103 protein-coding genes, 3 pseudogenes and 1 riboswitch (2 of these 107 only partly in view) are annotated in these 115343 nt (G+C 71.6%); of the genes and pseudogenes, 62 read left to right on the top strand and 44 right to left on the bottom strand.

What is annotated here, in order from left to right; translation table 11 throughout:
• Both P8T65_RS41185 and P8T65_RS41180 read right to left on the bottom strand, forming a co-directional pair.
• Positions 1-1396, bottom strand: the 5' portion of a protein-coding gene (locus P8T65_RS41185; RefSeq protein ID WP_316730520.1) for a nitrate- and nitrite sensing domain-containing protein. 1031 nt of this gene lie to the left of the window's left edge; the window shows 1396 of its 2427 coding nt (coding positions 1-1396); it begins with the start codon at positions 1394-1396; its stop codon lies beyond the left edge, outside the window.
• Between the two features lie 239 nt (positions 1397-1635).
• Positions 1636-2643 (bottom strand): substrate-binding domain-containing protein, encoded by a 1008-nt coding sequence (locus tag P8T65_RS41180; protein ID WP_316730519.1) that lies wholly within the window; start codon positions 2641-2643, stop codon positions 1636-1638.
• A gap of 447 nt (positions 2644-3090) precedes the next feature.
• Here P8T65_RS41180 and P8T65_RS41175 point away from each other — a divergent pair.
• From P8T65_RS41175 to P8T65_RS41160, 4 genes and pseudogenes are all read left to right on the top strand, one after another.
• Positions 3091-3576, top strand: a pseudogene (locus tag P8T65_RS41175) (pectate lyase); the annotation flags it as partial.
• A 198-nt stretch (positions 3577-3774) separates the two neighbouring features.
• Positions 3775-5271, top strand: coding sequence for an alginate lyase family protein (locus P8T65_RS41170; protein WP_316730518.1), 1497 nt, complete (start codon positions 3775-3777; stop codon positions 5269-5271).
• A gap of 46 nt (positions 5272-5317) precedes the next feature.
• Positions 5318-5692, top strand: coding sequence for a DUF779 domain-containing protein (locus P8T65_RS41165; RefSeq protein ID WP_230224596.1), 375 nt, complete (start codon positions 5318-5320; stop codon positions 5690-5692).
• A gap of 114 nt (positions 5693-5806) precedes the next feature.
• Positions 5807-6976, top strand: coding sequence for a phosphodiester glycosidase family protein (locus tag P8T65_RS41160; RefSeq protein WP_316731882.1), 1170 nt, complete (start codon positions 5807-5809; stop codon positions 6974-6976).
• Positions 6977-7050: 74 nt separating this feature from the next.
• Here P8T65_RS41160 and P8T65_RS41155 read toward each other — a convergent pair whose 3' ends face one another.
• The 6 genes from P8T65_RS41155 to P8T65_RS41130 form a co-directional block, all read right to left on the bottom strand.
• Positions 7051-7245: a hypothetical protein gene (locus P8T65_RS41155; protein WP_316730516.1), complete on the bottom strand. Its 195-nt coding sequence runs from the start codon at positions 7243-7245 to the stop codon at positions 7051-7053.
• A gap of 127 nt (positions 7246-7372) precedes the next feature.
• Complete coding sequence (locus tag P8T65_RS41150) at positions 7373-8242, bottom strand: phosphatidylinositol-specific phospholipase C/glycerophosphodiester phosphodiesterase family protein (protein ID WP_316730514.1); 870 nt, start codon at positions 8240-8242, stop codon at positions 7373-7375.
• Positions 8243-8435: 193 nt separating this feature from the next.
• Positions 8436-9530, bottom strand: a complete 1095-nt coding sequence (locus tag P8T65_RS41145) for an acyl-CoA dehydrogenase family protein (RefSeq protein WP_316730513.1) — start codon at positions 9528-9530, stop codon at positions 8436-8438.
• Complete coding sequence (locus tag P8T65_RS41140; protein ID WP_316730511.1) at positions 9527-10711, bottom strand: acyl-CoA dehydrogenase family protein; 1185 nt, start codon at positions 10709-10711, stop codon at positions 9527-9529. The genes P8T65_RS41145 and P8T65_RS41140 overlap by 4 nt, the downstream gene beginning before the upstream one ends.
• Positions 10708-11685, bottom strand: coding sequence for an NADPH:quinone oxidoreductase family protein (locus P8T65_RS41135; protein WP_316730510.1), 978 nt, complete (start codon positions 11683-11685; stop codon positions 10708-10710). Before P8T65_RS41135 ends, P8T65_RS41140 begins: the two co-directional genes overlap by 4 nt.
• Before the next feature lie 114 nt (positions 11686-11799).
• Positions 11800-12408: an XRE family transcriptional regulator gene (locus tag P8T65_RS41130; protein WP_316730508.1), complete on the bottom strand. Its 609-nt coding sequence runs from the start codon at positions 12406-12408 to the stop codon at positions 11800-11802.
• 78 nt (positions 12409-12486) lie between these two features.
• Between P8T65_RS41130 and P8T65_RS41125 the strand changes: the two genes are divergently transcribed.
• The 5 genes from P8T65_RS41125 to P8T65_RS41105 all read left to right on the top strand — a co-directional run bounded on the left by P8T65_RS41125 (position 12487) and on the right by P8T65_RS41105 (position 17284).
• The gene (locus P8T65_RS41125) at positions 12487-13434 is read left to right on the top strand and encodes an NAD(P)/FAD-dependent oxidoreductase (protein ID WP_316730507.1); all 948 of its coding nucleotides are present in this window, start codon (positions 12487-12489) and stop codon (positions 13432-13434) included.
• A gap of 136 nt (positions 13435-13570) precedes the next feature.
• Entirely contained in the window at positions 13571-15109 is a 1539-nt protein-coding gene (locus P8T65_RS41120) for an ATP-dependent DNA ligase (protein ID WP_316730506.1), read from the top strand.
• The gene (locus P8T65_RS41115) at positions 15106-15573 is read left to right on the top strand and encodes an NUDIX domain-containing protein (protein WP_230224492.1); all 468 of its coding nucleotides are present in this window, start codon (positions 15106-15108) and stop codon (positions 15571-15573) included. Before P8T65_RS41120 ends, P8T65_RS41115 begins: the two co-directional genes overlap by 4 nt.
• A 63-nt stretch (positions 15574-15636) precedes the next feature.
• Positions 15637-17022, top strand: coding sequence for an NADP-dependent succinic semialdehyde dehydrogenase (locus P8T65_RS41110; protein ID WP_316730505.1), 1386 nt, complete (start codon positions 15637-15639; stop codon positions 17020-17022).
• A 25-nt stretch (positions 17023-17047) separates the two neighbouring features.
• Positions 17048-17284, top strand: a complete 237-nt coding sequence (locus tag P8T65_RS41105) for a DUF6213 family protein (RefSeq protein ID WP_037704958.1) — start codon at positions 17048-17050, stop codon at positions 17282-17284.
• On the opposite strand, the gene P8T65_RS41100 is transcribed toward P8T65_RS41105, so the two are convergent.
• Positions 17281-18012, bottom strand: a complete 732-nt coding sequence (locus tag P8T65_RS41100) for a transcriptional regulator (RefSeq protein ID WP_316730504.1) — start codon at positions 18010-18012, stop codon at positions 17281-17283. The genes P8T65_RS41105 and P8T65_RS41100 overlap by 4 nt on opposite strands.
• A 154-nt stretch (positions 18013-18166) precedes the next feature.
• Positions 18167-19393 (bottom strand): acyl-CoA dehydrogenase family protein, encoded by a 1227-nt coding sequence (locus P8T65_RS41095; RefSeq protein WP_316730502.1) that lies wholly within the window; start codon positions 19391-19393, stop codon positions 18167-18169.
• A gap of 173 nt (positions 19394-19566) precedes the next feature.
• On the opposite strand from P8T65_RS41095, the gene P8T65_RS41090 reads away from it, so the two are divergent.
• Entirely contained in the window at positions 19567-20211 is a 645-nt protein-coding gene (locus tag P8T65_RS41090) for a TetR family transcriptional regulator (RefSeq protein ID WP_184896896.1), read from the top strand.
• Between the two features lie 96 nt (positions 20212-20307).
• On the opposite strand, the gene def is transcribed toward P8T65_RS41090, so the two are convergent.
• Complete coding sequence (gene def, locus P8T65_RS41085; protein WP_316730501.1) at positions 20308-20847, bottom strand: peptide deformylase; 540 nt, start codon at positions 20845-20847, stop codon at positions 20308-20310.
• Between the two features lie 152 nt (positions 20848-20999).
• Here def and P8T65_RS41080 point away from each other — a divergent pair, with 152 nt between their 5' ends.
• From P8T65_RS41080 to P8T65_RS41050, 7 genes are all read left to right on the top strand, one after another.
• Positions 21000-22238 (top strand): MurT ligase domain-containing protein, encoded by a 1239-nt coding sequence (locus tag P8T65_RS41080; RefSeq protein ID WP_184896892.1) that lies wholly within the window; start codon positions 21000-21002, stop codon positions 22236-22238.
• A gap of 48 nt (positions 22239-22286) precedes the next feature.
• Entirely contained in the window at positions 22287-23015 is a 729-nt protein-coding gene (locus tag P8T65_RS41075; RefSeq protein WP_184896890.1) for a type 1 glutamine amidotransferase, read from the top strand.
• 245 nt (positions 23016-23260) lie between these two features.
• A complete protein-coding gene (locus P8T65_RS41070; protein WP_316730498.1) occupies positions 23261-24286 on the top strand; it encodes a 6-phosphofructokinase in 1026 nt (341 codons plus the stop codon).
• Positions 24287-24463: 177 nt separating this feature from the next.
• Complete coding sequence (locus P8T65_RS41065) at positions 24464-25408, top strand: cytochrome c oxidase assembly protein (RefSeq protein ID WP_316730497.1); 945 nt, start codon at positions 24464-24466, stop codon at positions 25406-25408.
• Between the two features lie 207 nt (positions 25409-25615).
• Positions 25616-27106, top strand: a complete 1491-nt coding sequence (locus P8T65_RS41060; RefSeq protein ID WP_316730496.1) for a DUF6777 domain-containing protein — start codon at positions 25616-25618, stop codon at positions 27104-27106.
• Between the two features lie 16 nt (positions 27107-27122).
• On the top strand, positions 27123-29069 hold the full coding sequence (locus tag P8T65_RS41055; RefSeq protein ID WP_316730494.1) for a protein kinase domain-containing protein: 1947 nt from the start codon (positions 27123-27125) through the stop codon (positions 29067-29069).
• Between the two features lie 22 nt (positions 29070-29091).
• On the top strand, positions 29092-29247 hold the full coding sequence (locus P8T65_RS41050; protein WP_184896882.1) for a hypothetical protein: 156 nt from the start codon (positions 29092-29094) through the stop codon (positions 29245-29247).
• Positions 29248-29288: 41 nt separating this feature from the next.
• Here the strand turns inward: P8T65_RS41050 and P8T65_RS41045 are convergent, their stop codons facing one another.
• The 4 genes from P8T65_RS41045 to P8T65_RS41030 all read right to left on the bottom strand — a co-directional run bounded on the left by P8T65_RS41045 (position 29289) and on the right by P8T65_RS41030 (position 33486).
• On the bottom strand, positions 29289-30509 hold the full coding sequence (locus P8T65_RS41045) for a histidine kinase (RefSeq protein WP_316731881.1): 1221 nt from the start codon (positions 30507-30509) through the stop codon (positions 29289-29291).
• Positions 30510-30582: 73 nt separating this feature from the next.
• Positions 30583-32328, bottom strand: a complete 1746-nt coding sequence (locus tag P8T65_RS41040) for a cation acetate symporter (RefSeq protein WP_316730493.1) — start codon at positions 32326-32328, stop codon at positions 30583-30585.
• Positions 32329-32349: 21 nt separating this feature from the next.
• Positions 32350-32709 carry a hypothetical protein gene (locus tag P8T65_RS41035; RefSeq protein ID WP_316730491.1) on the bottom strand — a complete coding sequence of 120 codons (360 nt, stop codon included), beginning with the start codon at positions 32707-32709 and terminating at the stop codon, positions 32350-32352.
• Between the two features lie 9 nt (positions 32710-32718).
• A complete protein-coding gene (locus tag P8T65_RS41030; protein WP_230224475.1) occupies positions 32719-33486 on the bottom strand; it encodes a LytTR family DNA-binding domain-containing protein in 768 nt (255 codons plus the stop codon).
• A gap of 102 nt (positions 33487-33588) precedes the next feature.
• Between P8T65_RS41030 and P8T65_RS41025 the strand changes: the two genes are divergently transcribed.
• From P8T65_RS41025 to rocD, 3 genes are all read left to right on the top strand, one after another.
• Positions 33589-34080 (top strand): Lrp/AsnC family transcriptional regulator, encoded by a 492-nt coding sequence (locus tag P8T65_RS41025; RefSeq protein ID WP_045562354.1) that lies wholly within the window; start codon positions 33589-33591, stop codon positions 34078-34080.
• Between the two features lie 122 nt (positions 34081-34202).
• Positions 34203-35033 carry a dimethylargininase gene (gene ddaH, locus P8T65_RS41020; protein WP_316730489.1) on the top strand — a complete coding sequence of 277 codons (831 nt, stop codon included), beginning with the start codon at positions 34203-34205 and terminating at the stop codon, positions 35031-35033.
• Entirely contained in the window at positions 35030-36256 is a 1227-nt protein-coding gene (rocD, locus tag P8T65_RS41015) for an ornithine--oxo-acid transaminase (protein WP_316730488.1), read from the top strand. Before ddaH ends, rocD begins: the two co-directional genes overlap by 4 nt.
• A gap of 153 nt (positions 36257-36409) precedes the next feature.
• Here rocD and P8T65_RS41010 read toward each other — a convergent pair whose 3' ends face one another.
• Genes P8T65_RS41010 through P8T65_RS40995 form a run of 4 tightly spaced genes read right to left on the bottom strand, consistent with a single transcriptional unit; the run spans position 36410 to position 40283 of the window.
• A complete protein-coding gene (locus P8T65_RS41010; protein WP_316730487.1) occupies positions 36410-37708 on the bottom strand; it encodes an FAD-dependent oxidoreductase in 1299 nt (432 codons plus the stop codon).
• Positions 37705-38568: an amino acid ABC transporter ATP-binding protein gene (locus tag P8T65_RS41005; RefSeq protein ID WP_316730486.1), complete on the bottom strand. Its 864-nt coding sequence runs from the start codon at positions 38566-38568 to the stop codon at positions 37705-37707. Before P8T65_RS41005 ends, P8T65_RS41010 begins: the two co-directional genes overlap by 4 nt.
• On the bottom strand, positions 38565-39341 hold the full coding sequence (locus P8T65_RS41000) for an amino acid ABC transporter permease (protein WP_316730484.1): 777 nt from the start codon (positions 39339-39341) through the stop codon (positions 38565-38567). Before P8T65_RS41000 ends, P8T65_RS41005 begins: the two co-directional genes overlap by 4 nt.
• 9 nt (positions 39342-39350) lie before the next feature.
• A complete protein-coding gene (locus tag P8T65_RS40995; RefSeq protein ID WP_316730483.1) occupies positions 39351-40283 on the bottom strand; it encodes a transporter substrate-binding domain-containing protein in 933 nt (310 codons plus the stop codon).
• A 198-nt stretch (positions 40284-40481) separates the two neighbouring features.
• On the opposite strand from P8T65_RS40995, the gene P8T65_RS40990 reads away from it, so the two are divergent.
• The gene (locus P8T65_RS40990; RefSeq protein WP_316730481.1) at positions 40482-41765 is read left to right on the top strand and encodes a sugar diacid recognition domain-containing protein; all 1284 of its coding nucleotides are present in this window, start codon (positions 40482-40484) and stop codon (positions 41763-41765) included.
• Positions 41766-41788: 23 nt separating this feature from the next.
• On the opposite strand, the gene P8T65_RS40985 is transcribed toward P8T65_RS40990, so the two are convergent.
• Complete coding sequence (locus P8T65_RS40985) at positions 41789-43900, bottom strand: SpoIIE family protein phosphatase (protein ID WP_316730479.1); 2112 nt, start codon at positions 43898-43900, stop codon at positions 41789-41791.
• 394 nt (positions 43901-44294) lie between these two features.
• Between P8T65_RS40985 and P8T65_RS40980 the strand changes: the two genes are divergently transcribed.
• Positions 44295-45014 (top strand): lysophospholipid acyltransferase family protein, encoded by a 720-nt coding sequence (locus tag P8T65_RS40980; RefSeq protein ID WP_316730478.1) that lies wholly within the window; start codon positions 44295-44297, stop codon positions 45012-45014.
• Positions 45015-45104: 90 nt separating this feature from the next.
• Entirely contained in the window at positions 45105-46130 is a 1026-nt protein-coding gene (locus tag P8T65_RS40975; RefSeq protein WP_316731880.1) for an NAD(P)H-binding protein, read from the top strand.
• A 115-nt stretch (positions 46131-46245) separates the two neighbouring features.
• Here the strand turns inward: P8T65_RS40975 and P8T65_RS40970 are convergent, their stop codons facing one another.
• The 8 genes from P8T65_RS40970 to P8T65_RS40935 all read right to left on the bottom strand — a co-directional run bounded on the left by P8T65_RS40970 (position 46246) and on the right by P8T65_RS40935 (position 53553).
• The gene (locus tag P8T65_RS40970; RefSeq protein WP_316731879.1) at positions 46246-47835 is read right to left on the bottom strand and encodes an alpha/beta hydrolase; all 1590 of its coding nucleotides are present in this window, start codon (positions 47833-47835) and stop codon (positions 46246-46248) included.
• Positions 47836-47997: 162 nt separating this feature from the next.
• Positions 47998-48795 (bottom strand): urease accessory protein UreD, encoded by a 798-nt coding sequence (locus P8T65_RS40965; RefSeq protein WP_316731878.1) that lies wholly within the window; start codon positions 48793-48795, stop codon positions 47998-48000.
• Entirely contained in the window at positions 48792-49475 is a 684-nt protein-coding gene (gene ureG, locus P8T65_RS40960; RefSeq protein ID WP_230224461.1) for an urease accessory protein UreG, read from the bottom strand. Before ureG ends, P8T65_RS40965 begins: the two co-directional genes overlap by 4 nt.
• Before the next feature lie 279 nt (positions 49476-49754).
• Complete coding sequence (locus tag P8T65_RS40955) at positions 49755-50429, bottom strand: urease accessory UreF family protein (protein WP_316730475.1); 675 nt, start codon at positions 50427-50429, stop codon at positions 49755-49757.
• 30 nt (positions 50430-50459) lie between these two features.
• Complete coding sequence (locus P8T65_RS40950; protein WP_316730474.1) at positions 50460-52181, bottom strand: urease subunit alpha; 1722 nt, start codon at positions 52179-52181, stop codon at positions 50460-50462.
• Positions 52174-52485: an urease subunit beta gene (locus P8T65_RS40945; RefSeq protein ID WP_184896850.1), complete on the bottom strand. Its 312-nt coding sequence runs from the start codon at positions 52483-52485 to the stop codon at positions 52174-52176. Before P8T65_RS40945 ends, P8T65_RS40950 begins: the two co-directional genes overlap by 8 nt.
• A gap of 9 nt (positions 52486-52494) precedes the next feature.
• The gene (locus P8T65_RS40940) at positions 52495-52797 is read right to left on the bottom strand and encodes an urease subunit gamma (protein WP_316731877.1); all 303 of its coding nucleotides are present in this window, start codon (positions 52795-52797) and stop codon (positions 52495-52497) included.
• Positions 52798-52908: 111 nt separating this feature from the next.
• On the bottom strand, positions 52909-53553 hold the full coding sequence (locus tag P8T65_RS40935) for a TetR/AcrR family transcriptional regulator (protein WP_316730471.1): 645 nt from the start codon (positions 53551-53553) through the stop codon (positions 52909-52911).
• A gap of 101 nt (positions 53554-53654) precedes the next feature.
• Here P8T65_RS40935 and P8T65_RS40930 point away from each other — a divergent pair, with 101 nt between their 5' ends.
• Entirely contained in the window at positions 53655-54743 is a 1089-nt protein-coding gene (locus P8T65_RS40930; protein WP_316730470.1) for an ABC transporter permease, read from the top strand.
• Positions 54744-54884: 141 nt separating this feature from the next.
• Here the strand turns inward: P8T65_RS40930 and P8T65_RS40925 are convergent, their stop codons facing one another.
• Positions 54885-55163: a type II toxin-antitoxin system Phd/YefM family antitoxin gene (locus P8T65_RS40925; protein WP_316730469.1), complete on the bottom strand. Its 279-nt coding sequence runs from the start codon at positions 55161-55163 to the stop codon at positions 54885-54887.
• A gap of 133 nt (positions 55164-55296) precedes the next feature.
• Between P8T65_RS40925 and P8T65_RS40920 the strand changes: the two genes are divergently transcribed.
• The 4 genes from P8T65_RS40920 (at position 55297) to P8T65_RS40905 (ending at position 58027) form a co-directional block, all read left to right on the top strand.
• The gene (locus P8T65_RS40920) at positions 55297-55953 is read left to right on the top strand and encodes an ATP-dependent Clp protease proteolytic subunit (protein WP_316730467.1); all 657 of its coding nucleotides are present in this window, start codon (positions 55297-55299) and stop codon (positions 55951-55953) included.
• 7 nt (positions 55954-55960) lie between these two features.
• The gene (locus P8T65_RS40915; protein WP_316730465.1) at positions 55961-56278 is read left to right on the top strand and encodes a hypothetical protein; all 318 of its coding nucleotides are present in this window, start codon (positions 55961-55963) and stop codon (positions 56276-56278) included.
• Positions 56279-56643: 365 nt separating this feature from the next.
• A riboswitch (cyclic di-AMP (ydaO/yuaA leader) is annotated at positions 56644-56855 on the top strand.
• Between the two features lie 3 nt (positions 56856-56858).
• On the top strand, positions 56859-57332 hold the full coding sequence (locus P8T65_RS40910) for a C40 family peptidase (protein ID WP_184896845.1): 474 nt from the start codon (positions 56859-56861) through the stop codon (positions 57330-57332).
• Positions 57333-57409: 77 nt separating this feature from the next.
• Entirely contained in the window at positions 57410-58027 is a 618-nt protein-coding gene (locus P8T65_RS40905) for a DUF6328 family protein (RefSeq protein ID WP_316730463.1), read from the top strand.
• Here the strand turns inward: P8T65_RS40905 and P8T65_RS40900 are convergent.
• Positions 57999-58457 (bottom strand): ATP-binding protein, encoded by a 459-nt coding sequence (locus P8T65_RS40900; RefSeq protein WP_316730462.1) that lies wholly within the window; start codon positions 58455-58457, stop codon positions 57999-58001. The two genes, P8T65_RS40905 and P8T65_RS40900, sit on opposite strands and share 29 nt — an antisense overlap.
• A 248-nt stretch (positions 58458-58705) precedes the next feature.
• On the opposite strand from P8T65_RS40900, the gene P8T65_RS40895 reads away from it, so the two are divergent.
• Both P8T65_RS40895 and P8T65_RS40890 read left to right on the top strand, forming a co-directional pair.
• Positions 58706-59566, top strand: coding sequence for a helix-turn-helix transcriptional regulator (locus tag P8T65_RS40895; protein ID WP_316730461.1), 861 nt, complete (start codon positions 58706-58708; stop codon positions 59564-59566).
• Between the two features lie 9 nt (positions 59567-59575).
• The gene (locus P8T65_RS40890; protein ID WP_033529020.1) at positions 59576-59800 is read left to right on the top strand and encodes a DUF397 domain-containing protein; all 225 of its coding nucleotides are present in this window, start codon (positions 59576-59578) and stop codon (positions 59798-59800) included.
• A gap of 57 nt (positions 59801-59857) precedes the next feature.
• On the opposite strand, the gene P8T65_RS40885 is transcribed toward P8T65_RS40890, so the two are convergent.
• The gene (locus P8T65_RS40885; protein ID WP_316730459.1) at positions 59858-60988 is read right to left on the bottom strand and encodes an 8-amino-7-oxononanoate synthase; all 1131 of its coding nucleotides are present in this window, start codon (positions 60986-60988) and stop codon (positions 59858-59860) included.
• Between the two features lie 195 nt (positions 60989-61183).
• Here P8T65_RS40885 and bioB point away from each other — a divergent pair, with 195 nt between their 5' ends.
• The 3 genes from bioB to bioD are packed head-to-tail and all read left to right on the top strand — an operon-like array spanning position 61184 to position 64486.
• Positions 61184-62446, top strand: coding sequence for a biotin synthase BioB (gene bioB / locus P8T65_RS40880; protein ID WP_316730458.1), 1263 nt, complete (start codon positions 61184-61186; stop codon positions 62444-62446).
• The gene (locus P8T65_RS40875; protein ID WP_316730457.1) at positions 62439-63752 is read left to right on the top strand and encodes an adenosylmethionine--8-amino-7-oxononanoate transaminase; all 1314 of its coding nucleotides are present in this window, start codon (positions 62439-62441) and stop codon (positions 63750-63752) included. The genes bioB and P8T65_RS40875 overlap by 8 nt, the downstream gene beginning before the upstream one ends.
• Before the next feature lie 14 nt (positions 63753-63766).
• Positions 63767-64486, top strand: coding sequence for a dethiobiotin synthase (gene bioD / locus P8T65_RS40870; protein WP_316731876.1), 720 nt, complete (start codon positions 63767-63769; stop codon positions 64484-64486).
• Positions 64487-64567: 81 nt separating this feature from the next.
• On the opposite strand, the gene P8T65_RS40865 is transcribed toward bioD, so the two are convergent.
• Positions 64568-66721 (bottom strand): LuxR C-terminal-related transcriptional regulator, encoded by a 2154-nt coding sequence (locus tag P8T65_RS40865; RefSeq protein ID WP_316730456.1) that lies wholly within the window; start codon positions 66719-66721, stop codon positions 64568-64570.
• A gap of 169 nt (positions 66722-66890) precedes the next feature.
• Here P8T65_RS40865 and P8T65_RS40860 point away from each other — a divergent pair, with 169 nt between their 5' ends.
• Both P8T65_RS40860 and P8T65_RS40855 read left to right on the top strand, forming a co-directional pair.
• Positions 66891-67577: an alpha/beta fold hydrolase gene (locus P8T65_RS40860; RefSeq protein WP_316730455.1), complete on the top strand. Its 687-nt coding sequence runs from the start codon at positions 66891-66893 to the stop codon at positions 67575-67577.
• A 120-nt stretch (positions 67578-67697) separates the two neighbouring features.
• On the top strand, positions 67698-68384 hold the full coding sequence (locus P8T65_RS40855; protein WP_316730454.1) for a class I SAM-dependent methyltransferase: 687 nt from the start codon (positions 67698-67700) through the stop codon (positions 68382-68384).
• Here P8T65_RS40855 and P8T65_RS40850 read toward each other — a convergent pair.
• Positions 68353-68727, bottom strand: coding sequence for a fic family toxin-antitoxin system, toxin component (locus P8T65_RS40850; RefSeq protein ID WP_230224441.1), 375 nt, complete (start codon positions 68725-68727; stop codon positions 68353-68355). The genes P8T65_RS40855 and P8T65_RS40850 overlap by 32 nt on opposite strands.
• Positions 68728-68731: 4 nt before the next feature.
• Complete coding sequence (locus P8T65_RS40845) at positions 68732-68971, bottom strand: toxin-antitoxin system HicB family antitoxin (protein WP_184896821.1); 240 nt, start codon at positions 68969-68971, stop codon at positions 68732-68734.
• A gap of 218 nt (positions 68972-69189) precedes the next feature.
• Here P8T65_RS40845 and P8T65_RS40840 point away from each other — a divergent pair, with 218 nt between their 5' ends.
• From P8T65_RS40840 to P8T65_RS40805, 8 genes are all read left to right on the top strand, one after another.
• Positions 69190-70041: an ABC transporter ATP-binding protein gene (locus P8T65_RS40840; protein ID WP_316730452.1), complete on the top strand. Its 852-nt coding sequence runs from the start codon at positions 69190-69192 to the stop codon at positions 70039-70041.
• A gap of 4 nt (positions 70042-70045) precedes the next feature.
• Positions 70046-72616: an ABC transporter permease gene (locus P8T65_RS40835; protein WP_316730451.1), complete on the top strand. Its 2571-nt coding sequence runs from the start codon at positions 70046-70048 to the stop codon at positions 72614-72616.
• A 48-nt stretch (positions 72617-72664) separates the two neighbouring features.
• Complete coding sequence (locus tag P8T65_RS40830) at positions 72665-73546, top strand: LLM class F420-dependent oxidoreductase (protein WP_316730450.1); 882 nt, start codon at positions 72665-72667, stop codon at positions 73544-73546.
• Between the two features lie 392 nt (positions 73547-73938).
• Positions 73939-74364, top strand: a complete 426-nt coding sequence (locus tag P8T65_RS40825) for a GNAT family N-acetyltransferase (RefSeq protein WP_316731875.1) — start codon at positions 73939-73941, stop codon at positions 74362-74364.
• Between the two features lie 224 nt (positions 74365-74588).
• Positions 74589-75926, top strand: a complete 1338-nt coding sequence (locus tag P8T65_RS40820; protein ID WP_184896813.1) for a hemolysin family protein — start codon at positions 74589-74591, stop codon at positions 75924-75926.
• The gene (locus P8T65_RS40815; RefSeq protein ID WP_316730447.1) at positions 75923-76939 is read left to right on the top strand and encodes a hemolysin family protein; all 1017 of its coding nucleotides are present in this window, start codon (positions 75923-75925) and stop codon (positions 76937-76939) included. Before P8T65_RS40820 ends, P8T65_RS40815 begins: the two co-directional genes overlap by 4 nt.
• 128 nt (positions 76940-77067) lie before the next feature.
• Positions 77068-77880: an SGNH/GDSL hydrolase family protein gene (locus P8T65_RS40810; protein WP_316730445.1), complete on the top strand. Its 813-nt coding sequence runs from the start codon at positions 77068-77070 to the stop codon at positions 77878-77880.
• Positions 77881-77905: 25 nt separating this feature from the next.
• Entirely contained in the window at positions 77906-78256 is a 351-nt protein-coding gene (locus tag P8T65_RS40805; RefSeq protein ID WP_316730444.1) for a DUF4326 domain-containing protein, read from the top strand.
• Here P8T65_RS40805 and P8T65_RS40800 read toward each other — a convergent pair.
• Positions 78251-78472: pseudogene (locus tag P8T65_RS40800) on the bottom strand (hypothetical protein); the annotation flags it as partial. The gene P8T65_RS40805 and the pseudogene P8T65_RS40800 overlap by 6 nt on opposite strands.
• A 242-nt stretch (positions 78473-78714) precedes the next feature.
• On the opposite strand from P8T65_RS40800, the gene P8T65_RS40795 reads away from it, so the two are divergent.
• Both P8T65_RS40795 and P8T65_RS40790 read left to right on the top strand, forming a co-directional pair.
• Complete coding sequence (locus P8T65_RS40795; RefSeq protein ID WP_316730442.1) at positions 78715-79095, top strand: hypothetical protein; 381 nt, start codon at positions 78715-78717, stop codon at positions 79093-79095.
• 853 nt (positions 79096-79948) lie between these two features.
• A complete protein-coding gene (locus P8T65_RS40790; RefSeq protein ID WP_316730440.1) occupies positions 79949-82681 on the top strand; it encodes a LuxR C-terminal-related transcriptional regulator in 2733 nt (910 codons plus the stop codon).
• On the opposite strand, the gene rfbB is transcribed toward P8T65_RS40790, so the two are convergent.
• The 4 genes from rfbB to P8T65_RS40770 form a co-directional block, all read right to left on the bottom strand.
• Positions 82592-83632 carry a dTDP-glucose 4,6-dehydratase gene (gene rfbB, locus P8T65_RS40785; protein ID WP_316730438.1) on the bottom strand — a complete coding sequence of 347 codons (1041 nt, stop codon included), beginning with the start codon at positions 83630-83632 and terminating at the stop codon, positions 82592-82594. The genes P8T65_RS40790 and rfbB overlap by 90 nt on opposite strands.
• The gene (locus P8T65_RS40780; protein WP_316730437.1) at positions 83629-84693 is read right to left on the bottom strand and encodes a glucose-1-phosphate thymidylyltransferase; all 1065 of its coding nucleotides are present in this window, start codon (positions 84691-84693) and stop codon (positions 83629-83631) included. The genes rfbB and P8T65_RS40780 overlap by 4 nt, the downstream gene beginning before the upstream one ends.
• 491 nt (positions 84694-85184) lie before the next feature.
• The gene (locus tag P8T65_RS40775) at positions 85185-86360 is read right to left on the bottom strand and encodes a cytochrome P450 (RefSeq protein WP_316730436.1); all 1176 of its coding nucleotides are present in this window, start codon (positions 86358-86360) and stop codon (positions 85185-85187) included.
• 101 nt (positions 86361-86461) lie between these two features.
• Entirely contained in the window at positions 86462-87721 is a 1260-nt protein-coding gene (locus P8T65_RS40770; protein WP_399102241.1) for a glycosyltransferase, read from the bottom strand.
• A 412-nt stretch (positions 87722-88133) separates the two neighbouring features.
• Here P8T65_RS40770 and P8T65_RS40765 point away from each other — a divergent pair, with 412 nt between their 5' ends.
• The 12 genes from P8T65_RS40765 (at position 88134) to mug (ending at position 104224) form a co-directional block, all read left to right on the top strand.
• Positions 88134-89648 carry an NAD(P)/FAD-dependent oxidoreductase gene (locus P8T65_RS40765; protein ID WP_316730434.1) on the top strand — a complete coding sequence of 505 codons (1515 nt, stop codon included), beginning with the start codon at positions 88134-88136 and terminating at the stop codon, positions 89646-89648.
• Positions 89645-92935: a ferritin-like domain-containing protein gene (locus tag P8T65_RS40760; protein WP_316730432.1), complete on the top strand. Its 3291-nt coding sequence runs from the start codon at positions 89645-89647 to the stop codon at positions 92933-92935. Before P8T65_RS40765 ends, P8T65_RS40760 begins: the two co-directional genes overlap by 4 nt.
• Positions 92936-92974: 39 nt before the next feature.
• Positions 92975-94234: a cytochrome P450 gene (locus P8T65_RS40755; protein ID WP_316730431.1), complete on the top strand. Its 1260-nt coding sequence runs from the start codon at positions 92975-92977 to the stop codon at positions 94232-94234.
• A gap of 61 nt (positions 94235-94295) precedes the next feature.
• Entirely contained in the window at positions 94296-95123 is an 828-nt protein-coding gene (gene staMA, locus P8T65_RS40750; protein ID WP_316730429.1) for a 3'-O-demethyl-4'-N-demethyl-staurosporine methyltransferase StaMA, read from the top strand.
• A 19-nt stretch (positions 95124-95142) separates the two neighbouring features.
• Positions 95143-96561 (top strand): NDP-hexose 2,3-dehydratase family protein, encoded by a 1419-nt coding sequence (locus tag P8T65_RS40745; RefSeq protein ID WP_316730428.1) that lies wholly within the window; start codon positions 95143-95145, stop codon positions 96559-96561.
• A 1-nt stretch (position 96562) separates the two neighbouring features.
• Positions 96563-97549, top strand: coding sequence for an NAD-dependent epimerase/dehydratase family protein (locus tag P8T65_RS40740; RefSeq protein WP_316730427.1), 987 nt, complete (start codon positions 96563-96565; stop codon positions 97547-97549).
• 70 nt (positions 97550-97619) lie between these two features.
• Positions 97620-98729, top strand: coding sequence for a DegT/DnrJ/EryC1/StrS family aminotransferase (locus tag P8T65_RS40735; RefSeq protein ID WP_316730425.1), 1110 nt, complete (start codon positions 97620-97622; stop codon positions 98727-98729).
• 55 nt (positions 98730-98784) lie between these two features.
• Positions 98785-99405 (top strand): dTDP-4-dehydrorhamnose 3,5-epimerase, encoded by a 621-nt coding sequence (locus P8T65_RS40730; RefSeq protein ID WP_316730424.1) that lies wholly within the window; start codon positions 98785-98787, stop codon positions 99403-99405.
• 123 nt (positions 99406-99528) lie between these two features.
• On the top strand, positions 99529-100371 hold the full coding sequence (gene staMB, locus P8T65_RS40725; RefSeq protein ID WP_316730422.1) for a 3'-O-demethyl-staurosporine methyltransferase StaMB: 843 nt from the start codon (positions 99529-99531) through the stop codon (positions 100369-100371).
• A gap of 110 nt (positions 100372-100481) precedes the next feature.
• On the top strand, positions 100482-102119 hold the full coding sequence (locus P8T65_RS40720; protein ID WP_316730421.1) for an FAD-dependent monooxygenase: 1638 nt from the start codon (positions 100482-100484) through the stop codon (positions 102117-102119).
• 120 nt (positions 102120-102239) lie between these two features.
• Positions 102240-103682, top strand: coding sequence for an adenylosuccinate lyase (purB, locus tag P8T65_RS40715; protein ID WP_316730420.1), 1443 nt, complete (start codon positions 102240-102242; stop codon positions 103680-103682).
• Positions 103683-103726: 44 nt separating this feature from the next.
• Positions 103727-104224 (top strand): G/U mismatch-specific DNA glycosylase, encoded by a 498-nt coding sequence (gene mug / locus P8T65_RS40710; protein ID WP_316730419.1) that lies wholly within the window; start codon positions 103727-103729, stop codon positions 104222-104224.
• 12 nt (positions 104225-104236) lie between these two features.
• On the opposite strand, the gene P8T65_RS40705 is transcribed toward mug, so the two are convergent.
• A complete protein-coding gene (locus P8T65_RS40705; protein WP_316730417.1) occupies positions 104237-104677 on the bottom strand; it encodes a hypothetical protein in 441 nt (146 codons plus the stop codon).
• Between the two features lie 233 nt (positions 104678-104910).
• Here P8T65_RS40705 and P8T65_RS40700 point away from each other — a divergent pair, with 233 nt between their 5' ends.
• Entirely contained in the window at positions 104911-106068 is a 1158-nt protein-coding gene (locus tag P8T65_RS40700) for an ROK family transcriptional regulator (RefSeq protein ID WP_230224401.1), read from the top strand.
• An 89-nt stretch (positions 106069-106157) separates the two neighbouring features.
• Here the strand turns inward: P8T65_RS40700 and P8T65_RS40695 are convergent, their stop codons facing one another.
• Both P8T65_RS40695 and sigJ read right to left on the bottom strand, forming a co-directional pair.
• Positions 106158-106919 (bottom strand): GntR family transcriptional regulator, encoded by a 762-nt coding sequence (locus tag P8T65_RS40695; RefSeq protein ID WP_316730415.1) that lies wholly within the window; start codon positions 106917-106919, stop codon positions 106158-106160.
• A gap of 162 nt (positions 106920-107081) precedes the next feature.
• Positions 107082-107972 (bottom strand): RNA polymerase sigma factor SigJ, encoded by an 891-nt coding sequence (sigJ, locus tag P8T65_RS40690; RefSeq protein ID WP_316730414.1) that lies wholly within the window; start codon positions 107970-107972, stop codon positions 107082-107084.
• 160 nt (positions 107973-108132) lie between these two features.
• Between sigJ and P8T65_RS40685 the strand changes: the two genes are divergently transcribed.
• Positions 108133-108966, top strand: coding sequence for an alpha/beta fold hydrolase (locus P8T65_RS40685; RefSeq protein ID WP_316730412.1), 834 nt, complete (start codon positions 108133-108135; stop codon positions 108964-108966).
• A 63-nt stretch (positions 108967-109029) separates the two neighbouring features.
• On the opposite strand, the pseudogene P8T65_RS40680 reads toward P8T65_RS40685, so the two are convergent.
• Positions 109030-109887: pseudogene (locus tag P8T65_RS40680) on the bottom strand (DMT family transporter); the annotation flags it as partial.
• Between the two features lie 47 nt (positions 109888-109934).
• Between P8T65_RS40680 and P8T65_RS40675 the strand changes: the two are divergent.
• The 3 genes from P8T65_RS40675 (at position 109935) to P8T65_RS40665 (ending at position 114966) form a co-directional block, all read left to right on the top strand.
• Complete coding sequence (locus P8T65_RS40675) at positions 109935-111377, top strand: PLP-dependent aminotransferase family protein (protein ID WP_316730411.1); 1443 nt, start codon at positions 109935-109937, stop codon at positions 111375-111377.
• A 362-nt stretch (positions 111378-111739) separates the two neighbouring features.
• Positions 111740-113335 (top strand): alkaline phosphatase D family protein, encoded by a 1596-nt coding sequence (locus tag P8T65_RS40670; RefSeq protein WP_316730410.1) that lies wholly within the window; start codon positions 111740-111742, stop codon positions 113333-113335.
• Between the two features lie 317 nt (positions 113336-113652).
• Positions 113653-114966: a GNAT family N-acetyltransferase gene (locus P8T65_RS40665; RefSeq protein WP_316730409.1), complete on the top strand. Its 1314-nt coding sequence runs from the start codon at positions 113653-113655 to the stop codon at positions 114964-114966.
• Between the two features lie 163 nt (positions 114967-115129).
• Here P8T65_RS40665 and P8T65_RS40660 read toward each other — a convergent pair whose 3' ends face one another.
• On the bottom strand, positions 115130-115343 hold the 3' portion of the coding sequence (locus P8T65_RS40660) for a PLP-dependent transferase (RefSeq protein ID WP_184896786.1). The gene runs 1013 nt beyond the window's last position; the window shows 214 of its 1227 coding nt (coding positions 1014-1227); its start codon lies off the right edge, out of view — the gene reads right to left on this strand; its stop codon occupies positions 115130-115132.

Below are 115343 nucleotides of genomic sequence, written 5' to 3'. Positions count from 1 at the left end.
AGTCCAGTTCGTACAGGCCCTTGAGGATCTCCGGGTCCTGGTGCTGGCGCTCCAGCTTGTCGAGCTTGGTGAGCTGGAGGTTGACCAGGTTCTGGCTCTGCCGTGCGATGCCGAGGATGACGCGTTGGAAGCCGCGCCGGGTATCGGCGAGTTCCACGGCGGTGTGCACGGCGGTGCGCTGGGCGGCGTTGAACGCCTTGGCGACCTGGCCGAGTTCGTCGGTGCCGTAGTCGAGCGGCGCCGCGGCCTCGTCCACGTCGACCTTCTCGCCCCGGTCGAGGCGGGCGACGACGTCGGGCAGCCGGTGCTCGGCGAGGCTCAGGGTGGCCGTGCGCAGGCCGGTGAGCCGCCGGGACAGGGAGCGGGTGATGCGCCAGGACATCACGACGCACAGCAGCAGCGCGCCGAGCCCGCCGGCGCTGAGCGAACCGGCCGTGATCAGCAGCCCGCGGGCCTCCTCGCCGCTGCGGTCCAGCAGCGCCTGCGTCTGGCTGCGGATCAACTCCTCGTACTGGGCGGACAGCTTCGCCATCGAGGCGTTCCAGCCGGCCTGGGCGTCCGGCAGTTCGGTCTTCCGCGCGGCCCCGGTACCCGTGGGGCGGGCCCCGAGAACCTGGTCCTCGATGGCCTGGAGCCGCTGCCAGTCCCGGCCCTGGACGATCCTCTCGACGTAGATCTTCACCTCGCCGTCCAGCGAGGGCACGAGCTGGTTGTCGACGAGCCAGCGGCGGGCGCTGACGACCTGGGCGAAGCGCTCCCGGGTCGGCTCGTCGAACTGGCCCGAGGGCCAGTTGAGGGTGAGGATCGCGTCCTCCTGGGAGACCAGCTCCGCGGCCTGCGCGAGGGTGACGAGCGGACCGGCCTGCGAGGTGAGGTCTCCGTCGTCGACCTGGGAGAGCGCCTGGAAGGCGTGGATCTGGCCGTCGATGATCGAGCTGTAGTGGTCCAGGATCTGCTCGGGCGTGATGTCGGTGGGGTTGTCCACCTGGTCCCGGTAGTACTCCAGGCTGTTCGAGGCGCCCATGACCGCGTACAGCTGATCGCCGATGCGGGCGGGGGCGTCCTCGATCTCGCCGGCGCGACGGTCGAGTTTGGCGACCGCCCGGTCGGTCTCCCGGCGCTGCCGTTCCAAGGCGGCCATGGAGCTGCCCCGGGCCCCCATGTAGGCGGCCGACAGGGCGCGCTCGCGTTGCAGGGCGAGGGCCGCGTCGGTGCCCATCGCGCCGGTCGACTTGCTCAGTCCGGTCTGCGTCCGCAGCCGCAGGCCCTCCGAGAACATCTGGGTCGTCGTCACACCCCAGCTCACGGCCAGTGTGACGCTGGGGATCAGAGCCAGGAGGATCAGCGAGAGACGTATGGAGCCGAGACGGCGCCGGGCGCCGGTCCGTGGGGGCATCGTCGTCCTTGGGCGGTTGGCGGGGAGCGGAAGGGATCGGGGGCGGGGCGACAGGGTCCCGTAGTGGTGGGCGGACACCTGTCAGTACGGCGCACTGGGGATGCGCAGGATGTTATCCGCACAAGTGAACGCACGTCGCAGGGGTGGCCGTAAGTTTGGGGTCGCCGTTACACGACCGTTCCGGATGCTTGGATTCCGGGCCACGGTCGTGTCCGAACGGTAGGTTCCGTTTGCCGGTGTCAACGGGTGCCGTTCGCCGCGAACTCGGCGATGCCCGCGATGTTCTTCTTGGTGACGAACGCCGGGCCGGTGAGCACGGGCTCGACCCCGCCGCCACTGGTGTTGCCGTTGGTCCGGTAGAGCCAGAGTCCGTCGACGGCGAGATAGCCCTGGAGGTAGGGCTGCTGGTCCACCGCGAACTGGACGTCGCCGTCCTTGACCGCCTCGACCAGGTCCTTGTTGAGGTCGAAGGTGGCGACCTCGGCCTTGCTGCCGGCATCGTCCACGGAGTCCACGGCGGCGAGCGCGAACTGTGCGCCGAGGGTCACGACCTCGTCGATCGTGGGGTCCTGACGGAGCCTCGCGGCGATGGAGTCGGTCACCGAGTCCATGTCGGTGCCGTCGACGTAGAGGTTCTCGGTCTGCCCGGCGAAGGTCTTGCGCACACCTGCACAGCGGGCCTCCACGGCGACGTTGCCGCGCTCGTGGATGACGCACAGCGCGTGCTTGGCGGCGCGGGCGTCGAGTTCGTTGCCGAGGGCCCGGCCGGCGACACTCTCGTCCTGGCCGTAGAAGGCCAGCAGCCCCTGTGCCTGCCAGGCGTCGATACCGGAGTTGAGGCCCACCACGGGTATCCCGGCGGCGCGGGCCTCGGCGACCGCGCCGCGCATCGCCGCCGGCTTGGCGAGGGTCACCGCGATGCCGTCGACCTTGTCGGCGATCGCGTCCCGCACCAGCTTGGCCTGGCCGGCGGGGTCGGGGTCGCTGACGAAGGTCAGCTCGACACCGTCCTTGGCCGCCGCGACCTCCGCGCCGTTGCGGACCAGGTCCCAGAAAGCGTCCCCTTCGGCGCTGTGCGTGATCAGCGCGATCTTCATCCCGCCCGAGGGTCCCGACGCGCCCGTGTCCGAATCCGCCTGCGAGCCGCCGAGCACCGAGCAGCCGGCGACGGTCAGACAGACGGCGGCGGCGAGCGCCGTGGCACGGAACGCCGTGCGGATTCTGTGGGGTGCGGGGGGTGGGTTCATGGGGGCGCGGCACCTCGCTGTGCGACCGGGGTGGGACGTCTGTGGAGAGCTGAAGAGCCGTCATCACCGCGATGACGTGCGATGACTGGCCGACTTTCGCTGGGCGGAGCCAATCGCGTGTGACGCCCGGTAGTCAAGTGAACAACGAAATCGATGTATTGCTGTGACAGCCCCGCCCTGACCTGCGCACACGTGTCAACGGCCGGCACGGTCGCGACCCGAGCGGATTGCACCGTTCCCTTCTCGACCCGAGGGTCGATTCTCGGCCACGGTCGCCTCCGGTCGGAAGTTCCGTTCCTCCGAACGGAATTCGCGCCGCCCGACGGCAACCTCGTCCTGTGCGGCGGCGACTGCTCGGCTGACGCCCCCCACACGGAACGGAAGCGACGCGTGAGCGACAACCACGGCAAGCCCCGCCACCGCAGAAGGAAGACGGCGCTCGTGGCCTGGATCGACCACAACGATCTGCGGCACATGGCGGACGGTCTGATCGACAGCCGCGAGGACACCACCTACGTCACGGTCTCCTGGAACAAGCTGAGCCAGAACAACAAGACCTTCGGCATCGGTTGGACCACCGACACCACCACCGACCTGACGATCCACCACGACTGGTTCCGCGAGACAGAACAGCGCAACCCCTCCACCGACAACGTCGCGCACGCGCACGCGCACCTGCACAACAGCTTCCCGGAGGACGTCTCCGGCACGGAGATCGCCTCCTCGTACGGCAACAACGCGCGCGGCAACACGAAGATGGTCCGGGAGAACAGCTACTTCCAGGGCATGCGGAACCCCGTCACCAAGGACGCGACGGCCGCCCTGGTCCGGCGCGGCAACGTCTTCTCCGGCGCCTCGGGGCGCAACGAGAGCGGCGGCACGGCCTTCGACCCGAAGACGTACTACACCTACACCCTCGACAAGGCCGCCGACCAGGAGGTCGCGGACTGGCTGGGCGGCTGGACCCCGGGTGCCTGACCCGTCGGGTACGACGCCCTCGGTACGGCGCGGGACGCACCGCCCCGGTTTCTGATATCCGCCCCGGGGGTCGGTGCGTCTCCTGTTCGCAGCCGCTCGCGCGGGCCGACGCAAGCGAGCCACGCCCCGTAGCCGAGACCCGAGGACCCCCACGTGACTGCAGAGATCAGCCGCCGGAGCACGCTGAAGATCGCCGGTATCGCCGCGGGTGCGGCGGGCCTGGGGGCCGGCACGGGCCTGGCGGCGACGCCCGCCTCGGCCGCGGGCAGCGGCTTCGCGCACCCCGGTCTGCTCCACACCACAGCGGATCTGGCCCGGATGGCGGCCAAGGTGAAGGCGGGCGCCCAGCCGTACACGGCGGGCTTCGCCCGGCTGACCGCCAACCGGCACGCGCAGAGCGGCTGGAGGGCCAACCCGCAGACGACCGTGGTCCGCGGCGGCACCGGCCAGAACTACGTGACCCTCTACAACGACATCCACGCCGCCTACCAGAACGGCCTGCGCCACCACGTCTCCGGCGAGGACGCCCACGCCGACACCGCCGTGGCGATCCTCAACGACTGGTCGGCGAAGCTCACCTCCCTGGCGGGCAACGCCGACCGCTTCCTGGCCGCCGGTCTGTACGGCTACCAGTTCGCCAACGCCGCCGAGCTCGTGCGCGACCACCCGGACTTCGCGCTCGACCGCTTCCAGGAGATGCTGAGCGAGGTCTTCGCCCCGCTCAGCGACGACTTCCCGGTCCGCCACAACGGCGCGGTGATCACCAACTACTGGCCCAACTGGGACCTCGCCAACATGGCCTGTGTCCTGGCCGGCGGCATCTTCTGCGACGACAAGGCCCAAGTGGCCCGCGCCGTGGACTACTTCAAGAACGGCGAGGGTCTCGGCGCCGTCAGGAAGGCCATCCCCGTCGTGCACGAGGACGGCCTCGCCGAGTGGCTGGAGGCCGGCCGCGACCAGGGCCACGCGCTGCTCGGTGTCGGCCTGATGGGCACCTTCTGCGAGATGGCCTGGAACCAGGGCATCGACCTGTACGGCTACGACGACAACCGCTTCCTCAAGGGCGCCCAGTACGTGGCCAAGTGGGCCATGGGCGGGGAGGTGCCCTACACGGCCAACACCCGCGCCAAGGGCGCGGTCGACGGGTGGTCGGGGAGGGAGACCGCGTCCGACGCAGCCGCTGTCGACCCGAACATGACGCGCCCCATCTGGGCGATGATCGCCAACCACTACACCAAGCGGCGGGGCCTCGACGCCTCCTACCTCGCCCGGACGGCGGCCAGGGCGGCCCCCGAGGGCGGTGGCGGCGACTACGGCCCCAACAGCGGGGGCTACGACCAACTGGGCTTCGGCACGCTGGCGTTCACCCGGGACCGGGCCACGGCCGCCGAGGCGAGCGCGCCCCCGTCCACGTCCACGTCCACGTCCACGTCCACGGCCGCAGGCTCCGGCTCCGGCTCCGGCGCGAAGACGAGCGCGTCGTCCGCCTCCCCCTCCGCCGGCGCCCAGAACGGCCGGGGCGAGGACCTGGCCGCGACAGGCACCTCCGACTTCCCGGCCTGGACGGCCGCGAGCGGCCTCGCGGCCCTGACGGGCGGCCTCCTCCTGCTGCGCCGCCGCACCGGTTCCGGCGGCGGGCGGCAGAGCTGAGGGGCACGCAACGTCCTCGCAACCTGGCGAGGCGTTCACTGCGCGCATGGATGTCGTCCCGCGCGTACAGCTGACCCCCGCGGCCGCCGATCTCGTCCGGCGGCTGCGGGCGGCCCACGGCCCGTTGATGTTCCACCAGTCGGGCGGCTGCTGCGACGGCAGCGCCCCCATGTGCTACCCCGACGGCGAGTTCCGTACGGGAAACTCGGACGTCCTCCTCGCGGAGCTGACCGTCGACGGGGTCGACGAGACGGTGGGGTTCTGGATGTCCCGCGGCCAGTACGAGGTGTGGAGTCACACCCGCCTCATCGTGGACGTGGTGCCGGGGCGGGGCAGCGGGTTCTCCCTGGAGGCACCCGAAGGGGTGCGTTTTCTCATCCGTTCCCGCGTCGTCGAGGCGGAGCCCCCGCCCGGCCGGTAGTCGTCTGGTGCACTTCCCCTGAGTCCTGGGACATTTGACGAGGCATCAGGGGGCACCGTGACACGTCGTGCTCGACGGCTCAGAACGGTACTGACGGTTCTCTCGACGTGGAGCGTGCTGGCCGGGGCGGCCCTCGTGGGGGCGGCACCGGCCGGCGGCGCGCCCAGGGCCGTCGCCCTGGCACCGGGCGTGCAGTACAGCCAGTTCGACATCCGGGCGGCCAAGGGCGTGACGCACGCCCATGTGCTGACGGTCGACCTGAGCAATCCCCAGGTGGGCGTCGGGCTGCTGTACCCGGGGAAGGTGGCCTCGCGCGCGACCGTGTCCCGGCTGGCCACCGCGGCGGGTGCCGTGGCCGGGGTCAACGGCGACTTCTTCAACATCACCGAGACCCAGCACCCCGGCGTCGCCGCCACCGGGGCGACGGTCGGCCCCGCGATCGCCGCCGGGCACGCGCTCAAGGCCGCCGTGCCGAGGGGCCAGCGCTTCGGTCCGGCCCTGCCGCCGGGCACCGGCACCACGGACGTGCTGGGCGTCACCGCCGACGGTAGGGCCCGCCTCGACCGCATCGCCCTCGACGGTTCCGTCACCACCGCCGAGGGCGACCTCTCGCTGCGCGGCCTCAACCAGTACGCCCTGCCGGTCGGCTCCGTGGGCGCGTTCACCACGGACTGGGGCAGCGTCTCCCGGATGCGCGCGGTCTGCGGCACCGACACCGACCGGGCCGCGCCGTGCAGCACCGACACGCACGAGGTGCTGGTCGAGGACGGCCGCGTGGTCGGTACGGCGGGTACCCCCGGCAGCGGGGCGATCGCCGCCGGCACGACCGTCCTGGTCGGACGCGAGGCGGGCGCGCAGCAGCTGCGCAAGCTCGCCCCCGGTGACGCGGTGGAGGTACGGCACCTCCTCGTCTCCTCGACGGGCACGCCGTACGCGTTCGCGCTCGGCGGCTACCCGGTCCTGCGGGGCGGCCTGCCGCTGCCCGGCCTCGACGCCACGACCTCGGCGGTCCGCACGGCCGCGGGCGTCGCCGACGGGGGCCGCCGCCTGCTGCTGCTCGCCCTGGACGGCGCGGCGGCCTACCGCACCGGGCTGACCATCGCGGAGGTCGCCGACACGATGCGGGGCCTGGGCGCGGTCGACGCGTTCAGCCTGGACGGCGGCGGCTCCTCCACGCTCGTGGCCCGCGCCCCGGGGACGACGACGGTCACCGTCCGCAACCACCCCAGCGACGGCGCCGAGCGGGCCGTCCCGAACGGTATCGGCGTGTTCACCAAGGCGTGAGGCACGTTGTCGGCCGCGGGGCCGGTGGGCTGCTCACGCAGTTCCCCGCGCCCCTGAAAAGCGTCACCTCACCCTCATGGCTTCACGCTGCTCACGATGTCCGCCGTGGCCGTGAGCCCGTTGTGGACGGTCGGCGCCAGACTCGTGCCCGCCATGGAGAACCCCAACAGCACACAGACCGCTGCGTGCGAGAACTTCAGCGCACCATTGCGCATGAAGACCACCGTCAGGATCCCGAGCAACACCACCACAGAGATGGAAACGGCCATCGTCAACCTCCTCCGCCACGCCCATTTCGCGGCATTCGGCCGCAAGTGTGGCGCACCGGAGGGTTAGCCCGTGCGGCGGAGCCGTCCGCCGAACGAGTGGTGTCGACCGCGTCGGGGTTCGTCGCGCCTACGCCACCCCGCGTGCGTCCAGGAACTCCTCAAGACCCGCGAGGTCATCGGTGTTGAGGTGGTCGACACCCGCGGCCAGCAACTCACCCCACAGCGCGTCCCGCGCCGGCCCCGCCAGATCGGGCGTCGCCCAGAACCGCACCCGCTGACCGCGTCCGTGCGCCGTCGAGACGATCTGCCGGAGCCTTTCGCGTTCGGCTCCCGGGAAGGGACCCACGCCCTGCCAGGTGAAGTTGAGCAGCCAGTTGTCGGAGATCAGCGGGATGAAGGAGGCCGGCGCCGGCGTCGTGGACACGAGGTCGGCAAGCCGCCCGTCGTAGAAGGCACGCCGCACCGTCTGTGCCTCCATGGGCACCCGGGCGGCCCGGTCCCCGGAGATCACGGCCGTGACCGCGCCCTGACGGACCCGCCCGTGCGCGTACGTGGTGAACAGGTGCCGGTAATGCCGCAGATGGCGGTCGATTTCGAGGTACGTGGACGAGCCTTCGGTCTTGATGTCGATGAGGAGCTGCAGCGGCCTGCGGTGCCCCCGGTGGACCGAACCCCGGTTGGCGCGCACCCGTGCGGCGAGCGGCTCCAGGTAGAGGGCTTCGAGGGTGCGGGCGGGGTCGAGGTCCGCGGGGTCGTGGGCGACGAGGAGTTGGTCGCCGACGAGGAAGATGTCGGCCTCGACGCTGCCGAAGCGGTGGTCGAGGGCGTCGAGGAGGGGCCGCGGGTGCTCGTAGTCGTTGTGCGCGTGGGCCCGCCACAACGGGCGTGGCCGGTGCTTCTGTTCGCCGGCCAGCGCGCTCGTGGCGGGCAGGGCGATGGCGCCCGTGAGGGCGGCGCCGAGGGTGGTGAGGGCTCTGCGGCGGGTGGTGAGGGCCATGCTCTGCCTCCCGGATGGGCCGGTTGCGGACCCAGCGAGTATGCGAGCTGGAAGGGGCCGATGAGCAGGTCCGTGCGGGGAGTTGGCCGGACCGCCGTCGTGCGTTCACCCGCGTTCACCGGGCCGCGGGTGAACGCACGGAGAAGCCCGCCCCAGGTGGGGCGGGCTCTCCGCGCTCTTCTTCCGTTGTACGTCAGGGGGCTTGGAGGTCGACCAGTTCGGCCAGGGCGGCCCGGTGGGCGCCCGCGGTGCCGTACGCGATCGAGTCGGCCTTCGCCCGCTTCAGGTACAGGTGGACCGGGTGTTCCCAGGTCATGCCGATTCCGCCGTGCAGTTGCAGCGCCTCCTCGGCCGCGTGGACGGCGACGGGTGCCGCGAAGGCCTGGGCGACGGCCACGGCGAGGTCGGCGTCGTCGCCCGAGGTGGCGAGCTGGTCGGCCGCGTTCCGGGCGGTGGCCCGCAGGTTGACGACCTCCAGCCACAGCTGCGCGAGGCGGTGCTTGAGCGCTTGAAAGCCGCCGACGGGCCGGTTGAACTGCTTGCGTTGCTTGAGGTAGCGGACCGTCTCGGTCAACGTCCATTCGGCGAGGCCGAGTTGCTCGGAGGCGAGGAGTCCGGCCCCGGCCCGCAGGGCGCGGCGCACGGCGGGCTCGGCGTCCCCGAGGAGGCGGCCCGGCGCACCGTCGAGGGTCACCTCGGCCACCGGCCGGGTCAGGTCCAGCGACACCTGCGGGGTGACGGTCGCGGCGGTGGCGTCGACCGCGTAGAGGCCCCCGTCGTCGGCGGGCACCAGCAGCACGTCGGCGACGGCCGCGTCCGCGATGCCGGTCAGCCGCCCGTGCAGGGCACCGTCCTCGAACCGTACGACCTGGTAGGCGCTGCCGGCGGAGACGTTCAGGGCGACCGCCAGGGCGCCGATCCGCCGCCCCGACGCCAGTTCGCCGAGCAGGTCGCGGGCGTCGGCGGCGAGCAGTGCCTCGGTGGCGACGACGGCGCTGGTGAGGTACGGCACCGGGGCGACGGACCGCCCCAACTCCTCCAGGACGACGGCGACTTCACGGTGGGTGGCGCCCTGTCCGCCGAGTTCCTCGGGGACGAGCAGCCCGGCGAGGCCCATGCCGTCGGCGAGCAGCTTCCACAGTTCACGGTCGTGCGGGGCGTCCGACTCGACGCGGGCGATGACGCCGGCCGCGTCGCAGTGGTCGCTCAGCAGGTCGCGGACGGCCGCCCGGAGAGCTTCTTCGTCCTCCGAGTACAGGAGGTCGGGCTGTGCCCTCGGTGTCGTCATCGGGACAGGTCCTTCCACGCGACGTCCTTGTCGGTGCGCGGTTCGCCGGGCAGGCCCAGGACGCGCTCGGCGACGATGTTCAGCAGGACCTCGGTGGTCCCGCCCTCGATGCTGTTGCCCTTGGAACGGAGGTAGCGGTAGCCGGCGTCCCGGCCGACGAAGTCGACCAGCTCGGGGCGGCGCATGGTCCAGTCGTCGTACAACAGGCCTTCCTCGCCCCGGAGTTCGACCTCCAGGCCGCTGATCTCCTGGTTGAGGCGGGCGAAGGCGAGCTTCATGCCGGCGCCCTCGGGGCCGGGCTGACCGGCGACGAGCTGCTGGCGCAGCCGTTCGGCCGTGAGACGGGCGGCCTCGGACTCGACCCAGAGCTTGAGCAGCCGCTGGTGGAGGTCGTGGGTGCGCAGTTCGGGGTGTTCGCGCCAGGTCTTGGCCACCGGGCCGATCATGCCGCCCTCGCGGGGCAGCCGCATGCCGCCGATGGCGACGCGCTCGTTGTTGAGGGTGGTCTGCGCGACCTTCCAGCCGTCGCCGATCTCGCCGAGGCGGCGCGCGTCCGGGATGCGGACGTCGGTGATGAACACCTCGTTGAACTCGGCCTCGCCGGTGACCTGCCGCAGGGGCCTGACCTCGATGCCGGGGTCGGTCATGTCGCAGATGAAGTAGGTGATGCCCCGGTGCTTGGGCACGTCCGGGTCGGTGCGGGCGATGAGGATGGCCCAGCGGGCGACGTGGGCGCTGGACGTCCACACCTTCTGCCCGTTGACCACCCAGTCGCCGTCGCCCTCGCGGACGGCCCGGGTGCCGAGCGCGGCGAGGTCGGACCCGGCGCCGGGCTCGCTGAAGAGCTGGCACCAGACCTCCTCCCCGGTCCACAGCGGCCGCAGGTACTGCCGCTTCTGCTCCTGCGTGCCGTAGGCGAGGATCGTCGGCGCGGCCATGCCGAGGCCGATGCCGATACGGCGGGGGTCGTTGTCGGGGGCGCCCTCCGCCTCCAGGTCGGCGTCCACCACGGCCTGGAGGGAACGCGGGGCGCCGAGGCCGCCGAGGCCCTCGGGGTAGTGCACCCAGGCGAGGCCGGCGTCGAAGCGGGCGCGCAGGAAGTCCAGGCGGTCGGTGGTGGCGGGCGGGTACGCGGCCAGCAACTCGGCGGTGCGGCGCCTGAGGTCACTTGCGTCGGTCATGCGGCGGCTCCGTTCTCCGGCGAGGGCACCACGACCACCCGGCCGGTGGTCACGCCGTCGGCGACGCGCTGCACGGCGGCCGCGGCCCCGTCGAGCGGTGCGCGCTCGCTCACCAGCGGCTTGACGACGCCCCGGGCCGCCAGCTCGGTGAGCTGCTCGTGGCAGTGCTGGACCAGCTTCGGGTTCTTGGTGTTGTACAGGCCCCAGTGCAGGCCGAGGATCGAGTAGTTCTTGACGAGGGCGTGGTTGAGGCCGGGGCTGGGGATCGTCCCGCTCGCGAAGCCGACGACCACGATGCGTCCCTCGAAGGCGACGACCTTGGTCGACTGTGTGTAGGCCTCGCCGCCCACGGGGTCGTAGATCACGTCCGCGCCCCGGCCTCCGGTGGCTTCCTTCACGGCGGAGACGACGTCCTCGCTCCGCCGGTCGATCACCACGTCGCAGCCCAGCTCGCGGGCCACGACGGCCTTGTCGGCGCCGCCCACGACACCGATGACCGTCGCGCCCGCGGCCTTGCCGAGCTGCACCGCCGCGCTGCCGACCCCTCCGGCGGCAGCGTGGACGAGCAGGGTCTCCCCCGCTTCGAGGCGGGCCCGGCGGTGGAGGCCGAACCAGCCCGTCTGGTAGCCGATGTGCAGGGCCGCGGCCTCGGCGTCGTCGAGCGAGTCGGGTGCGGGCAGCAGGGCGGCGGCGTCGGCGACCGCGTACTCGGCGAGGCCGCCGTACGGCAGCGCCGGATTGGCGAGGACCCGGCGTCCGTCCTCCGTCTCCCCGCAGATCTCCACGCCCGGCGTGAACGGCAGCGGCGGCCGGACCTGGTAGTGCCCCCGGCACATCAGCACGTCGGGGAAGTTGATGTTCGCGGCGCGCACCTTCAGCAGGACCTGGCCGTCACCGGGCGTGGGCCGCTCCGCGTCGTGGAGCCGCATCACCTCGCTCGGCTCGCCGTTCTCGTGCACTTGCCATGCCTGCATGCGGTGCCTCCACGGACTGCTCCGGACTGCTTCGTCGGCCCCGGGGCCGACTGCCGCATGCATACTAAGCGGTCGCTTGCCCTCCGGGGAACAGTCGGGACGCAGTAGCGTGCGTCACGACCGTGCGGGCCTGGCCCGGACATGCATCCGCTCCCCCTGCGGCCCGAACAGACTGAGGAACTCCACCGGCTCCTCCCCCGCCGCGCCGAACCAATGCGGGACCCGGGTGTCGAACTCGGCGGCCTCCCCGGCGACCATCACCACATCATGCTCGCCGAGCACGACCCGCAGCTTGCCGGACATCACATACAGCCACTCGTAGCCCTCATGGGTGCGCGGTTCCGGCTCCTGTCGCCCCTGGGGCTCGACACGCACCTTGAAGGCCTGGAGGCCGCCCGGCTGCCGGGTGAGCGGCCAGTACGTCCGCCCGTGCCGCTGGATCGGCTTGGACCGCACCCGCGGATCACCGACCGGCGGCTCCCCGATCAGCTCGTCCAGCGGCACCTGGTGGGCCCGCGCGATCGGCAGCAACAGCTCCAGACTGGGCTTGCGCAGCCCCGACTCCAGCCGGGACAGCGTGCTCACCGAGATACCGGTCGCCTCCGACAGTCCCGCGAGCGTCGCCTCCCGCTCCTTGCGGATCCGCCGCAGCCGCGGCCCGACTCCGGCGAGCACCTCGTCCGTGCCGCTCGCACCCTCGTTCGTGTCACTCGTACCACTCATGCCTTCATTGCAGTTTCGGCAAAGACATTTGTCAATGCGGCAGCGCTCGCGCGACCGTCGGTCGTGGAGGTGGTCACCATGACCGAGCAGTACGACATGGCCGAGCAGTACGAAGTGATCGTCATCGGCGGCGGCGCGGCGGGGCTCTCCGCCGCCCTGGTCCTGGGCCGGGCCCGGCGCCGCACCCTGGTCGTCGACGCGGGCGAGCCCCGCAACGCACCCGCCGCGCACATGCAGGGCTTCCTGTCGCGGGACGGGATGTCCCCGGCGGAGTTCCTGGCCGTCGGCCGGGAGGAGATCGCCCGCTACGGCGTGGCACTGGTCCGGGGCCGGGCGGCCGACGTGACGCGGGACGACGACGGCCGGACCTTCACCGTCGCCCTCGCGGACGGCCGGACCGTGCGCGCCCGGCGCCTGGTCTTCGCCACGGGGCTGAAGGACGAACTCCCGGCCGTCCCCGGCGTCGCCGAACGCTTCGGCCGGGACGTGCTCCACTGCCCCTACTGCCACGGCTGGGAGGTCCGCGACCAGCCCTTCGGTGTCCTCGCGACGACCCCGCTGAGCGTCCACCAGGCCCTGATGGTCTCCCAGTGGTCCAAGGACGTGACCCTGTTCCTGCACACCGTCGCCGAATCCGACCTCTCCGACGACGACCTGCGCCGCCTCGCGGCAGCCGGGGTCCGGGTGGTCCCCGGCGAGGTCGCGGGCCTGGTCGTGGCGGACGACCGTCTCACCGGCGTCAGGCTCGCCGACGGCACGACCCACGCTCGCTCGGTGCTCTTCGCCGCCCCCCGCCCGGTCCCGCAGACGACCCTCCTGGAAAAACTGGGCGCCGAGCTGACCGAGACCCCGTTCGGCGCCTACCCGGTGGTCGACCCGACCGGCCGAACCACGATCCCCGAAGTCTGGGCGGCCGGCAACGCGATGGGCTTCTCGGAACAGGTGATCAACGCGGCCTCCTCGGGCTACCGAGCGGGGGCCACGATCAACGGAGACCTCCTGACGGCAGACCTGGACGCGGGTTGATCGAGCGGCCCGAAGGGCCATCGCCCGTAGGGGCGCGGGGAACTGCGCGAGAAGCCTCACCCACCCGCACCCGCCGACGAAACCCGCGTCCCCACCCCAATAGGCGCCCGGCGAAACTCCGTAGGACCATGGCTCCATGCTCTTCGCCCGGCTCGCCCGCGTGTCGCAAGAGATCGCCGCCGCCTCGGCCCGGTCCCGCAAGGCCGCCCTGCTCGCCGAACTCTTCCGGGACGCGGACGCCGCGGACGTCCCGATCGTCATCCCGTACCTCGCGGGCCGGCTGCCCCAGGGCAGACTCGGTATCGGCTGGAAGGTCCTGGACCAGCAGATCCTGCCGGCCACCACCCCCACCCTCACGGTCCGCGAGGTGGACGCCCGGCTGACGGTGATCGGCGCGGTCGCCGGCACCGGTGCGCAGGCCGAACGAAGGCGCCTGGTCGGCGAGTTGCTGGCGGCGGCCATGGAGGAGGAGCAGCGCTACCTGTTCGGCCTGCTCACCGGTGAGGTCCGCCAGGGCGCCCTGGACGCCCTCGCCGTGGAGGGGCTGGCCGGCGCCACCGGGGCGCCCGCCGCCGACGTACGCCGGGCGGTGATGCTGGCCGGCTCGCTCCAGACCGTGGCCCAGGCACTGCTGGCGGAGGGCGCGTCGGCCCTGGACGGGTTCCGGCTCACCGTGGGGCGGCCCGTCCAGCCGATGCTGGCGCACAGCGCCTCCTCCGTCGCGGAGGCCGTGGCCAAGCTGGGCGAGTGCGCGGTCGAGGAGAAGCTCGACGGCATCCGCGTCCAGGTCCACCGCGACGGCGACCGCGTACGCCTCTACACCCGCACCCTGGACGACATCACCGACCGGCTGCCCGAACTAACCGCCGCCGCACTGGAGTTGCGGGGTGAGCGGTTCATCCTGGACGGAGAGGTGATCGCGTTCGACGAGAACGGCCGGCCGCGTTCCTTCCAGGAGACCGCCGCACGGGTCGGCTCCCGGCTGGACGTGGCGACGGTGGCCGAGCAGGTACCCGTATCACCGGTCTTCTTCGACGCGCTCTCCGTCGACGGCCAAGACCTGCTGGACCTGCCCTTCACCGACCGCCACACCGAGCTGGCCCGCTTCGTCCCCGCGCCGATGCGCGTCCGACGCACCCTGGTGCACGGCCCCGGCGACCTCACCGAGGCGGAGGGCTTCCTCGCCGCCACGCTGGAACGCGGTCACGAGGGCGTCGTGCTGAAGGCGCTCGACGCCCCCTACAGCGCGGGCCGGCGCGGTGCCTCGTGGTTGAAGGTCAAGCCCGTGCACACCCTGGACCTGGTGGTCCTGGCCGCAGAGTGGGGGCACGGCCGCCGCACGGGCAGGCTCTCCAACCTGCATCTCGGCGCCCGCACCGCCGACGGCTCCTTCGCCATGCTCGGCAAGACCTTCAAGGGCATGACCGACGCGTTGCTGGCCTGGCAGACCGAGCGGCTGACGGAGCTGGCCGTGGAGCGGCACGGCTGGGGCGTGACCGTACGCCCCGAACTCGTCGTCGAGATCGCCTACGACGGCCTGCAGCGCTCCACCCGCTACCCGGCCGGTGTCACCCTGCGTTTCGCCCGCGTGATCCGCTATCGCGAGGACAAGACCCCCGCCGAAGCCGATACGGTCGAGACCCTGATCGCCGCACACCCCGAGGTGACGCGTTGACCACCCCCAAGCGCAGTGCCGGCCTGCTGCTGCACCGCCGCACCGAGCACGGCGTCGAGGTGCTGCTCGGCCATATGGGCGGCCCGTATTTCGCGCAGAAGGACGCGGGGGCGTGGAGCGTGCCCAAGGGCGAGTACGAACCGGACGAGCCCGCCTGGGACGCGGCCCGCCGGGAGTTCCAGGAGGAGCTGGGGCTGGCCCCGCCCGACGGGGAGGCCGTACCGCTGGGCGAGGTGCGGCAGAAGAACGGCAAGATCGTGACGGCCTGGGCGATCGAGGCGGACCTCGACCCGGCCACCGTCGTGCCGGGCACCTTCCGCATGGAGTGGCCGCCGAGGTCCGGCCGACTCCAGGAGTTCCCGGAGCTGGACCGCGTGGAGTGGCTCAGCGTCGAACGGGCCCGGGCCGTGATCGTCCCGGCGCAGGCGGAGTTTCTCGACCGTCTTCTGGAGCACTCGGACTGAGTCGCGTTGCGGCGTGCTCCGTAGCGCGGGAAGGTCGAAGGACAGTCCACGCAGGAGGCCAGCATGCCCATCGCCACGGTCAACCCGGCGAACGGCGAGACCCTCAAGACGTACGACGCCCTGGGCGAGGAGGAGATCGAGCACCGCCTCGCCACCGCCGACGCCACCTTCCGCACCTACCGGACCACCTCCTTCGCGGAGCGCGCCCGGCTGCTGCGCCGGGCCGCCGACCTCCTCGACGAGGACGCCGAGGACGTCGCGCGGACGATGACCACGGAGATGGGCAAGCCCGTCAAGCAGGCCCGCGCCGAGGCCGCCAAATGCGCGAAGGCGATGCGCTGGTACGCCGACCACGCCGAGGTGCTGCTCACCGACGTGGAGCCGTCCGACGCGGACGTGAAGGACTCGGGCGCCTCCCGGGTCCTGGTCCGCTACCGCCCGCTCGGCCCGGTGCTCGCCGTGATGCCGTGGAACTTCCCGCTCTGGCAGGTGATCCGGTTCGCCGCGCCCGCCCTGATGGCCGGCAACGTGGGCCTGCTGAAGCACGCCTCCAACGTCCCGCAGACCGCGCTCTACCTGGAGGACCTCTTCCGCCGGGCGGGCTTCCCCGAGGGCTGCTTCCAGACCCTGCTCGTCGGCTCGCGCGCCGTCGAGGACATCCTGCGCGACCCCCGTGTGAAGGCCGCCACCCTCACCGGCAGCGAGCCGGCCGGCCGGGCGGTCGCCTCGGTCGCCGGGGACGAGGTCAAGAAGACCGTCCTGGAACTGGGCGGCAGTGACCCGTACGTGGTGATGCCGTCCGCCGACGTCGAGGAGGCGGCCCGGATCGCGGTGACGGCCCGGGTGCAGAACACCGGTCAGTCGTGCATCGCCGCCAAGCGGTTCATCGTGCACGACGACGTCTACGACGCCTTCGCCGAGCGGTTCGTCGAGGCCATGAAGGCGTTGAAGGTCGGCGACCCGCTGGACGAGGACACCGATGTCGGCCCGCTCTCCAGCGAGCGGGGCCGCAAGGACCTGGAGGAACTGGTCGACGAGGCCGTGGAGAGCGGGGCCACCGTGCTGTGCGGTGCCGAACGCCCCGACGGGCCGGGCTGGTTCTACCCGCCGACCGTCCTCGCCGACATCACCCCCGAGATGCGCGTCCACCAGGAGGAGACCTTCGGTCCCGTCGCCACGCTGTACCGGGTGGCCGACCTCGACGAAGCGATCGCGATCGCCAACGACACGCCCTTCGGGCTGAGCTCCAACGTGTGGACCCGGGACAGCGCCGAGGTCGACCGCTTCGTCCGGGACCTGGACGCCGGCGCGGTCTACGTCAACGGGATGACCGCCTCCCACCCGGCGTTCCCGTTCGGCGGGGTCAAGCGGTCGGGATACGGGCGCGAGCTGTCCGGACACGGAATCCGGGAGTTCTGCAACATCACCACCGTATGGCACGGGGCGTGAGCGTTCCGCGGCTACCATCCCCGTTGTGAACCGCGAAGTGACTCTGCCTCTGATCGTCGACGACCGCGGGACCCTGCAGGTGTCTGCGGCCGATGTGAGCAAACTGCTGCGGACGGTGGGCGGGCGCTGGCTGCACCTGGTGGAGGCGGGTGAGGAGCTCGACGAGGACACGGTGGCGGCTCTGACGATCGAGCTGGCGAAGCTCGCGGACCGGATCGACGTGGCGTGCATCGCGCACAGCAGCGGGGCCGCCTCCGGCTAGGGCCGCGTCTCGGTCGTAGGTCGGCTGCAGGTGGTTCGTGGTTGCTCGCGCAGTTCCCCGCGCCCCTGACGGGGCGCGAGTGTGTGCCAGAACATCGATTCGTAGCTTTGCAGCAGGCGGCCGTATCGGTAGGCCGCCTCTTCGTCGATCCGCCCCGTGCCGGTCCCCGTCCGGACTGCCGCCCTCGCCCGCTCCTCCAGTTCCGGGGATGGCTCGGCGAAGAAGTCGAAGAAGCCGCAGGCCTCGTCGGTGAAGGCGCAGCGGTCGCGGAGGGACTTGGCGATCGTCGCGCAATAGCCTCCCCAGGAGGCGAAGTTGGCGCTGAGCGCTAGCACGACGTCGGCCGGGGCGGCACCGAGTGCGAGCCGGGCGACGTACGACGGGTAGGCCTGACAGCCCGGCAGCGGCTCGTACGCCGCCGCCCTCTCCTCGTCCACCCCGCACGCCTGCGCGAGCGCCCCGAGCCGCCCGGCCGCCACCTCCTCCCCCTCCGCGAGCATCTCGAAGAAGGGGGCGCAGGCCGGATCCTCGACGGCCGACCGCTCGGCCAGATGACGGAAGGAGAGCAGATCCGCGGCGATCACCAGCCTCTGCTCCATGGCGAGCACGGCGAGGGTGTCGAGATCGGCCGCACCGGAGGCGATCAGGGGCAGCAGCGGATTGGCATCGGGTCCTGGGGCGAGCCGCGCGGTCATTTCTTCCAGCACTTCACCGGCCGTACGCGTCATCAGGCACTCCTGTCGGGGGGGGACGTGTCGTCACCGCTGATGACAGCCCGAGCCCTGAAGGGGCGCGGGGCCGTGTCGATATGCGGCTGCGCCGCGTGGGCGCGAGCAACCACGACGCTCCCGCAGCCCGACCGACACACGCACCCCCACGCCGCTACCGGATCGGCATTCCCGACAGGGTCCGGGCGATCACCAGCCGCTGCACCTCACTCGTACCCTCGAAGATGGTGTAGATAGCCGCGTCCCGGTGCATCCGCTCGACCGGGTACTCCCGCGTGTACCCGTTGCCGCCGAGGATCTGGATCGCCTGCGCGGTCACCTTCTTCGCCGTCTCGCTCGCGAACAGCTTCGACTGGGACCCCTCGGCCGCCGTGAACTGCTTGCCGTTGATCGCCATCCAGGACGCCCGCCACACCAGCAGCCGCGCCGCGTCGACGGAGGTCCGCATGTCCGCGAGCTGGAAGGCGACGCCCTGGTTGTCGATGATGGGCCGGCCGAACTGCTCACGGGTCTTGGCGTAGTCGAGGGCGACCTCGTACGCGGCACGGGCGGTGCCCACCGCCATGGCGCCCACGGCCGGGCGGGAGGCCTCGAACGTGGCCATCGCCGCGTTCTTCACCCGCTCGCCCCCGGCCTTGGCCCGCTCACGGGCCCGCGCCAGCCGCTCGTCGAGCTTCTCCTTGCCGCCGAGGAGGCAGGAGCCGGGGACGCGGACGTCCTCCAGGACGACCTCGGCGGTGTGGGAGGCCCGGATGCCGTGCTTCTTGAACTTCTGGCCCTGGGACAGTCCGGGCGTGTTCGGCGGGACGATGAAGGACGCGTGGCCCTTGGAGCCGAGCTCGGGGTCGACCACGGCGACCACGACGTGGACGTTGGCGATACCGCCGTTGGTCGCCCAGGTCTTGGTGCCGTTGAGGACCCACTCGTCCTTGGCCTCGTCGTAGACCGCGCGGGTGCGCATGGAGGCGACGTCGGAACCGGCGTCCGGCTCGGAGGAGCAGAACGCGGCGACCTTGACATCGTTCGCGTCACCGTACATCTGGGGGATCCAGGTGCCGACCTGCTCCTCGGTGCCGTTGGCGAGGACGCCGACGGCGGCGAGGCCGGTGCCGACGATGGACAGGGCGATGCCCGCGTCGCCCCAGAACAGCTCCTCCATGGCCATGGGGATGCCGAGGCCGGTCGGATCGAAGTACTGCTGGGCGTAGAAGTCGAGGGAGTAGATGCCGACCTTGGCGGCCTCCTGGATCACCGGCCAGGGGGTCTCCTCGCGCTCGTCCCACTCGGCGGCCGCGGGGCGGATCACGTCGGCGGCGAATCCGTGGAGCCAGTCGCGGACCTCTCGCTGTTCCTCGTTGAGTTCCATGGTGAACTCGGCCATGACGCGCCTCCAGCACTGCACTAAGATGTTACCTACGGTAACTGGAGTCTGTTACCGGTCGGTAGGAAAAGTCAACTCCCGAGCAGTGCTCGGTAGCCCGTTCGATCGGGTCACGCCGATCAGTGTTAGTTTGCGCAAGGCGTCACCGTCATCAGCATTTGGGGGAGAGACTCATGGACACCACGCAGCGGACCGACCAGGAGCGGTCCGCCGACCGCCGTCGTCGCGAGCTGCTGGAGGCCGCGGACCGAGTCGTGCTCCGCGACGGCCCCGGAGCGTCGATGAACGCCATCGCCGCCGAAGCCGGCATCACCAAGCCGATTCTGTACCGCCACTTCGGCGACAAGGGCGGACTCTACGCCGCCCTCGCCCAGCGGCACACCGATGCGCTCCTCGATTCCCTGCGGGCCGCGCTGGACGCCCCCGCGGAGCGCCGTGAACGCGTCGAGGCGACCCTCGACACCTATCTGGCGGCCATCGAGGCCCGCCCCCAGGTGTACCGCTTCCTCATGCACCCCGCCGAGGGCGGCCAGCCCGGCGACCAGGGCTTCGACGTCGGCAAGCACTCGGCCCCCCTCCTGCGGCGCATGGGCGAGGAACTCGGCACGGTCATCGACGACCGCCTCGACCTCGGCCCCGACAGCCGTCAACTGGCACGTGTATGGGGCCACGGCATCGTAGGCATGATGCACGCCGCGGGCGACTGGTGGCTCGGCGAACGCCCCCTCACCAGGGCGGAGTTGGTCCGCAGCCTCGCGGACCTCCTCTGGGGCCGCCTGGCGGCCGCGGGCGACAAGGTCGGCGGCCCGGGTTTCTGAAAGGGTCACTTGATCACATGGTCGGGCGACGCGCCCCTTCAGGGGCGCGGGGAACTGCGCGACCAGCCACGACGAGCCTGCCACCCGCCCGCGAACTCACCGCCCCCACGGCGCCCGGGCGGCCTTCCGCAACACCCGAGAACGCCGCCACCCCGACAGCCGGTCCACATACACCCGGCCCTCGAGGTGATCGCACTCGTGCTGCAGACACCGCGCGAAGAACCCGCTCCCCGACACCCGCACCCGGTCCCCGTCCACCGTGAACCCCTCGACCACGGCCTCGTCGTACCGCTCCACCCCCGCCTCCAGCCCGGGCAGCGACAGACAACCCTCGGGTCCCCGCAGTACGATCCCCCCGGTCGAGACGAGCCGGGGGTTCACCACATGGCCGAGATGACGCACGTCCTCGTCGTCCGGGCAGTCGTACACGAAGACGCGCAGCCCCCGGCCCACCTGGTTCGCGGCGAGCCCCACCCCTCGCGCGTCGTACATGGTCGCGAACATGTCCTCCACAAGCCGCACCAGTTCGGTCCCGAACTCCGTCACCTCTTCACAAGGCGCCTGCAATACGGGGTCCCCGAGCAGTGTCATGGGGAGAACGCGCCCTCGGGCGCCGGGAATCGAGCCGCTTCGCATGGCCGCAAGGGTACGTTCAGACCCGATATCGCCGGTCCGACCAGGGTGACGGCCCGGTCGAGATTCGGGCGCGTGAGTGGATCTCGATAGTCTTTGGTCCACACGTTGCCGGGACTGGGCGCGGCGCTGTACGCAAGGAGGATCGAGAACTGATGGCAGGCAACTCGGACCCGCTCACGCCGCGGGCCAAGCTGGCCGTGACGGCGGGCAAGGCGGTCGCGGCGGCATCGCGTGCCGCTGGACGCGGTAGCGGATCTGTGATCGGCGGCCGGGTGGCACTGAAACTCGACCCCGACCTCCTCGCCAGGCTCGCGCAGAGCCTGGACGTCATCCTGGTCTCCGCCACCAACGGCAAGACCACCACGACCCGGCTGATCGCCGAGGCGCTGCGGGCCGCGGGCCCCGTCGTCTCCAACGCGCTCGGCGCCAACATGCCCGCGGGCATCACCTCGGCGCTCGCCGGGAACTCGGACGCCAAGTTCGCGGTCATCGAGGTCGACGAGAAGTACCTGGCCGGTGTCGCGCGCGACACCGACCCCAAGTGCATCGCACTGCTCAACCTCTCCCGCGACCAGCTCGACCGTGCCGCCGAGACCCGGATGATGGCGGAGGCCTGGCGGGAGGGCCTGGCCGGCACCAAGGCCGTCGTCGTGGCCAACTGCGACGACCCGCTGATCGTGTGGGCGGCCTCGTCCTCGCCGAACGTGGTCTGGGTCGCGGTCGGCCAGATGTGGAAGGACGACGCCTGGTCCTGCCCGTCCTGCGGTGGTGTGATGCAGCGCCCCGGCGACGACTGGTTCTGCGGCGAGTGCGGTTTCCGCCGCCCCACACCGAGCTGGGCGCTCTCCGGCGACCACGTCCTCGACCCGCACGGTTCGGCCTGGCCGATCCATCTGCAGCTGCCGGGTCGCGCCAACAAGGCCAACGCCGCCTCGTCGGCCGCCACCGCCGCCGTCTTCGGTGTGCCGCCGCAGGTCGCCCTGGAACGCATGTACCAGGTGCAGGCGGTCGCCGGACGGTACGACGTGGTGCAGTTCATGCAGCGGGATCTGCGGCTGCTGCTCGCCAAGAACCCGGCGGGCTGGCTGGAGACGTTCTCGCTGATCGACCCGCCGCCGTCGCCGGTGATCCTGTCGGTGAACGCGCGCGGCGCCGACGGCACCGACACCTCGTGGCTCTGGGACGTCGACTACACCCGGCTGACCGGCCACCCGATCTTCGTGCTCGGCGACCGCAAGCTGGACCTCGCGGTGCGTCTGGAAGTGGCGGGTCAGCACTTCCAGGTCTGCGACACCCTCGACCAGGCGGTGCAGATGTGCCCGCCGGGCCGGATCGAGGTCATCGCGAACTACACCGCGTTCCAGGACCTGCGCCGTCGCGTGGGCAACTGAGCACCCGGCCACGAACGACCATGAACGACTCTGAGGGGCACTGACTTCATGAGCGACAACAGTCTGCGGGTCGTCTGGGTCTACCCGGACCTGCTCAGCACCTACGGCGACCAGGGCAACGTCCTCGTCGTCGAGCGCCGCGCGCGGCAGCGCGGCCTGGACGTGGCCCGGCTGGACGTGCGCAGCGACCAGCCGATCCCGACCTCCGGCGACATCTATCTGATCGGCGGCGGCGAGGACCGGCCGCAGCGGCTCGCGGCCGAGCGCCTGCGCCGTGACCGGCATCTGTACCAGGCGGTGAACAACGGCGCGATCGTCTTCGCCGTCTGCGCCGGGTACCAGATCCTCGGCCACGAGTTCGTCAACGACCTCGGCCAGCGTGAGCCGGGCCTCGGCCTGCTCGACGTGACCACGACCCGGGGCGAGGGCGAACGGTGCGTCGGCGACGTCCTCGCGGACATCGACCCGCGCCTCGGGCTGCCGCAGCTGACCGGGTTCGAGAACCACCAGGGCGTCACCCACCTCGGCCCCACCGCCCGCCCCCTCGCACAGGTCCGCCTCGGCAAGGGCAACGGCACGGGCGACGGCACGGAGGGCGCGTACAACGACACCGTCTTCGGCACGTACATGCACGGGCCGGTGCTGGCGCGGAACCCGCAGATCGCGGACCTGCTGCTGAAGCTGGCGCTGGACGTGAACGCGCTGCCGCCGACCGACGACCGCTGGTTCGAGGCGCTGCGCGACGAGCGGATCTCGGCGGCCCAGCAGCCCGCGTAGCGCGTCCGGGCGGGGGCCGGGGCCCTTGAGAAACGGTTCAGCACCGCTCGTGCGAAAGGCCCATCCGTAGGGGCTCCCGCTCACCTGTGAATGCCCGTCTGACCAGGGCTCCGCTCACCTGTGCGGGGCCGTCCAGCAGGCGGACGCCCGCTACGGCCCCGCCCCCTGCCGCCGGTAGGGTGGCGGGGATTCCAGCCGGACAGCGTGGTCCGGTCCCCGGCCCACGTCGAGAAGGTATTCGGGCTATGCGTATTGGTGTCCTCACGTCCGGCGGCGACTGCCCGGGGCTGAACGCCGTCATCCGGTCCGTCGTGCACCGCGCCGTCGTCGACCACGGCGACGAGGTCATCGGTTTCCGGGACGGCTGGAAAGGTCTGCTGGACTGCGACTACCTCAAGCTCGACCTGGACGCGGTGTCCGGCATCCTGGCCCGCGGCGGCACGATCCTCGGTTCCTCCCGGGTGCAGCCCTCGCACCTGCGGGACGGGGTGGCGCGGGCGAAGGGCCACGTCGAGGAGCTCGGGCTCGACGCGATCATCCCCATCGGCGGTGAGGGCACGCTGAAGGCGGCCCGGCTGATGTCGGACAGCGGCCTGCCGGTCGTGGGCGTACCGAAGACCATCGACAACGACATCGCGGTCACGGACGTCACGTTCGGCTTCGACACGGCCGTGGGCGTCGCGACGGAGGCGCTGGACCGGCTGAAGACCACCGCCGAGTCCCACCAGCGCGTCCTGGTCGTGGAGGTCATGGGCCGCCACACCGGCTGGATCGCGCTCCACTCCGGCATGGCGGCCGGCGCGCACGCCATCGTCGTACCGGAACGGCCCTTTGACATCGAGGAGTTGGCCACGAAGGTCGCCGCGCGGTTCTCGGCGGGCAAGCGGTTCGCGATCGTCGTCGCCGCGGAGGGGGCGAAGCCGAAGGCCGGGTCGATGGACTTCGACGAGGGCGGCAAGGACATCTACGGCCACGAGCGGTTCGCCGGGATCGCGCGGCAGCTGTCGATCGAGCTGGAGCAGCGCCTCGGCAAGGAGGCGCGGCCGGTGATCCTCGGGCATGTGCAGCGGGGCGGTACGCCGACCGCGTACGACCGGGTGCTGGCGACGCGGTTCGGGTGGCACGCGGTGGAGGCCGTGCACCGGGGTGAGTTCGGGCACATGACCGCGCTGCGGGGGACCGACATCGTGATGGTGCCGCTCGCGGAGGCGGTGGAGACGTTGAAGACGGTGCCGTCGGAGCGGTACGCCGAGGCGGAGTGTGTGCTGTGAGTTCCGACTAGGAGCTCGGTTCAGCAGGTGGTTCGTCGGCTGCGGGTGGTTCGTGGCTGGTCGCGCAGTTCCCCGCGCCCCTTCAAGGCTTGCCCCCGGTCATGATCGTGACCGGGGGCGGTTCTACTCTTGGGGCGGACGTACAGCGCTCAACCCCCACGAAACAGGAGCCGGCGGATGGATCACAGCGGGCATGGGACGGGGCTCTTGCCCTTCACTCTCGGGCGAGGGCTCTCGTGGTCGGCGGATCCGTTCTTCCTGATCGCGTGCCTGGTGGGCCTCGGGCTGTACGCCTGGGGCGTCGTACGGCTCGTGCGGCGCGGGGACAAGTGGCCGGTGGGGCGGACGATCGCGTTCGTCGTGGGTGTGCTGCTGGTGATGCTGGTGACGTGCACCGGGCTGAACGACTACGGCATGGTCATGTTCAGCGTGCACATGGTGCAGCACATGGTGATCAGCATGCTGGCGCCGATCGTGCTGCTGCTGGGGGCGCCGATCACCCTGGCGCTGCGGGCGCTGCCGGTGGCGGGGAAGGGGCGGAAGGGGCCGCGCGAGCTGCTGCTGATGTTCCTGCACAGCTGGTACATGAAGATCGTCACGCATCCGGCGTTCACGATCCCGATGTTCATCGCGAGCCTCTATGGTCTGTACTTCACGCCGCTGTTCGACTTCCTGATGGGGTCGACGCCGGGGCACATCGTGATGATGACGCACTTCCTGCTGGTCGGGCTGTTCTTCTTCTGGCCGATCATGGGCGTGGACCCGGGCCCGCACCGGCCCGGCTATCTGATGCGGATGCTGGAGCTGTTCGCGGGCATGCCGTTCCACGCCTTCTTCGGCATCGCGCTGATGATGGCGTCCGCGCCGATGGTGAAGACGTACGAGAACCCGCCCGCCTCCCTCGGCATCGACGCCCTGTCCGACCAGAACGCGGCCGGCGGCATCGCCTGGGCCTTCAGCGAGATCCCCTCGGTCCTTGTGCTGCTGGCGCTGCTCTTCCAGTGGTACAACTCCGAGCAGCGGCAGGCCCGGCGCACGGACCGCGCGGCCGACCGGGACGGCGACAAGGAGCTGGAGGCGTACAACGCCTATCTCGCCTCACTCAACGCACGTGGTCACTGAGTCACATTTCTTTTTCTTGCCAGATGCGCTCCCATTCTTTTCTTTGGCCACAGAAACGTGCCCCTTTCTATTTCTCTTGACGGAAAGGCTTTGCCCTTCAGTAGCATGATGCGTGAGCCTCGCATACGCTCTGCGAGGTGACGGGGGAAACCGCAAGGGGGAGCGGTCATGACAATTCGCGCACGCTTGCGAACATCTTTGCTATTGGTGGGCGTACTGGTCCTCGGCGGTTGCGGGGAGTCGGGCCCGTCACTGCTCGCGGTGACGGCGGTGGCCGCGGGGGTGCCGTCCCTCGCTCCTTTCTTCGACGAGGGCGAACGGCTCGGCCGGGACGAGCCGGACCTGCGGTCACTGGCGCCGCACAGCGGCCTTCAGCAGGGCAGCACCCCCGGCCTGTACGGGGGCACACGGAAACCGAAGATCTGTGACGTCGGCAAGCTGGAGGATTTCCTCACCGCTCCCGAGAACAAGAAAAAGGCTCAACAATGGGCCCGGATCGTCGGAGTCGGCGTCGACCGCATCCCGGATTATCTCGACGACCTCACACCTGTTCTGCTGCGCCACGACACCCTCGTGAAGAACCACGACTACAAAAAGGGCAGGGCCGTCCCCTTCGACGCGCTGCTGGAAGCCGGGATCGCTGTATTGGTGGACGATCAGGGGCTGCCGGCCGTCAAGTGCAGCTGCGGAAATCCGCTGCGCTCGTTCGCCGCGGACCCGGGCCGCATCAAGGTGGAGTTCACGGGCGACAACAAGGAGTGGGACAGCTACGACCAGGCCGCGGTGGTCGTCGTCGAACCCGCGCCCGAGCAGTTGAAGGAGATCAAGCTCGTCGATGTCGAGGACCCGGACCGGGGCATCAGCCGCGAGGTCGGCACCACGGGCGAGTCCGACACGACGTTCGACGCACGTGCGCGGCAGTCCGTGCCGAAGGTAGGGGGGATGACCTTCGGCGAGGCGAGCGCGGCCATGGCGGAGCGGGGCCTGGCGGTGACGGTCGCCGGGGACGCGATGCCGCCGAGCGACGCGCCGGTGACCGGGTCGAGCCCCGGGCCGGGCGCCCGGCTGGAGTTCGGCGCCCCGGTGGCACTGCACGTGGAGTGGCCGGACGGGGCTTCGGGAGACGGCACCGTCGGATCCGCGTCCGAACAGGGCACGGACGGCGGCTCGGGACCGAGCGGTGGCGCGACGACGGACGGTGGGTCGGACTCCGACGGCGGATCCTCGAGCACGGATCCGGGGCCGACAGAGCCCTCGGACACGGGAGGTTCGTCCTCGGACGGCTCGTCGTCGGGCGGATCGCCGACGGGAGAGTCACCGACGGACGACAGGTCGTCGCCGACGGACCCGGGCACGATCCCTTCGGGCGGAGGCTCCCCCACGGACGACGTGTCGTCGCCCATGGGGCCCACCACTCCCCCGCCCACGGACGAGACGCCCCGCACGCTGTCACCGGACCCCACCCCCACCCCCACCTCCGCTCCCGCGTCCACCGAACCCTCGACACCCCCGCCGACCACGCGCGACCCCGACCCGGCTCCGCCGCAGGAGAGCGGCCCGCCCACCGACGTCCCCACGAGCGCTCCCGATCCGACCGGTGATCCGCCCTCCGACGTCCCCGGGAGTCCGGGGGATCCGAGCGATGCGGGGGCGCCGGGCGCCCCCGTGCAGGAACCGGCCCGGTTCATGTGGATCTGACCCCTGGGAGTGACCGATGCAGTCAGGCGCACCGTATTCGGGAGCCGGCCGGGTCATCGCCGACCGCTATCTCCTGCTGAACCAGCTGGGCAGCGGCGGCATGGGCCATGTCTGGCTGGCGCACGACCGTCAGCTGGACTGCGAGGTGGCGCTCAAGGAGATCGTGTTCCGCCATCCGGGCGAGGCCGAGCAGGAGCGCACCGCCCGCGTGGCCCGCGCCCGCGCGGAGGCCCGGCACGCCGCCGGACTGCGCGCCCACCCGAACGTGGTCACCGTGCACGACGTCCTGGAACACGACGAGCTGCCGTGGATCGTCATGGAGTACGTGCCGGGCGCCCTGGACCTGAAGGCGCTGGTGACCCAGCGAGGCTCCCTCGCGCCTGCCGAGTGCGCCCGGATCGGGCTCGCCGTGCTGGACGCGCTGACCGCCGGGCACGAGCGCGGCATCATGCACCGGGACGTCAAGCCGGCCAACATCCTGCTCGCCCCGGACCGCACCGGATCACCGTACGCACGCGTCCTCCTCACCGACTACGGCATCTCCGTCCAGCCGGACACCCAGGAGACCCGGTACACCCGGACCCATGTCCTGGTCGGGACCGCCGGGTATCTGGCACCCGAGCGGGCGCAGGGTGGGGCGCCGACCGCCGCGTCCGACCTGTTCTCGCTGGGCTGCACGCTCTACCACGCCGTCGAGGGGTACGGGCCGTTCGACCGCGACTCGGAGATCGCGGCGCTCACCGCCGTGGTCCTGGAGCAACCGCGCCCCATGCTGCGGGCGGGCGCGCTGGAACCGGTGCTGGCCGCCATGCTCGCCAAGGACCCCGTACACCGGATCACCGCAGCCGAGACCGAGGCGGCGCTCTCCGCGATCGTCACGCCCCAGGCCCACCCGCGCACCGAGCCCGACCTCGGCTCGCAACCGCAGTGGGCGAGCGGGCCCACGCACACGGCGGATCACGGGTACCCCCTCGCCCCTCCGGGCGCGCACGAGACACCGTGGTACGCGCCGTCGGGCGGAGCCGGCGAGCCGGGAGGAGGGGGTGCACCAGCACGTGCGGACAGCTGGTCCCCACCGGAGCACCGGGGGGCGGGCTCCGGCGGGCATCACCGTCGGCACCGCAGCCGCGCCCTGCTCGCGGGCGTGGCGACCACCCTCGGTCTCGCTCTGGTCGTCGGCGGAACCTGGTACGCCATGGGGAACATGAAGGAGCTGACGGACGGCCTCGGCGGCGGAGGCGGCGGGAACGCGACGCTGCCGTACGGCAGGGCCGTGGGCCTGACCGAGCCACTGAAGGACGGTGACTGCGTCGACGTCACCTGGCGCGACACCCCGTTCACCGACCTGGCCGGGCTTCGGATCGTGGCCGGGTGCGCGGGGCCCACGATGGACGGCCAGGTGATGGCCTCCTACGAGGTCTCGTCCGCCGCGGACGCCCGCGCGGGCGGCGCGGCCCGGTGCGAGCAGCTCACGGCGGAGGCCCGGGACAGGCTCGTGGACGTCCGCTCCCTCGCCGTGGTGCCGACCGACGACGGTTTCGACGCGGCCGGCCGCCGGGTCGCCTGTCTGCTGCTGGGCGAGCGCAGGCCGGTGTGGGGGCCGATCGGTGAGTACCGGACGGTGGGTGAGACGGTGCTCCTCGACGTGGCCACCCTGCAGAAGCAGGACTGTTTCGACCGCATCTCCGAGAACAAGATCCGGCTGGTGTCCTGCCGGGGCCGCCATCGGGAGAAGGTGCTCGGGTTCCATGAGATGAGCCCCGGCATCACCTACGACAAGGCGCAGAAACAGGCTCTCGCCGCCTGCGAGGAGAACCTGCCGCCGGTGCAGTACGGCTATGAGCCCGATCGGACCGGATCCGGTTTCTGGGTCAGCGAGGACGGCTGGAAAAAGGGCGCACATTTCGTCGTCTGCACTGTCATTTCCGCCACTGGGGGCACCATGGAGGGAGAAGAAGCCTGAGGACCTGAGGAAGGGTGTCGCGATGCCCGGTTCGACGAAGGCCATGGGGGTGCTCACCGTCGGTGGGCTGGTCATGGTGACGGCCTACTCGGTGGCCCTCGGCAGCAACGGCTGGCTGTGGTTCGGCTGGGTCGTCCTGGGGCTGCTGACTCTGGGGATGGTGGCGGCGCGCACCTGAGGCCCACCGGGGCTCAGCAAAGAGCTCACCCAGGGTGATCCTCAGGTGCGGGGTATTCCCCCGTCCGGGTGTACGCCCGGCTGGTATTTCGGCAGCCGGGCGGTGATCTTCATGCCCGCGCCCACCGCGGTCTCGATGACCAGGCCGTGGTCGTCCCCGTAGACCTGGCGGAGCCGCTCGTCGACATTGCTGAGGCCGATGCCGCCGGACGGACTGGTCTCGCCGGCGAGGATACGGCGGAGCACTGCGGGTTCCATGCCGACGCCGTCGTCCTCGATGACGACGAGGGCCTCGGCTCCGGCGTCCTGCGCGGTGATGCTGATGTGGCTCTTGCCGGCGGCGGTGACGGACCGGCCTTCGAGCCCATGCTTCACCGCGTTCTCCACGAGGGGCTGGAGGCAGAGGAAGGGCAGGGTGACCGGCAGGACCTCGGGGGCTATCTGGAGCGTGACCGAGAGCCGGTCGCCGAAGCGGGCCCGGACCAGCGCCAGATAGTGGTCGATGGCGTGGAGTTCGTCGGCGAGGGTGGTGAAGTCGCCGTGTCTGCGGAACGAGTAGCGGGTGAAGTCGGCGAATTCCAGCAGCAGTTCGCGGGCGCGCTCGGGGTCGGTGCGGACGAACGAGGCGATCACCGCGAGCGAGTTGAAAATGAAGTGCGGGGAGATCTGGGCGCGCAGGGCCTTGATCTCGGCCTCGATCAGTCGGGTCCGGGACTGGTCGAGATCGGCCAGTTCGAGCTGTACGGAGACCCAGCGGGCGACCTCGCCGGCCGCCCGGACGAGGACGGCGGACTCGCGGGGCGCGCAGGCGACGAGCGCCCCGTGGACCCGGTCGTCGACCGTCAGGGGGGCGACCACCGCCCAGCGCACCGGGCAGTCGATGATGTCGCAGGTCAGCCGGAAGGCTTCGCCCCGGCCGGTCTCCAGGGGCCCCGCCAGGCGCCCCATGATCTCGGCGCGGTGGTGCTCGGCGACGCCCTCCCAGGCGAGGACGGACTCGTGGTCGGTGAGGCAGAGCGCGTCCGTGCCGAGCAGGGTGCGCAGCCGTTTGGCCGATCTGCGGGCCGTCTCCTCCGTGAGGCCGGCGCGCAGCGGGGGCGCGGCGAGGGTGGCGGTGTGCAGGGTCTGGAAGGTGGCGTGCTCGACGGGTGTGCCGAGTCCGCCGAGGCTGTCGCGCGGGCGGGCCGTACGCCGGCCGAGCCAGAAGCCGGCCGCGAGCAGCGGGAGCACGGCCACGCAGAACCCGGCCAGGAACCCGGTCACTTCACCGCTCATCGCTCACCTCCTGCATCTGGTACACCGCTCACCGCTCGTGGGTTCCCGCCCCGGTCGCCCCTCATCGCCGCCACAGTTCGATCTCCTTGGTCGCCGCGCGGGTCCGGCCGCCGACGAGTTCCTCCGGGAGGTGGAAGCGGGCCAGGATCGCCGGGGTCTCGGCCGGGACCTTGCCGGGGGTGGCCAGGGACACCAGGACCATCGTGAGGAAGCCGAGCGGTACGGACCAGAGGGCGGGCCAGGCCAGCAGGGCGTGCAGAGTGCCGGTGCCGGGGTATCCGGCCATCGTGGCGGCGACCGCGAGGAGGGCAGCGCCGCCTCCGACGAGCATGCCCGCGGCGGCGCCCGGCGGGGTCAGGCGCCGCCACCAGATGCCGAGGACGAGCAGCGGGCAGAACGAGGACGCCGAGACGGCGAAGGCAAGGCCGACCGCGTCGGCGACAGGCAGCCCGCCGACCAGGACGCTCGCGGCGAGCGGCACCGCCATGGCGAGGACCGTGGCGAGCCGGAAGTGCCGTACGCCCCGGGCGGGCAGCACGTCCTGGGTGAGGACACCCGCGACCGCCATGGTCAGTCCGGAGGCGGTGGACAGGAACGCGGCGAAGGCACCGCCCGCGACCAGTGCGCCGAGCAGGTCGCCGCCGAGGCCGCCGATCATCCGGTCCGGGAGCAGGAGGACGGCCGCGTCGGCGTCGCCGGTGAGGGTGAGGTCGGGGGCGTAGAGCCGGCCGAGTGCTCCGTAGATCGGGGGCAGGAGGTAGAAGACGCCGATCATGCCGAGGACGACGACCGTGGTGCGGCGGGCGGCGACACCGTCCGGGCTGGTGTAGAAGCGGACGACGACGTGTGGCAGGCCCATGGTGCCGAGGAAGGTGGCGAGGATCAGCCCGTAGGTGGCGTACAGGGGGCGTTCCTCGCGGCCGGACGCCAGCGAGGTGGACATGCCGCCGTTGGTGCCGCGGTCGGCGACGGGGACGGGGTCGCCCTCGGCGAAGGTCAGACGGGTGCCCCTCTCGATGCGGTGGGTGCCGCCTGGCAGGTCCACGCGCCGGTTGTCGTGGCGGCGGCCGTCGATCGTGCCGGTGGCAGTGACGGTGAGCGGGCCGTCGAGCTTCAGGTCGAGGGTCTCGTCGACGCGGACGACACGCTGTTCACGGAAGGTCGCGGGCTCGTCGAAGGCGTGGCGCGGGGCGCCGTCGCCCTGCCAGGCGAGGACGAGGAAGAGGGCGGGGACGAGGAGGGCGGTGAGCTTGAGCCAGTACTGGAAGGCCTGGACGAAGGTGATGCTGCGCATGCCGCCGGCGGCGACCGTGGCGGAGACGACGACGGCGACGATGACGCCGCCGAGCCATTCGGGGGCGTCGGTGAGCACGTTCAACGTCAGTCCCGCGCCCTGGAGCTGGGGCAGGAGGTAGAGCCAGCCGACGCCGACGACGAAGGCCCCCGCGAGCCGTCGCACGGTCTTGGAGGCAAGCCGGGCCTCGGCGAAGTCGGGCAGGGTGTACGCGCCGGAGCGGCGCAGCGGGGCGGCGACGAACAGCAGGAGGACGAGGTAGCCGGCGGTGTAGCCGACCGGGTACCAGAGCATGTCGGGGCCCTGGACGAGGACGAGGCCGGCGATGCCGAGGAAGGACGCGGCGGAGAGGTACTCGCCGCTGATCGCGGCCGCGTTGAGGCGGGGGCCGACGGTGCGGGAGGCGACGTAGAAGTCGGAGGTGGTGCGGGATATGCGCAGGCCGAAGGCGCCGACGAGGACGGTCGCGACGACGACGAGGGCGACCGCGGGGACGGCGTAGTTCTCGTTCACGGGTTCACTGCTTCCGTCGCCTCAGCGGTCCTCGACGAGGCGGACGAGGTCCTGTTCGTTGCGTTCGGCGCGGCGTACGTGCCGCAGGGCGAGGAGGACCAGGGGTGGGTAGACGCCGAAGCCGAGGAGGGCCCACTCCAGGCCGGCGCCGTCCGGTGTCGCGGCGAAGACCAGGGGCAGCGGGCCGACCAGCAGGACCAGGATCGCGAACACGGCGAGCGCGGCACGGAGTTGGCTGCGCATGAGGGAGCGGACGTAGGTGTGGCCGAGGGTGGTCTGTTCGTCGATCTCGGTGCGAGGGCGCTGGTGGCCGGACGGGCGGGGGGTGCGGCGGGGCACCCCGGTGACGACGACGCGGCGTTCGGTGGGGTCGTTCGGCATGGCGGCTCCTCAGCCCGTGGTCCGGCGCATCAGCAGGTCGCGCAGTTCGCGGGCGTGGCGGCGGCTGACCTGGAGTTCCACGGAGCCGACGAGGACGCTGACCGTGCCCGCGTCCAGCCGGAGTTCGCCGACGTGCCGCAGGGCGACGAGATGACGGCGGTGGATGCGGACGAACCCGCGTGCGCGCCAGCGCTCCTCGAGGGTCGACAGGGGGATGCGGACGAGGTGGCTGCCGTGCGGGGTGTGCAGTCGGGCGTAGTCGCCCTGGGCCTCGACGTGGGTGATGTCGTCGACGCTGACGAAGCGGGTCACCCCGCCGAGTTCGACGGGTATCTGGTCGGGGTCGGGTTCGTGGACGGGGATCGACGGGGTCGGGGCCGTGATCGCCTCGCGGAGCTGGGCGGCCCGGCGGATCGCCTCGGCGAGGCGTTCCCGGCGTACGGGTTTGAGGACGTAGTCGACGGCCTTGAGGTCGAAGGCCTGGACGGCGAAGCCCTCGTGCGCGGTGACGAAGACGACCAGCGGGGGCCGGGCGAAGCCGGTGAGAAGGCGGGCGAGGTCGAGGCCGTCGAGGCCGGCCATCTGGATGTCGAGGAAGACGACGTCGATCGCCTCGGGCCCGTCGGGGCCGGACTCCAGGGCGCGGTTGATCCGCCGCAGTGCCTCGGTGGCGTCGTTGGCGCCCTCGGCGCTGCCGACCCGTGGATCCGCGTTCAGCAGGTACAGCAGCTCCTCCAGGGAGGGTTTCTCGTCATCGACGGCGAGCGCGCGCAGCATGAACGTGGAGTGTAGGAGTAATTCGTACTCCTGCACACGGGCGCGCGGCGGAGGCCTTCGCGCCGGGGGTCGCGGACGCCTTCCGCTGGCTACAGTGCCCTCATGAACAGCAAGTCCGCGGCGTTCGACGAGCTCGACCGCAAGATCATCACGGCGTTGATGGCGAACGCGAGGACCAGCTTCGCCGAGATCGGCTCGGACATCGGGCTTTCGGCCACCGCGGTCAAGCGGCGGGTGGACCGGTTGCGGGAGACCGGGGTGATCACCGGGTTCACGGCCACCGTGCAGCCGGCCGCGCTCGGCTGGCGCACGGAGGCGTACGTGGAGGTGTACTGCGAGGGCGCGGCGCCGCCCCGGCGGCTCGCGGAGGTGGTCCGCAACCATCCGGAGATCACGGCGGCGATGACGGTGACCGGGGGCGCGGACGCGCTGCTGCACGTGCGGGCGGTCGACGTGGAGCATTTCGAGGAGGTGCTGGAGCGGATCCGCACCGAGCCGTTCATCCGGAAGACGATCAGCTACATGGTGCTGTCGCACCTGCTGCCGGAGGCTCCGGAGGCCGCCGCGACCCAGGACGCAGCGAACGTGCGCTGAGCGGGTTCAACACGCAGCATTACTGCGCGAACACGCAACGTTCGTTCCTTGTCGTGCGCCTGGCCCGATTCCTACCGTGGTGTCATCCCCGTCGACACCGTCAGGAAGCGGAGAAACCCTCTGTGCCCGACAGCCGTGTGCCGCGCCTTCGGCGCTTTCTCGTCTGCGAACCCAGACACTTCGCCGTGCAGTACTCGATCAATCCCTGGATGCATCCGGACGTCCCCGTGGATGTCGACCTCGCCCAGGATCAGTGGCAGGAACTGATCCGCGCCTACCGGACCCATGGTCACACCGTGGACACCGTGGAGCCGGTGGCGGCGCTGCCGGACATGGTGTTCGCGGCCAACTGCGCGCTCGTCCTCGGCGGCCGTGTCCTCGGCTCGCTGTTCCACGCGCCCGAGCGGCGCGCCGAGTCCACCGCCTACGACGCCTGGTTCAAGAGCGCCGGGTACGAGGTGTTCCGCTCGGAGTCGGTGTGCGAGGGAGAGGGCGATCTGGTACCCACCGGTCGCTATCTGCTCGCCGGGACCGGCTTCCGCACCACCCGTGAGGCGCACCGCCAGGCACAGGAGTTCTTCGGTGTCCCCGTGATCAGCCTCCAGCTGGTGGACCCGCGGTTCTACCATCTGGACACGGCGCTGTTCGTCCTGAACGACGGGAGCGACGGCTCCGCGGGCAACATCGCGTACTACCCGGAGGCCTTCTCCCCCGGCAGTCGCGCGGTCCTCGCCCGCCTCTACCCGGACGCGGTGATCGCCACCCGCGAGGACGCCATGGCCTTCGGCCTGAACTCGGTCTCCGACGGCCGTCACGTCTTCATCTCGCCACGCGCCAAGGAGCTCGCCGACCAGCTCGCCCGGCAGGGCTACGTTCCCGTCCCCGTCGACCTGTCGGAGTTCCAGAAGGCCGGCGGCGGCATCAAATGCGTCACTCAGGAGATCCGCTCATGACCGCTCCCGTCCGCGCGCGTTCGTCGGCCGACCTGATCCGCGCCGAGGAGCCCGTCCTCGCGCACAACTACCACCCGCTGCCCGTGGTGGTCGCCCGCGCCGAGGGCACCTGGGTCGAGGACGTCGAGGGCCGCCGCTATCTGGACATGCTGGCTGGCTACTCCGCCCTCAACTTCGGGCACCGCCACCCGGCGCTGATCGAGGCCGCGCACCGCCAGCTCGACACCCTCACCCTCACCTCACGGGCGTTCCACAACGACCGGCTCGCCGAGTTCGCCGAGTCGCTGGCCGAGCTGACCGGCCTGGACATGATGCTGCCGATGAACACGGGCGCCGAGGCCGTGGAGAGCGCGATCAAGGTGGCCCGCAAGTGGGCGTACGAGGTGAAGGGCGTCCCGGCCGACCGGGCGACGATCGTGGTGGCCGACGGCAATTTCCACGGCCGGACGACGACGATCGTCAGCTTCTCCACCGACCCGGTGGCCCGGGACGGCTTCGGCCCGTTCACGCCCGGGTTCCGGGTGGTCCCGTACAACGACCTCGCGGCGCTGGAGGCGGCGGTCGACGAGACGACGGCCGCGGTGCTCATCGAGCCCATCCAGGGCGAGGCGGGCGTGCTCATCCCGGACGACGGCTATCTGCGCGGGGTCCGCGAGCTGACCCGGCGCACCGGCTGCCTGTTCATCGCCGACGAGATCCAGTCGGGCCTCGGCCGCACCGGCCGGACGCTCGCCGTGGAGCACGAGGACGTCCTCCCCGACGCCGTACTGCTCGGCAAGGCCCTCGGTGGCGGCATCGTACCGGTGTCGGCGATGGTGGCCCGCCGTGAGGTGCTGTCGGTCCTACGGCCCGGCGAGCACGGCTCGACGTTCGGCGGCAACCCCCTCGCCGCGGCGGTCGGGTCGGCGGTCGTCGAGCTGCTGCGCACCGGGGAGTTCCAGCTCAGGGCCGCCGAACTCGGCGGGGTGCTGCGGGCGGGGCTCACCGAACTGGTCGGCCGGGGCGTTGTCGGTTTCCGGGCGCGCGGACTGTGGGCGGGCGTCGACGTCGACCCCGCGATCGGTACGGGCCGCGAGATCAGCCGGCGGCTCATGGAGCGGGGCATTCTGGTCAAGGACACCCATGGCTCCACCATCCGGCTGGCCCCGCCCCTGACGATCACGGCGGCGGAACTCCGTTCGGCGCTGGGGACGTTGGGGGAGGTCCTGGGCGAGGGTTCCTGAAGCCGAGGGCGTCTCACGAGGCGAAGCCGCCCCCCGCGCCCCGGAAGGGGCGCGGGGGGCGGCGCGAGCAACCACGACGACCCCGCGGCGGGAGGCGAAGGGGCACCCCCTGGGGACGGGACGAGGAGGGGCGGAGGGGGCGGAACACGCCGCTCAGGACCGCAGCCGATCGAAGCGGAACGGCAGGAGCACCTCTGGCCTCCGCCCGGTGCGGATGTACTCGGCGAGCCGCGCCCCGGTCGCCGGCCCCAGCGTGACCCCCAGCATCCCGTGCCCGGTCGCCGCGTACGCGTTCTCATGGCTCGGAACCCGGTCGACCACCGGCAGCCCGTCCGGGAGGAACGGCCGCCCTCCCACCCACGGATCCCGGATCAGGCTCACCAGATCGTCGGGATCGTCGAACCAGCGGCCCAGATAGGGCCGGCTCGCGAGGGCGACCGCGACGACCCGCCGCCAGTCGAGCCGGTTGTTGTTGCCGCTCAGTTCCATCGTCCCGCCGATCCGCGTGGTGCCGCCGATCGGCGAGGCGACAGCCCGGCGCTCACCGAAGTACAGCGTGTGGCGAGGCGCCGGATCCAGCTCCACGGAGAAGCTGTAGCCCTTGCCCGCCTGGAGGGGCATCGGCCTCCCCAGAGCGCGCAACAGGCCGGGCGAACGCATCCCTGCGGCGACGACGACGGCCGAGCAGGGGATCTCGCCGTGCGCGGTGCGCAGTGCGGTGATCCGCCCCCCGGCGGACCGGAAACCGGTGGCCTCCGCGTTCTCGTGAACCTTCACCCCGGCTGCGGCGAGCGCGTCGCCGAGCGCTTGGGCGAAGGCCTCCGGATCGACCACCCCCTCGCCCTCGACGAGATAGGCCGCGCGCACCGTGGGCGCCAGCGCGTCGTCCAGCAGCCGGGCGTCGGCGCCCGTGGTGACGTCGTCGGGCAGCGGGTAGCGGCCCTCCGCCATCTCCCGCTGGACGGCGAGGTGGTGGCGGGCCTCGGCCGGGGACAGGAAGGCGTGCACCATGCCGGGCCGGGTGAGGGTCGTGTCGACGCCGGCCTCGCGCAGCCCTTCGAACAGGTCGAAGGTGGTGCGGTTCAGCTCCGCGATCGCCGCGTAGCCGTGCCGGAACGCGGCCGGTGTGCTGTTGCGCCAGAACCGCCACAGCCACCGGACGAAGGCCGGGTCCGGCAGCGGCCGTAGGTACAGGGGCGAGTCGGGGCGGCCGAGCGAGCGCAGGGCGTAGCGCAGGACACCGGGGGCCGGCACGGGTGTCGAATGGCTGAGGCAGACCCAGCCCGCGTTGCCGCGGGACACCCCGGAGCCCAGGCCTCGGCGCTCCACGACCTCCACCGGAACCCCGCCGGCGGCCAGGTAGTACGCCGTGCACAGCCCTACGACACCACCGCCGACGACCACCACCGGGGCGTCGCCGACCGGTCCGCCGGTATCGGACGCTCGGGTCATGACGCGGTCCCGTACGAGGCGAGGAACTCCCGGGTGCGCGCGTGGGCCGGACGGTCGAGGACCTCCTCGGGTCGGCCCTCCTCCACGATCCGGCCCCCGTCGACGAAGACGACGTGGTCGGAGACCTCGCGGGCGAACGGCAGCTCATGGGTGACCAGCAGCATGGTCATGCCGTCGGCGGCGAGTTCCCGCATCACGCTCAGTACCTCCCGGGTGGCCTCCGGGTCGAGGGAGGAGGTGGGTTCGTCGAAGAGGAGCACCTCGGGGGTGAGGGCGAGGGCGCGGGCGATGGCGACGCGCTGCTGTTCGCCGCCGGAGAGCTGGTCGGGGAGGGCGAGGCCACGATGGGCGACCTTGACCCGGCGCAGCAGGGCCACGGCCCGCTCCAGTGCCTGCTGTTCGGGGACGCCCGCCTTGCGCTGGGCGAGGACGACGTTCTCGACGGCGGTGAGATGCGGGAAGAGGTTGAACCGCTGGAAGACCATGCCGACGGTACGGCGCAGCCGGGCGAGGTCGCGGCAGACGGTGCGGCCGCCCTGGTGCACCACTTTCCCGGCGACCTCGACCGTGCCCCGGTCCGGGCGTTCCAGCAGGTTGACGCAGCGCATCAGCGTCGTCTTGCCGCCGCCGCTCTGCCCGATGACGCTGACGATGCGGCCCCGGGCGACCTCCAGGTCGACGTCGTCGAGGACGAGACGGCCGTCGAAGGACTTGCTGAGGCCGCTGATGCGGACGACGGTGTCGGCGGTCGCCGGGTGTTCGCCGGGCGTGAGCTTCTGGGGGTCGGCCTCCGCGGACCTGTCCCCCGCGGTGGCTGCTCCGGGTGCGGCCTTCTCGGGTGTGGTCGCCGACTCGGTCATACGGCACCTGCCTTCATGTCGGCGTCGTCCCCGACCGGGACGGTCGGGCCGGTGGCGAGCAGCGCGCGGGCCGCGTTCAGACGTCGGCGTCGCCAGGGAGACAGGGGCACTCCGGCCCGCACCCTGCGCTCCAGCAGGAGGAGCAGTTGGGAGAGCGGATAGCAGAGGGCGAAGTAGACGGCCGAGATGACGAGGTACACCTCCAGGGCGCGGAAGGTGGCCGAGGTGATGAGCCGGCCCTCGGACATCAGCTCGGCGGCGGAGACGGTGACCAGCAGCGAGGTGGACTTCAGCAGGTCGACGAGCATGGTGTTGGTGCCGGGCAGCGCCTGACGTACGGCCTGCGGCAGGATGACGTGGCCGAAGATCCCCGCCCGGCCGAGGCCCAGCGCCTCACCGGCCTCCGTCTGTCCCGCGTGCACCCCGCTGATCGCGGCGCGGAAGATCTCCGAGAGGTAGGCGGCGTAGAAGACCACGAGGCTGAGGCAGCCGGCCGTGAAGACGTCCAGGCGGACACCGGCCGAGGCCAGCCCGAAGTAGGTGAGGAAGATGATGGCGAGGAGGGGGACGTTCTTGAACACCTCCGTGTAGACGGCGGCGGCGGCACGCGCGGCCCACGCCCGGCTGAGCCGGAGGAGAGCCACCGCGAGGCCGAGCAGCACCGCACCGACGAAGCTCACGACCGTGTAGGAGACGGTGCGCCAGAGGGCGTCGACGAGATCGCTCCGGTAGTCGGACCAAGGGACTTCGAAGAAGGCGGCGAGATCGGACACGTCGGCCCCTCACTCGCCGACGGACGGCGGGGTCCAGTCCCGTGGCCGGTCCACGCCCCGTCGCGCGGCGGCGACATCGGCCGTCGGCACGAGGAACTGCTTCGGGTCACCGCCGTACTTCTCGACCAGCCCGGACATCTCACCGTTCTCGTACATGCGGTCGATCTCGGCGGAGATGGCCTTCTCCAGCTTGCCGGCCTTCTTCGGGAGGTAGAAGCCGGTCTGGTACGGCTGGAAGTAGGCGTAGGCGGGCTTCGCCTCGACCTCCGCCGCGCTCGGCGGGGTCAGGTACTGCGTGCTGATCCTCAGGTCGGGGCGTTCCTTCTGGGCCGCGATGATGATGAGCGGGTCGAGGAAGCCGACGTCGACACGGCCCGCTCCGAGGTCGTCGAAGACGCCATTGGCATCGGGGTAGGCGTGCAGCTCGGCACCCGGGACGGACTGGATCGACTTGACCCAGACATAGCCCTCGACGGTCCCGAGGTCGCGGCCCTCCAGGTCGTCGACCGTCCGGTAGGTTCTGCCGTCGCGGACGGCCATCGCCGGGGGCGAGTAGTAGGGCGGGTCGGTGAACAGGCCCTGCTTCTGCCGGTCCGCCGACCAGGCGACCCCGCCTATGGTGATGTCCACCCGGCGGGACTGCACCCCGGCGAGCATGCCGGCGAAGTCCGTGACCTGGGGTTCCACCTTCAGGCCCAGTCTCTCGGCCACCTGGTTGAGGATGTCGCCGTCCAGTCCGACGATCTTGTCGCCCTGGACGCTGGTGTAGGGCGCGTAGGGCTGGACGGCGACCTTGATGACGCCGGGCGTGAGGGTGCCCAGGGCGGCGGTCTTCGCAGACACGTTCGCCGGGTCGTCGCCGCCGTCCGCACCACAGGCGCCGACGGTGGACAGCAGGAGGGTCGCGGACAGAGCGGCGACGAGTGGACGCAGACGGTTCATCGGCGGGGCCTTCCGTATCGGCCTGCGGGCCCCGCCGGTCACCGCGGTGTGCCTCCGGCGGGGGTGTGATGAGGCCAAAGGCTACGAGCGGGCCGGTCGCCGGTCACTGTTCGCTTCGTACGAACTTGTGGTGAACTCCGGCCCTCCCGCTGTACGGTGCGTCCAGCTTCGGTCCGCCTCTCGACGGGAGGAACACCCGTGCTGAGCCCGTCGCTCGCTCAGGAGATCGCCGGGGACACCTCCGCGGTGATCGGCTTCAACGTGCTGATCACCGATGCGGAGGGCATGGTCATCGGCAGCGGCGACAGCAGCCGGGTCGGCACCTTCCACGAGGCCTCCGTCGAGGTGATCCGCACCCAGGAACCGGCCGCGCACAGTGCCTCGCAGGCGCATCGGTTGCGGGGTGTGCGGCCCGGTGTCACCCTTCCCCTGGTCACGGACGGGCAGGCGGTGGGCACGGTCGGGATCACCGGCACACCGGCCCAGGTGCGGCGGTTCGGCCTGCTGGTGAAGCGTCAGACGGAGATCCTGCTGCGGGAGTCGGTGATGCTGCGCTCCCGGCTGCTCGCCGAGCGGGCGGCCGAGAAACTGTTCGCGGACATCGCCTCCTACGATCCTCAGGTGGTCGAGGGCGACTTCCTGCTCTTCCGTGCCGCCGAGCTGGGCTTCGACCTGCGGTTGCCCCGGGTCGCGGTGGCCTTCGAGGTGACCGTGGCCGAGCCGGGCGGCCGCCGGCACGGCGGAGCGCCGACCCGGGACATGGCACTGGTGCGCTCGGAGCTGCTCCGCACGGTCCGTGAGGTGTTCGCCGACCCCCAGGACATCGTCGCCACCACGGCTCCCGGCCGGCTCGGCGTGCTGCACCGCCTGCGGACCGACCGGGCGACGGCGTCCCTGACGGCCGACTGCCGCCGGGTCGCCGATCTCATCGCCGCGCAGAACTCCCTCACGGCCCGCGCCGGTATCGGCGGACCGGCCGACTCCGTGGGCGCCCTGCACGACTCCTACCAGGACGCCTGCGACGCGCTCCGGCTGACGGCCCGGTGGGCGGGCGGTTCCGCCGGGCGGCCGACCACCCGCGCGGCGGGCGACGGCCTGGTGCATCCGATCGCCGATCTGCGGATCCAACAGCTCCTGGCGGCAGTGGGCCAGCCTGCCCGAGGCCGACTGCTGGCGGTGACCGCCGCGGACCTGCGTGTCCAGCCGGACTGGGCGGTCCTGCGCGACACGATCATCGCCTGGTGCGAGGGCGGCTTCAATCTCGTACGGGCCGCCGAGGCGCTGCACGTCCATCGCAACACCGTGGTCTACCGCATGCAGAAGATCGAGCAGTTCACCGGCCGGTCGCTGCGCGACCACCGTGCCACCATGGCCCTCTATCTGGCCTGTCTGTCGGACGAGTTGGGCGGGGCTCCGAAGCTGCCCGCGCGACCCGGGGAAGTCGCGGACGACCAGCCGCCGAGGCCCGGACGGACAGGCTGAGAGGCTCTGCGAGCGGAGTCCGGTCACGGCTCTGCGGTGTGCAGCGGCCGGAGCAGCAGCAGGGCGATGTCGTCGGTGTGCCGGCCGGTGCGGTGGGTGTGGTGCACGAGGTCGTCCACGAGTTGGTGCAGCGGGAGGTCGCCGGAGTCGCCGAGGTGGTCGGCGAGGTCGGTGATGGTCCGGCCGATGTCGCTGCCGGGGTCCTCCACCAGGCCGTCGGTGTAGAGGGCGAGGAGTGTCTCCGGGGCCAGGGACAGCGTGGTGGGCGGGTAGGCGGGGGTCCCGAGGCCGACACCGAGCGGAGGGCCGGGGCGGATGTCGACGGGGTGGGTGCGACGGTCGGTGTGGCGCAGCAGCGGTGGCGGGTGCCCGGCGCTGGCGAGGGTGACCTCGTGACGGGCGAGGTCGAGGTGGGCGTAGAGGCAGGAGACGAAGCGGCCGGCGTTCAGGTCGGCGAGGTCGCGGTCGGTGCGGGTGAGGACCTGCTCGGGCGTGGCTCCGGCCGTGGCGTGGGCGTGGACGGCCATGCGCACCTGCCCCATGAGGGCGGCGGCCGCCATGTCGTGGCCCTGGACGTCCCCGATGACCGCGGCGGCGGTGGTGTCGGTCAGGCGGATGAGGTCGTAGAAGTCGCCGCCGATGTCCATGCCGTGGCTCGCGGGGAGGTAGCGGGCGGCGACGTCCAGGCCGGTCACGGTGGGCAGGGCGTGCGGCAGGAGGGTCTGCTGCAGGGCGTGGGCGAGGTTGTGCTGGGCGTCGTAGAGGCGTGCCCGGTCCAGGGCCTGGGCGATGAGCCCGGCGAGGGGCGTGAGGACGGAGCGCTCGGCGGCGGAGAAGGGGTGGGGGTCGTTGTAGGCCAGCAGGAGGCAGCCGATGGGGTGCCCGGAGCTGAGCAGCGGCAGGAAGGCCCATGCGTGCTTGTCGGTGATCTGCGGGGCTCTCGGATAGAGGCGGGCGAGTTCACCGCGGTCGGCGAAGAACGAGGCGGCGCCGGTGGTCAGGGCGCGCCCGGCGGGGGTCAGATCGGCGTCCGTCGGCAGACCGTCGAACTGCTCGATGACGGCGGGGTCGTAGCCCCGGGACCCGATGATCTGGATGCGGCCGGCCTGCGCGGTGGACATGATCATGCCGTGGGCGCCGAAGGCGGGCAGGATCCGGTCGGCGACCAGATCGACGACGTCCTGGACGCCGACGGTCTCCGTCAGTGCCGCTGCCAGCGCCATCAGCAGGTGGATGCGGCTGTGCGACGGGGTTCCCGTGAGGGTCGGCCGCCCGCCGAGGGGCTTGGAGGACGGGTCGGGGGCGATCAGGACGCTGGTGCCGCTGTCGTCCGTCTGGAGGCGGAGGTCGAGCCACTGGTTCGGGGGCCGCAGGACGGTCAGCGCGACCGGCTCGCGGCTGCTCAAAGCAGTGCGGTACGCGTCCATGTACGCGATGTTGTCGAGCCAGGTCAGGGACTGCCAGGGCCACGTGCCCAGCAGTTGCTCGGCCGGTCTGGCCAGCAGACCGACGGCCGCGGCGTTCACATAGGTGATGCGGCCGCCCAGGTCGAGGGCGAGCGTGCCCAGGGGCAGGCGTTCCACCAGCCGGGCCGCCTCGGCCCCGGACTGCGGTGTCGGCTCCGCGGTGTCGGGGCGGACGAAACGTGGCCGGTCGGGGATGGCCGGGGGCCTGTCGGCGGCGTCCAGGACGCGGGCGACACTGCGGGCGCCGGCCGTGATGTGCCCGCGCTCCCGGCGGCTGAGGGCCGGTGACCGGCCCGGGGACCACATCAGCAGCAGCGCGCCCCGGCAGTGCCGGACCTCGGGGAGCGGGACGACCGCGAAGGCGACCTGGTAGGGGATGCTCGCCGCGACGCGCGGGTAGCAGCGGGCGAGTTCGTCCAGGGAACTGACCCAGACCAGCCGCTCGTTGCGTACCGCGTCCTGGGTCGGGCCGTGCACGGTGTAAGGGGCCCGCCACCACGGTGCGAAGGCGTCGACCGGGATTCCGCACAGGGCGATCAGTCCGAGGACGGACTCGTCCGGGTCCAGGACGTAGACGCCTCCGGACCTGGCACCCGTACGGCGCACCGCCGCCGCCAGGGCATCGCCGAGCGGATCGTTCACGCCCGGCTCCTCCCCGGACCCGGTCATTCGGCGCCACGCCCTACGCGCATATGCCGACGCTAAGCCCGCTCGCGGGAGACGGCATGTCGATCAGGGGGTACGGGCGGGCGGGAGCGCGTGGTGCGCCCGCCGGGCCGAGAGGAGACGAGCCGTGCCGTGCCGTGCCGACGCAACACGTCCCCGCGTGGCCGCCGGCCCGCCGGTCCTCCAGTCCGCCGGGTGGCGGTCGGCGTCCTCGCTGTTCGGTTTCCTCCGGCCTCCTCCCGGTGACGTGGCAGGTAGGGCTACGATCAATCGTCGACACGCTGGACGAGGCCCACCAGCGCTCCTGCGCCTGACGCAGCGTCAGCGAGGTCGGCGAGGAGTCCTCGTGAGTCCGAACACGTCCACAGAGCCGATCCGGTAGCGCGAGGGAGACGCCGTGTTCTATTACCTGCTCAAGTACGTGCTTCTGGGCCCCCTGCTGAGACTGGTCTTCCGGCCTCGCATCGAAGGCCTCGAACACGTGCCGTCGTCGGGCGCGGCCATCGTCGCGGGCAATCACCTGTCCTTCTCGGACCACTTCCTGATGCCCGCGATCCTCAAGCGCCGCATCACCTTCCTGGCGAAGGCCGAGTACTTCACCGGCCCGGGGCTGAAGGGCAGGTTGACGGCGTTCTTCTTCCACAGCGTCGGGCAGATCCCGGTCGACCGCTCCGGCAAGGAGGCGGGCCAGGCCGCCATCCGTGAGGGGCTCGGCGTGCTGAGCAAGGACGAACTCCTCGGCATCTATCCCGAGGGCACCCGTTCGCACGACGGCCGCCTCTACAAGGGCAAGGTCGGGGTCGCCGTCATGGCGCTCAAGGCCGGGGTGCCCGTCATCCCGTGCGCCATGATCGGCACCTTCGAGGCGCAACCCCCGGGCAAGGTCATCCCCCACATCCACCCCGTCGTCATCCGCTTCGGCAAGCCCCTCGACTTCTCGCGCTACGAGGGCATGGAGAACGAGAAGGCCGTGCTGCGCGCCATCACCGACGAGATCATGTACGCGATCCTCACGCTCTCCGAACAGGAGTACGTCGACCAGTACGCGGCCGTCGTGAAGGCGGAGGAGGCCACCGCGGCGAAGGAGCGGAAGTTCCCGCGTATGCCACTGAGTTGAGCGTATTGGCCCAGGTGTTCTGCCGGTAGCAGAGCATCAAGACGCCCGGCACCGGAACGTCGTACGGTCGAGGCCATGACACGACGTGCTGTGGTGGTCGGAGCGACGGGACAGATCGGCCGGGTGGCCGTGGGCGCACTGGCTCGCGACGGGTGGGAGGTGACGGCCGTCTCACGGGGCGGCGGCCGGGACGACGACTGGCCGGATGAGGTGCGGACCCTCTCCGCCGACCGGGGCGACGACACGGCGCTGGCGGCCGCGATCGGTGACGGCTGCGACGCACTGGTGGACGTGGTCGCCTACGGCCCCGAACACGCCCGGCAGTTGCTGGCGCTGGCCGACCGGGTGGGCTCGGCGGTCGTCGTCTCCAGCGTCTCGGTGTACGAGGACGACGAGGGCCGCAACTTCGACACCCAGGAGGAGCCCGGCGGCTTTCCCGCCTACCCGCTGCCCCTGCCCGAGAGCCAGCGCACGGTCCGGCCGGCCGACACCTCGTACAGCACCCGCAAGGCGGGCCTGGAGCGTGAACTCCTCGCCGGGGGCGACCGGTTGCCCACGACCCTGCTGCGCGCGGGCGCCGTCCACGGACCGCACTGCCGTACCCCGCGCGAGCTGTACTTCGTCAAGCGCAACCTGGACGGCAGGCCGCGCCGGGTCCTCGCGTACGGCGGTGCGAGCCGCTTCCATCCGGCGAGCGTCCACAACATCGCCGAGCTGATCCGGCTGGCGGCCGCCCGGCCCGGTTCGCGGGCGCTGAACGCCGTCGACCCCGACGCGCCCACCGTGGTGGAGATCGCCGCCGCCATCGATGCGGTGATGGGCGTACGGACGGAGAACGTGCTGGTGGACGGCCCCGCCCCGTCACCCAGGGTGGGCGACACCCCGTGGTCCGTGCCGGTGCCCGTGGTGTGCGACATGTCGGCGGCGGAGCGGGAGTTGGACTACCGCCCGGTGGTCCGGTACGCGGAGTCGCTGCCGCGGACGGTCGCGTGGATCGAGGACCGGCTGGCGGGCGGACGGGACTGGCGCGAGGCGTACCCCAAAATGGCCGAGGCGTACGGGGACCTCTTCGACTACGCGGCGGAGGACGCCTGGCTGGCGGGGCGACAGGCGTGAACACCCGCGCGCGTGCGTGAGCGGCGCATGGGTGAGGGGGCGACCGTCGTTGCCGGTCGCCCCCTCACTGTTCTCTCATGGCCCTACGGCCCCTTCAGGCCTGCGGGTGCAGGTCCTACGGGGTCGGCGTGGCGTGCGGGGCGCACTTCACGTCGGCCTTGCCCACCTTGCCGGTGAGCAGGTAGGTGTCCACGCGCTCGTTGACGCACGGGTTGACCAGACCGGTGACTCCGTGGGAGCCGGCCTTCTGCTCCGTGATCAGCCGGGAGCCCTTGAACCGCTTGTGCAGCTCGACGGCGCCCTCGTACGGCGTGGCCGCGTCCCGCTCGGACTGGACGATCAGGACGGGCGGCAGGCCCTTCCTGGTCTTGACGTCCACCGGGGTGTACTGCTTGGACTGCCAGGTGGCGCACGGCAGGTTCATCCAGGCGTTGGCCCAGGTCATGAACGGGTGGTTCTTGTGCAGCCGGGTGTTGTCGCGGTCCCACTTCTTCCAGCTCGTGGGCCACTTGGCGTCGGTGCACTCGACCGCCGTGTAGACGGCGTTGCCGTTCTCGGAGGCGGCGTTGCCCGCGGTGTCGGTGAGGTCCGGGGCGGCCGCGTCGACCAGCGCCTGGGTGTCACCGGCGGTGTACTTGCTCCACACCTGGGCGGTGGGCGCCCACGCGGAGTCGTAGTACGGGGCGCTCTGGAAGAAGGAGATCAGCTCGGCCGGGCCGACCAGCCCGCCGAGCGGGTTCTTCTTCGCGGTGGCGCGCAGCTTCAGCCAGTTCGCCTGCACCTTCGCCTGGGTGTCACCGAGGTGGTAGGTGGCGTCGTTCGCCGCGACCCACTTCGTCCAGTCCTTCCAGCGGCCCTCGAAGGCGACGTCCTGGTCCAGGTTGGCCTGGTACCAGATCTTCTCGCGGGAGGGGTTCACCACGCTGTCGACGACCATGCGGCGCACGTGGGTCGGGAAGAGGGTGCCGTAGACGGCGCCGATGTACGTGCCGTACGAGACGCCGAGGAAGTTGAGCTTCTTCTCCCCGAGGGCGGCTCGGATGACGTCCAGGTCACGCGCGGTGTTCGGGGTGGTCATGTGCGGCAGCATCGCGCCGCTGCGCTCCTTGCAGCCGACCGCGTACTTCGCCGCGAGCCTGCGCTGCCCCCGCTTGTCGGCCTCGGAGTCCGGGACCGGGTCCATCTTGGGCGCCTTCACGAACTCCTGCGGGTCGGCACAGGAGATGGGCGCCGACTTGCCGACACCACGCGGGTCGAAGCCCACGAAGTCGTAGGCCTTGGCCGTGTTGACCCACAGCGGGTTCTTGGTGGTGACCCGGCGCGGGAAGCGCAGGCCGGAGCCGCCCGGACCGCCGGGGTTGTAGACGAGCGCGCCCTGGCGCTCCTCCTTCGTACCGGTGCTGTTGATCCGGTCGACGGCGAGCTCGATCTGCTTGCCGTTCGGCTTGGCGTAGTCCAGCGGCACGGTGACCCAGCCGCACTGGATGGGCTTCTCCAGACCCCAGCCCTCGGGGCAGTCCTGCCAGGCGATGCCCTGCTTCGCCGCCTTCGCGGCGGCTACGGCGACTCCCTTGGCCTCACGGTCCCGCGCACTCGCACCGTCCGCGGCACCGGCCGCGGGCGCGGTGACGGCACTGGCTATCAGGGTCGCCGTGACGAGCAGTCCGGCGGAGCCGAACGCTCCCGCCCTCCTCGTCGGCCTCATACCTCTCAAGAGGGAACTCCCCGTACATCGATTCGAAGTGTCGAATGGTCACGGGGATCCTCGTTCCTGTGAGGCACCTGGGAACAGGGGGCCCACGTGTTCTTTATTAATCCGATAACCGGTGCGGAAAGTCCCGTTCAGCGGATGGCGGACTCGCTCCCCTCAGCCGTCCAGCTCGGCGAGAGCCTGGTCGAGCACACGCCGCAGCCGCAGCGCATCGGGGGCGAGCGCGCTGACGAGGACGGCGGGGCCGGCGAGCGGAGTGAGCACGGCGGTCTCCCCCAGCACCCTCGGCTCGGGCAGCTTGTCGACGAACTCCGGCCGTACGACGAGGAGTTGCCCCAGCGCCCGGTGTCCACCGAGCACCGCGGGTCCGTCCCAGCCGCCGGGTGCCCCCGGCCCGCTTCCCACCTCCTGGTCGAGCAACGGCCGCCCGCCGAACAACAGGGTCAGCCGGCTCCGCAACCGTCCCGGCTCCTCACCGGCCCGGCCGAGCACCTGCTCCTCCCGGAACACCGACCGCGCCCCGACGGCGAGTTCCAGCCGCGTCGACACGGCCAGGTCGCTCCCCTTGGCAGAGATCAACTGCTCGGGCAGCCACCGCAGTTCGCCTCCGGCGGCCACGTCGATCCGTACGTCGTAGCGGGCCTCTCCCCTGGCCTGCCCGGGCAGCGCAATCGTCGCGGCGGCCGACCCGACGTCCAGCCGGGCCCCCTCGCCGATCTCCGCCTCGACGGCGAACCGGTCCCCGCCGAGCGGCCCGCTCATCGCCCCGACCAGCATGACGCGCGCCGCGTCACCGCTCCCCCGGGTGCGCCGCAGGGCCAGGGGTCCGTCGCTCTCCAGCACGGGCAGGGCCGTACCGCCGCGCCCGTCGGCGCGGGCCGCGATACGCGCGGTGGCCCTGACTCCGGTGGTCCCCCTGTCCCGCTGCACGGCGGCCCCTCGGACCACCGTCATGCCGTCCACGCCGCGAGCTTCTCCCGGACCCAGGCGGCGACGTCCGCGACCCCGGTCCCGCCGCGCAACGACTGGAACACCACGGGCAGGTGCGCACGCTGCGCCTTCGCGTCCGCGGCCATCCGGGCGAGGTCGGACCCGACATAAGGCGCGAGGTCCGTCTTGTTGACGACGAGCAGGTCGGCGGTGGTGACACCGGGCCCGCCCTTCCGGGGGATGTCGTCGCCGCCGGCCACGTCGATGACGAAGATCTGCGCGTCGACGAGGCCCTTGGAGAAGGTGGCGGTCAGGTTGTCGCCGCCGGACTCGACGAGGATCAGGTCGAGCGGTCCGACCTCGTCCTCCAGATCCTCCACGGCCTCCAGGTTCGCGGAGATGTCGTCCCGGATGGCCGTGTGCGGGCACGCCCCCGTCTCCACGGCCGTGATCCGCTCGGGCGGCAGTACGGCCTCCCGCAGCAGGAACTCGGCGTCCTCCCGGGTGTAGATGTCGTTGGTCACGACCGCGAGGGACAACTCGTCCCGCAACGCCCGGCACAGCGCGGCGACGGTCGCCGTCTTACCGGACCCGACGGGCCCACCGAGCCCCACGCGCAGGGCCCGCCGAGTCCCGTCGGGCCGCCGCGCGTCCGCGGCGAGGGCGGAGGGGCCGTCGTGGGAGTGGGTGTGGTCGAGATGCATGACTGCGGCTCCTTGTTCGAGGGGGGTGGGGTATTCGCGGAAGAGCTCGGGGAGAACGGCCGTAGGGCGGGTGCGGGTGCGTGGGGCTTCTCGCGCAGTTCCCCGCGCCCCTAGAGGATTCAGGCCCTGTGGGCCCGAAAAAAGCCGGGGCGCAGCCCCGCTCTTTTCCAGGGGCGCGGGAAACTGCGCGACCAGCCCCCACCGGACGGACGCCCGGGGGTCAAAGGGGCGCAGCCCCTTGAGGACGGGACGGGTAGGGGCGGCGGGGGCGAACCCCTCTCAGGACGCGAACAACCGCACAGGCCAAGCCGCATGCACCTCCGCACCGATCTCCGACAACGGCCCGGAAGCCACCGGCAGACCCCCCACCCCACCGGCCCTCACCCCCCGCGCCGCCTCGACCGCCGCCCCCACCACCCCGTCCATCTCGGGAGCCAGCCGCGCCAACACCCCCGTCGCCTCGAACGGATCAAGACTCAGCAACCGCACCGTCGCACTGGCCGCCCCACTCACACTCTCGTACGCGGCGCAGTACGCGGCATCGTCCGCCCCCAGCCCGGCGACACGGGCGGCGACCCCCAGCACGACCGGCTGGTGCGCCCCCTTGGGGAACGCCCGCGCCACCGCGTCCAGCTCCCCGGAGGGCCACGTCGCCCGCGCCGCCCGCATCAACTGCCGCCCCAGCTTCCGCGAGGCGACCCGCAGCGCGAGCGACGGCGTACGGGCGTCGGCGGCAACGTCCAGCTCGACCGGGTCGACACCCAGCGCGGCGGCGGCCGCGAGGGACGCAGCCACCAGCCCGGCGGTGTGCAGTCGACCCCGGCAGAACGCCTCCAGCCCCTCCGCCCCGGTGATCAGCCCGGCCTTGACGGCCGCCTCGGCCCCGCCGGAGTGCGCGTGCCCCCCGGCGGGGAAGCGGCCGTCGGCCAGGACGAGAAGAGTCGCCCTAGACATCACGGACCCCAGCCACACGGACCCCAGCCATCAGAAGAGGAAGTAACGCTGGGCCATGGGCAGTTCGGCGGCCGGTGTCGCCTCGACCAGTTCCCCGTCGATGTGCACGGCGAAGCTGTCGGGGTCGACGCGCACCTCGGGCCGCGCGTCGTTCTCCCGCATGTCCGCCTTGGTGACCCCGCGGGTCGACTCGATGGCGACGAACCGCTTGCCCAGCGACAGCCGCTCCGGCAGCCCGTCCTCGATGGCGAGCGGTGCCACGAAGTTGAACGAGTTGGAGGCGGGCGCCCGCCCGATGGCCCCGTACATGGGACGCGGGAGGATCGGCTGCGGCGTGGGGATGGAGGCGTTTGCGTCGCCCATCTGCGCGTAGGCGATCTGCCCGCCCTTCATCACGAGCTGCGGCTTCACGCCGAAGAACGCGGGCTCCCACAGCACGAGGTCGGCGAGCTTGCCGCTCTCGACGGACCCGATCTCCTTGGAAAGACCCTGCGCGAGCGCCGGGTTGATCGTGTACTTGGCGACATAGCGACGTACCCGTCGGTTGTCCGCACGCCCGTCGCCGGGGAGCGCGCCGCGCCGTCGCTTCATCACGTGCGCGGTCTGCCAGGTCCGCAGAATGACTTCGCCCACCCGGCCCATGGCCTGCGCGTCGGAGGAGATGATCGAGATCGCGCCCAGGTCGTGCAGGATGTCCTCGGCCCCGATGGTCGACGGCCGGATCCGGGACTCGGCGAACGCGAGGTCCTCGGGAACGGCCGCGTTCAGGTGGTGGCAGACCATCAGCATGTCGAGGTGTTCCTCGGCGGTGTTGACGGTGTAGGGGCGGGTCGGGTTGGTGGAGCTGGGCAGGACGTGCGGCTCGGAGACGACGGTCATGATGTCGGGCGCGTGCCCGCCGCCCGCGCCCTCGGTGTGGTAGGCGTGGATCCCGCGCCCGGCGATCGCCGCGAGCGTGTCCCCTACGAAACCGGCCTCGTTGAGGGTGTCCGTGTGGATGGCGACCTGGATGCCGGTCCGTTCGGCGACGGTCAGCGAGGCGTCGATGACGGCCGGGGTCGAACCCCAGTCCTCGTGCAGCTTGAGGCCGAGGGCGCCCCCGCGGATCTGGGACAGCATCGCCTCGTGCGAGACCGTGTTGCCCTTGCCGAGGAACCCGATGTTGAGCGGGTACTGCTCCATCGCCTCCAGCATCCGGGCGAGGTGCCACGGGCCGGGTGTGACGGTCGTGGCCTTCGAGCCCTCCGCCGGTCCCGTGCCTCCACCGACCAGGGTCGTGACACCGGACGACAGGGCCTCGTCGGCGATCTGCGGGCAGATGAAGTGGACGTGGGCGTCGATGGCCCCGGCGGTGACGATCCGCCCGTTGCCCGCGATGATCTCCGTCTCGGGGCCGATGACCAGGTCGGGGTGGATCCCGTCCATGGTGTCGGGGTTGCCCGCCTTGCCGATGCCGGTGATCCGGCCGTCCCGGATGCCGATGTCGGCCTTGACGATGCCCCAGTGGTCGATGATCACCGCGCCGGTGATGACGGTGTCCGGGGTGCCTTCTGCGCGCGTAGCACGCGCCTGGCCCATGGATTCGCGGATGACCTTGCCGCCACCGAACACGGCCTCGTCGCCGGCGAGTCCGGGTCCGCCGGAGCGGTCCTCCTCGATCTCGACGAGCAGATCGGTGTCGGCGAGCCGGATGCGGTCACCGGTGGTGGGGCCGAACAGGTCCGCGTACGCGGCACGCGAGATCTCAGGCATCGAGGGCACCTCCGGTCTCCCCGCGCAGACCGGGCACGACACGAGCGCCGGTGAGCGGTACGAGTTCGACGTCGACGGGGATCCCGGGCTCGAAACGCACGGCGGTGCCGGCGGCGACGTTCAGCCGCTTGCCGCGCGCGGCGGCGCGGTCGAACTCCAGGCCGGGGTTGGCCTCGGCGAAGTGGTAGTGGGAGCCGACCTGGACGGGCCGGTCGGCGGCGTTGAGGACGGTGAGCCGGGTGACCTCACGGCCCTGGTTGTAGACGATCGGGTCCGAGGCGAACAGGATCTCTCCGGGAATCACTGGCCCCCCTCAGACGATCGGGTCGTGGACGGTGACGAGCTTGGTGCCGTCCGGGAAGGTCGCCTCGACCTGGACGTCGTGGATCATCTCGGGGATGCCCTCCATGACGTCGTCCCGGGTGAGCAACTGCCGCCCGGACGCCATGAGTTCGGCCACCGTACGGCCGTCCCGCGCGCCTTCCAGGAGGTGCGCGGTGATGAGCGCGACGGCCTCGGGGTGGTTCAGCTTCAGGCCACGGGCCCGGCGCTTCTCCGCCACGTCGGCCGCCACATGGATCAGCAGCCTCTCCTGCTCGTGCGGGCTCAGTTGCACGGCGTCCACCTCACATCCTCGCTCCGGACCGTGCGGGATCCGGTTGCCTCGCCACCGGGTAAATTCGCTGGTGGCGTGGCCGCAGGCTAATTGGGTGGCGTTTCGGCGACGTTAACGCCCCGCCCGCTCAGTCCCGGTCTTCGGGTCGCCCATGCTCGTCAGCGCCCGCAGACCCAGCTCGACCACCTGGACCGGCGCTTCCCCGAAGAGCGCGTACTGGGCGAGGAACCCCTGGGCGAGCGCCACCATCGTCCGCGCGACGCTGATCGCGGGGATGTCGGCCCGCATCATGCCGGCGTCCTGGTACGCCTCGACGATCTTGACCCACGGCTTGCGGACCTCTGCGAACCCCTCCTGAAGGATGGCGTGCAGCTCGGGGTTGCGCAGCGTCTCGGCCCAGACCTGGACCATGAGCCTCGGATAGAGGGACTCCCCCGCCTCCCCCAGCATCGGCTGCCGGTGCAGGACCCGGCGCAGGACCGTGCCGATCAGCACGTCCGGCGGCGGAGGAGGGCTCTGCGTGGTGGCCTCCTCGAACGCTGCGCGCACCTCGGCGAGGACGGTGCCCGCGATCGCGGCGATCAGCTCCTCCTTGCCGCTGAAGTACCGGTAGACCGCCCCGGCGGAGAGGTCCGCCTCCTTCAGCACGTCCTGCATGGACGTGGCGTGGAAGCCGTTGCGTGCGAAGCAGCGGGCGGCGGCGTCGAGGATCTGGCGGCGGCGGGCGTCGAGGCGCTCCTGGGATACGCGAGGCATGCCGCCAAACGTAAAACGAACGTTCCTTCTTGACAAGCGCGACCCCCCGGGACATGGTGGGTTCAAGAAAAACGAACGATCCTTCTTTTTGGGAGGCACAGATGTCCGCCCCGTCCGCTGCATCCACCGCGGCCCAGGCCACGGGCACAGGCACCACCCCCGCCGCAGCCACCCCCTCCGCCAGCGCGGCGACCCCGGGTCACTCGGCACCTCCCGGCCGTCGCATGGTCGCGATCATCGTCCTGGTCCCGCTCGTCGCGGCACTCGCGCTCTGGGCCTTCGCCTGGCCCAACGCCCGCACCGCGCCGCGCGACCTGCCGCTCGGCGTGGCCGGACCGGCGTCCGCCGTCACCCAGGTCGAGCAGCAGCTCGAGCAGCGGGACGGCGCGTTCGAGATCCACCGCTACGCCGACGAGGCGGCCGCCCGGGAGGCGATCGAGGACCGGGATGTATACGGCGCGGTGGTCGTCTCCCCGGCCGGGCCCAAGCTGCTCACCGCCTCGGCCGCGAGCCCGATGGTCGCCCAGTTGCTGCAGCAGGCCGTGACGGAGCAGGCCGCGCAGGAAGGCGCCCGGGTGACGACCACCGACGTGGTGGCCGGCCCGGCGAGCGACCCGCGGGGCGCGGCCTTCGGTTCGAGCGTGCTGCCCCTGGCCCTGGCCGGGACGGCGTCCGGCGCCATGATCACCCTGCTCGGGCTGCGCCGGGGTCGTGCGGCGGCCGCGTTGATCGGGGCCGCCGCGCTGGTGGGGGCCGCGGCCGCCACCCTCGCCGACAGCTGGCTCGGTGTGCTCGGCGGTCACTGGTGGGCCGAGGCCGGCGTGCTGGGCCTGGCGACCCTGGCCGTCGGCGCCACCGTGGCCGGACTCGCCGCGCTGCTGGGCAGGGCGGGCCTCGGTCTGGGCGCCCTGCTGATCGTGTTCCTCGGCAACCCGTTCGCGGGCGCCTCCTCCGCACCCCAGATGCTCCCGGAGCCTGCGGGCGCCCTCGGTCAGCTCCTCCCGCCCGGCGCCGGGGCGTCGCTCCTCAGGTCGGTGTCCTTCTTCGACGGCGCCGGTGCCCTGACCCCGACCTTGGTGCTGACCGCGTGGGCCGCCCTCGGTCTGACGGCGATCCTCCTGGCCGGCCTGCGCGAGCGCAGCACCCGCCCCGCCGAGCGGACCGCCCCGAAGCCGACCCCGGCCCACTGAGCCCGGCGACCGCTCTTCCACACCGGCCGTGCACCCCCGCTGTAGCGGACGGGGGCGCACGGCCTTTCGGTTGCCGGTCTCCCGCGTCTACACGGGAAGCGACCGCCACCCGGGCCCAGCCCACCGCTCGTGCCAGGAGTCCTACGAAGCCCCCGGCCCCCGGTGCTCGGCCGCGATGCCGAAGCGCTGTTGTTCCGGCGCCGTCGGCGCTACCTCGCGTACTCGGGAGACGGCACTGATCACCGGCTCGTCGGTGGGCTCCTGGAGGGCTTCGAGCTGCTCCAGGTCCGCCGCGGAGACCAGGGCGACGAGGGGCTTGCCGTGCCGCGTCACGACGACGCGCTCGCCGCCGTAGACCACGCGGTTGATCAGATCGGCGAGCTCAGCCCTGGCTTGCGTCACCGGAATCTCGTAGGCCATGCAGTCCAGCTTAGACCGGGGGCCTTGCGCCGCCCCGAGTACGGGATCCCGCTCCGGCCGACCAAAACCCCTCCTCTCCGGTACGTACGTCCTGTACATTTTTTACAGAAATCGATCAGAGGAGGCGCGTCCCATGCCAGCGAACCGCGTGCCCGCGAACCGGCCGTCGGCCCGTCATGTGCTGCCCGAGTTCACCGAGCGCACCAGTGCGGGTCACCGAACGATGGATCCGTACGCCAAGTTGTTGGAAGAACGGATCGTGTTCCTCGGGACGCAGATCGACGACACCTCGGCGAACGACGTGATGGCGCAGTTCATGCACCTCGAACACCAGTCGCCGGACCGCGACATCTCGCTGTACATCAACTCGCCCGGCGGCTCGTTCAGCGCGATGACGGCGCTCTACGACACCATCCGCTTCGTCACCTGCGACGTGGAGACCGTCTGTCTGGGGCAGGCGGGTTCGGCCGCCGCGGTGCTGCTCGCGGCGGGCACGCCGGGCAAGCGGTTCGTGCTGCCCGGCGCGCGCGTGCTGATCCACCAGCCGGCGGTGGCCGACCGGATCGAGGGGCAGGCCAGTGATCTGGCGATCCAGGCCGAGGAGTTGACGCGCAACCGCCGGAAGCTGGAGAAGATGCTCGTCCGGCACACGGGCCGGAGCCCGGAGCGGATCAGCGCCGACATCGAGCGGGACACCTTCCTCGACGCGGAGGCGGCGGTGGAGTACGGCCTGGCCGATCGGGTAATCCCGAGCCACAGGGCCTCGCGTGCGCTCCGCGGCGCGAGGTGAGCCGTCGATGCTCCCGCCGGAACTACCGCCGTTGCCCGCGCTCACGCGCGCCGAGGCCGAGCTGATCGACCGATACCTGGATGCGGTCGATCTGCTCGGCCGGATCAATCCGGCCCGACCGGGCGACACCTACCACGGGTTGCGCGCGGCGCAGGCTCTCGTCGCCAAGGCGACCGCCCTGCGCGACGCGCTCGAACTGATGCACAGGCGTGGAGAGCACGAGGTGCACGCCCCGACGCTCGCGCGAGCCCTGCGGGTCATGGCCGGCGAGCGGCGGGCGGGGCGGGTGACGCTGCCGCCGGAGCCGGAGGACTCACCCGCCTAGGTGTGTTGACCCGAGAGGTTGGTGACGCGCCTGAACCGATCCCGGAGCGCTCGCCGTACTACTGACGGAGCGTCCGGTCCAGGTTTCGCGCCGTCCGGACGGCCTACCGCTATCGACCCATCGGCCCATACGTCGCGAGGACCTGTGAAGTTGCGCAACATGCCTGGTACCGTGCCGGAATATGCCATTCCGGTGCTGGTGCGGACCTCCCCGACCGCTTGGACACAACAGCTGAAAAGGGTCTGTCCACCCGAACGGGCGAGTGGTGAGTAAGACCACAAATCCACGGTTCCGTTGGGATTTTCGGACGTCCGTACGCCAAGATCCCTTCCTGACGACAAGCCCCCGCCGCAGCGGCGGGGCGATCCGGGTGGACGCCGAGTCCTGCCGCTACCCGGATGACCGGTCGACAGAAGTGCATCGGCAGGAGTGGAGGACCCAAGCACGACGGGTCGCCGGAACGGTCAAGCCATGACCGGGCCGAGCAGCCCTTGGGGTGAAGCCGCGTCAGCGGCCGGGCAACTTCGCCAGCCCGAATCCGACAGGTCATCCTTCACAGGCGGCTGACGAAGGGTTGCGCATGACTGCGCTGAATCGTGTCCCGTCGCTGTTGACCCGGGCCGGCACGGCCTCGGCTCTGACCATCGCCGCTGTCAGCGGCAGCATCGTGGTCCCGGGCGCCGCATCCGGCGCCGAGGCCGCCACGGTGGCGTCGAAGGCACTGAAGGTCGCGGCTTCCAAGAAGGGCTCCCCTTACAAGTACGGCGCCACGGGCCCGAGCAGGTTCGACTGCTCAGGGCTGACGCTCTACTCGTTCAAGAAGGCGGGCAAGAAGCTGCCCCGCACTGCTCAGCAGCAGTACAACAAGACGAAGCACATCTCCGCGAGCAGCCGCAAGCTCGGAGACCTCGTCTTCTTCCACTCGGGCTCGAACGTCTACCACGTCGGTATCTACGCGGGGAAGGGAAAGATCTGGCACTCGCCGAAGACGGGTGACGTCGTCCGGCTGCAGAAGCTGTGGACGAAGAACGTCTGGTACGGCCGGGTCCGCTGACCCACCGTCCGGGGCGGCGGAGAGCTCTGCCGCCCCGGACGGGCGTGCGACCGGCGGTTTTGGATACCCGTTCGACCATGGCCGACCAACGCACCCGCCCCGCACGCAACGAGACCCCGCTCGAACGCGCCGACCGCAATTTCTCCGAGCTGCTGCAGGAGTTGCGCGTCACCCAGACCGGGGTGCAGATCCTCTTCGCGTTCCTGCTGACGTTGGCCTTCACCCCGCGCTTTCCGGACCTGGACTCCGTCCAGCGCGCCACGTACGTCACCACCCTGCTGCTCTCGGTCCTCGCGGCGACGCTCTTCACCGCCCCGGCCGCCCTGCACCGCTCGCTCTTCCAGCAGAACGCCAAGCCCGTCATCGTCCAGGTCTCTTCGAGGCTGGCCACCGCGGGCCTGATCGTGCTGATGCCGGCCTTCACCGGATCGGTCCTGCTCGTCGTGGACGTGACGCTCGGCCGGAAGGCCGGGATCACCGCCGGGGCCGGCACCTTCCTCGTGTGCCTGAGCCTGTGGGCCGTCCTCCCGAAGCTGGTGAGCCGAGTCTCGGACCGCTACGGCTCGATTCCGACCACGCGCGCACCCGCGCCGCCGTCGACGACACCTCAGGGCCCGGGCACCAGCACGGATACGGTCACGAGCCCGGAAACGGACCGGGACGCCGTCACGTCTCCTGCGGACCGCCTGCGCTGAGCGGCTGCGCCGGGACCGTCCAGGGCAGTTCGATCGCCACCGTCTTGCCGCCCTCCCGGGTGGGTCTGACGCTGAGCCTGCCCCCGCACTCGGCGGTCAGCCAGCGGATGATGACCATGCCCCGGCCGTTGTCCTGCTGGACGGCGGCCGGCAGCCGTTTCGGAAAGCGTGGATGGCTGTCGGTGACGCCGATGCACAGCTGCTCGTCCCGGTCGAGGGCGATGTCCACGGTGAAGGTGGGCGACTGACCGCGGGTGTGCTGGACGGCGTTGGTGGCGAGCTCGGACACGATCAGGCGCACGGTGTCCGCGATGTCGGTGTCGCCCGGCAGACCCCATTCGGCGAGCACGCCGGCGACGTAGTTCCGGGCCGTGGACACCGAGGCGGGATCGCTCGGCAGAGTGACGGATGCTTCCAGGTGATCTGCCATGGCGAGGCGTCCCTTTCCCACGGGACCGGATGTCAGACAGGGAGCGGATGGCTCGACTACGGTCCCGGACTGGTGCTTCGCGCCAGACTGCCACTACCTGGGCTGTCTCGGGTGGCGATCCACCAAGATATGCATATATCTGTCGCTCGAAGCGGTGAACTATCCGACGGCCGACCGTATTTCGGTGGGGGTTTCGTCCATCCTCTGTCGTCACCCCGACTTCGCGCGCCGGGCGGAAGGAGAATCCCATGCAGTACGGTCCGGCGGTGCGCCGCCGCAGGCTCGGTGCCGAGTTGCGTGTCCTGCGCACCCGTTCCGCGCTCACCAGCATCGAGGCGGCCCACCGCGTGGGCTGGCACCAGTCCAAGGTGAGCCGGATCGAGACGGGCGCGAGCGGGGTGAAGCCCGCGGACGTACGCAAGCTGCTGGACGTGTACGGGGTCTGCGACGCCGAATTACGGGAGCTGCTCCTGGCGCTGGCGGGCTCCGAGGACGGCGGCGGGCGGCACAACTGGTGGCACGCGTACCGGGGCGTACTACCGCCGACGTACCGGGACTTCATCAGCCTGGAGTCGCAGGCCGGGGGGATGCGGACGCTGGAGACCTCGGTGGTGCCCGGCCTGCTGCAGATTCCCGAGTACGCGCGGGCGGTGACCCGGGCCGCGGTGGAGGGGCTGGAAGACGACAAACTCGACGCGCTCGTGGAAGTGCGGCTCGCGCGGCAGGAAGTACTGCGGGGGAACCCGGCGCTGAAGCTGAGCGCCGTGCTCGACGAGGGCGTTCTCCGACGTGAGGTGGGCGGGGCCGAGATCATGGCCCGGCAGCTGGGCCGGCTGGTCGAGGCGGCCCGCCTTCCCCAGGTGCGACTGCAGGTGCTCCCGTTCACTGCCGGGGCGCACATCGGCGTCACGGGCCCTTTCGTAATTTTCTCATTTCGGAGCACATCCGATCTGGACGTGGTTGTTCTCGACCACTTGACGAGTAGCCTCTACCTCGAACGGAAAGAAGACCTCAAGGCGTATGTCGAGGCCTTCAACGCCCTTCAGATCCACGCCCTTTCGCCCGAGGACTCGTTGGATTACATCGCCGGGCTAGCCGCCGGCACGTAAGGAGGCACCATGTCCGCACTGCCTCGGAACGTACCCACCAGTACCGAACTACGCGGAGTGCGATGGCTGCGCAGCAGTCGCAGCACCGGAATGAACAACTGCGTGGAGACGGCCCGTCCCGCGTCCGGCCGCTGGGCCGGCCTGGTGGCCGTACGCGATTCGAAGAACACGGCGGGGCCCGCCCTGCTGTTCGAACCCGACGCCTGGGAGGGATTCATCACCACGCTTCGGTGACCACCACCGACAGCGTTCGTACTTCCGCTTACGGCGACGCTCGGCCCTGACGCCGACTCACGGCCGCGTATCGCCGATGATCCCCACGGCTCGGTCGATCTGCTCCCGCGTGAGATCCGCGCGGGCGGTCAGCCGCAGCCGCGAAACGCCGTCCGGTACGGACGGTGGACGGAAACAACCGACGGCGAGACCCGCCGCCCGGCAGTCCGCCGCCCACCGCACCGCCTGATCCGGCGACGGCGCGCGTACGGAGACCACGGCGGCGTCGGGCCGCACCGCTTCATGGCCCGACGCCGTCAGCCGTGTGTGCAGCTCCCGCGCCACCTCGCGGGCCCGTGCGGCGCGCTCCGGCTCACGGCGCAGCAGCCGGAGCGCGGCGAGCGCCGCTCCGGTCGCCGCGGGGGCGAGGCCCGTGTCGAAGATGAACGTCCGGGCCGCGTTGACCAGGTGGTCGATGACCTTCGCGGGCCCGAGCACCGCACCGCCCTGGCTGCCCAGCGACTTCGACAGCGTGACCGTCACGACCACGTCGGGGGCGCCCGCGAGCCCCGCCGCGTAGGGCGCGCCCCGGCCGCCGTCGCCGAGGACACCGAGGCCGTGCGCGTCGTCCACCACGAGCCCGGCGCCGAACTCACGGCAGGCGGCGGCCAGTCCGGTCAGCGGGGCGGCGTCGCCGTCCACGGAGAACACCGTGTCGGAGACGGCGACGGCAGGTGCCCCGCCGCCCGTGGCGAGAGCCTTGCGGACCGCCTCCGGGTCGGCGTGGGCCACGACCTGGGCGGTGCCCCGGGCCAGCCGGCAGCCGTCGATGAGGGAGGCGTGGTTGCCCGCGTCCGAGACGATCAGGGAGCCGTGCGGGGCGAGCGCGGTGACGGCGGCGAGGTTGGCCGCGTAGCCGGAGGAGAAGACGAGGGCGGCCTCGAAACCGCAGAAGTCGGCGAGTTCCCGCTCCAGCTCGCCGTGCAGCTCGGTGGTGCCGGTGACGAGCCGGGAGCCGGTGGCGCCGGCGCCCCAGCGGCGCGCGGCCTCGGCGGCGCCCTCGGTGATCTCGGGGTGCCGGGACAGACCCAGGTAGTCGTTGCTCGCGAGGTCGAGGAGCGGCGAGTCGGCGGGGCGGGGGCGCAGGGTGCGCACCAGCCCGGCCCGGCGGCGCGCCGAGGCCTGCTCGTCGATCCAGCCGAACGCCATGGGTCCTCCGGTTTGATGTGCGGCCCGCAGCACCGGGCCGTCGTGGACGGCTCGGCGGGGGCTTTTGTAGGCAGTGCACAGACACTAACGGCCGGACCAGCCGCCCACGATGTGGCAATACCCACACGTCGATCCCACTCTGTTGTCCGAAGCCTCCTTGGCCGGGAGCGGTCCCGTAGGACAGGATCGGCTCTCATGGACCTGCTGAACACGCTGGTGGACAAGGGGCTCCGGCGAGAGCCGCTGAGCCGTGCCGAGGCGCTCGCCGTTCTGGGCACCTCCGACGACGAGCTGTTGGACGTGGTGGCCGCGGCCGGGAAGGTACGCCGGCACTGGTTCGGGCGCCGGGTGAAACTGAACTACCTGGTCAACCTCAAGTCGGGCCTGTGCCCCGAGGACTGTTCCTACTGCTCGCAGCGGCTCGGCTCGACCGCCGGCATCCTCAAGTACACCTGGCTCAAGCCGCATGAGGCCTCCGAGGCAGCCGTGGCCGGGCTCGCGGGCGGCGCCAAGCGGGTCTGCCTGGTGGCGTCCGGGCGCGGCCCGACCGACCGGGACGTGGACCGGGTCTCCGACACCATCAAGGCGATCAAGGACGGCAACGAGGGCGTCGAGGTGTGCGCCTGTCTCGGTCTGCTCTCCGACGGCCAGGCGGAACGTCTGCGGGAGGCGGGCGCCGACGCCTACAACCACAACCTGAACACGTCCGAGGCGACGTACGGCGAGATCACGACGACGCACACGTACGCCGACCGGGTGGACACGGTCCAGAAGGCGCACGCGGCCGGTCTGTCGGCCTGCTCGGGGCTGATCGCGGGCATGGGCGAGAGCGACGAGGACCTGGTCGACGTGGTCTTCTCGCTGCGCGAACTGGACCCGGACTCCGTGCCGGTGAACTTCCTGATCCCGTTCGAGGGCACCCCGCTGGCCAAGGAGTGGAACCTGACCCCGCAGCGCTGTCTGCGGATCCTGGCGATGGTGCGGTTCGTCTGCCCGGACATCGAGGTGCGGATCGCGGGCGGCCGCGAGGTCCATCTGCGCACGATGCAGCCGCTCGCCCTGCACCTGGCCAACTCGATCTTCCTCGGCGACTACCTCACCAGTGAGGGCCAGGCGGGCAAGGCCGACCTGGAGATGATCGCGGACGCCGGGTTCGAGGTGGAGGGCACCGACCAGGTGACGCTGCCGCGGCACCGGGGGACCGCGGCCGCCGGTGAGGGCTGCGGGTCCGCGGAGAGCGCCGGGTGCGGGTCGCACGCCGGGGGCGGCTGTGGATCGCACGCGGAGGAGGGCGCCGGCGCGGGCGCGGGTTGCGGGTCGCACGCGGGGGGTGGGGTGTGCGGTTCCGCCGACCGGGCCCCGGCCCCGGCCGCCGCGACCCCGGTCGGCGAGGCTCGTACGGATCTGGTGGCCGTACGCCGCCGGGGCGCCGGAACCGACCTCGCGCCCAATGCCTGAGCTGCCCGGTCCGAGCGTGTCCGGGTTGCCCGGACTGAGCGTGCCGGAGCTGCTGGGGCTCGACCGGCGGCATGTGTGGCACCCGTACGGGCCCATGCCGGGCCGTCAGGAACCGCTCGTCGTGGAGTCGGCGAGCGGGGTCCGGCTGAGACTCGCGGACGGTTCGGGCGAGCTGGTCGACGGCATGTCGTCATGGTGGTCGGCGATCCACGGCTACAACCACCCCGTCCTGAACGAGGCGGCGCGCGAGCAGCTCGGCCGGATGAGCCACGTCATGTTCGGCGGGCTCACCCATGAGCCCGCCGTGCGGCTGGCGAAGCACCTCGTCGACCTGTCGCCCGACGGTCTGGAGCATGTGTTCCTCGCCGACTCGGGGTCGGTGTCCGTCGAGGTCGCGGTCAAGATGTGCCTGCAGTACTGGCGCTCGCTCGGCCGCCCCGACAAGCGGCGGCTGCTGACCTGGCGCGGCGGCTACCACGGCGACACCTGGCAGCCCATGTCGGTGTGCGACCCCGAGGGCGGGATGCACGAGCTGTGGCAGGGCGTCCTGCCCCGGCAGGTGTTCGTGGACCCGCCGCCGACCGAGTTCGACGAGGAGTACGCGCAGTCACTGCGCGCGGCGATCGAGCGGCACGCCGGCGAGCTGGCGGCCGTGATCGTGGAGCCTGTGGTGCAGGGGGCGGGCGGGATGCGCTTCCACTCCCCCGCGTATCTACGGGTGCTGCGCGAGGCGTGCGACGCGCACGACGTGCTGCTGGTGTTCGACGAGATCGCCACCGGGTTCGGGCGTACGGGAGCGCTGTTCGCGGCCGACCACGCGGCGGTGACGCCGGATGTGATGTGTGTCGGCAAGGCGCTGACCGGCGGTTATCTGACCCTGGCGGCGGCCCTTTGCACAGCCAGGGTGGCCGACGGGATCTCGCGGGGCGAGGTGCCGGTGCTGGCCCACGGGCCCACCTTCATGGGCAACCCGCTGGCGGCTGCCGTCGCCTGTGCCTCGATCGAGCTGCTGCTGGGTCAGGACTGGCTCGCGGAGGTCAAACGGATCGAGACGGGGCTGCGGGACGGGCTGGCGCCCGCGCGTGAACTGCCGGGGGTGAGGGACGTCCGTGTCCTCGGCGCGATCGGGGTCGTCCAGCTAGACCACCCGGTGGACATGGCGGCCGCCACGGCGGCGGCGGTGCGCGAGGGCGTGTGGCTGCGGCCGTTCCGGGATCTCGTCTACACGATGCCGCCGTACGTCACCGGCGACGAGGACGTGGCGCGGATCGCGCGCGCGGTGTGCGCGGCGGCGAGGGCGGGATGACGGAGAGGGATGACATGACGGTCCTGGTGGTCACGGGGACGGGTACGGAGGTCGGCAAGACGGTCACCACGGCGGCCGTCGCGGCGGTGGCCCTGGCGTCCGGCCGGTCCGTGGCCGTCCTCAAGCCCGCGCAGACCGGCGTACGTCCGGACGAGCGCGGTGACGCGGACGAGGTGGCCCGGCTCGCGGGCACCGTGACGGTACGCGAACTCGCCCGCTATCCGGAGCCGTTGGCCCCCGCGACCGCCGCCCGGCGCGCCGGGCTTCCCGCGGTGCACCCCGAGGACGTGGCCGAGGCGGCGGCGAAGCTGGCGGTCGACCACGACCTGGTACTGGTGGAGGGCGCGGGCGGCCTCCTCGTCCGGTTCGACGAGGCGGGCGGCACGCTGGCGGACACGGCCCGGCTGCTGGGGGCGCCGGTCCTGCTGGTCGCCTCGGCCGGACTGGGTACGTTGAACACGACCGAGCTGACGGCACGCGAACTCGCCGCACGGGAAGTGGAGTCGGCGGGTGTCGTGATCGGCAGCTGGCCCGAGGTCCCGGATCTGGCGTCGCGGTGCAATCTCGCTGATCTGCCGGTGGTCGCGGATGCCCCACTGGTGGGGGCGGTGCCCGCGGGGGCCGGGGCGTTGCCCCCGGCCGCCTTCCGGGCGGCGGCCGGGGGTTGGCTGGCGCCGGCGCTCGGTGGAGTGTGGGACGCCGCTTCCTTCAGTGCGGCCGAAGCCGCGCCGTAGGGGTGCCGCTGCGGTCCGCTGCGGGTACGTCGTGGCTGGTCGCGCAGTTTCCCGCGCCCCTGAGGGGGCGCGCCGCCGCTCTCAGCTCTCCGTCTCCCCCAGCAGCCTCACCAGCTCGATTCTCGATCTGATGCCCAACCGGGAGAACACGCCCCGCAGATGGTGGTCGATCGTGCGCGGGCTCAGGAGCAGCCGCGAGGCGATCTCCCGGTTGGTCGCCCCCTCCGCCGCCATGCGCGCGATCATCAGCTGCTGGGCGGTGAGTCGGGTCGCCAGGGCCTCGGCGGCGGGTGCGGCGGTGGCGCGCTCGCCCAGGGCACGGAGTTCCGCGCGGGCCTGGGACGCGCAGTGCGGGGAGCCGAAGTGGTCGAAGGCCTCCAGGGCGCTGTGCAGCCGGTCGCGGGCCTCGGTGCGGTTGCGGAGCCGCCGCAGGGCGCTGCCGAACAGCAGTTCCGTACGGGCGCGTTCGAAGTCACGGGTGCCGGAGGCGTGCAGGTCGAGGGCGGCGCGGTAGTGCTCGACGGCCTCCTCGCCGGTGGCGAGGAGGGCCCGGCAGCGGGCGCTGAGCGCGAGGTCGTCGGCGCTGCGGACGGTGCGGGCCCAGCGGTCGTAGTCGGCGTGCGCGGCGACGGCCACCCGGGTGTCGCCGGTACGGACGGCGGCCTCGACGTAGTGCGGGGTGGCGAGGTGCCGGATGGCCCGGTGCCCGTGCCCGGGGCCGAACCCGGCGAGGGCGCGCAGCCGGGCGGCCGAGGCGGCGTAGCGGCCGGTGCTCAGGTCGAGGAAGGCGAGGGCGAACATGGCGAGCGCGGCGGGCAGTCCGAGGCCGCGTTCCAGGGCGTGGCCGCGGGCGGACTCGGCGCGCTCCCGGCAGACCTGTTCGTCGCCGGTGATGGCGGCGAACATCGCGAGGGCGGCCTGGAGATGGCAGGCCCCGTTGTCCTGCCCGGTGGCGTACGCCTGGCGCAGGGCGTCCACGGCGGCGGCCTCGGCGGCTTTGGGGCGGCCGGTCCAGAACTCGGCGTAGGCCCGGAACTCCATGGCCTGCGGCACGGTCGCCGTCTCGCCGCCGGCCCGCGCGGAGGCGGCGGCGCGGGCGGTGGCGGTGAAGGCGCGGGTGTGGTCGCCGAGGAGGAGGGCGGCGATCCCGGAGTGGATGAGCCGGGTGGGGTCGCCGCCGGGACCGCAGCGTCCGGCGGCGGCTTCGAGGACGTCGCGGGCGTCGTCGTAGCGTCCCTCGAACGCGGCGGCGAGGGCGCCGAGGGTGCTGGGCGGCAGGATGCCGAGCCCGTCGGCGACGGCGGCGGCCTCGCGGCAGCGGCGGAGGTCCCCGGTGTAGATGGCGGCCTCGGTGGCTCGTGCCAGCAGATGGGAGGCGTGGTCCGAGGTGTGGTCGCCGACGTGCCGGACGGTGGCGGTGAGCAGGGCGTCGAACGCCTCGGCGGCGTTGCCGGCGCGCAGGGCGAGCAGTCCCGCGAGGGCGTCGTCGTCGGTGGCGGCGACGAGACGGCGGGCCCGGTCGCCGTCGCCGGACTGCCAGGCCTCGGCGGCGGCCCGGGCGAGCAGGGGCGCGCGTTCGGCCGGTTCGGGGGTGAGGCCGGCGGCGCGTTCGGCGAGGGCGGACGCGAGGGCCGGGTCGCCGATGGCACGTGCCACCCGTGACGCGAGACGGAGTTCGGCGGCGAGGCGGCGGCTCGGGCCGAGGGCGGCGGCGGCCCGGTGCCAGGACCGGCCGGGTCGCTCGCCCTCGCCGCTGAGGACGGCGGCGAGGAGGCGGTGGGCCTCGCGCCGGTCGGCCGTGGACGCGGACTCGTACACGGCGATCCGGGTCCAGGCGTCCCGGAAGACGATGCCCTGGGCGGTGGTGTGCGCGAGGCCGGCCGCCTCCGCCGTGTCGAGCGGCCGGGTGTCGAGGCGGGCGGCGGTGACGGCGCGCGCGTAGGCGTGCGTCGCCACCGGGTACTGGTCGGCGGCGGCGAGGAGCAGCAGGAAGCGGGTGTCGTCGGGCAGGGCCCGTACGTCCCGCCGGTGGGTTCGCAGGAGGGTGGGGGCCAGTGCGAGGGGCTCGGCGGGGAGCGGGTCGAGGCCCGTGAGCTGGCGGGGGGTGAGGGCCGCGGCGAGTTCCGCGGCGGCCCGCGGGTCGCCGTGGGCGGCGTGCAGCAGGCGTACACGCACGCCTTCGGACAGCGTGGGCACGGCGGCCGACGCTGCGTCCGGGCTCGGCCACGCGTTCATGGGGGGCGGTGGCGAGCGATGCGGAAGTTGTGGGGGGTTCACCGGAGTCACCACGCCCATCACGTTACTTGCGGGTTAACCGGCCAGTAAAGACCGGCGATTTCGCCGATGCGGCGCGCGTAGACCCCGCTGACACTCCTGACGAACCCCACCCGTTTCAGGAGGCACCATGCATCGCCGCATGCGCCGTATCGCCACGGCCCTCGCGACCGTGACCAGCACGCTCCTTCTGTCGCTCTCCTTCTCGGCGTCCTCCGCCCAGGCCGCCACCCACAACCCGGTCGTCTTCGTACACGGACTGAGCAGTTCGTCCAGCAGCTGGGACGACTGGATCGCGTACTTCAAGGCGGACGGCTACACGTCCTCGGAGCTGTACTCCTGGTCCTACGACTGGGGCCAGTCGAACGCCACCACGGCGGCACAGCTGAAGACCAAGATCGACAGTGTGCGCGCCTCGACGGGTGCCGCGAAGGTCGACGTGGTGGTGCACTCCATGGGGGCGCTCAGCTCCCGCTACTACCTGAAGAACCTCGGCGGGACCTCGTACGTGGACGACTTCGTCTCCACGGCCGGGGTGAACCACGGGACGACCGTCGCCGGTTGGTGTCGCTGGCTCTACACGTCCTGTGGCGAGATGTACACCGGCAGCTCGTTCCTGACCGCGCTCAACTCCGGTGACGAGACGCCGGGCAGCGTGTCCTACGCCAGCTACTGGTCGAACTGCGACGACGCGCTCACCCCGGACACCACCGCGATCCTCAGCGGTGCGACGAACGTCGAGGTCGGCTGTGTCTCGCACAACGAGATGAACAACGACCACGGCGTGTACGAGCAGGTCCGCAACTTCATCGCCTGACGCGGCACCCGGCGCCCCACCCCACCCGTCGCACAGTCGTTCCCCACGGCCGTGCGACGGGTGAGCCGGTGCTTCCCGGGGGACAATCGCGGTATCCGCCGCCCCCTTCGGGAGGTTCCCATGGTCCGCGCCCGTGCCGCGAAGGACGCCGTGCACCACCCCCTCTTCGCCCGTTTCTACGCCAGACTGAGCGTGTCGGCGGAGCCGAGGATCGGCCCGCTGCGTGAGGAGTTGCTCGCCGGGCTGTCAGGCCGTGTCATCGAGATCGGGGCCGGCAACGGCCTGAACTTCCCCCGCTACCCCGCCGCCGTCTCCGAGGTGGTGGCGATCGAACCCGAGCACTCGCTGCGGCGGTTGGCCCTGGAGGCCGCCCTGCGCGCCGAGGTACCGGTGGACGTGGTGCCGGGCGCGGCGGAGGCGCTGCCGGTCAAGAGCGAGGCGTTCGACGCGGCCGTCGTGTCCCTGGTGCTGTGCAGTGTGCGGGACGTACGGCGCTCGCTGAGCGAGGTCCGCCGGGTGTTGCGTCCCGGTGGTGAGCTGCGGTTCTTCGAGCACGGCCGGGGCGGTGGCCGGGCCATGCGGACGGCCCAGCGGGCACTGGACGGCTCGGTGTGGCCGTTGCTGTTCGGCGGCTGCCACGTCTCCCGTGACCCGGTCGACGCACTGCGGGCCGCCGGGTTCGAGTTGGGGGCGGTCCGGGAGGTCCTGGTGCCCGAGCAGGGGCCGCGGTTGCCCAGCTCCTACTGCGTGCTGGGCCGGGCGCGGCGGCCGGGCGTCACTGGCTCCACTGGCGCAGCTCCCGCGTGATGTCGTGCAGGCCGGCCTCGCCGCTCTTGACGAGTCTGGCCAGTTCGCGCACCTGCTCGGCGGAGGTGACGACCTTGACGCCGCTGGCCACCAGGTAGCCGTAGGCGACGGCGGAGGCGAACAGCGCGTTGGAGCGTTCCAACGCCGGTACGTGCAGGAGGAGTTGGAGGAGGGCGGCGGCGCGGGCGTGCGGGGTGTCGTAGACGGCGACGTCGAAGATCTGGGCCTCGTGCCGGGCGACGGCCGCGACGAGCGCGCCCCAGTCGGTGACCTGGGGATCGCCGGGCGTCTTGCGTTCGGCGACCATCAGGAGCCAGGCGAGGTCGATGCGAAGCTGACTCAAGGGATCAGTGACGTCCCTCGCGCCCGTTCTCGGGCTCGGTGCCGAACTCCTCGGCGAAGACCGCCTCGTACTGCTTCATGAAGTCGGCGGCGGACTCGACGAAGGTGTGCCCCGCCTCGCCGGTGTCCTGCCTGACCAGTTCCTCGATGTACCGGTTCACACTCATCCCGCGCTCCAGGGCTCGCTCTCGGGCGGCTCGGGCCGTGTCCTCGTCCACCCGCACGTTCAGCTGGGTCTTGGCCATGGTTCGACGCTAGCGCCGGAGTGCTAGTGGAGGCAAGGGCGCCTTGGCCCGGAACCGACCCGAGGGCACCCGATGAGTGCCCCTTACATTGATCACGGAAACCCGACCTGCGACGGAGACGGCCTCGCCCCTCGGGGGGATTTCGGCTGTGCCCTGGGTCACACTAGGCTCGGCCGAGAACGCCCGGAATTCGAACTGGTTCGAGCCTGGAGGCCGCTTTGTCCACTGCTGCCGCTGAGCACCCCCTCGGCCGCGCGGAAGCGGACGGCATCGCCGCCCGTGCCCGGGGCCTGACGAAGGCGTACGGTTCGGGCGAGACGGCGGTCCTCGCCCTCGACGCGGTCGACGTGGACATCGCGCGCGGCCGCTTCACCGCCGTGATGGGCCCCTCGGGCTCGGGCAAGTCCACGTTGATGCACTGCCTGGCCGGACTCGACACCGTCTCGGCCGGACAGGTGTGGCTCGGGGACACAGAGATCACCGGACTCAGGGAGCGCGACCTGACCCGGTTGCGCCGGGACCGGATCGGCTTCATGTTCCAGTCCTTCAACCTGATCCCCACACTGAACGCGGCCGAGAACATCACCCTGCCCATGGACATCGCGGGCAAGAAGCCCGACGAGAAGTGGCTGACCCAGGTCATCGACACCCTCGGACTGCGCGACCGGCTGAAGCACCGGCCCGCCCAGCTCTCCGGCGGCCAGCAGCAGCGCGTCGCCTGCGCCCGCGCGCTCGCCTCCCGGCCCGAGCTGATCTTCGCGGACGAGCCCACCGGCAACCTCGACTCCCGCGCCGGGCTCGAAGTGCTCGGCTTCCTGCGCGAGGCGGTGGACCAGCTGGGGCAGACGGTCGTCATGGTCACCCACGACCCGGGCGCCGCCGCCCACTCCGACCTGGTGCTCTTCCTCGCGGACGGGCGGATCGTGGACCGCATGGAGCGTCCCTCCGCCGAGGCGGTCCTGGAGCGCATGAAGCGCTTCGACACCGTCCGGGCGGCCCCGGCGGCCGGGGCCGCCCCGGTCACCGAGGCCACCGGGACCGCTGGGCCCATCGACGCCGACAAGGACTGAGACCGTGCTCAAGGCGACCCTGCGGAGTTTCCTGGCGCACAAGGGGCGGCTGCTGCTCTCGGCACTCGCGGTGATCCTGTCCGTGGCGTTCGTCGCGGGCAGCCTGATCTTCTCGGACACGGTCACCCGCACCTTCGACCGGCTCTTCGCCTCCACCTCGGCCGATGTGACCGTGGGCCCCAAGGACGACGGGCTGGAGGGCCAGCTGCCCACCGGGGCGCAGGAGACGGTGCCCGCCTCGCTCGCCGAGCGGATCGCGGGCATCGACGGCGTCGCGGACGCCTACATCGACGTGTCCGTGGAGAACGTCACGGTCGTCGACAGCGAGAACCAGTCGGTGGGACCGACTACGGGCGCCCCGACCATCGCCACCGACTGGCACCCCAGCGACCGCAGCCCCGTGAAGCTGACGAGCGGGCACGCGCCGGAGGGCCCCGGCCAGGCGCTGCTGGACGCGGACACCGCGAAGAACAAGGACGTGCGGATCGGCGACACCCTGAGGGTCCTCGCCCGGCCGGGCTCCTTCGAGGTGGAGGTCGTCGGCATCGCCACCTTCACCACCACCAACCCCGGCTCCGCGCTCGTCTTCCTCGACACCCAGGTCGCGCAGACCGAACTGCTGGGCGACCCCGACGCCGCCACCGAAATCTCGGTGACCGCCGGGCCGGGGGTGAGCGACGACGTGCTCAAACGGCGGATCGCCGACGCGCTGGGGCCGACGGCGTACGAGTACGAGACGGCAGACGAGCAGGCCGAGTCGGCCGCCGCGTCGCTCGGCGGATTCCTCGACGTCATCAAATACGTGATGCTCGGTTTCGCCGGCATCGCGACGCTCGTCGGGATGTTCCTCATCGTCAACACCTTCTCGATGCTGATCGCCCAACGCACCCGCGAGCTGGGCCTGTTGCGCGCGATGGGTGCCGACCGGCGGCAGGTGCGGCGGTCGGTGCTGACCGAGGCGGCGCTGCTCGGCCTGGTCGGGTCGACGCTCGGTCTCGCCATGGGCATCGGACTGGCCTTCGGACTGATCGCGCTCATGGGCGCCTTCGGGATGAACCTGAAGTCGACCGAGATGGTGATCGGCGTGGGAACGCCCGTCGCGGCCTACGTCGTGGGGCTCGGCGTGACCTTCGTGGCGGCCTATCTGCCGGCGCGCCGGGCGTCGGCCGTGTCGCCGATGGCGGCGCTCGCGGACGCCGAGATCGCCGGGGCCGGGCGGCCCCTGAAGGTCCGCGCGGTGGTCGGCGCGGTCGTCGGGGCGGCGGGTGCCGCCGCACTGGCCGGGTGCGCGGTGTCGTCCGACACGGGGTCGGCGGCCTCCCTGCTCGGCCTCGGTGTGGTCCTCACGCTCATCGCGACGGTCATCGCGGGACCGCTCCTCGTGCGGCCGGTGATCCGCGTCCTGGGCGGGGCGTTCCCCGCGTTGTTCGGCTCCGTGGGCCGGATGAGCCAGCGCAACGCCCTGCGCAACCCGCGCCGGACCGGGGCCACCGCCGCCGCGTTGATGGTGGGCATCGCGCTGGTCGGCGGCATGTCCGTGGCGAGCGCGTCGATGACGAAGTCCTTCGACCAGGAGATCGACAAGACCCTCGGCGCCGACTTCGTCGTCCAGAACCAGAACTTCCTGCCGTTCCCGCAGGAGGTCACCGACAAGGTCCGCGCCACCGACGGCGTCGGCCTCGTCGTACGGCAGCGGTTCACCCCGGTCGCGGTCCGGCTGCCGGACGGGACACGGATCGAGACGACCGCCGGGGCCTACGACGCGCGGCTCGACGAGGTCGCGAACGTGACCTACGCCCGGGGTGACAGCGCGGCCGCGCTCGCGGACGGTGCCATCGCCATGGACGTGGAGTTCGCGCGGGAGCACGACGTGAGCGTCGGCGACACGATCCCGGTGCGGTTCCCCGCCGGGAAGAGCGCCGAGCTGAAGGTGGCCGCGCTCACCGACCAGGACACCGCCGACGGCTTCGGGATGCAGGGCGGGCTGTTCTTCGGGACGGGCACCATCGAGTCCCAGGTGCCCGACGGACAGGACTCTGCGCTGTACGTGAACACGGGTTCCGGCGTGGACGCCGACGAGCTGCGCGCGAACCTGGAGCGGACGCTCGAGGCGTATCCGCAGGTGCAGGTCCGCGACCAGGCCGACTACAAGGAGCTGGTGCGGGGCCAGATCGCCGTACTGCTCTATCTGGTCTACGCGTTGCTGGGCCTCGCGATCGTCATCGCCGTGCTCGGCGTGGTCAACACCCTCGCCCTGTCGGTGGTGGAGCGCACCCGGGAGATCGGGCTGCTGCGCGCGATCGGGCTGGCCAGGCGGCAGTTGCGGCGGATGATCCGGCTGGAGTCGGTGGTGATCGCCGTGTTCGGTGCCGTCCTCGGGCTCGCGCTGGGGCTGGTCTGGGGCGTGTGTGTGCAGCAGGTGCTGGCACTGCAGGGGATGAAGGCGCTGGCGATCCCGTGGGGCACGGTCGTCGCCGTCGTGATCGGCTCCGCGGTCGTGGGCGTGGTGGCGGCCCTGCTGCCGGCCCTGCGGGCGTCCCGGATGAACGTGCTGGCGGCCATCGCGCACGAGTGATGTACTCGCGGTGTGCCGACTCAAGTCCCTTGCCAGTGAGGAGAGTTCATGCCGCGCCCGTTCCGCTTCGGAGTCAGCCTGCTCAGCCCCACGTCGGCCGGGGAGTGGCGCGCGAAGTGCCGCCGCGCCGAACAGCTCGGCTATGACGTGATCCTGGTCCCCGACCATCTGGGCATGCCGGCCCCGTTCCCCTCGCTGGTGGCCGCGGCGGAGGCGACCGAGCGGCCGCGGCTCGGCACCTTCGTGCTCAACGCGGGCTTCTGGAACCCGACGCTGCTGGCCCGCGAGGTCGCCACCACGGACGCGCTGACCGGCGGACGGCTGGAGCTGGGGCTCGGCACCGGATACGTGCCCGCCGAGCACGAGAAGGCGGGTCTGCCGTGGGGGTCGCCCGGCGAGCGGGTGGACCATCTGCTGCGCACGGTCGAGGAGGTGGACCGGCTCCTCGGTTCCGCCGACCACCAGCCGCGCCCCGCGCAGCGGCCCCGGGTGCCGCTGCTGATCGGCGCCAACGGTGACCAGATGCTGCGCGCCACCGCCGAACACGCGGACATCGCGGCGTTCACCGGCGCGCGGGCGGTCGGGGGCGGGAAGCTGGAACCGCTGACCGCCGAGGAGCTGGACGAACGGGTCGGCCGGTACCAGGAGTTCGCCGCCGGGCGCAAGGAACCGGCCGAGCTCAACCTGCTGATCCAGATCGTCGAGCTGACCGACGATCGCGCCGCCGCCGTGCGGCCGTGGCTCGGTCATCTGCCGAACCTCAGCGAGGAGCAGGCCCTGCGGCTGCCGTTGGTCCTGGTGGGGACGCTGGAGGAGATCGTCGACCAGGTCCTGGCGCAGCGGGAGCGGTACGGCTTCTCGTACCTGACCGTCCTGGAGCCGAACATGGAGGCCTTCGCGAAGGTGGTCGAGGCACTGCGGGGTAGGTGAGACGACCGGTCTCCGAGCCGGGCGGGCCCCGAGCGGGGTGGGCCCGAGCCGGGCGGTCCCCAAGCCGGGCAGATCTCCGAGCCATGCCGGCCCCCGAGCCGGGCGGGTCCCCAAGCCGGGCCGCCGCGAGGCCGGGCATGCCGGCCCCGAGGCCGGGCGGCACCGAGGCTGGGCGGCCGCTCCGGGTCGGCGCGCCCGGTGGCCCCTGCCCCGGCCCGTCCAGATCGCCTCCCGGTCGGCTCCGTGCAGGCCCGACCGACTCCCGTGCGGCTTCCGCCCGGCTCCGCTCCGCCCCCGGCCAACCCCGGCCCACGCCCGTGCGGCCCATGTCCGGCTCCGTCCGGATCCTGGAATTGCAGGTCGTCCCGTGGCTCCCGTGGTGGGATCCGATCATGACCGACCTGCGTATACGGGCCGCAACGCCCGACGACCTCGACGCCGTGCTCGCCTTCTGGAAGGTGGCCGCCGAGGGCACGAGCATCAGTGACGACCGCGACGGCGTCGAGCGACTGGTGGCCCGCGACCCCGAGTCGCTGATCCTCGCCGAGTTGGACGGAGAGCTGGTGGGCACGGTCGTCGCCGGCTTCGACGGCTGGCGATGCCATCTGTACCGGCTCGCGGTGCACCCCGGGCGCCGCCGCAGGGGCATCGGTTCGGCGCTGCTCACCGCCGCCGAGGAGCGGTTCCTACGGCTCGGCGGGCGACGCGGGGACGCGATGGTGCTCGTCCGCAACGAGACGGCCCAGCATGCCTGGCGAGCGGCCGGGTACGCGCCGGAGGAGAAGTGGCGGCGATGGGTGAAGCCGCTCGGGGACTGACCGCCTCCCACGGGGACCGACATGCCTTTGCCGATCCTTTACCATGGGTGGACCCGTCGACCTCTACGGAAAGGTTGTGAGCGTCCGCCCATGGGCGAGCCTCCCAGTACCAGCACCGGCGCCCGACGTCGTACCGGCACCGGCGCCCGCGGTGTCAGCGGCACCGGCGCCCGATGTCGCGCATTCCTCCCTCCCCTGTCCGACCATGGGACGGAGGTGACCCGATGACCGAAGTGCTCCTCCTTCTGGTGGCGGTGCTGCTCTCGCTGATCTGTGGTGCCTTCGTCGCCGCCGAGTTCTCGCTGACCACGGTCGACCGGGGCCGGCTGGAACGAGCCGTGGAGCGCGGCGAACGGGGCGCCGCGGGCGCCCTCAAGGCCGTACGGAACCTGACGTTCCAGCTCTCCGGCGCACAGCTCGGCATCACCGTCACCAACCTGGTCGTCGGCATGCTCGCCGAACCGTCCATCGCCAAGCTGATCGCGGGCCCGCTGGAGGCTGTCGGCGTGCCGGGCTCCGCGTCGAGCTCCGTGGCCCTCGTCATCGGTACGGCCCTGTCGACCGTCGTACTGATGGTCGTCGGCGAGCTGGTGCCCAAGAACTGGGCGATCTCCGCGCCGCTGCCGGTGGCGAAGAAGGTGGCGAACCCGCAGCGCTGGTTCAGCGCCGCGTTCCGGCCGTTCATCACCCACCTCAACAACACCGCCAACCGTCTCGTACGGCTCTTCGGCATCGAGCCCGCCGAGGAGCTGGCCTCCGCGCGCGGCCCCCAGGAGCTCGCGGCCCTCGCCCGGCATTCGGCCAAGGAGGGCGCCCTGGAGGAGGACACCGCCGAGCTGTTCGTGCGCACGCTCAACCTGGCCGACCTGACCGCGGAGAACGTGATGACCCCGCGCGTGCAGGTCATCGCCCTCGACGCCCAGGCGACCTGCGAGGACGTGGCGAACGCGACCCGGGCCACCGGCCTTTCCCGCTTCCCCGTCTACCGCGGCAGCCTCGACTCGGTCATCGGCACCGCGCACATCAAGGACGTCCTGGCCGTGCCCGCCGAGCGCCGGCTGCGCACCTCCGTCGCCGAACTGCTGCGCGAGCCGCTGTTCGTCCCCGAGTCGCTGACCGTCGACCGGGTCCTCGACCGGCTCTCGGGCAAGCGCACCATGGCCGTCGTCATCGACGAGTACGGCGGGACCGCCGGCGTCGTGACCCTGGAGGACATCGTCGAGGAGGTCGTCGGCGAGGTCCGCGACGAGCACGACCCGCACGAGACACCCGACCTGGCGCCCGTCGGCACCGACGAGAACGGCCGCGAGCTGTACTCCGCCGACGGCTCGGCCCGCACCGACCAGCTCGCCCGCGTCGGCCTGCGGGCGCCCGAGGGACCGTACGAGACGCTCGCGGGTCTCGTCGCCACCGAGCTGGGCCGCATACCGGCCGTCGGGGACACCGTGGAGGTCGTCGGCTGGCGGCTCGATGTGGTGGACGCGGCGGGGCGCCGGGCCGCGCGAGTGCTCCTGCACGCGCCGGTCGCGACCGCCGAGGAGCACGAGGAGGAGACCCGATGACCGCCGTCCAGCTGCTGATCGGCTTCGCGACGCTGGTCGTCAACGCCTTCTTCGTGGGCGCCGAGTTCGCCCTGATCTCCGTACGCCGCAGCCAGATCGAACCGTACGCCGAACAGGGCGACCGCCGGGCCCGCAGTGTGCTGTGGGGCCTGGAGCACGTGTCCGCGCTGATGGCGGCCGCGCAGCTCGGCATCACGCTGTGCACCCTGGTGCTCGGTGTGGTCGCGGAACCCGCGATCGAGCACCTGCTGGAGCCGCTGTTCCACGCGGTGGGCGTGCCGGAGGGCGCGGGCCACGCGATCTCGTTCGTGATCGCCCTGGCGCTCGCCACCTATCTCCACATGCTGCTCGGCGAGATGGTGCCGAAGAACATCGCCCTCGCGGAGCCGGTGCGCAGCGCCCTGCTGCTCGGTCCGCCTCTGGTGACGCTGTCGCGTGCGCTGCGCCCGGTGATCTTCACGGTCAACGCGTTCGCGAACACGCTGCTGAAGCTGATGCGGATCGAGACGAAGGACGAGGTCGCGGCGACCTTCTCGGACACCGAGCTGGCCCGTCTCGTCGCGGACTCCAGCGAGGCCGGCCTCATCGACGACCGTGCGCAGGAGCGGTTGCGCGACGCCCTCGAACTGGGCCGCAGGCCCGTGCGGGACGTGGTGCTCCCGCTGGAGCGGGTCGTCTACGCGGGCATGGGCGTCACCCCCGAGGAACTGGAGCGGCTGTCGGCCGAATCCGGGTTCTCCCGCTTCCCCGTGGTCGACGAGGGGCGCCGGATCGTGGGGTACCTCCATGTGAAGGACGCGCTCGACGCGGCCCCTCGGGACGTGCCGTTCTCCGTCCGCGACATGCGGTCCATCGCCCGGGTGCGGGAGACCACGCCGCTGGACGACGTCCTCACCGCGATGCGCCGCAGCCGGACCCATCTGGCGGCCGTGCTGGGCGAGGACGGCCGACTCGCGGGCATCGTGACCATGGAGGACGTCCTGAGGGAACTGTTCGGACAGCCCGCCGTCTGAGTCGGGCTCCTTTCGTCCCGCCGACCGGCTGACGGTCGGACCGTCCGACCGACTGACGGTCCGGCCGTCGGCCGCCGAACAGGGTGACCGACCGCTGGGTATGTGCACGAGGTACCATTTCCGACGCCATGCAGACGAATCCCAGCCCTTCCGGCCCCACCGCCCCCGGGCCCGCCTACTCCAGCCTCGTCACGGTCGGCGACTCCTTCACGGAGGGCATGTCCGACCTCCTCCCCGACGGTACGTACCGGGGCTGGGCCGACCTTCTCGCGGGCCGCATGGCCGCGCGCACGCCCGGCTTCCGGTACGCCAACCTCGCGGTGCGCGGAAAGCTGATCGGTCAGATCGTCGCCGAGCAGGTGGAGGTCGCGGCCACGATGGAGGCGGACGTCATCACCCTGGTCGGCGGCCTGAACGACACGCTCCGGCCCAAGTGCGACATGGGCCGGGTGCGCGGCCTGCTGGAGGAGGCGGTGGAACGCCTCGCCCCCTCCTGCAAGCAGCTCGTCCTGATGCGCAGCCCCGGCCGCCAGGGCCCGTTCCTGGAGCGCTTCCGGCCGCGTATGGAGGAGCTGTTCGCGTGCGTCGACGAACTGGCCACCCGGCACGGCGCCCTCGTCGTCGACCTCTACGGCGCGCCTTCGCTGGGTGACCCCCGGATGTGGGACGTGGACCGGCTGCACCTGACCGCCGAGGGGCACCGCCGGGTCGCCGAGGCAGTCTGGCAGACCCTCGGCCACGAGGCGGAGGACCCGGAGTGGCGGACCCCCATGCCCGTCACGCCGCCGCCCGGCTGGACGGCCCGCCAGGTCGCCCACGCGCGCTTCGCCCGGCAGTACCTGCTGCCGTGGATAGGGCGCCGTCTCACTGGCCGCTCCTCGGGCGACGGCATGCCGGCCAAGCGGCCCGAGTTGCTGCCGTACGAGGGCCCACTAGCGTAGGGACCCGTCCGACCGGGAGGCGCCTGTGACCACGACCGTGATCAACCTCAAGGGCCGTATCCGCGACTTCGGCCCCCGGCTGGAGTACGCGCCCAGCGACCTCGTCTACATCGGCCGCCGCTGGACGATGGGCCACTGGGACCTGCCGCAGCACCCGCTCTTCAACCCCTTCCAGTACGACACCGAGAAGAAGAAGCGCGACGGGACGCGGGCCGAGGTCATGGCGAAGTACCGGGAGTACCTGACGGCCGACCCCGAGCTGCTGGCCCTCGTCCCGGAGCTGCGCGGGAAGACGCTGGCCTGCTGGTGCGCGCCCGAACCCTGCCACGGCGACATCCTGGCGGAGCTGGCGGACGGCACGAAGTCCACCGCCTAGCGAACGGACCGCCCGTTCCTCGATCTTCGGCAGATAGCCGTCGATCGCGCCGGCTCGGTGACGGCGCTGGTCGGGGTGCTGGCCGACGGCCCGCATCTTCACATGGCGGGCCACCGTGTGGTGGTCGACGCCGCCGGTCAGTTCGGCCGCAGCGCGGTAACTGCCCGTGAGGTCGTACGCCTCACGGGTCTCCATGGTGAGGAGTCCCGTGGCCATCAGTGGGGCGGTAAGAGGCCGCCTATGGGGAGCTTGCATGGCCGCCTTCAGGCAAACGCCGGGGCCCTGACCGGAAACGGCTCCAGCTCAACCCGACAATTCCCCTCAGACTTTCCTCAGGCTTCCCTCAAGTGGTGAGCCGGGATTCTACGCATACTTATCACGATCGATTCGCAAGAGTAAGCAGACAGTCGAGGAGACTCCCGTTTGGAGGGAGTCTCCCAAAACGAGGAGACATAGATATGCGAGGCAAGCAGACAATCGGCGCGGGCATTCTGGCCCTGGCCCTGGTTTCCGCAGCCGGCTGGGCCGCCCAGGCCGCCACCAGCGAGACCGCAGCCGGCCAGGCCGCCGCGGCCAAGACGCCGGCGCGGGCTGCGGCCGTGGACGGGCACCAAATCGTTCAGCTCCCCAACGCCAACGTGCCCAACTTCCAGCGTCGGACGCTCAACTGCCCGGCGGGCAAGAAGGTTGTCGGCGGCGGTGCCGAGGCCCGGGGCAACGGTGCCGTGCTGATCGGGAGCTTCCCCACGAATGACGGGCGCGGCTGGATCGCGGTTGGCCGTCAGAACGGCTCCTCCACCGTCGGCATCACGGTGTACGCGATTTGCGCCAACCCCTGACACAGGGGTGATTCCTACGGGTCGGCAGGAACCACCCCTGCCCCGTCTCCTTGTTTTGCCGGTGCGACACTCAGACGCCGACCCTGCCGGCGGCAGTTCGCAGGCCACTCGTTGCCTCCACCCACCGAACGACTCTGACGCGTAAGTAACCGCAGGCGGGTGGCATTTCGGGCACGACGATGATCTCGGCGGGGCCGTTCCCGCCGGGTTTAGTTCCGGTTGGCTCATCCGGTGGCCTCCATTGGGTCGAGGGTGGCCCGGTAGCCGAGTCGTTGCGCGCGCGTGCGGGGTCGCGCCGGGTGACGGTCGGCCCGCTGCCTGAAAAGCTGCGGATCGATTTCCACGTCGCGGTTTCTCCTCCGGTCACAAAGGCCGAACCGGTCAGGAACTGCAAGTGGTCGAGCCGGAGCAGGACGTCGGCGCGCGCGCATACCGCGCGTGCCATGGATGACCGTGTTGCACGTCTGCCGCACCTCGGCCTGTTGCCTGCACGTTCACGACAGGTTTCCGGTGCGTTCCGGACAATCGCAGGTCCGCGCCGTCGGGGTCCGGGGAGCCGACGCGGGATGGACACCCACCGGAAATGAATCACTTCCGGCCATCTCCTTGCTCATTTCCGCCGAGTATTCCTCCCAGCGGTATCCAAACGATTCCGGACGCCGCCTGCGCAGCAAGGAGGGAGCCTTTGGGCGGTCTTGCCCTTCGGGCGAGCACTGTGATCGGATATGGAAATCGGACGGCGAAGTTCTGGTCGATGAGGGAGAAAATGCACAGCTGTTCACGGTCGGCAATGGCGAAGTGCGAGAATCCGCTTCTCAACGTAGTTCACACACAGCCCATTTCCCGGGGAGCAGTGCACGGCAGGGAAGACCAACTGGCCCAGACGATCGCGCAGCTGCGCGCCGTGGCGAGCACCGGGCGGAGCACCGTGCTGGTGATGGGGGCGGTTCCCGGCGCGGGCAAGACCCGCCTTCTCAGGGAAGCGGCCTCGCTCGCCGAGAGCGACGGCTTCATGGTGCTGGGCGCCGCCCCGGCCGGGCCCGACTCCACCCCCGGGGCCGTCATCGAGGCGGCACGGGCACGGCTCCCCGGCGCCGGGAGCACCCGCACCACCGTCGTCATCGACGATCTGCATCTCGCGGGACTCCCCGCACTGACGACGCTCAACGACCTCATCGTGGCCCTCAGAGGACGCCCGATCCTCTGGCTGCTCGCCTTCACCACGGGACACGACGCCCCACCCCAGGAACACCTGCGGACCTCTCTCGCCGGACTCCGCACCAGCCTCCCGGTGGAACACGTGCGGGAGCTGGGACCGATCGAGGGCGACGCGCTGGCACGGCTGGTCACCGACCACACAGGAGCCACCCCCGACCCGGCTCTCCTCGCCCTCGCGGAGAGCGTCAACGCCACCCCGCGCTCGGTGATCGAGCTGATTCGCGGCCTGGCGGAGGACGACGACCTGTGCCTGATCGACGGCACCTCCCGATTACAGCCCGCCCCACCCGGCGGCCCCTCGGCCGGGTGGGGCATCCCGGTGCCCGCTCCCGTGCCGAAACGCTTCACCGCGACCGTCCAGCAAGACCTCAGGACACTGTCGGACCCCACCCTGAAGGCGCTCAGACTGGCCGCCGTCCTCGGATCACCGTTCGCACCGGAAGACCTGTCGGCCCTGCTCGGCGAAGCACCCGTCGGTCTGCTCGCGGCCGTGGACGAGGCCGTCGACCGGGGCCTGCTCGTCTGCGGCGAACGCGACCTCGCCTTCCGCACCGAGCCGATCTGGCGGGTCCTGCTCGACTCCGTACCGCCCCCGGTGCTCGCCCTGCTGCGCCGGCAGGCCGCGAAGATCCTGCTGCCGCGCCCCGAGGGCGTCGAGCGCGCCGCCCTCCAACTGGTCCACGTCACCCAACCCGGCAACACGGACGAACTACGCATCATCGCCGAGGGCTCCCGCAAACTCCTGCTCGCCGACCCCTCCACAGCCGCCTCGCTCGCCGCCCGCTCCATGGAGCTCCTGGACCCCGGTACCGCCGAACGCGTGCGACTGGCACGGACCGCCGTCGAAGCGCTCACCAGAGCCGGCCGACTGGACCACGCGATCGCCCTGGCCAAGGACACCGTCGACGAGACAGCCCGCCTCGGCGCCCCCCTGCCGCCGGAGCTCGTCGAGGACGTCGCCGCGTTGCGGGCCTCGATGTCGACCGCACTGCTGCTCCTCGGCAACGCCCCACTCGCCCGCCGAGCGGCAGGCGACGCGCTCGCGCTGCAGCACGGCGGGTCCCAGCACCGCGAGGCGATCGTCGCCCACCTCGCCGCCTGCTTCCTCACCGGCGACGTCACCGCCGTCCAGCGCGCACACCAGATCCTCGGCGCACCCGACCGCCACACCGGCGCCGTACAGGTCGGCGCGATGACCTTCCAAGCCTTCGGCCAGTGGCGTGCCGGCGATGTCGGCGAGGCCGTGGCCACCCTGCGCAGGGCGGTCGCCCTCGACCGCGCCGACGACGAGGCGCCGATCCTCGACCCCCGCTGGTTCCTGGCCTTCACCCTCGCGAGGACCGACGAGTACGAGCAGGCGGCGGCCGTCATCCAGAGCTCCGCCGCCATCGCCTCGAAACACAGCACGCTGACCACCGCGGTCCCCGCCGTGCTCCGCGCCCAACTGAACCTCGCACAGGGCCGGTTGGACGAGGCAGAGGACGACGCCAAGCTCGGGGTCGGCACCGACGGTCCCTATGTACCGATGCTCGCCCCGCAGGCATGGCTGGTTCTCGCCTCCGTGGCCCTGCGCCGAGGAGAGCTCGCCCAGGCCGAGGAGCACATCACGACCCTGGAGAAGGACTTCCCCCAGCACGCCGACAGCCCCTGGTGGGGGGCGCGGCTGCTGCTCAACGCGCAACTGGCCGAGGCGCAGGCCGACCAGCAGGCCGCGACGGAGGTGCTGGCCGAGATCGGGGCCCAGAACGGTGCGCTCCGCGAGGTCGTCCTGGAGGATCCGGCCGCGGCGGCCTGGTGGGTACGGTGCGCTCTCGCGGCCGAGCGGCCCGACCTCGTCTCGACGGTGATCGAGGCGACGGAGCACCTCCGTGGACGCAACCAGTGCGTACCCTCGGTGGTGGCCATGGCCATGCACGCCCGGGCGCTCGCCGAAGGGGACGCCGAGGCACTCGACCGGGCCGGGCGGCTGCACCGTAATCCGTGGGCGCAGGCGACCGCGGCCGAGGACCACGCCGGGCTGCTCCTCGACCGCGGGGAGCACGAGGCCGCCATCAGTGAGTTCGACCGGGCGATGAGTGCCTTCGGTGCGCTCGGCGGGGAGCGGGACGCCGCCCGGGTGCGGGCGCGGCTGCGGGCGCTGGGTGTGCGGCGGCGGCACTGGACGCATGCGAAACGGCCGGTGTCCGGGTGGGAGAGCCTGACCAAGACCGAGCGGAAGGTGGCCGAGCTGGTGGCCGGGGGGCTCACCAATCAGCAGGCCGCCCGGCATCTGTTCATCTCACCGCACACGGTCGGGTTCCATCTGCGGCAGATCTACCGGAAGTTGGGAATTCGGTCGCGCACCGCGCTGATCCGGTTGAGGGCGTGAGGGCGGGGTGCGCTTCTTCAGGGGTTCCCACCAGGCGCGGTTGTCGGCATACCACTCGATCGTTTCGACGAGGCCCTCCTCGAAGGGGATCCGCGACCTGTGGCCCAGGGCCCGTAGCTTGATGTCGGTCAAGGAGTAGCGGCGGTCGTGGGCCTTGCGGTCCCGCACCTGTTCGACGCTTCGCCAGTCGGCGTCGAGGGCGTTCAGGAGGCGGGTCGTGAGGTCCATGTTCGTCAGCTCGGCCGTTCCGGCTATGTGGTAGACCTCGCCCGGTTCGCCCCGCTCGGCCACCAGGCGGATCGCTCGACAGTGGTCGTCGACGTGGATCCAGTCGCGTACGTTGCCGCCGTCGCCGTAGAGCGGGACGGTCAGGCCGTCCAGGAGGTTGGTCACGAAGAGAGGGATGAGCTTCTCGGGGTACTGGTACGGCCCGTAGTTGTTGCCGCAGCGCGTGATGCTCACCGGGAGGCCGTGCGTGCGGGCGTGGGCCAGGGCGATCAGATCGCCGCCCGCCTTGGCCGCCGCGTAGGGGGAGTTGGGATTCAACGGGGCCGTCTCGTCCCAGGAGCCGGTGTCGATGCTGCCGTACACCTCGTCGGTGGACACATGGACGACGCGTGGGGTGCCGGCGTCGAGGCAGGCCCGCATCAGGGTCTGCACGCCGAGAACGTTGCTGTGGACGAACTCGTCGGCGTCGGCTATCGACCGGTCGACATGGGACTCGGCCGCGAAGTTGACGACGAGGTCGTGGCCGGGAAGCACTTCGGCGACGAGACCGGCGTCGCCGATGTCGCCGTGGACGAAGGTGAAGCGGCCCTCGACAGGCTCCAGGTTGGCCGGATTGCCGGCATAGGTGAGTTTGTCGAGGACGGTCAGTTCGTCCTCGTCGGCGTAGGAGCGTACGAAGTGGGAGCCGATGAAGCCGGCGCCTCCCGTGACAAGGATCTTCATGAGGTCACCTGCACCTTGCTGTGGTCGCCGAGGACGAGACGATGGGAGCGCAGGATGCGGGGCGTCGACGTCACCTCGACCTCGCGTCCGATGAGAGAGCGTTCGACACGGCGTACGCCGACGATGGACGCCCCGCGCAGCACGATCGAGTACTCGACCTCGCTGTCGATGACCGAGCAGCCGCTGTCGATCGAGGTGAACGGGCCGATGTAGGAGTCCTGGATGCGGGATCCGGCGGCCACCACCGCCGGGCCGACGATGCGGGAACCGGTGACGGTCGCGCCCTCCTCGATCACCACCCGACCGACCAGTTCGCTGGAGTCGACCACTCCCGAGCAGTCGGCCTCGACACCGTCCAGGACGAGGCGATTGACCTCCAGCATGTCGGCGACGTTGCCGGTGTCCTTCCAGTAACCGGACACGAGGGTCGACTCCACCCTGCAGTCCGAGTCGACCAGTTCCTGGATGGCGTCGGTGATCTCCAGCTCGCCCCGCCAGGAAGGTTTGAGGCCGCTGACCGCGTCGTGGACGCGGGCGCTGAACATGTAGACGCCGACCAGCGCGAGATCGCTCCTGGGGTGCTCCGGTTTCTCCTCCAGACCGATCACCCGGCCGTCGGCATCCAGTTCGACCACGCCGAACGCGCGCGGGTCCGACACCCGGGTCAGCAGAATCTGGGCGTCCGGTCGGCTCACCCGAAAACGGTCCAGGAGAGCGCCGATACCGCCGACGATGAAGTTGTCACCGAGGTACATCACGAAGTCGTCGTCGCCGAGATAGTCCCGCGCGATCGTCACGGCGTGGGCGAGACCCAGCGGTGCCTCCTGAGGCAGGTAGGTGACGTCCAGGCCGAACCGGGAACCGTCGCCGACCGCGGCCTCGATCTCGGCTGCCGTGTCGCCGACCACGATGCCGACCTCCCGGATACCCGCCTCGGCGATCGACTCCAGTCCGTAGAACAGCACCGGCTTGTTGGCGACGGGCACGAGTTGTTTCGCCGAGGTGTGCGTGATCGGCCGCAGCCGGGAGCCGGAGCCACCGGCGAGCACGAGCGCCTTCATCGACGCCCCCGCGGTACGTCCGCCGCACAGGGATGTCCCTGCGGTTCGGCCTCAAGGATAGGAGCCATCATCTCCCCAACTGTCCGTGGAAGGACCGGATACGTGATCCATGCTGGTGAACGCCGCAGAGCCGCACATCCCCCGGAGGCGGCCTCCACGGGTGGGTTTGCCGGTGCCGGGGCGACGTTCGCACACAACGCCGCACCCGCAGCCCACGCGACCACGTGGACTCAGGACCGGCTCGCCCCCTCCCGCCCGCCCGAGTGGCATCCTGGCGCTTCCCCCCCCAGGGGACCCGGAGGCGGTCGCGGAGTCGGCAGCATCGCGCGGGAGACGGCGTGTCACCACCTGGTACGCCGGTGCGACCGCGATCGCCTCCGACTGTCCACGCCGGTGCCGACCGCGCCCCCTCCGTTCCGCCCCGTCGCACACGAACGTGCCCTGACCCTCGACGGTGAGGGGCAGGGCACGTTCGTGTGCGGCCGTGGCCGTCAGTTCAGTACGGCGGGCAGGGCGCTCAGTCGGCGGATCATCCACTCCGACTCCCACTCGACGGAGGAACCGGTGCTCAGCCGGGCCCTCGGGAAGCGGCGCAGGAACTCCCGTACCGCGATCTGCGCCTCCAGCCGGACCAGGGAGGCACCGATGCAGTAGTGCATACCGAGGCCGAAGCTGAGATGGCCGTGGCCGCCCCGGGCCGCCTCGAAGCTGTCGGCGCCCTCGCCCGGCTTCCGGTTCGCCGCCGCGATGCTGACCTGCACGGGGGCACCCTTCGGGATCAGGTATCCGCCGAGTTCGATGTCCTCGGTGGGGAAGCGCCAGGTGGGATGCGGGAACGGGGGGTGCACCCGCAGGGCCTCCTCGATCCAGCTCTTGATCTCCTCGTCGGTCCCCGGCCGCTCCTCGGACGGTCGCCGCAACGCCTCGTACAGCGATGCGGAGATCAGGCTGCCCGTCGTCTCGTAACCGGTGATGATCATGCCGACGGTCCAGACGATCACCTCGCCCTCGGTGACCTTGTCCGGCCCGTCGGCGGCGGCGAGGAAGCCCGTGATGACGCCGTCCCGTAGCGGGGCGGGGTTCTGCACCCAGCTCTCCACGGCCCCGAACAGCGCGCCGACCGCCTCCTGACGGGCCGGGTAGTCGGAGGAGTACAGCATGACGTCGGTGATGCTGCGCAGCCGCCGCTCGGCCTCCAGGGGCAGCCCGAGCATCTCGGAGATGAAGGCCAGCGGCACTCGGTGGGTGTAGTCCGTGACCACGTCGACCTCGGCGGAGTCCGAGGAACGCGACTGCTCCAGCTCGTCCAGGAAGCCGCCCACCTTGACACCGACCCGCTCGCCCCACCGTTCCGTGTTGCGCGGGCTCAGCACCGGCTGGTGCACCCGCCGGATGCGGGCGTGGTCCTCGCCATCACTCATGATCATGGCCCGGGCGTACTCCGGGGGCGGCTGCGACCCCACCATCAGGCCCGGCTTGCGCATGAACTGGGGGACCAACGTGATGTCCTTGGCCATCTTGGGATGGGTGAGCGCGGTCCGCACCAACTCCGGTTCGCACACCACCCAGGCGTGCTCCTCCAGGTAGGGGATGCGCACGACCGGCGCCACCCGCGCGGCGGCCAGCAGCTCCGGCATGCAGTCGAACGGACCCGGATCCACGGGCATGCCGGTCAGGGGGGCTTCCGACAAGCCGGTCGGTTCGGTCGCATCGGTCGGTTCGGTCGGTCCAGCCGGTTGCGTCGGGTCGGTCGTCTTCGTATGGGCGTTCAACGGGTGATACCTCCGGTGGGGATCTGGCCTTGGGAACCGGCCATGGACTCGATGAGATCGGCGGCTCGTCGGGGTGCGTCGACGCTCCGGTGCTCCTCGGCCAGTGCTCGGGCCCGCCGTCGGTGGCTCCCGTCGTGCAGCACGGTGGTCACCGCGTCACGCAGGTCGGCCTCGGACACGGGCCGCCGTTCGAGGACGACACCGGCACCGGCCCACTCCACCCGCGCCGCCACATCGGGCTTCTCCTCCGACCCCGGTACGACGACCAGGGGCACCCCTTGGGCGAGGGCCGCGTTGACGCCGTTGTAGCCGCCGTTGGTCACCATGGCGTCCACCCGCGGCAGCAGATGGTGGTAGGGGATGAACCGCTCCAGCCGCACGTTCGCCGGCAGCGGCCGGAGCCGTTCGACGTCCAGGTCGCTGCCGGTGGTGACCACGACCAGGACCTCCTGGTCGGCCAGGGCCCGTACGGCCGGGCGGAGCAGCCCGTCGACGTCGTTGGCGGTGGTGCCCTGGGTCATCAGCACCACCGGGCGGTCGCCGTCCAGGTCCTCCCACCAGGCGGGCGGATCGAAGTGCTCCGGGGGCAGTCCGAGGAGAGGGCCCACGAAGTGGGTGCCGGGGAGCAGATCGCTGCGGGGAAACTCGAAGGACGGCACGGTGCCCAGCAGATAGAGGGCCGGGGGGCGGGCGATGTTCTCCATGGCGGAGGAGCGCAGCCGATCCAGGCCGACCAGGGCCCGGACACGGTCGGCCTCCTGGCGCATGTCCCGCATCACCACCTGGTCGGAGACGAACCGGAGCAGCGCGTTGCGCACCCGGCCCAGCGGTGACGAACTGGGTCCGAGCCCCCGGCCCAGGGGTGCGGTGTCCCGACTGCCCAGGATGTAGACGGAGTTGGCCAGCCACGCCACAGGGATACCGGTGCGTTCGCCGACGAAGCAGGCGCCGTAGCACATGTCGTCGGCGAGGATGCAGTCGGCCGGGAACCGTTCGAGGACCTTCAACAGGTCGTCCATCTGGCGGGGCGCGGTCCGGTAGAAGATGTCCCGGACGCCGATCTTGAAGTTCGCCATTCCGCTCAGCCCCGCGTGCTCGGGGAACGCCTCCTCGCGGCTTCTGCCGCTGAAGTCGAGCTCGGGGGTCATGGGTTCGAAGTGCGCCCCGGCCCGCTCCACCTGCTGCTGGAAGGCCCGTCCGGTGTACCACCGCACCTCGTGGCCGCGCCGGGCCAGTTCGCATGCGACCTCCAGCATGCTCACGACGTGTCCCGGTGCCGGGGTGGTAGCGATCAAAACACGCGTCAACGTCGCCTCCGCGAGGGGTCTCGTGATCACCGATCGCGCCGGTCGACCCGATGCTCCAGCGGGCCCGGGTCGACCTGACACGCACGCCAGCATCGCCTCGCCCGGCGGCTGGAACGGCGGCGACGGCAAAACCCCACGTACTCGCGCAGGGTGACACCGCCCTGCCGCGCCGATCACGTGGCCCGACAGCCCGTCGAACCATGCGTGCGCAGGTCCGCCGGGGGATGCGAACGCGCCGGGGCACGACGAAGGATTGCCTCCGGAGCACATTCCCCGCATCGCCTTTTCCCGGAACGAGGAAAGGCCCCGCGTTCATCCAGGACATGCCCCGGCCTCGGACTTCGCCTACTGGAGGAAACCTGTGACGGCACCCTTGCAGGACAGTGACGGGCCGGACGACGCCATCGGCGGACCGAAGCGGGTCACCGTCATCGGCGCCGGTATCGCCGGCCTGGTGACGGCCTATGAACTGGAACGCCTCGGACATCACGTGCAGATCCTCGAAGGCAGTGATGAGATAGGCGGCCGCATTCGCACCCACCGCTTCTCCGGTGCCGGTGAGCCCGGCCCGTTCGCCGAGATGGGGGCCATGCGTATCCCCGCCGGACACCGGCTGACCATGCACTACATCGCCGAACTCGGGTTGCAGAACCAGGTACGGGAATTCCGGACGCTGTTCTCCGACGACGCCGCCTATCTGCCGAGTTCCGCCGGATACCTCCGGGTGCGCGAGGCACACGACACGCTGGTCGACGAATTCGCCACCGGACTGCCGAGCGCGCGCTACCGCCAGGACACCCTGTTGTTCGGTGCCTGGCTGGATGCCAGTATCCGGGCCATCGCCCCACGCCAGTTCTACGACGGACTGCACAGCGACATCGGTGTGGAACTGCTGAATCTCGTGGACGACATCGATCTGACGCCCTATCGCTGTGGCACCGCCCGCAACAGGATCGATCTGCACGCCCTGTTCGCCGATCATCCCCGGGTACGGGCGTCCTGCCCACCCCGGCTCGAACGCTTCCTCGACGACGTGCTGGACGAGACCAGCTCCAGCATCGTGCGGCTCAAGGACGGCATGGACGAACTGCCCCGCCGGCTCGCCTCCCGTATCCGGGGGAAGATCTCCCTGGGCCAGGAGGTCACCGGCATAGACGTGCACGACGACACCGTGACCCTGACCGTCCGACAGGGCCTCAGGACGGTCACCAGAACGTGCGACTACGTGGTGTGCACCATCCCGTTCACCGTCCTGAGGACGTTGCGGCTCACCGGCTTCGACCAGGACAAGCTCGACATCGTCCACGAGACCAAGTACTGGCCGGCGACGAAGATCGCCTTCCACTGCCGAGAGCCCTTCTGGGAGAAGGACGGCATCAGCGGGGGCGCCTCCTTCACCGGCGGCCATGTCCGGCAGACCTACTACCCGCCCGCCGAGGGCGACCCCGCCCTCGGCGCGGTCCTCCTCGCCAGCTACACCATCGGCCCGGACGCCGAGGCCCTGGCCCGGATGGACGAGGCCGAGCGCGACGCCCTCGTCACCAAGGAACTCAGCGTGATGCACCCCGAGTTGCGCAGGCCCGGCATGGTCCTCGCCGTCGCGGGCCGGGACTGGGGCGCCCGCCGATGGTCCCGGGGCGCCGCCACCGTCCGTTGGGGCCAGGAGGCCGCCCTGCGCGAGGCCGAGCGCCGTGAGTGCGCACGACCGCAGAAGGGCCTGTTCTTCGCCGGCGAGCACTGCTCGTCCAAGCCGGCCTGGATCGAGGGGGCCATCGAGTCCGCGATCGACGCCGCGCACGAGATCGAGTGGTACGAGCCACGCGCCAGCCGCGTCTTCGCCGCCTCCCGCCTCAGTCGCTCGGAGCGGTCGGCATGAGCGTCTTCGACCTGCCCCGGCTGCACTTCGCCGGCACGGCCACCACCCACCTGCCCACCGGCGCCCGCAGCGGCCTCGTCGACCTGGCCACCAACACCGCCCTCACGGCCGACGGCCGGCCCTTCCCGGCCCACCGCCCGCCCGCCGAGTACCACGACCACCTCGACCGGCTCGGCCCCCGCTACGACACGACCGGACGACCGGCGCCCGACGGGCCCTTCACCGAGGCCAAGGGCGAGGACTTCGCCGGCAACGGACACTTCGCCGTCGACGCCCGGATCGTCGGCGTCGAGTGCCGCGCGGGCGAACTCGACATCACCGACCCCGTGGTGGGACGGAGCGTCGACATGTGGGGGCACTACAACGAGTACCTCGCCACCACCGTCAACCGCGCCCGCGTCTTCGACCTCGACCCGGCCTCCGAGTGGACCACGACCCTCATGGTGGGACAGTTCGGGTTCGGACGCGACGGACGTTCCCACGACGTCGGCTACATGCTGACCGACACCGTCCACGGCTTCCAACCGCCGCGATGGCACAACCCCGGTCATGTGCGCGACCTCGGGGAAGCCGAGGCACACTGGCTGGCCGAACGTCTGCGCCGGTCCGTGGTCCACCAGTTCGTGGCCTCCGAGGACGACGAGCTGACCTGGTTCGACGGGACCGACGCCTCACCGGCGGTACGGCGACTGCGGGACACGGTGGCCACGGAGGGGGTCGGCGGCCTCGTCGTACAGTTCGCGCTCAGCCACCGGGCCGCCCCCGAGGCCCCCGACCGCCCGAGCCGCTTACGGCTGCGCGGAACCATCGCTCCCTGGCTCCCGCACGAGACGCGCACCTACCCGGCGGGACGGCTGTTGACGCCTCGCCACGGGCCGCACCACCCCACCGTCCCTGGTCTGCACAACCTGACCGTGCGACTGGCGGACGACCACGCCACGTTCAACATGATCACGGCGCTGCCCACGTCCGACCGGACGGCGGGCGACGGCCGCCCCGGGGCCGAACCGCTCGACCTCGGTGACCTCGAACTGCGTACGGCGGACACCGATCGACTGGTCGCCCGACTGCCCCGGCACGCCTATCTCGGGGACGCGTACGCCCTGGCCGGCGGGCTGGTCACCGTGCCGGTCGAGATGCCCGCGCACGAGGCCGCCCACGAGGCACTGCGCCTGCTGGGCACCGGACCCGACGGACCGGTCGTCCATCTGCGCGAGAAGGAGATCAACGTCCAGGTCGACGACGCCTCCCTCATCCTGGAGCACCCCCGGGACACGGCCGACGCGGAGCACGACGTCGAGGTGCTCGTCCGGTCCTTCGTACGGGGCCGCCCGGCCGCCGTCGACGAGATCGGCGTACGGCAGTTCTTCAACCCCCGGGCGCTTCCCCGCGATCCGATCGCGAGCGCCCCGGAGGCCCGGTCGTCCGACGTGGACATCGTCCGGGTGCGGGCGGGACGGCGGGACGACGACGGGCCGTGGTCGAGCGGTTGCCTCCTGAGCACGGACGACGACGGCCGGGGATGGCTGACGCTGCGGGGTGCGACGGCCGGAACCGCCCGCGTCCTGCTGTCCACCGGACCCGACGACGTGCCGTGCGACCCGGACACGCCGGGCTCCGCCGCCCTCGGCCACGACCAGGACAACACGCTCGGTTACTGGCCCGGCGCCGGACACCTGTCGGTGCGGGTGCTGCCCGACGACTGGCGGCTGGCCGGTGTCGGCGAGGACGAGGTGACCTTCGACCTGGTCTACCGGGAGGTCTTCGCCTACTACGAGCACGTCCACTCGTTCATGAAGGCCGAGGTCTTCAGCCTCGCGGACCGCTGCAAGGTGGAGACGTACGCCAAGCTGATCTGGCAGATGTGCGACCCGCGCAACAAGGCGAGGACGTACTACATGCCGCCCACGCGGGAGTTGTCCGCACCCAAGGCCCGTCTCCTGTTGACGTTCCTGCGGGCCCAGCAGAAGCCCGACGAGGTACTGCTGACGACGCCGGCCGTCGGGCGCGGCGGCCGGAGGATCACCACACGCGGTCGGCTCGTCGAGGTGCTGCGCGACGCCGCCGCGATCGAACTCGCCGTCATGCTCCAGTACCTGTACGCCGCCTACTCGGTACCCACCCATGGCGCCGGCGCGGAGTACGTACGCCGGGGCCTGTGGACGCCCGAGCAACTGCGGCTCGCGTGCGGTGACGGCGGGGAGACCCTCGACGAGGGCATCCGCAGCATGCTGCTGACCATCGCCCGCGAGGAGATGATCCACTTCCTCCTCGTCAACAACATCCTCATGGCAGTGGGCGAACCCTTCCACGCGCCCCGGATCGACTTCGGCACCGTCAACCAACAGTTGGCCGTCCCGCTGGATTTCGCCCTGGAGCGCCTGGGGCCCGGCAGCGTGGAGCGGTTCGTACAGATCGAACGGCCCGAGGACCTCGTCGACGAGGTACGGCGCGGCGACGCTCCGGCGCCCCCCGCCGCGTACGACGAGCGGCACCCTTACGCCTCGCTGAGCGAGCTGTACGCGGACATCCGGGAGGGGCTGGAGAGCGTCCCGGGCCTCTTCCTGGTGGACAAGGGCAGAGGAGGCGGCGAACACCATCTCTTCCTTCGCGAGTCCCTCAACCGGCGCCACCCCGACTACCAGCTCGAAGTCGACGATCTCTCCAGCGCGCTGTTCGCGATCGACGTCATCACCGAGCAGGGCGAGGGCGGCGTCCTCGGCCCGCGCGCCGACGAGACGTCCCACTACCACGCGTTCCTGCGCATCTCCGACCTGCTGCGCGGCGCCCCGACGATCGGCGGACGACCGGGCGGCGAACGCTGGAACCCGGCCTACCCCGTCGTACGGAACCCCACGCTCGGGCACGGGAACCCGGCGACGGAGACGGTCACCGACCCCGACGCCCGCGCCGTCATGGAGCTGTTCGATCGCGCCTACTTCATGACGCTGCAGCTGATGGCCCAGCACTTCGGCGAGTGCCCGGACGCCAGTCTGCGGCGGTCGGACCTGATGAACGGGGCGATCGACATGATGACGGGCCTGATGCGGCCGCTGGCGGAACTGCTCGTCACCATGCCGTCGGGGCGCCGGGGCATGACCGCCGGACCCTCCTTCGAACTGCCCGAGCAGCCCGCGCCCGTCTCCCGGCCGGACGTGGCCAGACGCGGTATCGCCCGCCGCCTCGACGACCTCGCGGCGCGGTGCGCCAAGCATCCGCTCGTCCCCCCACGCGTGGCGGAGATGAGCGCCTTCTGGGCCGACCACTTCCGCCCGCCGAGCCGTTAGGGCCTGTTGCGGCCGAGCACTTCCGACCGAAGGAGACGCATGCCATCCGCGACGCTGCCGCGGTTCGACCTCATGGGCTGGGACAAGGAGGACATCGCCCACCCCTACCCGGTCTACCGGCGCTACCGGGAGGCCGCCCCGGTCCATCGCACCGCGTCGGGCCCCGGAAAGCCGGACACCTACTACGTGTTCACCTACGACGACGTGGTCCGCGTCCTGTCCAACCGGCGGCTCGGCCGCAACGCCCGCGTGGCCTCCGGCGACACCGGCCCCGACGCCGCGCCCGTCCCGATCCCGGCCGAGCACCGCGCCCTGCGGACCGTCGTCCAGAACTGGCTGGTCTTCCTCGACCCCCCGCACCACACCGAACTGCGCTCCCTGCTCAGCACCGAGTTCTCCCCCTCGATCGTCACCGGCCTGCGCCCCCGCATCGCCGAACTCGCGAGCGCACTCCTGGACCGGCTCCGCGCACACCGCCGGCCTGATCTCGTCGAGGGCTTCGCGGCGCCCCTGCCCATCCTCGTCATCTCCGAACTGCTCGGCATCCCCGAGGAGGACCACACCTGGCTGCGCGCCAACGCGGTGGCCCTCCAGGAAGCCAGCACCACCCGGTCGCGCGACGGCCGCGGCTACGCACGGGCCGAGGCGGCTTCCCAGGAGTTCACCCGCTACTTCCGGCGCGAGGTGGACCGGCGCGGCGGCGACGACCGCGACGATCTACTCACCCTCCTCGTCCGCGCGCGGGACACCGGATCACCGCTGAGCGTGGACGGCATCGTCGGCACCTGCGTCCATCTGCTCACCGCCGGCCACGAGACCACCACCAACTTCCTCGCCAAGGCGGTCCTCACCCTGCGCGCCCACCACGACGTCCTCGACGACTTGCGCGCCACACCCGAGTCGACACCGGCCGCCGTCGAAGAGCTGATGCGCTACGACCCGCCCGTGCAGGCGGTGACGCGCTGGGCGTACGAGGACATCCGGCTCGGCGACCACGACATCCCGCGCGGCAGCCGGGTGGTCGCCCTGCTGGGCTCGGCGAACCGGGACCCGGCGCGCTTCCCGGATCCCGATGTGCTGGACGTCCACCGCGCCGCCGAACGGCAGGTGGGCTTCGGCCTCGGCATCCACTACTGCCTCGGCGCGACCCTGGCCCGCGCCGAGGCCGAGATCGGCCTGAGGGCCCTGCTGGACGGCGTCCCCGACCTCGGCCGAGGAGCCCACGAGGTCGAGTACGCCGACGACATGGTCTTCCACGGCCCGACGCGGCTCCTCCTCGACCTGCCCGACGCCGCGTGACCCCCCGGCCGCCCCTTGCCCCGGCCATCCCTCGACCTCGCACCAGCAGGAAGGCACAGCCATGACGCAGCAGTCCGACGCCACCGCAGACTCGGTCGGTGAGGTGTACGACCAGTTCGCCGACGCCGGCGCCAGCACCGCGATGGGCGGCAACATCCACGTGGGTTACTGGGACGACGACCCCGAGGTGCCGATCGCCGAGGCCACCGACCGGCTCACCGATCTCGTCGCCGAGCGCCTCGCGCTCCGCCCCGACCGGCATCTGCTGGACGTGGGCTGCGGCATCGGCGTACCGGCTCTCAGGATCGCCGGAGCGCACGACGTCCGGGTCACCGGGATCACCGTCAGCCAGCAGCAGGTCACCGAGGCGGCCGAGCGGGCGGTGGAGTCCGATGCCGGGGGCCGGGTCTCCTTCCGGCTGGCGGACGCCATGGACCTCCCCTTCGAGGACGTCTCCTTCGACGGCGCCTTCGCCATCGAGTCACTGCTGCATCTGCCCGACCAGACACCCGCGCTCACGGAGATCCACCGTGTCGTCCGCCCCGGCGGCCGGCTCGTCATCGCCGACCTGTGTCAGCGCCGGCCGTTCACCGGCGCCGACGAGGCGGTACTCGACGGGATGCTGCGGATGTACGAGATCGCCGGGATCAACACACCCGACGAGCATCACGCGCGACTGGCGGAGGCGGGCTGGGAACTGCTGGAGCTGACGGACATCGGTGAGCAGGTCCGCGCCAGCTACGGGCATGCCGCCGCCGCGTTCCGGGGCCTCGCCGGGGCTCTCGACGCCGGGGCGGCGCAGCAGATGAATGCGGCGGCCGACCTGATGGAGACCTTCGGTGGGCATCCGGACTCCGGTTACGTCCTGATCACCGCGCAGCGGTCCTGACGGGACGGGGAGACCTGTGATGTCTTCCGGTCTCGGCCCGCCGTCCGCCGCCGTACGCCCGCGTGAGGACCGTACGACGGCCGACCGGGTCGCCCTGTCCGCCGCGACCGCCCGCGGGGCCCGGTCGCGGACCGAGGAGGTGCGGGCCTGGCTGGCCGAGCGGCGCCGTGCCCATGTGTTCGAGGTGACGCGGATACCGTTCGCGGAGCTGCGGCAGTGGCGGTTCGAGGAGGGCACCGGCAATCTCGTGCACCGCAGCGGACGGTTCTTCACCGTCGAGGGCATGCACGTCGTCGAGTCGGACGGGCCCTTCGGTGACGGCCCGTACCAGGAGTGGCAGCAGCCCGTCGTCCGCCAGCCCGAAGTGGGCATCCTCGGCATTCTCGCCAAGGAGTTCGACGGAGTGCTGCACTTCCTGATGCAGGCCAAGATGGAGCCGGGCAATCCCAATCTGCTCCAGCTCTCCCCGACCGTGCAGGCCACCCGCAGCAACTACACACGGGCGCACCGGGGCACGGACGTCAAGCTCATCGACCATTTCTTCCGGCCCGACCCCGACCGGGTCCTCGTCGATGTCCTGCAGTCCGAACAGGGCTCGTGGTTCTACCGCAAGTCCAATCGCAACATGATCGTGGAGACCGTCGACGACGTTCCCGAACTGGACGACTTCCGCTGGCTCACCCTCGGCCAGATCGCCGAACTGCTGCACGAGGACGACCTGGTCAACATGAACGCCAGGACCGTGCTGTCGTGCGTGCAGTACCCGGACACCTCCCCCGGGGCGCTGCTCTCCGACGCCCAGCTCCTGTCCTGGTTCACCGGGGAGCGCTCCCGGCACGACATACACGTGGAGCGCGTCCCGCTCGCCTCCGTGCGCGGCTGGAAGCAGGGTGTCGAGGCGATCGAGCACGAGGACGGGCGCTACTTCAAGGTCGTCGCCGTCTCCGTACGGGCCGGCAACCGCGAAGTGGTCGACTGGGACCAGCCGTTGCTGGAGCCGGTCGGCCTGGGGGTCAGCGCCTTCCTGGTGCGCGAGATCGAGGGCGTACCCCATGTTCTGGTCCACGCCCGGGCCGAGGGCGGATTCCTGGACACCGTCGAGCTGGCTCCGACCGTCCAGTGCACACCCGGCAACCACGCCCACCTCACCGCGGAGCACCGCCCGCCGTTCCTCGACACCGTCCTCGACGCCCGCCCCGAGCGCATCCGCTACGAGGCCGTCCACTCCGAGGAGGGCGGACGCTTCCTCAACGCCAGGAGCCGCTATCTGCTGGTCGACGCCGACGACGTACCCCTCGCCCCGCCCCCCGGCTACACCTGGGCCACCCCGGGCCAGCTCAGGACCCTCACCCGGCACGGCCACTACCTGAACGTCGAGGCCCGCACGCTGCTGGCCTGCGTCAACGCGACGGCCGCACGGCCGCGAGGAGGACAGTGACATGGGGTACACACCGCTGATCACCGTGCTCGGTGCCTCGGGTTTCGTCGGGTCGGCCGTCACCCGAGCGCTGGCGTCCCGGCCCGTTAGGCTCCGGCTCGTCTCCCGTCGGCCCTGCGCCCACTCCCCCGGCACGGCCGAGACCGATGTCGTCACCGCCGATCTCACCGACCGGGCCGCGCTGGCCGCGGCGGTTCAGGGTTCGGACGCGGTGATCCATCTGCTGCTGGGTGAGGGCGGCTGGCGAGCCGCCGAGTCCGACCCCGGTGCCGAGCACGTCAACGTCGGTGTCATGCGGAACCTCGTCGACGTACTGCGGCCCGCGCCCGGCGACGCGACACCCCCGCTGGTGGTGTACGCCGGTGCCGCCTCGCAGGTCGGGGTGCCGCCCCGGGAGCCCCTCGACGGCAGCGAACCCGACCGCCCCGAGACCGCCTACGACCGGCAGAAACTGACCGCCGAACATCTCCTGCTCAAGGCCACCGCCGAGGGCCGGGTACGCGGCATCGGCCTGCGCCTGCCCACCGTGTTCGGCGAGAGCACGGCGTCCGGCACCGGCGACCGAGGCGTCGTGTCGGCCATGGCGCGCAGGGCCCTCGACGGGCAGACACTCACCATGTGGCACGACGGCACCGTGCGCCGCGACCTGGTCCATGTCGACGATGTCGCGGCGGCGTTCACGGCCGCCCTCGACCACCCGGACGCCCTCGTGGGCGGCCATTGGCTGATCGGCGCCGGCCGGGGCGACGCACTCGGCGACGTCTTCCGGCTGATCGCCCTCATCACGTCCGAAGCCCTCGGGCGGCCCCCGGTCGACGTGGTCTCCGTCGAACCGCCCGCGCACGCCCCCGTGACCGACTTCCGCAGCGTCACCCTCGACTCCTCCGCGTTCCGCGCGGCCACCGGTTGGCGACCCCGGATCTCCCTGCCCGAGGCAGTGCGCCGCACCGTCACCGCCCTGGCCCGGGAGCGGACCGGGAGCCGGTGACGGCAGCGCCCCCGACCCCTACTCACCACAGGCGTACGGCTGTGCGCCGCAGTACTGGAAAGGCTGGACGATGACCACGCGTGTATGGGACTACCTGGCGGAGTACCGAGCCGAGCGGGCGGACATCCTCGACGCCGTCGAAACGGTCTTCGAGTCGGGCCAGTTGGTGCTCGGCGCGAGTGTGCGCGGCTTCGAGGAGGAGTTCGCCGCCTACCACGGGGTGGACCACTGTGTGGGTGTAGACAACGGAACGAACGCCATCAAGCTCGGTCTCCAGGCCCTCGGTGTCGGCCCCGGCGACGAGGTGATCACGGTGTCCAACACCGCCGCCCCCACCGTCGTCGCCATCGACTCCACCGGCGCCACCCCCGTCTTCGTCGACGTCCGCGAGGACGACTTCCTCATGGACACGAGCCAGATCGAGGCGGCCGTCACCGAACGCACCCGCTGTCTGCTTCCGGTCCATCTGTACGGCCAGTGCGTCGACATGGCGCCGCTGAAGGAGATCGCCGTCCGGCACGGGCTGGTCGTCCTGGAGGACTGCGCCCAGGCCCACGGCGCCCGGCAGGGCGACACCATGGCCGGCACCACCGGTGACGCCGCGGCCTTCTCCTTCTACCCGACCAAGGTCCTCGGCGCGTACGGCGACGGCGGCGCCACGATCACCGGCGACGCCTCCGTGGCCGCACGCCTGCGACGCCTGCGCTACTACGGCATGGACGAGCGCTACTACACCCTGGAGACCCCCGCCCACAACAGCCGCCTGGACGAACTCCACGCCGAGATCCTCCGCCGCAAACTTCGGCGCCTCGACACCTACGTCAAGGGCCGCCGCGCCGTCGCCGAACGCTACGCCGACGGCCTCGCCGACACCGACCTCGTCCTGCCGCGCACGGTCCCCGGCAACGAGCACGTCTACTACGTGTACGTCGTCCGCCACCCCCGGCGTGACGCCATCATCGAGCGCCTCAAGGCCCACGACGTCCACCTCAACATCAGCTATCCGTGGCCGGTCCACACGATGACGGGCTTCGCCCACCTCGGCTACGCCAAGGGCTCGCTCCCGGTCACCGAGGCACTGGCCGGCGAGATCTTCTCGCTGCCGATGTACCCCTCGCTCGCCCCCGACCTCCAGGACAAGGTCATCCAGGCCGTACGCGAGGTGCTCGCCACCCTGTGACCGCCCGCCAACTCTCTTTTCGCACCCCGTCGTTCGCCGAGTCACTGGAGCAGAAGTGAAAGCACGCCCGCTCACCGTCGAGGGAGCCGTCGAGTTCACCCCCCGCGTCTTCCCCGACGACAGGGGCAAGTTCGTCTCGCCGTACCAGGAGGCGGCGTTCACCGAGGCCCACGGCGCCCCGCTCTTCCCCGTGGCGCAGACCAACCACAGCGTGTCCCGGCGTGGTGTCGTACGCGGCGTCCACTACACGGCGGCGCCCCCCGGCACCGCCAAGTACGTCTACTGCGCCCGGGGCCGGGCCCTGGACATCGTCGTCGACATCAGAGTCGGTTCGCCCACCTTCGGCCGCTGGGACACGGTGCTGATGGACCAGCGGGATCACCGGGCCAGCTATTTTCCCGTCGGGGTCGGCCATGCCTTCGTGGCCCTGGAGGACGACACCGTCATGTCGTACATGCTCTCCGAGAGCTATGTCGCCGAGCACGAACTCTCCCTGTCCGTCCTGGACCCGGCCCTCGGGCTGCCGATCCCCACGGACCTCGAACCGGTCCTCTCCGAACGCGACCGCGCGGCCGTCACCCTCGCCGAGGCCCAGGAGAAGGGCCTGCTGCCCGACTACGCCCGCTGCCAGGAGATCGAGCGGGGACTCGCCCTCCGGGCGAGTCCCGTGGCGTAGCCCCGCACCGACGAGGCGCATGGCGGAGGCCGCCGCTCCGCACCACCCCTGACCACCCCGGCGACCGTCCCTTCCTGGCGACTGTCCCTTTCTCACCGTCGATCGATCCGAAAGGCCGTTCCCATGACCGACTCCGCCCAGACCCTGCCCGTGCCGGAAGCCGTCGGTGAGCTGTACGACCGGCTGACGCTGAGCGCGATGAACGACGGCTCGTTCAACCCCAATGTGCACATCGGCTTCTGGGACACCCCGGGCTCCGAGGCCACCATCGAGGAGGCGATGGACCGCCTCACCGATGTGTTCATCGAACGGCTGAACGCGTACGCCACCTCCCACGTCCTCGACCTCGGCTGCGGGGTGGGCGGGCCCGGCCTCAGGGTCGTGGCGCGCACCGGGGCGCGGGTCACCGGCATCAGCATCAGCGAGGAGCAGATCAGGACCGCCAACCGGCTGGCCGCCGAGGCCGAGGTCGCCGACCGTGCCGTGTTCCAGCATGGCGACGCGATGAAACTGCCCTTCGCCGACGCCTCGTTCGACGCCGTGATGGCGCTGGAGTCGATCTGCCACATGCCCGACCGGCAGCAGGTGTTCACCGAGGTGTGCCGGGTGCTGCGCCCCGGGGGCCGGATCGTTCTCACCGACATCTTCGAGCGCCACCCGCGCAAGGCGGTACGACACCCCGGCATCGACAAGTTCTGCCGCGACCTGATGTCGACCACGGCGGACATCGACGACTACGTGGCGCTGCTGCACCGCTCCGGGCTGCGGCTGCGCGAGATCGTCGACGTCACCGAGCAGACCACGCTGCGCCTCGCCGACGAGATCGGCAGGCTCGCGGCCGTAGAGGAGCGCCCCGTGGCCATGGACGAGGGCAACTTCGACTTCGGCGACGACTCCTTCAAGCCCTCCGACCTGGCGGGCGTCGATGACTTCGGTTGCCTCCTGGTCACCGCCGAGCGCCCCTGACCCGCTGAAACGCCGGGAGGCCCAGGGGCACCTGCCCTCCCGGCGCCCGTCCCCCGGGCCACGAGCCCACGCGTCCGCGACACGGACCCACAAGGAGAGGCAGGAACGAGATGACGCATTCCGGTGAGCGGACCGATGTGCTGATCGTGGGCGGCGGCCCGGTAGGGATGGCGCTGGCGCTGGATCTGACGTACCGGGGCATCGACTGTCTGGTCGTCGACGCCGGTGACGGCAAGGTCCGGCACCCCAAGGTCAGTACCATCGGCCCCCGCTCGATGGAACTCTTCCGCCGCTGGGGCGCCGCGGACGCGATCCGGAACGCCGGCTGGCCCGCCGACCATCCCTTGGACATCGCCTGGGTGACCAAGGTCGGCGGCCACGAGATCTACCGCTACCGGCGGGGTACGGCCGCGCACCGCCCGACCTTCGTCCATACTCCCGAGCCCGATCAGATCTGCCCCGCCCACTGGCTCAACCCGGTGCTGATCGAGGCCGTGGGCGTCCACCCGGACGGCCCCCTGCGACTCCGTACGACAGTCGACGGCGTGCTCCAGACCGACGACCACGTCGAGGCCACCCTCACCGACCACGCCACCGGCACCACCGGCACCGTCCGGGCGCGCTTCCTGGTCGCTTGTGACGGTGCCTCCTCGCCCATCCGCCGGGCCTGCGGCATCGAGGCACCGGCCCGCCACCGTACGCAGGTCTTCCGCAACGTCCTCTTCCGCGCCCCCGAACTCAAGGACCGCCTGGGTGAGCGGGCCGCCCTGGTCTACTTCCTGATGCTGTCGTCCACGCTGCGCTTCCCCCTGCGCTCGCTGAACGGCAGCGACCTGTACAACCTGGTCGTGGGCGCCGACGACGACACCGGCGCCCGACCCGACGCCCTGGCCCTGATCAAGGACGCCCTGGCCCTCGACACCCCGGTGGAGCTGCTCGGCGACAGCGAATGGCATCTCACCCACCGTGTCGCCGACCGCTACCGGGCCGGACGGGTCTTCCTCGCCGGCGACGCCGCGCACACCCTGTCGCCCTCCGGCGGCTTCGGACTCAACACCGGCATCGGCGACGCCGCCGATCTCGGCTGGAAGCTCGCCGCCACCCTGGACGGCTGGGCCGGGCGGCGCCTCCTCGACACCTACGACAGCGAGCGTCGACCGATCGCCGAGGAGAGCCTGAACGAGGCCCACGACAATCTGCGGCGCACCATGAAACGGGAGGTCCCGCCGGAGATCCACCTCGACGGACCTGAGGGCGAGCGGGCCCGCGCCGTGATGGCGGAGCGACTCGAGAACAGCGGCGCGCGGCGGGAGTTCGACGCCCCGCAGATCCACTTCGGACTGCGCTACCGCTCCCCGGCGATCATCGACGACCCCGACGTACCGATCCGCCAGGGGCAGCCGGACGCCGACTGGCGGCCCGGCAGCGAGCCCGGGTACCGCGCCGCGCACGCCTGGTGGGACTCCACGACCTCCACGCTCGACCTCTTCGGCCATGGCTTCGTCCTGCTCCGCTTCGCGGACCACGACGGCCTCCCGGCGATCGGGCGCGCGTTCGCCGAGCGGGGCGTACCCCTGACCGTGCACCAGGGACAGGACACGGAGATCGCGAAGCTGTACGCACGCTCCTTCGTCCTGGTCCGCCCCGACGGTCACGTCGCCTGGCGCGGCGACGACCTGCCCGGCGACCCCATGGCCCTGGTCGACACGGTGCGGGGTGAGGCCGCGCCCCGTGAGCCGCGGGGCTGAGGCCCACGCGGACTCCCGTCCGCCGGTGGGACGGCTCGAACCGAACCCTTCTGACCTGTATGTTCCTACAGTCCGTGCACGGTGCGGACCCTGTAGGGACGCCCGGTAGACTCCGTACACGTGACTTCTGCGCCAGCCAAGCCCCGCATCCCGAACGTCCTCGCCGGACGCTACGCCTCCGCCGAGCTCGCCACGCTCTGGTCTCCCGAGCAGAAGGTGAGGCTGGAGCGGCAGCTCTGGCTGGCCGTGCTGCGGGCCCAGAAGGACCTCGGCATCGAGGTGCCGGACGAGGCGCTCGCCGACTACGAGCGGGTCCTCGACACCGTCGACCTGGCCTCCATCGCCGAGCGCGAGAAGGTCACACGGCACGACGTGAAGGCGCGGATCGAGGAGTTCAACGACCTCGCCGGGCACGAGCACGTGCACAAGGGCATGACCTCCCGCGACCTCACCGAGAACGTCGAGCAGCTACAGATCAGGCTCTCCCTTGAGCTGGTCCGCGACCGTACGGTGGCTGTGCTGGCGCGCCTCGGCAAGCTGGCCGGGGAGTACGGCGAGCTGGTCATGGCCGGCCGCTCGCACAACGTGGCCGCGCAGGCCACCACCCTCGGCAAGCGGTTCGCGACGGCCGCCGACGAACTGCTCGTGGCGTACGGCCGGGTCGAGGAGCTGCTCGACCGGTACCCGCTGCGCGGCATCAAGGGCCCGGTGGGCACGGCCCAGGACATGCTCGACCTGCTGGGCGGGGACGCCGCGAAGCTGGCGGAACTGGAGGACCGGATCGCCGGGCACCTCGGTTTCGCGCAGGCGTTCACCTCTGTCGGCCAGGTCTACCCGCGCTCGCTGGACTACGACGTGGTGACCGCGCTGGTGCAGCTGGCGGCGGCCCCCTCCTCGCTGGCCAAGACGATCCGGCTGATGGCCGGGCACGAGCTGGTCACCGAGGGCTTCAAGCCCGGCCAGGTCGGCTCGTCCGCCATGCCGCACAAGATGAACACCCGCTCCTGCGAGCGTGTCAACGGCCTCATGGTCATCCTGCGCGGCTACGCCTCGATGACCGGTGAGCTGGCCGGCGACCAGTGGAACGAGGGCGACGTGTCCTGCTCCGTGGTGCGCCGGGTCGCGCTGCCGGACGCCTTCTTCGCGCTGGACGGTCTGCTGGAGACCTTCCTGACCGTCCTCGACGAGTTCGGCGCGTTCCCGGCGGTCGTCGCGCGTGAGCTGGACCGCTACCTCCCCTTCCTCGCCACGACCAAGGTGCTGATGGGCGCCGTCCGGGCGGGCGTCGGCCGCGAGGTCGCGCACGAGGCCATCAAGGAGAACGCCGTCGCCTCCGCGCTGGCCATGCGCGAGCAGGGCGCCGAGCGCAACGAACTGCTCGACAAGCTCGCCGCCGACGACCGCATCCCGCTGGACCGGGCCCAGCTGGACGCGCTCATGGCCGACAAGCTCTCCTTCACGGGCGCCGCCGCCGACCAGGTGGCCGTCGTCGTCGGCCGGATCGAGGAGATCGTCAAGCAGCGCCCGGAGGCCGCCGGCTACACGCCGGGAGCGATCCTCTGACCCGCTACCCCCAGGACGAGCTGGAGGCCGCCCGCAGCCGGCTGGTGCCGGACGTCACCGCGGACGGCCTCCGGGTCCTTTTCTGCGGCATCAACCCGGGGCTGATGACGGCGGCCTCGGGCCACCACTTCGCCCGCCCCGGCAATCGCTTCTGGCCCGTGCTGCACCTGTCCGGCTTCACGCCCCGGCTCCTGAAGCCGTCCGAGCAGGGCGAGCTGCCGTCGTACGGGCTCGGCATCACCAATGTCGTCGCCCGGGCCACGGCGCGCGCCGACGAGCTGACGGCCGACGAGTACCTGGAGGGCGGCCGACTGCTGACCGCCAAGGTGCAGCGGCTGCGCCCGCGTTGGCTCGCGGTGGTCGGGGTGACCGCGTACCGCGCCGCCTTCGGCGACCGCAAGGCCGGCGTCGGACCGCAGGAGAGGACGATCGGGGACTCACGTGTGTGGGTGCTGCCCAACCCGAGCGGCCTGAACGCTCATTGGACGGCGGCGACGATGGCGGAGGAGTTCGCCCGGCTGCGGGTGGCGGCGGAGGACTGACCGGCCGGGCGGTCACGGCGGGTCCGTCTCCGTGATCAGTGCGACGAGTTGGAACGGCAGTTCCTTGTCCCACTGGGAGACGCCGAGGGCGACCCAGCGTCCGTCGACCTGCCAGAGGTGCAGGTCGGGGACGTGCGAGCTGAGCACCGCCCATGGCTCGGGTATGTCCTCGCCGTCCATCGACCGGTCGAGGACGCTCCACAGGCTGAACACCGCCGGGGCGCCCCAGCGCGCTGTGAGCAGCTCCGACAGGGCGTCCCGCTCCGCCTCGTACTGTTCCTCGGTCTCCTCGCGCCGTGCGCCGTCGTCCTCCCAGAAGTCGGCGCTCGTCCGTAACTCGGCGACGTGATACCCCGGTCCGGCCGTGCCGACGTCCGACCGGCCGGGCTCCGCGGGGAACTCCTCGGAGCACAGCCGGTCGATCACGGCGAGGTGGTGGGCGATGCTGCTCATGCGGTCCAGTAAAGCGGTCACCACTGACAATTGGCACGGCGTCAGGAGTCGGTGCCGGGGTCCCGCGACCGGGCTCCGGCATCAGGTGTCAGGTGTCAGGTGTCAGGTGCCCGGGCCGGGCCCCTGTGCGGGGGTCGTCAGGATCCCGCAGGTCGGAGGCGGCAGGCACTCGCCCGGGTGCGTCGTGGCGAGTACGATCCGGCAGACACGGGCGCGAGCTGGGAGGACGGACGTTGGGGCCACTGACCGGCGGGGATCCTTCTCTGCTTCGAAGAATCAACTCGGCCGTCGTGCTGCACGCGCTGCGGGCCACGGATCACGCGACGCTGACCGAGATCACCAGGGTCACCGGGCTGTCCCGGCCCACGGTCGAGGGCGTCGTGGAGGGGTTGGTCGAGGCCGGGCTGGTGGTCGAGCGGGCCGCCGAGGAGGGGGCCGCCCGGCGGCAGGGGCGCCCGGCGCGCCGCTACCGGTTCCGGGCCGAGGCCGGCCATCTGCTGGGACTGGACGTGGGCTCGCACCGGGTGGCCGCGCTGCTCGCCGACCTCGACGGGCGGGTCCTGGGCTCGCTGTCCAAGGAGGTCTCCGAGTCCGCGTCGGCGGACGACCGGCTGGAGCGGCTGCGCTCGACCGTCGCCGAGCTGCTGCGCAGGTCAGGTGTGTCACGCGGTTCGCTGCGCGCGGTCGGCGTGGGCAGCCCGGGGGTCATCGAGGCCGACGGCGCCGTACGCCTGTGCGCGGCCCTGCCGGAGTGGACGGGACTGAACCTGGGCGAGCGGCTGAGCCGTTCCTTCAAATGCTCCGTGCTGGTCGAGAACGACGCCAACGCGGCCGCCGTCGCCGAGCACTGGAAGGGTGCCGCCACCGAGTCCGACGACGTGGTGTTCGTGCTGGCGGGACTGAGCCCGGGCTCCGGTTCGCTGATCGGCGGGCGGCTGCACCGGGGGTACGGCGGCGCGGCCGGGGAGATCGGCGCGCTGCACCTGCTGGGCCGGGAGGCCACCCCCGAGGCACTGCTGTCGACCACGGGCGAGCCCCTGCACCCGCTGGACGAGCAGGCGGTCGCCGAGGTCTTCAAGCACGCGCGCGAGGGCGACCCGCGGGCCCGGGAGGCCGTCGACCGCTTCATACAGCGGCTCGTCCACGACGTGACGGCCCTCGTCCTCGCCCTGGATCCCGAGCTGGTCGTCGTCGGCGGCTGGGCGGCCGGCATCGACGACGTCCTCGACCCCCTGCACCGCGAGCTGGCCCGCTACTGTCTGCGGCCGCCGCGCGTCGCCCTCTCCCGGCTGGGCGAGGCGGCCGTCGCCATGGGCGCGCTCCGGCTCGCCCTGGACCACGTCGAGGAACAGCTCTTCGCGGTGGAGGGCACGGTGACGGCCCGCCGCTGAAGCACGGCCGAACGCGAGAACGCCGCGCCCCGGGAGTCGGGGCGCGGCGGTTTGCCTCGGTACGGCGGGAGACAACGCTGTCGGCGCCGTCAGGACGCGCGGCGCTCCGGCCCGTGGTGGATCTCGACGCCGCCCGAGGCGCCGAACGTCAGTCGGCACGTGTCAGCACGGTAGGTGGCCAGGGAGACGGCCGCCGTGCGTCCCTCGGCGAAGAAGCGGGTGGTGACGACCAGGACGGGCGCGCCCGGCAGCCGGTCGAGTTCCTTGGCGTCGTCCGCGCGGGCGGAGCCCAGCTCCACCGAGCGCTCCTGTCCCTCCAGTTCCAGGCGCTGCAGCTCGCGCAGGACGGCACGCGCGCGTGCGGCGCCGGAGGGCGCGTCTATGGCGGAGAGGGCCGGTACCGAGTCCGCCGGGACGTAGAGCAGTTCGGCGGCGACGGGCTGTCCGTGCGACACGCGGGAGCGGCGTACGACGTGCACCTGCTCGCCGTGGACGCTCTCCAGGATGTCGGCGACCGCGGCGGGCGGTGCGCAGGCCGCGCAGTCCACGGCCTGCCAGGCGTCGCCGACGGTGCCCGGCCACGCGTGCTCCTCGGTGCCGACGGCGACACCCACGCGCGGGGGCGCGACGGTGGTGCCGACGCCGCGACGGCGCTGCAGCCGGCCCTCCAGTTCGAGCTGCTCCAGCGCTTGGCGGAGGGTGGCCCGGGCGACGCCGAAGCGGGCCGCGAGGTCACGTTCGTTGGGCAGGATCTCCCCCACCGAGAACTCGGAGTCCAATGCCTCACTGAGCACGGTCTTCAGATGCCAGTACTTCGGTTCCGGCACCGATTCCAGCTGCTGGGTCCCCACCCTGTCCTCCGCTGCTTCGCCGTGGCCCGGCGGCGTTTTTAGCGCCCTTGTTTATTAAAGGTTGTTGCACTTTCTTGCGACCATAGGCGTGCCCCCACCCTTGGTCAAGACCAATCATCGAACCCTCGGGCATCCGACGGGCCGGACGCCCGACAGCGTTCATCAAGGCTTCACGGCCGCCACGGAGAGCAGCTTCTCCGGGTTGCGCACGATGTAGACGCACTGGACGAGCCCGTCGGCGACGTCGAGTTGGAAGACGCTGTCGACCTCGCCACCGGAGACGAGGACCACGGCGAAACCGCCGTTGATCTCCATGAACCGCAACGAGGCGTCCAGCAGGCCCTTGCCGGCCGCGCCGTGCACGAACCGGCCCACCCTGTCAGCGGTTTCGAGGACCCGCACCGGGGCCTTGCCGATGCCCCCGCCGTCGCCCACCAGACGGACGTCGGGGGCCAGCAGCGCCATGAGTCCGGCGAGGTCGCCGTCCTCCGCGGCGGCGAGGAACTTCTCCGTCAGCGCGCGCCGTTCGCCGGGGTCGACCTCGTAGCGCGGGCGCCGCTCGTCGACGTGCCGGCGAGCCCGCCCGGCGAGCTGGCGCACGGCCGGCTCGGCGCGGTCGATCATGGCCGCGATGTCGGCGTACGGGTAGCCGAAGGCCTCCCGGAGCACGAACACGGCGCGTTCCAGGGGCGAGAGGGACTCCAGGACGACCAGGAGCGCGAGGGAGACGGTGTCGGCGAGGACGGCCCGCTCGGCGGTGTCCGGGACGGTGGCCGCGTAGTCGGTGACGTAGGGCTCCGGGAGCCAGGGGCCGGGGTACGCCTCGTTGCGCGACTGCACCTGGCGCAGCCGGTCGATGGCGAGCCGGGTGGTGATCCGGACCAGGTAGCCACGCGGTTCGCACACGTCGGAGCGGTCGGCGCCGGACCAGCGCAGCCAGGTCTCCTGGACCACGTCCTCGGCGTCGGCGACCCGGCCGAGCATCCGGTAGGCGACTCCCATCAGGACGGAACGGTGCTCTTCGAAGACGTCGATCGCGATGTCGGTGGTCACCGTTCCATCCCAACCCGAGGGGCGGGGCCGTGTCCAGGCGATTCCCGTGAAGCGCGCGGCTTGTCACCGCCGGGGACTACCCGCCGGTAGCAGTTGCTGACAAGCTGTCTACGACCGCCGCACGCCGGCCCGTCCGTCCGCCCACACGAGGAGCTGCACCATGTCCGCCGCCACGGTCTCCTTCCAGGTCCCCTCCCCGCTCGGTCCGCGGTCCGTGACGGTTTCCTACACCCGCGAGGGCGCCGGAGAACCGCTGCTCCTGCTGCACGGCATCGGCCACCACCGGCAGGCCTGGGACCCGGTGACGCACATCCTGGCGGCCGAGCGCGAGGTCATCACCGTCGACCTGCCCGGCTTCGGCGCCTCCCCCGCGCTGCCGGACGGTCTCACCTACGACCTGCCCACGACGACCGCCGTCTTCGGCGCCTTCTGCGAGGCGCTGGACCTCGACCGGCCCCACGTGGCGGGCAACTCCCTGGGCGGCCTGCTCGCCCTGGAACTGGGCCGCGAGAAGCTCGTACGGTCCGTCACGGCCCTGTCCCCGGCCGGGTTCTGGAACGAGACCGAGCGGCGTTACGCGTTCGGCGTCCTGCTCACCATGCGGCACATCTCACGGCGCCTGCCGCTCCCGCTGGTCGAGCGGCTGTCCCGGTCGGCGGCCGGCCGCACCGCCCTGACGAGCACCATCTACGCCCGCCCGGGCCGCCGTTCACCCGAGGCGGTGGTCGCCGAGACGCTCGCCCTGGCGGGGGCCACCGGGTTCGACGAGACCCTCCGGGCCGGTGGCAGCGTCCTGTTCACCGACGACGTCCCCGGTCTGCCCGTCACCGTGGCCTGGGGCACCCGGGACTGGCTGCTCGTCCGCCGCCAGGGCGTCCGCGCCAAGCGGGTCATCCCCGGCGCCCGGCTGGTGCGGCTGCCCGGCTGCGGCCACTGCCCGATGAACGACGACCCCGCCCTGGTCGCCCGCGTCATCCTCGACGGCAGCCGCTGACCGGGCCGGCGGTCGGCCTGCCGCCCGGCGGCGGGTCGACGCCCCGGACCCCAGGGCGACCCCGGCGCCCACCAGCACGCTGCCTACGGCCTGCGCGGCACCGTAGGAGCCCGTGCCGACGAGGGGGGCCGTGCAGGCTGCGGCCACCGGGATGAGGCCGGAGAAGAGGGTGGCGCGCTCGGCGCCGATGCGCTGCACGCCCATGTACCAGCACACGAACCCGACGACCGTGACGACCGCCGCCTGCCACAGCAGCGCGGCGGCCTCCGTGCCGTCCGGGCGCTCCAGCCACGCGCCGCCGTCGACGGCCAGGCCGACGACGGCCGACTCGATCGCGGCCACCGCGCACACGGTCGCCGACAGCAGCCGCGGGCCCAGCGGCCGCAGCACGGGCACGGCCAGCACCGCGAAGCCGATCTCGCCCGCCAGCGCGCACAACGAGAAGGCGATGCCGACTGCGTCCGTACGGCCCCAGCCCTGGACGGCGAACGCGCCGGCCGCCACCAGCAGCGCCCCGTGCAGGACCGTCCGCCGGGGGCGGCGGCCCTCCGTCAGCGGGACGAGGACCGCCACGGCCACCGGGGCACAGCCCACGAAGACCCCCGGTACCGCCGGTTCCGCCGAGCGTTCGGCCGCGAGCACGGCGATGTTGAAGCCGACCATGCCGACCGCCGCGAGCAGCCCCAGCCGTGCCCACTGCCGTGCGGTGAGCCGGCGCAGGGGTGCCGTGCCGCCCTGGCCGAGCAGCGGGAGCAGCAGGAGACAGGCGAGGCCGTAGCGGAGGAACTGGCCGCCCGCGTACGGGTAGTCGCCCAGGACGCTGTTGGCGGTGAACGAACCGCCGACGAGCACGCAGGCGAGGGCGGCGAGGAGGGATCCGGTGATCGCGGAAGGGGGCGGGGCGGTGGGTGCGGGCTTCATGGTCGTGACGCTAGGGAGCCGGGCGGTCCGGTTTAAGGTCCACTTCCATGACGTCATCGGGGTCCAATTCCGACCGTGGCGCGCTCCCCAGGTTCGCTCCCTGGGCCGCCGCCTGGGAGTTGCTGCTGCCCGTCGCCGACGCGCCCGCACGCGCGCGTGGACGCACGTTGCAGGCGGCGCTGAGGGAGGCGATCCGGTCGGGGCGCCTCGCACGGGGGACGCGGCTGCCGGCGAGCCGGGAGCTGGCCGCCGACCTCGGCGTCTCGCGCGGACTGGTGACGGAGGCGTACGAGCAACTGGTCGCGGAGGGGTACCTGCGCAGTGGCCGGGGCGCCGGAACCTGGGTGGGCGCCGCCGTGCGCACGACGGCGCCGCCACGCGCGCGGGACCTCGCTCCGCGTCCGCCGGGCGCCCGCGCCGACTTCGTGCCCGGGACGCCCGACCTGTCGCTGTTCCCCCGGGCGGCGTGGGCGGCGGCCCAGCGTGGGGTCCTCGCGGAGCTGCCGCACCACGAGCTGGGTTACCCGGATCCGCGCGGGCTGCCCCGGCTGCGTGTCGCGCTCGCCGAACTGCTCACCCGGCGGCGGGGCGTGGTCGCCGACCCGGAGCGGATCGTCGTCGTCTCCGGGGTGGCCCAGGCCACCACGCTGCTCGGAGCCGTGCTCCACGCTCGCGGGACACGCGTCGTCGGCGTCGAGGACCCCGGGAGCCCCGAGCACGGGACGCTGTACGCGGCCACCGGGCTCGCCACCGTGCCGCTGCCGCTGGACGACGAGGGGCTGGCTGTCGCTCCGCTGCGGGAGACGGGGGTGCGGGCCGTGGTGACGACGCCGGCGCACCAGTTCCCGACCGGTATCGCGTACTCCGCGCGGCGGCGGGGCGAACTGCTCGACTGGGCGCGGGCGGTGGACGGGCTGGTCGTCGAGGACGACTACGACGGGGACTTCCGCTACGACCGCGCCCCCGTGGGGGCGCTGCAGGGCCTCGACCCCGAGCGGGTCGCCTACACGGGGTCCGTGAGCAAGTCCCTCGCGCCGGGGCTGCGGCTCGGCTGGCTGCTCGTGCCGACGTGGCTGGCGGAGGAGGTCGTCGAGCGCAAGCGGACCATGGATCTCGGGCATCCCACCATCGACCAGGCACTGTTCGCGCGGTTCTTGGAGCGGGGGGACTACGACCGGCAGCTGCGGCGGTGTCAGCGGGCGTACCGGGAGCGACGGGACGTGCTGGTTGCGGCGCTCGCCGAGCACTTTCCGGGGGCGGAGGTGTCCGGGATCGCCGCCGGGCTGCATGTCATCGTGGCGCTGCCGGAGCGGTACGGGGCGGTCGAGGGGTTTCTGGAGCGGGCCCGGGCGGGTGGGGTGGGGGTGCGGGGCGTGGCGGAGTACGGGCGGGTGCCGGATGGGCGGGTGCGGTTGGTTCTGGGGTACGCGCATCTGTCTCCCGGGCGGATTCGGGAGGGGGTGCGGGTGTTGGCGGCCGTGGTGGGGTGAGTCCGTAGGGTTTTCGCCCCCGCCGCCCCTACCCGTCCCATCACCCAGGGGCTGCGCCCCTTCGACCCCCAGGCGTCCTTCCGGTGGGGCTTCTCGCGCAGTTCCCCGCGCCCCTCAAAAAAGCCGGGGCTGCGCCCCGTGCTTTTTGACGAAGGGCCGAAGCCTTCTTCAGGCGCGCGGGGAACTGCGCGAGAAGCCCCACCGGGCCCGCACCCGGCAACGCACAGGTACCCCCGAGCGGCACGCGGTGTCGGCTTCCCCTCGGCCCGCGCAGTTGTTCACTTGTCGTTTCCGTGTGCGCTGCGGCGTGCGCGTAGTTGTGGCTGTGCACATTGGCCGGATCCGTCGCTGGAGGCGCATTCATGTCACACCGTCCGCCGAGTTCCCTGCCCGGTCGCCGCAGCGTGCTGCGCGGCTCGTTCGCCGCGTCGGCGGCGCTGGCGCTGCCCGGTTCCGTCGCGCTCGGCTCGGCGCCCGCGCTGGCCCTCTCGGGGCGGCCCAGGGCCGGCTGGGGTGTGCAGGCCGGGGACGTGACCGCGCACTCCGGGCTGGTGTGGGTGCGGTCGGACCGTCCGGCTCGGATGATCGTCGAGACGTCCGCCACCGAGTCGTTCCGCAACCCGCGCAGATGGCACGGCCCGCTGCTGGACGCCGGCACGGACTTCACCGGTACGACCCGCCTGCGCGGGCTGCCCTCGGGCGAGCAGATCCACTACCGCGTGCTGCTCGCCGACCCCGACGACCCGCGTCGCACCGGGGAACCGGTCACCGGAACGTTCCGTACGCCGGCCCTGAAACGCCGCTCCGGGGCTCGGTTCGTGTGGTCGGGCGACCTGGCCGGACAGGGCTGGGGCATCAACCCCGACCGGGGCGGCTACCGGATCTTCGACGCGATGGGCGCGCTGGACCCGGACTTCTTCCTGTTCAGCGGCGACACCATCTACGCCGACGGCCCCATCGCGGCGACGGTGGCCCTCCCCGGCGGCGGCACCTGGCGGAACATCACCACCGAGGAGAAGTCGAAGGTCGCGGAGACCCTCGCCGAGTTCCGGGGCAACTTCCGCTACAACCTGCTGGACGAGAACCTCAAGCGGTTCAACGCCCAGGTCCCGGCGATCGTGCAGTGGGACGACCACGAGGTCACCAACAACTGGTATCCGGGCGAGATCCTCACCGACGCGCGGTACACCGAGAAGAGTGTCGACGTGCTGGCGGCGCGGGCGCGGCGGGCGTTCGGCGAGTACTTTCCGATCTCCACGCTGCGGCCGGGCTCCCGGGAGGGCCGTGTGCACCGGGTGGTGCACCACGGTCCACTGCTGGACGTGTTCGTGCTGGACATGCGTACGTACCGCGACGCCAACTCGCCCGGTGTGCAGACCACCGACCCGGTGGGCATTCTCGGCGTCGAGCAGTTGGAGTGGCTCAAGCGGGAGCTGTCGCGGTCGCGCGCGGTGTGGAAGGTGATCGCCTCCGACATGCCGCTCGGCCTGGTCGTGCCCGACACCGGGGACGGCAAGCCGAACATCGAGGCCGTGGCGCAGGGCGACCCGGGCGCTCCGCTGGGCCGAGAGCTGCAGATCGCCGAGCTGCTGCGCTTCATCAAGCATCGGCGGATCACCGGTACGGTGTGGCTGACGGCGGACGTGCACTACACCTCGGCGCAGCACTACCAGCCCTCGCGGGCCGCCTTCACCGACTTCGAGCCGTTCTGGGAGTTCGTCTCCGGGCCGCTGAACGCCGGCGCCTTCCCGGCGAACGCGCTGGACGGCACCTTCGGCCCCGAGCGGGTCTTCGTCAAGGCACCGACCACGGCGAACGTCTCCCCGGCGGGCGGCTACCAGTTCTTCGGCGAGGTCGACATCGACGGCCACAGCGGGGAGTTGACGGTCCGGCTGCGGGAGCAGGACGGGACCGTGCTGTACACGAAGGTGCTCCAGCCGGGCCTCGTCGGGCAGTAGCCGTCGGCATGGGGACATGAGCCCCTGACCGCCGCGTCTCCGCAGGTCAGGGGCGATTGCCAGTGATGGCTCCTACCGTCTTCCCGTGACGCGATCTTTGCAGGGGCGTGACCCCGGCGGGTGCTGAGGACCATCCGCGGTTCTTCACCGGTCGCGGCGGGTGCGTGCGGCGCTGGTCTGACCTCTCCGGTCACCGTTGGCATCGGTTCCGACAGCATCAGTCATAGAAAAAGCAACAAAAGGTGCGGAACGATGCTTTTACCGGTCAGTCACAAAGCGTTCGTGATCACGCAACACCGTTCGTCCACAGTGGCCACATGACTCAGGACATGTCCGATGTGACGCGGGCGAGCCACAGCCGCCCCATGCACCACCCGCTGCACGCCGCCCTCACCGGGGTTCGCGGCTGGTGGGAACGGCGCCACGGCCACGCGCCGCCGCCGAAGGATACCGACGCCCGGCCGCCGCTCGCCGAGGGGCGGCAGGCCGGGCCGTCGGAGACGGTCGCCCCGGTGGTCACGGGTGCGACGTTGATGTGGCGTATGCGGACGACGGTGAAGGACGAACCGGGTTCGCTGGCCGCGCTGTGCACGGCGCTCGCGGAACTCAGGGTCGACATCCTGAGCCTGCAGACGCATCCGCTGGCCGAGGGCACGGTCGACGAGTTCCTGCTCAGGGCGCCCGAGGAACTGTCCGCCACCGAGATCGGCCACGCCGTGGCGGAGTCGGGCGGCACCGGGACCTGGATCGAGCGCGGTGACGCCCACGACCTGGTGGACGCCCCGACCCGGATCCTCGGTCTGGCCACCCGCACGGCGCTGGACGCGGCGGAACTCCCGCTCGCGCTGCGGCAGTTGCTCGGCCGCTGCACGATCCGCTCGCTGCCCGCCACCGCTCCCGGCTCGGGGCGGGCCCAGAAGGGTGTCCCGGTCGAGGGCGTCCTGGAGGACACGGTGATGCGGCTGCGGGCTCCGGAGGGCGGGGTGATCACCGTGGAGCGGCCGTATCTGCCGTTCACACCGACCGAGTTCGCGCGGGCCCGGGCGCTGGTGGAGCTGGACGCGCGTCTGGGGCCCCGGATCCCGCGCAGCCAGGACGTGCTGACCCTGCCGGAGGGCAACGACATCATGGTGCGCCGCGCCGACGTCGGCGACCTGCGGGCGGCGAAGGCGATGCACGAGCGGTGCTCCGTGCGCACGCTGACCATGCGGTACCACGGGCCCGTGGGGGACGCCGACCGCTATCTCAAGCACCTGCTCAGCCCGCGCTTCGGGCGGACGCTCGCCGTACAGACGGCCTCGGGGCGCCTCGTAGGGCTGGGACACCTTCTCTGGGACGGCGACGAGACCGAGATCGCGCTGCTCGTCGAGGACGAGTGGCAGCGGCGGGGCATCGGCGGTGAACTGCTCCGCCGGCTGGTGGAGATGGCGGCCGAGACGGGCTGCGAGAGCGTGTACGTGGTGACGCAGGCATCCAACACGGGGATGGTCGCGGCGATGCGGGGGCTTGAGCTACCGCTCGACTACCAGATCGAGGAGGGGACGCTGGTGATCACCGCGCGGCTGTCCGAGGCGGGGGTCCCCGAAGCGGGGGCCTCCGAAGCGGTGGAGGGGCGGCGGCGGGTGGGGTGACCGAGCGGGTGAGGTGACCGAGCGGGTGGGTCGGGTGCGGGTGAGTGGGGGCTGGTCGCGGAGTTCCCCGCGCCCCTGGAGAAGCGGGGCTGCGCCCCGGCATTTTCCAGGGGCGCAGACGCACCTCGCGGCCACCCGACCCGGCCCGACAAGGGAGCTCGGCTCAGGCGCGCCCCGTCGAGAACGCGGGCCCCTCGTCCTTGCTCCACTCTCTCGGGAGGCCGGTGGCCGTCTCCCCCAACGCGTGGTCCAGGTCCGCCCACAGGTCGTCCGTGTCCTCCAGGCCCACCGACATACGCAGGAGACGATCGCTCACCCCGGCGCCTCGGCGGTCCGACTCCTCCACGATGCGGTGGCTGATCGAGGCCGGGTGCTGG

The sequence above is a fragment of the Streptomyces sp. 11x1 genome (assembly GCF_032598905.1).
GTDB lineage: Bacteria > Actinomycetota > Actinomycetes > Streptomycetales > Streptomycetaceae > Streptomyces.
Note: the sequence above shows the minus strand (reverse complement) of the source record. Positions and strands in the feature narration are given on the sequence as shown.

Coding starts and splice junctions, on each gene's coding strand:
- P8T65_RS41180 (WP_316730519.1), bottom strand. CDS start 2,643: ATGAACCCACCCCCCGCACCCCACAGAATCCGCACGGCGTTCCGTGCC.
- P8T65_RS41165 (WP_230224596.1), top strand. CDS start 5,318: ATGGATGTCGTCCCGCGCGTACAGCTGACCCCCGCGGCCGCCGATCTC.
- P8T65_RS41155 (WP_316730516.1), bottom strand. CDS start 7,245: ATGGCCGTTTCCATCTCTGTGGTGGTGTTGCTCGGGATCCTGACGGTG.
- P8T65_RS41150 (WP_316730514.1), bottom strand. CDS start 8,242: ATGGCCCTCACCACCCGCCGCAGAGCCCTCACCACCCTCGGCGCCGCC.
- P8T65_RS41145 (WP_316730513.1), bottom strand. CDS start 9,530: ATGACGACACCGAGGGCACAGCCCGACCTCCTGTACTCGGAGGACGAA.
- P8T65_RS41140 (WP_316730511.1), bottom strand. CDS start 10,711: ATGACCGACGCAAGTGACCTCAGGCGCCGCACCGCCGAGTTGCTGGCC.
- P8T65_RS41135 (WP_316730510.1), bottom strand. CDS start 11,685: ATGCAGGCATGGCAAGTGCACGAGAACGGCGAGCCGAGCGAGGTGATG.
- P8T65_RS41130 (WP_316730508.1), bottom strand. CDS start 12,408: ATGAGTGGTACGAGTGACACGAACGAGGGTGCGAGCGGCACGGACGAG.
- P8T65_RS41125 (WP_316730507.1), top strand. CDS start 12,487: ATGACCGAGCAGTACGACATGGCCGAGCAGTACGAAGTGATCGTCATC.
- P8T65_RS41120 (WP_316730506.1), top strand. CDS start 13,571: ATGCTCTTCGCCCGGCTCGCCCGCGTGTCGCAAGAGATCGCCGCCGCC.
- P8T65_RS41110 (WP_316730505.1), top strand. CDS start 15,637: ATGCCCATCGCCACGGTCAACCCGGCGAACGGCGAGACCCTCAAGACG.
- P8T65_RS41100 (WP_316730504.1), bottom strand. CDS start 18,012: ATGACGCGTACGGCCGGTGAAGTGCTGGAAGAAATGACCGCGCGGCTC.
- P8T65_RS41095 (WP_316730502.1), bottom strand. CDS start 19,393: ATGGCCGAGTTCACCATGGAACTCAACGAGGAACAGCGAGAGGTCCGC.
- P8T65_RS41090 (WP_184896896.1), top strand. CDS start 19,567: ATGGACACCACGCAGCGGACCGACCAGGAGCGGTCCGCCGACCGCCGT.
- def (WP_316730501.1), bottom strand. CDS start 20,847: ATGCGAAGCGGCTCGATTCCCGGCGCCCGAGGGCGCGTTCTCCCCATG.
- P8T65_RS41080 (WP_184896892.1), top strand. CDS start 21,000: ATGGCAGGCAACTCGGACCCGCTCACGCCGCGGGCCAAGCTGGCCGTG.
- P8T65_RS41075 (WP_184896890.1), top strand. CDS start 22,287: ATGAGCGACAACAGTCTGCGGGTCGTCTGGGTCTACCCGGACCTGCTC.
- P8T65_RS41070 (WP_316730498.1), top strand. CDS start 23,261: ATGCGTATTGGTGTCCTCACGTCCGGCGGCGACTGCCCGGGGCTGAAC.
- P8T65_RS41065 (WP_316730497.1), top strand. CDS start 24,464: ATGGATCACAGCGGGCATGGGACGGGGCTCTTGCCCTTCACTCTCGGG.
- P8T65_RS41055 (WP_316730494.1), top strand. CDS start 27,123: ATGCAGTCAGGCGCACCGTATTCGGGAGCCGGCCGGGTCATCGCCGAC.
- P8T65_RS41050 (WP_184896882.1), top strand. CDS start 29,092: ATGCCCGGTTCGACGAAGGCCATGGGGGTGCTCACCGTCGGTGGGCTG.
- P8T65_RS41035 (WP_316730491.1), bottom strand. CDS start 32,709: ATGCCGAACGACCCCACCGAACGCCGCGTCGTCGTCACCGGGGTGCCC.
- P8T65_RS41030 (WP_230224475.1), bottom strand. CDS start 33,486: ATGCTGCGCGCGCTCGCCGTCGATGACGAGAAACCCTCCCTGGAGGAG.
- P8T65_RS41025 (WP_045562354.1), top strand. CDS start 33,589: ATGAACAGCAAGTCCGCGGCGTTCGACGAGCTCGACCGCAAGATCATC.
- rocD (WP_316730488.1), top strand. CDS start 35,030: ATGACCGCTCCCGTCCGCGCGCGTTCGTCGGCCGACCTGATCCGCGCC.
- P8T65_RS41010 (WP_316730487.1), bottom strand. CDS start 37,708: ATGACCCGAGCGTCCGATACCGGCGGACCGGTCGGCGACGCCCCGGTG.
- P8T65_RS41005 (WP_316730486.1), bottom strand. CDS start 38,568: ATGACCGAGTCGGCGACCACACCCGAGAAGGCCGCACCCGGAGCAGCC.
- P8T65_RS40995 (WP_316730483.1), bottom strand. CDS start 40,283: ATGAACCGTCTGCGTCCACTCGTCGCCGCTCTGTCCGCGACCCTCCTG.
- P8T65_RS40985 (WP_316730479.1), bottom strand. CDS start 43,900: ATGACCGGGTCCGGGGAGGAGCCGGGCGTGAACGATCCGCTCGGCGAT.
- P8T65_RS40970 (WP_316731879.1), bottom strand. CDS start 47,835: ATGAGGCCGACGAGGAGGGCGGGAGCGTTCGGCTCCGCCGGACTGCTC.
- P8T65_RS40965 (WP_316731878.1), bottom strand. CDS start 48,795: ATGACGGTGGTCCGAGGGGCCGCCGTGCAGCGGGACAGGGGGACCACC.
- ureG (WP_230224461.1), bottom strand. CDS start 49,475: ATGCATCTCGACCACACCCACTCCCACGACGGCCCCTCCGCCCTCGCC.
- P8T65_RS40955 (WP_316730475.1), bottom strand. CDS start 50,429: ATGTCTAGGGCGACTCTTCTCGTCCTGGCCGACGGCCGCTTCCCCGCC.
- P8T65_RS40950 (WP_316730474.1), bottom strand. CDS start 52,181: ATGCCTGAGATCTCGCGTGCCGCGTACGCGGACCTGTTCGGCCCCACC.
- P8T65_RS40935 (WP_316730471.1), bottom strand. CDS start 53,553: ATGCCTCGCGTATCCCAGGAGCGCCTCGACGCCCGCCGCCGCCAGATC.
- P8T65_RS40930 (WP_316730470.1), top strand. CDS start 53,655: ATGTCCGCCCCGTCCGCTGCATCCACCGCGGCCCAGGCCACGGGCACA.
- P8T65_RS40925 (WP_316730469.1), bottom strand. CDS start 55,163: ATGGCCTACGAGATTCCGGTGACGCAAGCCAGGGCTGAGCTCGCCGAT.
- P8T65_RS40920 (WP_316730467.1), top strand. CDS start 55,297: ATGCCAGCGAACCGCGTGCCCGCGAACCGGCCGTCGGCCCGTCATGTG.
- P8T65_RS40915 (WP_316730465.1), top strand. CDS start 55,961: ATGCTCCCGCCGGAACTACCGCCGTTGCCCGCGCTCACGCGCGCCGAG.
- P8T65_RS40910 (WP_184896845.1), top strand. CDS start 56,859: ATGACTGCGCTGAATCGTGTCCCGTCGCTGTTGACCCGGGCCGGCACG.
- P8T65_RS40905 (WP_316730463.1), top strand. CDS start 57,410: ATGGCCGACCAACGCACCCGCCCCGCACGCAACGAGACCCCGCTCGAA.
- P8T65_RS40900 (WP_316730462.1), bottom strand. CDS start 58,457: ATGGCAGATCACCTGGAAGCATCCGTCACTCTGCCGAGCGATCCCGCC.
- P8T65_RS40895 (WP_316730461.1), top strand. CDS start 58,706: ATGCAGTACGGTCCGGCGGTGCGCCGCCGCAGGCTCGGTGCCGAGTTG.
- P8T65_RS40890 (WP_033529020.1), top strand. CDS start 59,576: ATGTCCGCACTGCCTCGGAACGTACCCACCAGTACCGAACTACGCGGA.
- P8T65_RS40885 (WP_316730459.1), bottom strand. CDS start 60,988: ATGGCGTTCGGCTGGATCGACGAGCAGGCCTCGGCGCGCCGCCGGGCC.
- bioB (WP_316730458.1), top strand. CDS start 61,184: ATGGACCTGCTGAACACGCTGGTGGACAAGGGGCTCCGGCGAGAGCCG.
- P8T65_RS40875 (WP_316730457.1), top strand. CDS start 62,439: ATGCCTGAGCTGCCCGGTCCGAGCGTGTCCGGGTTGCCCGGACTGAGC.
- bioD (WP_316731876.1), top strand. CDS start 63,767: ATGACGGTCCTGGTGGTCACGGGGACGGGTACGGAGGTCGGCAAGACG.
- P8T65_RS40865 (WP_316730456.1), bottom strand. CDS start 66,721: ATGAACGCGTGGCCGAGCCCGGACGCAGCGTCGGCCGCCGTGCCCACG.
- P8T65_RS40860 (WP_316730455.1), top strand. CDS start 66,891: ATGCATCGCCGCATGCGCCGTATCGCCACGGCCCTCGCGACCGTGACC.
- P8T65_RS40855 (WP_316730454.1), top strand. CDS start 67,698: ATGGTCCGCGCCCGTGCCGCGAAGGACGCCGTGCACCACCCCCTCTTC.
- P8T65_RS40845 (WP_184896821.1), bottom strand. CDS start 68,971: ATGGCCAAGACCCAGCTGAACGTGCGGGTGGACGAGGACACGGCCCGA.
- P8T65_RS40830 (WP_316730450.1), top strand. CDS start 72,665: ATGCCGCGCCCGTTCCGCTTCGGAGTCAGCCTGCTCAGCCCCACGTCG.
- P8T65_RS40825 (WP_316731875.1), top strand. CDS start 73,939: ATGACCGACCTGCGTATACGGGCCGCAACGCCCGACGACCTCGACGCC.
- P8T65_RS40820 (WP_184896813.1), top strand. CDS start 74,589: ATGACCGAAGTGCTCCTCCTTCTGGTGGCGGTGCTGCTCTCGCTGATC.
- P8T65_RS40815 (WP_316730447.1), top strand. CDS start 75,923: ATGACCGCCGTCCAGCTGCTGATCGGCTTCGCGACGCTGGTCGTCAAC.
- P8T65_RS40810 (WP_316730445.1), top strand. CDS start 77,068: ATGCAGACGAATCCCAGCCCTTCCGGCCCCACCGCCCCCGGGCCCGCC.
- P8T65_RS40795 (WP_316730442.1), top strand. CDS start 78,715: ATGCGAGGCAAGCAGACAATCGGCGCGGGCATTCTGGCCCTGGCCCTG.
- rfbB (WP_316730438.1), bottom strand. CDS start 83,632: ATGAAGATCCTTGTCACGGGAGGCGCCGGCTTCATCGGCTCCCACTTC.
- P8T65_RS40780 (WP_316730437.1), bottom strand. CDS start 84,693: ATGAAGGCGCTCGTGCTCGCCGGTGGCTCCGGCTCCCGGCTGCGGCCG.
- P8T65_RS40775 (WP_316730436.1), bottom strand. CDS start 86,360: ATGCCCGTGGATCCGGGTCCGTTCGACTGCATGCCGGAGCTGCTGGCC.
- P8T65_RS40770 (WP_399102241.1), bottom strand. CDS start 87,721: ATGCTGGAGGTCGCATGCGAACTGGCCCGGCGCGGCCACGAGGTGCGG.
- P8T65_RS40760 (WP_316730432.1), top strand. CDS start 89,645: ATGAGCGTCTTCGACCTGCCCCGGCTGCACTTCGCCGGCACGGCCACC.
- P8T65_RS40755 (WP_316730431.1), top strand. CDS start 92,975: ATGCCATCCGCGACGCTGCCGCGGTTCGACCTCATGGGCTGGGACAAG.
- staMA (WP_316730429.1), top strand. CDS start 94,296: ATGACGCAGCAGTCCGACGCCACCGCAGACTCGGTCGGTGAGGTGTAC.
- P8T65_RS40745 (WP_316730428.1), top strand. CDS start 95,143: ATGTCTTCCGGTCTCGGCCCGCCGTCCGCCGCCGTACGCCCGCGTGAG.
- P8T65_RS40740 (WP_316730427.1), top strand. CDS start 96,563: ATGGGGTACACACCGCTGATCACCGTGCTCGGTGCCTCGGGTTTCGTC.
- P8T65_RS40735 (WP_316730425.1), top strand. CDS start 97,620: ATGACCACGCGTGTATGGGACTACCTGGCGGAGTACCGAGCCGAGCGG.
- staMB (WP_316730422.1), top strand. CDS start 99,529: ATGACCGACTCCGCCCAGACCCTGCCCGTGCCGGAAGCCGTCGGTGAG.
- P8T65_RS40720 (WP_316730421.1), top strand. CDS start 100,482: ATGACGCATTCCGGTGAGCGGACCGATGTGCTGATCGTGGGCGGCGGC.
- P8T65_RS40705 (WP_316730417.1), bottom strand. CDS start 104,677: ATGAGCAGCATCGCCCACCACCTCGCCGTGATCGACCGGCTGTGCTCC.
- P8T65_RS40685 (WP_316730412.1), top strand. CDS start 108,133: ATGTCCGCCGCCACGGTCTCCTTCCAGGTCCCCTCCCCGCTCGGTCCG.
- P8T65_RS40675 (WP_316730411.1), top strand. CDS start 109,935: ATGACGTCATCGGGGTCCAATTCCGACCGTGGCGCGCTCCCCAGGTTC.
- P8T65_RS40670 (WP_316730410.1), top strand. CDS start 111,740: ATGTCACACCGTCCGCCGAGTTCCCTGCCCGGTCGCCGCAGCGTGCTG.
- P8T65_RS40665 (WP_316730409.1), top strand. CDS start 113,653: ATGACTCAGGACATGTCCGATGTGACGCGGGCGAGCCACAGCCGCCCC.